Raw genomic sequence first — 114283 nt, forward strand, 5'->3', positions numbered from 1 at the left:
GAGAAGACCACCAGCACACCTGGTGGTCACCTGGCCCTGATGCAATGCAGGGCCGAACTGCACCCGAACCAGGACGTGTTCCTCCACTGCCAGGTCCCCACCGTCACTGCTCCAGCGGATCCGGCGGTGACACGTCCATGACAGGCGCATTCGCTTCCCCGCTGTGCGCACATCGGTGCGACATACCCTCCCTGCCTCCTGTTCTGGTCGGCGCGCTGATGCGCCGCTTCCGGAGGCTCGCCGGGCTGAGCGACCAGCAGGCCGCGAACATCATCGGAGCATCGGCCACGAGGATTCGCGCGCTAGAGGAGGCTCGGGCTCCGATGTCTTCCGCGACTGCGGGCGCTCTGCTGGGCGCCTTCGAAGCACCCGACCACGAGGCGCAGGAGGCACGTTCGCTCCTCACTCATCCTGGCCATCAGCACCGCCTGGACGGTTTCCCTCTGTCCCCGGTGTGGGTGGACGCGTTGGCGGCCAGCGCCCGAGCCGCCCTCGTCTACAGCTCCGGCCCCCTCCCGGCATCCCTTCTTCCTCTGCCGGACCGAACTGCCCCCGCCAATCCCGGCCAGCGAACAGCATCCTCGCACCGGTGCCGGACGGTGCTGCTACTGCACGAGAACATACTTGACCGGATACCTGACGGAATGTCCCACCTCTTCCGCTTGGCCGAAGACGGGGTCATCACCATGCACCTCGTGCCGGAATCACTCGCCAAGCCCATATCGCTGCTCACCGAGTACACGTGCACGGCTTGGGGCTGGGATGGAAGCAACGCCCAGCGGCTCCGTCGCCAGGTGTACGTCGTTCACCACCCCTGCCACACACAGAGCGGCGTACGCAACGGTCCTGCGGCTACAGGCGAACGCCAGCTGTTCGAAGAGGCCCTCCGCCGGGCACTGCCTTCCGAGTGGAGCTTGGACCAGCTCCAGCAAGCCGCCCATGCCCAACGACAGCCCCCTACCGAGGCCGCAGGCAGCCGCGCTGCCCTGCCGGCGCCACCGGCACAGGCCTCGCCGTCGGACCGCCGGAGCAGGAGGTCGGCATGACGTCCCCGCGCCCACCGTCGCGGCGGCCCGGATCCACACCTCCACCTCTGGGGAGACCTTCGTGCTCACGTCCGCAGCCTGCAGCTCGCCGGTACGGCCCCCAGCGCGATCCCGCGATCGTGGGCTCCTACCACCTCAACTACCGCTCCACCACGAAGAGGGGGGTGCAGCACTCCGGGCCGATCAGTCCGGCCATGCCGAGCACGGCTTCGGCCGCGTCCGCGAGCTCGTTGCCGTTGTCCTGCGCGTTCCACACTTCCTGCCGCGCGCGCGTCTGGGCGGCCGTGCGGGACCAGCCCGGATTTCCGCGTGTACGGATCGGCCTGTCGGTCCACCGCGACACCTGCCACACCGTCGACTGGGGCCCACGCCAGCCCTGGGACGACGCGGAGCGCGGCAGGTACTTCGGCTACGCGCCGTCCGCCATCAACACCTTCGTCCGCCGCCCCTCGATCCCCGACCACCCGGCGGCCCAGGTGGAGCACGACTCGGACCAGGACGACGGGCGGCCCTGGCACCAGGATCCGCTGAAGTCGACGCTGCGCGACCTCGGCGGCTGCCTCAGCGTGATCCTGCTGGGCGTGCTGATCACTCTGCTCGTCTCGGCGGCCAAGGCGAACGCCACCGGTCCCACCCCTACTTCCCCTCCTTCCTCGACGTGGAAGCCAACCGTCGAAACAGCGCTCCCGGCTGGCACCACTTCGCCCTCTCCACTGACCTCACCACGATGGGCGGCGCGATGACGAAGCCTGGATCAGCGAAGGCGGAGCGCAACGAGGTCTTACTCAAGCATCTGGAGACGCTGGACTGGTCCATCAGCGGCTTCGCTCGCCGCATTGCCGCTCGCTGCGAGGCCATCCGCCTGCCCTACACGGTGGTCACGAGCACCGTCTCGCGATGGTGCAAGGGCGCAACCCCCAGCGACGACCTCGCGGCCGCCGCGTGCCATGTGCTGTCCAATGCCCTGCACCGGGTGGTGACGCCGGAGAGTCTGGGTTGGCCGTCCGACACCGGCCTGGTCGCGGCGCAGTCGCTGGAGTACCTGGACGTCCCTCATGCCGTGCGGATGCTCTCGAAGCTGTGGGCCCTGGACGCCATGCGCCGACGCAACGTCGTCAAGAGCGCATTCTCTCCGAGCGTCTTCGGTCCCGCCTCGAGGGAGGCGCTCGTCATGCCGGCCGACGCCGTGATCAGTGGTCACGGGCAGCACAAGGTGACCGCGGCGGACATCGACCTTCTCGACGAGCAGACGCGGCTGTTCGGCAAGCTCGACTCCCAGCACGGCGGGGGCAAGTTCCGCGGCGCGTTCGCGTCGATGATGGACACGCACGCTACGCCGATGTTGAACGGGAGCTTCTCCGCCCGGACTGGGCGGCGGCTGTACGGCAGCGTGGTGGACGCCGTCCTGGCGATGGCCTCGATGGCCTACGACGACCAGCTTCCCGGTCTCGCCCAGCGTTACGACCTTCAGGCGATGCGGCTGGCCCAGGCGATCGGCGACCGCGCCCGCATCACCCGGGTCCACATCCATCAGGCCCGGTTGGCGGCGACGCAGGGAGGCCAGCCGGATGTGCTCGCTCACGCGCGTAGCGCTGTGCTGGCGGCCCAGGGGGCCCCTCCTTTGGTCAGGGCCTACGCGTACGTGACCGAGGCCCGGGCGTGGGCGCTGAACGGTCAGGCGGACCAGGTCGTGGCGGCGGTGAAGCGGGCCCGCGAGTTCTTCGTCCGCGCGCAGAGCAGCGCCGGCCCGGCCTGGCTTGAGTGGTTCGATCTGCGTGAGCTGGAAGGACAGGCGGCGTGGGCGTTCGCCGTCGCCGGCTTGGCCGAGCAGGGCGCTCAAGCCCTGAAGGAGGCGTCGGCCCTTCCGTCGGACCGGACGCGCGACACGGTGGAACTCTTGATCACGGAGGCCGTGCTGGCGCGGCTGCGCGGTGACTCGGCCGAGCACATGGCGGCGGCGAGGCGGGCCTCCCAGGCCTCGCAGCACCTGATGAGCCGACGGCTGTCCGAGCGCCTGGACCGCCTGAACGCGGGCGAGCCGCTGCGCGACTTCTGAGCTTCTTCGTCCCCCGCCAGGACGCCCCGCGCCCGGGGCCGGGGCCGCGATGTACCGGAGGCCGCGGCCCGGTGGCCGGTCAGCCCGCGGGGAAGAGGTCCCGGTAGAGCGAGTGGGACCTGAAGGCGCCGCCGTGATGCGGGGAGATCAGAGATCCGCGGCGCTGTTGCCCGTCGGCGGTGCGCAGGACAGCCTGGAGCTGATAGTCCGGGTGAACACGGTCGTCGCTGAGGGCGGCCGCGAAGGTGAGCTCCAGGACATCTCCGGGCTCGACCGGCACGGGACTGTCGAAGAGCGGCAAGTAGATGGTGGCCCAGTTCGTCTTCATGCTCAGTGCGTCGAGAGGCTCTTCGTCCGGCAGGCACCAGAGGTTGAGCCAGGTGAGCACGCCATCCACGAGGCCAGACCGCGTGATGGCCAAGTGCGTGGTCGTACGCTGCTGCGTCTGCAGGTCACCGTTGAAGTCGAGCACCTCGATGGGAGCTCCCTCGGAGAGCAGCGCGTCGGCGGGCGGGTTCTCGACCCTGAGTCGTACGTCGAAGGGGCTGCCGTGCCAGCCGAAGATGCTTCGTAGGTACGGGAGTGCGGCCTCGGCGAACGCCACGGGCTGTTCGGGGAGCAGGTCGGACAGGCGGACCGCTGCGGCCAAGGTGACCGCGCGGTGGGGGATGACCAGCCCGCCGGGTTCCAGGAGGCGGGTGCGGGCGTCTGCCAGGACGGCTGCCGCGCCTTCGGCGCCGGCGAGCGAGCCGATGATCTCGGCGACGCAGACATCGGCGCGGGGGGCGAAGCGGAGTCTGGTCGACTCGCCGAGCAGGAGCGTGATCCGGTCCGGGGACTCGAGGGCCGGCAGGTTGGCGGCCGCCTTGTGGAACGCGTCCTCGATGACCTCAATGGCCACTGCGTGCCGGGCTCCGGCCTGCACGCCTTCGCGTGCCCAGAGCAGGTCCTGGCCCGTTCCGATGTCCAGGATCCGCCGGTCCGGTGCCAGGTGCGCCAGTGCCGCGCGGAACCGGTGGTTGCGCTCGTCGTCGGTGGTCATGGTCGTGTAGAGGAACGGGTCGTAGATCGGGTACTCCCCCACGCTCGGCCACAGGGCGGGGCGGCCCTCTCGTTCGGGGCCGGGGTCGACGCGCACGCTCAGGGTGTGCCCGGGGATCTCGATGTGCTGGATGTCGCGCACGGTCTGCCTTTCGCGGAGGTTCGGCGTCCGCCCAGCTCCGCTGCCGCGACTGCCGGCGTGTCGTGTGCTGGGTGACGGGCTCAGATGCCGGTGGTGTGCCAGGTGATCCTGGCGGGGGTGTCGAGCGGACGCCGGTCGGCGGCGTTGGAGGCGCACCGGGTCCCGACGTAGAGCCAGCCCAGGAGCTGTTCGTCGTCGTCGACGCCGAGGTACTTGTGGACCTGGGGTGCCCGGACAGCGGCGCCGGTGCGCCAGATCGAAGCGAAGCCTTGGCTGTGCAGGAGCAGCGAGAGGGTGGTGACCATGCCGGTGGTGGCGGCCAGTTGCTCCCACTCGGGGACCTTCGGGTGGTTGGGCACGGGCCGGTGCACGATCGTCAGGAGCAGGGGCGCGCGCAGGGGCTTCGCGGCGGCGCGGCGGGCCTGTTCCGGTGTGTCGGCGGCTTCGCCGAGCGCGTCGCCGAGTCGGGCCCGCTCGTCGCCGCTCACCGCGACCAGTCGCCAGGGGCGAAGCCGCCCGTGATCGGGTGCGGTCGCCGCGGCCTGGACGAGGCGCTCCAGTTCGGCGGGGCCGGGGGCGGGCTCGGTCAGGCGGGGTGCGCTGCGCCGGGTGAGGACCGCGTCCAGGACCGGGTTCGGGGAGCGGGTCATCGGGTCGCCTCCCCGGCCGGGGCGCGCTCGGGATCGTCGTGGGGTGCCGGCGGGGTCATTCGCGGGTCGTCGCCGGCCACGCGCCGGAGGATCGGGGCGGTGGCCGCGGTGGTGATGACGGTCATGATCACTAGGAGGGTGAACAAGGTATCGGTGATGACGCCGGTCTGCAGGCCGATGCCCAGGACGACGAGTTCGGTCAGGCCGCGGCAGTTCATGAGCGTGCCGACGGCGGCCGCCCAGCGCCAGTCGGAGCCGGTGAGCCGGGCGGCACCGGCCGCGCCGCCCCACTTGCCGACGACGGCGACGGCGAGGATGGCCGCGCCCCAGCCCCACTGTCCGGCGGGCAGGGTGGAGAAGTCGGTGTGCAGGCCGGCGTCGACGAAGAACAGCGGCAGCAGGAGCGGCAGGACGACGGTGCGGATGCGTGCGGCGCTGCGTTCGACGGCCGACAGTCCGCGGGGGGCGGCGGCGCCGAGCAGGAACGCGCCGAAGGCGGGGTGCACGCCGATCTGGTCGGTGGTGTAGGCGCTGAGGCACAGCCCGGTGAAGAGGAGGGCCAGGACGAGTTCGTCGCCGGTGCGGCCGGCGCGCTCGAGCAGGGTGCGCAGCAGCGGGCGTATGAGGGTGAGGCCGGCGGCGAAGGCGGCGGTGAGACCAAGGGTGGTCAGGGCCGACAGGGCGGTGCCGGTGGTGGCCAGGGTGACGGCGGCGGTGAGCAGGCACCAGGCGAGGGCGTCGTCGGTGGCGGCGCAGGCCAGGGCGAAGGTTCCCAGAGGCGTGGTCTCCAGGCCGCGGTCGGCGAGGATCCGGGCGAGGACCGGGAAGGCGGTGATGCTCAGGGCGACGGCGACGAACAGGGTGAACGGCAGCCGCTCGACGCCGTCGGGGGCGAAGTGCGGGTAGAGGGCGGCGGCCAGGGCGGCGCCGAGGGCCATGGGGAGCAGGAGTCCGGTGAGGCTGACCGCGGCGACGGCGCCGCGGGTGGTGCGCAGGCTGCGCAGGTCGAGTTCTAGTCCGGTCAGGAACAGGAAGGCCAGGAGGCCGAGGGTGCCCAGGGCGGAGGTGACGGGCAGGACCGAGGGCGGCAGGAGGTGCTGCTGGACGGTGGGGGCGAGCCAGCCGAGCAGCGAGGGACCGAGCAGGGTTCCGGCAAGGATCTCGCCGATGACCGGAGGCTGGCCGAGCAGCATGACGGCCCGCCCGCCGGCCTGGCAGGCGAGGACCACGACCGGGACGGCGAGGAGCACGGGCAGCAGCGGGTCGGACACGACAGCTCCAGGAGTCGGGCGAAGAACCGCACGGCGGTGCGGCGGCCGGGCGGGAACCGGGAGTGGATCAGGCGCGGGTCAGCGGCAGGGTGGTGCAGCGCAGCGAGCCGGGGATCCGGGTGACCTCGGAGTAGTCGACGGTGAGGATTTCGAGTCCGCGTGCGGCGAGCTGCCCTGCGATGCGGTCGCTGCCGACGGTGACGATCACGGTGTCTGGAGCGATCGCCAGGACGTTGGCCTGGACGGCGCGCGCCTCCGTCTCGGTGACGTCGACGAGGTCGAAGTGCTGCTCGAAGAAGTGCAGTTCGGCGGGCGGGAAGACGTCGCGGTGGATGAGGGCGGTGTCGGGCGCGACGATGGTGAAGTGGTCGTCCAGGTGGACGATGCCGTCGACGGCGAAGCGGACCGGGCGGACCTCACGGTCGACGCCGTGGTGGGCCAGTGCCCGTTGCAGCGCCCCCAAGCCCGCGGGGGACGTCTCCTCCCCGAGGCCGACCAGGACGGTGCCGGTGTGCAGGGCGACGTCACCGCCCTCGATGGTGCCCTCGTCCAGGTGGGCGACGTGCGGGGCGCCGGTCAGCAGCGGGGCGAGCGCTTCGGCCTCGGGGAGGCGGTGCGTGGAGTTCAGGCGCGCCATGACCAGGACGTGGTCGATGACGAAGGCGATGTCGCGGGGGTAGTGCTGGGCCGGGCAGCCCGGCACGGCGTCGAGGAGGGTCACCTCGGTGCCGCGGCCGCGGAGGAGGTCAATCAGGGTGTCCTGCTGGGTGCGGACGGTGGCCGGGTCGTACGGCTGCCAGGAGCTGGTGGTCTTCTGGCGGGTCAGGACGGGGTGGACGTCGGGGCCGTCGAGGTCGGGGGTGACGTCGCTGGCGTAGCGCATGGCGACGTGGCGCAGGGCGCCGTACTCGCTGGTGGCGTGCGGCGTGAGCACGATGGTGTCTCCTGGGCGGGGTGCGGGACGGTCGGACGGTGAGCCGGACGCGGCGCAGACGGTCCCAGGAGGGTGCGGGTCCGGGGGCCGGCAGGGTCAGGGCTGCCGGCCCCCGGAGGTCTCGCGGGTGTCAGGCGACGGGGCTCTTCTGGGTGTCGGGGACCTGGGGCAGCCAGTGCACGGCGTCGTCGCGGAAGGACTGGTTGACGGGGACGAGATCGGCTCCGCTGGTGTCGTCCAGGGCGGTGACGACGATGCCGAGCTCGGGGACGTCGCTGTCGATCGCCGCGAGGCGGCTGCCGCAGTTCGGGCAGAAGCCGCGCTGGGCCTCGCCCTCGAACGTGGTGTACCAGGTCGGCTCGACGCCGCCTGTCCAGGTGACGTTTTCGGGGGCGAAGCCAGCCCACCACATCATCGGTCCGCCGCCGAGCTTCTTGCAGTGCGGGCAGCTGCAGGTGTGCGGGTAGACGGCCTTGCCCTTGACGGTGAAGCGGACCCGTCCGCACAGGCATCCGCCGGTTCGCTCCTGGGCTGCGGCGACGATGTCGGGGGTGGCGTTCATTAGTTCATCTCCGAGGCGCGGTGGGCGAGTTGAGCCCACCAGTGTGTCATCCCTTCGGTGATCGTCAGCCAGCCGTCGAGGGTCTGGGGCAGGTCGATGTGGAAGAGTTCACTCTCCTTGATGAACCTGGCCAGGCCCTCGATGTGGGCGGCCTCGACGCTCATGCCGCTGACCTGGGCGGCCTCATGCTCGTCGTCGAGGTGGAGTTCGTAGTAGTAGTGCAGGGCCTTGAGCTCGCTGCCGCTGCGGCCGGTGGTCAGCTCGCCGTAGCGGTTGGTGATGTCGCGCAGGATTTCGGTCTCGGCGATCGCCACGGCCTCGGTGGCGTAGTAGGCGCCGGCGATGTGGCTGGGCATGTGCGAGCCGACCATCCACTGGTGGAGGTTGACCAGCGTCTCGGTTTCGGGGGCGGGCACGTGGCCGTTGACGAGCAGGCCGAGGTCCGACAGGAGCGCGTTGGTGTAGAGGACGTAGTGCGCTGGCACCTTGCCGCGCTCGCCGCCCTCCTCCAGGTGGTTGCGGCGCAGCTCGTGGGCGAGCTCGGGGCAGTAGCCCTCAACGGCGGTGGCGGCCGCCTTGAGGTACTGGGCGTTGTAGCGGGCGAACACCGAGAGCTCCTCGATGTACATCCGGGCCTGGCGCTCGTTGAGGTCGGCGGCGCCGACCTTCTCGGCGATCCGCTCGTACGCCCAGTCGACCAGCGGCGCCAGGTGAGCGGTGACCAGGGCGGTGCCGGAGGTGAACTTGCCCAGCAGGGTGCCATTGACGGCGCTCTGCGTCTCGGGGTGGGCCTTCAGATAGGCCTGGACGAGGCTGTTGTCGGGGGTCACGCGTCGGCGTCCTTGGTGTCGGAGGGGCGGGGGGTCAGGTGCAGGCCGCCGGTGGCTCCCAGGGCGCGGACGGCGGTCAGGAGCTCGGTGTTGTCGGGCAGGACGAGGGTTTCGCCGCGGTTGAGGGCGGTGACGGTGTCCCGGTCCAGGCCCGCGCCGTCGAGGGCGATCCCCGGCTGGTGGCCGCGCAGCAGGACCTGGTGAGAGTCGCTGTCGTCGTCGAGCAGGGTGGTCACCTGGTAGGGGGCAATCACGCGGATGCTGACGCCCGGCGTGACTCGCTCGGGGTCGAAGGCGTCCGCGGCTTCCTGGCGGGACAGGTCGCCCTCGACGAGCTCCCAGCCGCCGTTGCTCAGCAGGGTGGCCCACCGCTGCTCGGCGTGCTGGCGGGCGGCGCCGCGGACGCGGTCGGCGGCGACGGTCAGGAGTTCCCGGCCGACGCCGGCCAGCCGGTCGGCGACGGCGCCGGGCCCGGCGGCCGTGTCCGCCATCGCGGAGGGCTCGTTGAGCGGGTCGTCGGGCCCCTCCCCGGCCAGGTCGGCGAGGACGTCCGGGATGATGCGGCTCTGCAGGATCTGCGCGTACGGGTAGGTGTACAGCGGCATGGCCACCGAGACGGAGAATGTGTCCTGGGTGCCGACGTGGAAGACCCGGCGGGGCAGGAAGAGAGCGTCGCCCGGCTCCAGCAGGAAGTGCTCAGCCTCCTTCAGCAGTGCGCGGTAGTCGCCGTAGGTGGGTTCCTTGCCGCCGGTCAGCTTCTCGTACTGCTCGGCGGGCCAGCAGTAGAAGTTCTTGGCGTTGGGGCCGAGGTGGACGAGGAAGGCGTCCTCGTAGCCCTCGTGGATCCCGAAGGCGGTGCCCGCGTAGTTCCCGGCAAAGGCGACCTGTTCGGCGCCGCCCAGCGGCAGGCCCCACCCGTCGATGACGGTCTTGAGGAAGGTGCCGAGGCCTGCGGCGAGGGCGGGGCTGACGGTCTCCAGGTTGTTGATGACCAGGGAGAACCGCTCGGCGCCGGCGAGGTCCTGCATCCACGGCACGAAGGCGTCGACGCCCCCGTCCCAGCCCGGGGCGGTCAGGGCCTGGGGCAGGAGGTCGTCGCGGCGGTCCTCGCCGACGTAGACGCGGGCGTGCGCCTTGATGTCGGTGCCGGCGGTGTGGGCTCGGCGGATGGCCTCGAATCCGGCCAGGACGTCGTCCGGTCCGGCCGCGGTGGCGGGGATGATGCCCGTGAAGAGGAAGGGCGTGGTCCGCCCGGCGGTGTGGTCGGGGAAGGTGCCGGTCCAGAAGGCCTGGTCGGGCGGCCAGGGGTAGGCGGTGTCCATCAAGGATCTCCTGACGTCGGGGCGGACTGTCGTGTTCGAGGGAGCCGTGGCGAGGGGGCGCCGGGGTTAGCTGAGGTAGTCCTCGGGGCCGCCGCGGCGGACGGTGTCGAGGGTGAAGCAGTGGAAGCCGCCGCCGAACAGCCGCCGGTGGCGGTGGCGGACGGGGACGACGGTGAACCCGTGGCCCTCCAGGACCTCGATCAGTTCCGGGTAGAGCGAGTTGACGACGACGGTGTTCTCGTCGATGGACAGCAGGTTGATGTCCATGTACCGGCTGCCGATGGGGATGACGAAGCCGAGGTCGCTGTAGTCCGGGAAGTTGCTGTCGTCGGTCTCGGGGGCGTAGATCACGTCCCAGGACTGCATGGCCGCGGGCAGGTACTTCAGGTAGGCCGGGGAGCGCAGCAGCATCAGGCCGGGGCGCAGCGGGACCAGGACGCTGTCGATGTGGTTGTCGGCCATGGCGTCCATGCGGTGAAATTGCAGGTCGCGGATGTTGTCCCTCAGCCAGCGCAGGGCGAGTTCGTGGTTGTGGTTGGCGACGTTGACCAGGACGTCGCGGCCCAGGCGCATGCACTGCGCGCCGTCGAAGACCATCTCCAGACCCAGGCCCTCGATCGCGCCGGCGCTCTCGCCGTCGGTGGCGCGGCTGACGTCCAGGTTCTGGCGAGTGAAGTAGGCGGTGTCCAGGGAGTCGCGGGCCAGGGCCGGGCGCGGCATGCTCAGCCAGTTCGCCCCCTCCTGGTAGTAGCGGTAGAAGGCGGGCTTGAGCAGGTCGTTCTCGAAGATGCGGGCGCGGACGTGGGGCGCGGTCTCCACGATGGTGTTGCCGAGGACGATGGTCTGGTCGCGGACGTTGAGCGGCGGGGTGGCCCTGGCGTCCCAGTGCGGGGAGCGGATGTCGATGTCCTTGCCGGGCGCCGCCGGCCGCAGGACCTTCACCCCGCATCCGGTCAGGGCGTCGGCCAGGCCGGCGATGTCCTCGTTGAGCTCGTCGACCAACTGCCCGGGGATTGGCAGCAGTTCCTCCCCTGACGGGCTGGCATGCCGGCCGAGGACCGGGGCGACGTTGTCGTAGAAGAACAGCCGCCACGAGGTGTCGGTGTGGTGGGCGTCGTAGTGCTCGGCGCGGCCGAGGACGACTTCGTCGAGCCGGGTGAACTCGTCGAAGCTGTTCAGGGCCGTCGGCGAGGCAGGTGCGGGCTGGGGCATGGTGGGCCGCCTCCTCGGCGGCGGGTGACGGCGCCCCCTCGCCTGCGGCGCGCGGGTGCGCGGCCGGGGGGGCGGTGCCGTACAGGGTTCGGAGGTCGGGCGAGGACGAGGTCAGGCGGCCGAGGCGTGCTGGGACGGGGTGCAGGCGGCGCCGGGAGCAGCGGCGAGCCGGGTGATGATGTCCTCGATCACGCACGGTTGGTCGGGGGTGGAGCGCCGCCGGAAGAAGTAGCCGGAGCACCACGGCACTTCGCCGAAGCGCGGCAGGTGCTGCGCGGCAAGGGCGCGGGCCTCAGGCAGGCGCCGCCAAGGGATCTGAGGGCACCAGTGGTGGATGGGGTGGAACATGTCGTCCAGGTGGCCGCCGAGCAGGTGCCGGGTGAGCCAGTGGGAGGTCCAGCCGCGGGTCTGAAGGAGGACATCGCCGTTCTCGATCAGCCCGGCGTGGTTGCCGAGATCGGTGATCCAGGTGACGACCGGCCGCACCAGGACAAGGGGGAGCAGCCAGTAGAGAAGGAGGTACGGCACGCCGCCCACGGGCCACAGCGTGGCGACGACGCCGGTCCACAGCACGGCTCGGGTGGCCAGGGCCCGCCAGGTCTCTCCCGGCGCGCGGGTGACCAGGGCCAGCACCGCGGTCTTCGGCAGCCGCCACAGGGCGTTGCGCACGATGACCCGCAGAACGAAGGCGCGGCGGCTGGGCGCCCGGCCCGCGGCGCGGATGTTGCCGGCGCGGTAGGACTGGAACATCGGGTCGTCGTCCGAGCCGAGCTTGGCGTGGTGGACGTAGTGGCTGCTGCGGTAGGGCTCGAAGCCTTCGCCAAGCAGGCCAGTCAGGAGGTAGCCGACGATCCGGTTGGCGCGGCGGGTGGCCATGAGCTTGGAGTGCACGCACTCGTGGCCGAGATTGGACAGGTGGCGCTGGCGCACCCCGATGTAGCACACGGCGAGCAGGGGGCCGGCGACGTGACCGATGAGGTGACCGGCGATCGCTGCGGCGGTGATCGCCATGAGGTCCCAGGTGACGTCCCACAGGCCGATGGTCGGGCGCCCGCAGAGCTTCTCCAGGTCGGCGATGAGCTGCTGCCCGAGGGCCTTGCGCACAGGGCCGGAAGCTCCGGTGCCGCTGCGGGTCCTGCCGGCGGCGGGGCTGCCCATCAGGTTCTCCAGTCGACGCGGTGCGGATGAAAGGGGGGCCGGGCTCCGGCGCGCCCCCCGGGGGGGGCGCGCCGCACGGGTGACCTGCCGTTGGGCGGGCGCGCCGGAGCACGACGAAGGGGTGGATCAGCCGCGTGTCAGGCGGCGACGGGGGCGCTGTCCGGGCGCATGCCAGCCTTCAGCACGGCGGCGTCCGGCCGCATGCCAGCCTTCAGCACGGGGGCGTCGGGGCGCATCCCGAGCTTCAGCACGGCGGCGTCCGGCCGCATGCCAGCCTTCAGCACGGGGGCGTCGGGGCGCATCCCGAGCTTCAGCACGGCGGCGTCCGGCCGCATGCCAGCCTTCAGGCCGGTGTCCGGGGTCATTCCAGCGGTAGCGGTCATCGAGTTCTCCCTGCTCGGTCGCGGATGATCCGCGAGTCCGGGTGATCGGGCTGTGGAACTGCCGGGCCGCGGGTCCGGTGAGGTGCTGAACCGTCGGCTCGGCACGCCGTGGTGTGGGCGCACGCCGGTGGAGAGGTCGCGCCGGAGCACGTCTCCTCCACCTGTGGAGGAGCGTTGCGTGGTGGTCACGCCAGGCGCTTGGCCAGTCACGCTAGGACTCGGCCGAGGAGGGCCGCAATGGCTCTGGCCGTTGCGCCGGTTGCACGAGACCGTTGCGTCACCGTTGCGCACAGACTCTGGTTGACCTGCGAAAACGCCGAACTCTGTTCCTGAACGGGCCTCGTTGCGGGCCCGTTGGACGTGGCAGGACCGGTGGGAGGGCTTCTACTGCTCGTACAGGCGCGGCTACTTTGTGGCCCCGCCGAGGACCTGAACGACAGATCACCGTGGGGCCGGCTTCCCGCGAACTGCGCCCGGAAACAACGACCTTGAGGAGTACCCGTGCTCAACCCCGTCGTCATGAAGTCCGACCTGCTGTTCAGCCTGCGGGACACGCTCCGCGCCGAGGCCTTCGTCGAGGTGACCACCCCGACGATGCGCAGAGCCGATCTCGGCCCGGGGCGCCGTCTGCCGGTGGACCATGACGGCGGGCGGTTCCTGCGGGCGATGATCGGCCCGGCCCTGCGCGTGAACCTGGAGCACCACCGGCGCATCTTCGAGATCGGCGCGTGCTTCCGGCCCGAGAAGCTCGACGAGCTGCACGCGCCCGAGTTCCAGATGCTCGATCTCTACGCTGCCGGCGAGGACTTCGACTTCCTCCTGGCGCTCGCCGCGAGGCTGATCGGCCCGCACATCCCGTACGCCCCGCAGCGCGTCTCCGTCGCCGGCCACGTCCGCGACCAGTTCGGCATCGACCTGCACCGCGAGCCCCTCGGGGACCTTCCCGCCCAAATGGCCGCCCACCTGGGCATGAGCGCGGACGTGCCGTTCAAGACAGTGCTCGGGCAGTACGTGGAACGCGAGGTGGAGTCCCAGAGCGCCAGCGCCGCGCTGTTCCTGACCGAGTTCCCGGTCGGCGGGGACGAGCCGTGCGCCCGCCTGGCACCCGGCACGACGGCCGTCCTCAACCGCTTCGAGGTCCTGGTCGACGGCATCGAGGTCGTCCACGGCTACGAGGACGAGCCCGACGGGGCCGCGTTCGTCGAACGGGCCCGCGCGGTGGACCTGTACGACGACGAGCAGGCCCTGGCCAGGGAGGCGATCGACGCGGGACGTGTGCCGGCCGGCAGCGTCGGACTCGGCATCGGCATCGAGCGGCTGTGCATGGCCGCCTCGGGAGTCAAGGACATCAGCGTCTTCCAGCCCTCGCTCCAGTTCTGACCGCCCAGGTCACCGTCCGGAAGGAGTAGCGATGGACCTGTCGCTGCGCCCGCTCAACGAGAGCGGCTTCGGCGCCGTCGTCGATGCCAACCTCGCGATCCATGCCGAGAGCTTCGCGCCCCAGTTGGCGGCGGCCCTGCGTCAGCACCGGCTGCTGATCGTGCCCGGCCAGCACCTGAACCACGCCGACTTGCTGACCGTCGCCTCCTGTTTCGGGACGGTGGACACCGGCGTCGACCGCCGGTACGCCGTCGGGGGCTTCCCGGGCCTGACCGTCATCAGCAACATCGTCGAGGACGGCGAGCACATCGGTGTCTACGACGGGGACAACGAGGAGGAGTGGCACGCCGACAACAGCTTCAAGCCCCAGCTCACCTCGGCGACGATCCTCTACTCGGTCATCACCCCCGCACGCGGCGGCGAGACCCGCTTCGCCGATGCGACCCGCGCCTACGCCGACCTTCCGCCGGCGGTGCGACAGCGGATCGAGGCGATGCGCGCGGTGCACTCCATCGAGCAGCTCGGCGCGCTCCAGAGCCAGGCCAGCGGCGGTCAGTCGTCGATCGCGGCCGGGAGTCTGGCCGCGAGCCCGGAGGTCGTCCACCCGCTCGTCTTGACCCACCCCGCAACCGGCGCCCGATCCCTGCTGCTCGGCTCCATGGTGATCTGTGGCATTAGCACGCTCGCCGAGCAGGAGAGCCGTGCGCTGCTGGAGGAGCTGCTGGAGCACACGACCAGCGCGCCGTACGTCTACAGCCACCGCTGGGAGCAGGGCGACCTGGTCGTGTGGGACAACCTCGCAACCCTCCACACCGCCTCCCCCTGCGACAGCTCCCGCCACCGCCGGCTGCTGTACCGCGCCGCCGTCCGATAGCCGAAAGCCCCCGCGTTCACACCGCCGGATGGCCTGCGGCGAGAACACGAGGTTGCCCCCGTAGCCGGCCTAGGGTGTGCCCATGACCGCGAAGGTTCCCCTGAAAGAGACCGCTCTCAACGCTGAGCGCATCGCCCGCATCGGCCGCGAAGTCCACGCCGTATGCCCCGACTTCGACGCCGACGCGTTCGTGACGTCGGTGATGGCGGACCTTCCCCAGCTGGAGCTGGGTGCCCGGATCGCCCGGACCAGCGAGGGCCTGCACACCTACCTTCCGGTCACCGGCTCTCAGGCCCTCGACGTGCTGCTGCGCTCCCTGCCGCCGACCCCGGAAGCGGCTGGCGTGCCGAACGACTTCGGCCTGCACACCTACTCGCCCTACTCCCATTTCGTGGCGCGCTACCTTCGCACCGGCGAGTACCTGGACCAGGCCCTGGCCGCTCTTGCGCGCCTCACCCGGTACTTCTCGGCAGAGGTCGCCGTGCGGCATTTCCTCAACGACTTTCCCGAGGAGACGATGAAGGCGGTCTATGCCTGGGCCCGCGACGAGGACTACCGGACCCGCCGGCTCGCGAGCGAAGCCACCCGTCCGCTGCTGCCCTGCGCCCCACGCATCTCCCTGCCGGCTGATGCGGCACTGCCCGTACTCGAACAGCTCTACGGCGACTCCAGCACTTACGTCCGCGCGTCGGTCGCCAACCACCTCCACGACCTGTCCGATACGCAGCCGGACCTGGTACTTGCCACCCTTCAGCGATGGAAAGACGCCGGTCGAGCTGCCGACAAGCACTTCACTTTCATCGCCCGGCAGGCCCTGCGCAGCAGGTTGAAGAAGGGCTGGCCGGCTGCGTACGCCTTCCTCGGCTACGCCCACGACGCACCGATCGACCTGTCGCCCCTCACTCTGGAGCGCACCGAGCTCGCCGACGGCGACACGCTCAGCTTTTCCGCCACGCTAACCACCACGGCGGCCGTCCCAGTGCACGTGATGTTCGTGATCTCGTCGACGACACCGACTGGCAAGCCACGCGAGAAGGTGTACTTCCTTCTGCGTGGCACTGGCCAGCCACACAGCGAACTCCTGCTCACGAAGGACCACGTGCTGCGGTCGACGGCCACCGCGAAGCTGACACCCGGCGCCTACTCGATCGCCCTCCAGGTCAACGGGCGCCGATTCCCCGCGGCCGCCTTCACCGTCCTCACTCCCTGACCACCCCCCTCCTCGGCCCGACCCAGGTCCTCCCTGTTCAAGGCAGTGCCCTCCGCGCCGCTGCCGCCCTAGCCATGCGCGCACGACGACCGCACGACCGGCAAGGACGCGGATGGCGAAGAGAACTTGCTGGCCTAACTACCCAGCGCCCCCACGCCTGCGGGCGCCGGCCCTGGAAGCGTCTGCATGATCCAACTACGCGAAGTGAGATACCAGCCGTATGACTGACTCGCCACTCCTCTTACCGGCGGACCGCCAGTTGCGCGTGGGCAGCTACAACCTCCTCAACGGCGGCCAGGAGCGCTGGGAGGACCAGATCCGCCTGCTGGGCGGCCTGAACCTGGACGTGCTGAACCTCCAGGAGGCCAAGCACTGGGACCAGAAGGACTCCGAACGCGTGTACGCAACCGCGGAACGGCTGGAGATGCAGCCGCTGCTCGCACGGTCGCGTAGTCACGGATGCCACCTCGTCACGTACTACCGGTGGCCGCGGGTGCGGTGTCTGGGGTTCTCCCCCGACGGTGCATGCGGCAACTTCCACCACACCGTCCTGCGAGCCCGGATGCGCATCACCGGGGTCCGGGAGCCGGTCGTGCTCCTTCACACCCACCTCGACCCGTTCAGCCCGCAGGACCGGCTGGCAGAAGTCCAGTGGCTGACCGAGCACGCCGGCGCACGCACCCTGCTGGCCGGAGATCTCAACACCCCCGGCGCCGAAGACGAAGAACCGGAGGACTGGGATCTGATCCCGGCGCACCAGCACTCCGGGCACCGCCTCATGCTGCCCGACGGCTCATACGGCGGCACAGACCGCCGGGCGATCCGCGCGCTCATGCACGCCGGATTCGTCGACCCGCCCGTCCACCTCGATCAGCCCATCCCACGCACCGCGGGCCACCTGAGTCCGGAGCAGAAGTGGGACCACCGCGCCGACCATGTCCTGCTCTCCCCCACGCTCGCCCCGGCGCTGCACTCCTACGAGGTACTCGACGACACCGCCACCCAGCAGCTGAGCGATCACCTCCCGGTCATCGTCACCCTCGACATCGCCCGCATGTGACCCCGCCCGGCTGGCCGGCCGATCAACCGCTGTCCTGCCGGGCCTCTCGACATGCGGACCCCGACACGAGCCTCGGCGTTTCGGCCAACTGCACGAAGCATCTGCACCCGTAGACCCCAAGGGTCGGTGCATCCCGCACTCTCCGCCGCGCGCTCTATTTGGGGGTTCCCAGCTCGACTGAAACACAGGTGTTCGAAATCCATGTCGGGTCGTTGAGCTTCACGACCCAGCCGCAGCGACCGTCAGGGGGCCACGTTGACCTCGGCCAGCACACAGGACCAGCCGGATACCGGCACACCAGAGGCGGGTGCTCCGGACGAGACGAGCAGAGCCCAGGACGAGGAGTTCCTCTACCGGGACGAATCGAGGCATCAGGCTGGGGCGCAGCTGACCACCGGCACCATGGCGCGACGGCTGCCCGCACTGGTTCTGCGGTCACTGAAGATGGCCTGGCAGGTGGACCGAGGTGCGACGGCCGGACTGCTCGCGTGCCAGATCGGCACCGGCATGCTCGCCGCGCTGGGGCTGCTCGCCGTCACGGGGTCGATCACCGCGCTGATCTCGTCGGGCGACATCACCGAACGCCTGTGGGAGGCGGCGCCACAGCTGGCGGTCGTCGCCGCGGCCACCGGGCTGCGGGCGCTGCTGGGGATCACGGTGACGTGGCTGACCGGGCGGCTGCGGCCGGTGCTGGCCCGGGCGGCGGAGCTCACGATGATCGAGGCCGCGCTCGGCGCGGAGCTGGCGGCGAACAACAAGCCCGGCTACAACGACTTCTACGACATCGCCGACCGCGGCGCCCAGGTCACTCCGGACCTGGTGGACGAAGCACAGGACGTGTTGGCGGCCACGGCTACGCTCGCCGCCGGCGCGACCGTTCTCGCCGTGCTGCACCCCGTGCTCCTTCCTCTGCTCCTCCTGGCCTGCCTGCCACAGGCCGCCGCGTACGTACGGGCCGCCCGGGTGGTGTACCTGGCGGGCCTCGAGACCTCCGGACGCCGCCGCATGCTGCACAAGCTGCGCTGGCACATGGCGTACATGGAGTCCAGCGAGGAGATGCGAGCCTGCCTGGCCGGACCCTTCCTCACCGCCCGGTACCGGCGCCTCGCCGCCTCGGTCAACGCCGCGGAGCGCAAGGCCGCGAACACCGGCGCGTGGATGGGACTGGCCGGCGCGGTTGCCGGCGGAGTGGCGGCGGCCGCAGTGTGGGCCGCGCTGCTGTGGCTCCTGGCTTCCGGGCGCATGAGCCTCGCGTCAGGAGGCGGCGCGGTCTTCGCACTGCAGACGGCGACCGGTTCCGTGCGCGGCATCATCAACGGCGGGGCCCGACTGGTGCGCACCGGCTGGTACGTGCAGGACTGGCAGAACTTCCTCGACAACGCCCACGGGCAGGCCATGACCGCTTCCCGCGGTACCCAGATGCTTTCCGCTCCGCCGGAGCGGTTCGAGGTCCGCGACGTCACCTACCGGTACGACGGCGCCCCGAAGGACAGTCTCAGCGGCGTCTCCCTCCAGGTGCGGCGCGGGGAGATCATTGCGCTGGTCGGTGAGAACGGGTCGGGCAAGTCGACCCTGTCGCGGCTGATCTGCGGTCTGCTGCTGCCCACGGCAGGTGAGGTGGCCTGGGACCACGCGGCTACGGCCGAGATGGACCCGTGGAAGGCGTGGAAGCATGTCGCCCTGGTGCCGCAGAAGTACACCTACCTGCCCTTGAGCATGCGGGACAACATCACGTTCGGGCAGGGGGATACCGCAGACGCCGCGGTGCTCGCCGCGTGCGAGGCGTCCGGGGCAACGGACATGCTGCCCCACCTGCGGTCCGGTCTGGACACCCTGCTGACGTCCGAGTGGTTCGGCGGCCAGCAGCTGTCCGGGGGCCAGTGGCAGCGGGTGGTGCTCACCAGAAGCCGTGCGCAAACAACGCGTTGCTGTACGGACCCCGTGATCGTTGATCTTGCGTGGTCATATCCCAGTCGATGTCCCAACAACTTGCCTCGCGGTTGGGCGTGTTGCTCCCCCACCTCAACGAAAGGCAGCGGCGGTTGCTGCTGGCCGCAGAGGCCCGCGAGCTTGGGCATGGCGGAATACGTGCGGTGTCCCGCGCGACTGGCGTCAGTGAAACGACGGTGCGTAAAGGTATCGCCGAACTCGCAGATGAACCGTCGCCCTTTCCCGGTGGTCGCATCCGACGCCCTGGAGGCGGCCGCAAGAATTCCGCCGCGAAGGACCCCAGACTGCTGCCCGCCCTCTTGGCATTGGTCGAGCCGGATGAGCGAGGCGATCCCATGTCGCCGTTGAGGTGGACGACCAAGTCGCTGCGACATCTCGCCGATGAGCTGACCAAACAAGGGCATCCGGTCTCCGCGACCACAGTTGGGAAACTGCTGCGTGCGAACGGGTTCAGCCTGCAGGGCAACGCCAAGACTCTGGAGGGAAAGCAACACCCTGACCGAGATGCCCAGTTCCACTACATCAATAACCAGGTCAAAGAACACCAGGCTGACGGCGAGCCGGTCATCAGTGTGGATACGAAGAAAAAGGAGATGATCGGCCGGATCCACAACCCGGGCCGCGAGTGGCGCCCCAAGGGCGAGCCAATCGACGTCGAGGACCACTCACTGTTCTTCCGTGGAGAAATCCAGCAGGTCATCCCATACGGGATCTACGACATTGCGGCCAACACGGGCTGGGTCAATGTCGGTGTGGACCACGATACGTCGGCCTTCGCTGTCGCATCGATTCGCCGATGGTGGGACAACCGCGGCAAGCATGACTACCCGGGCGCCAAGCGCCTGCTGATCACGGCGGACTCCGGCGGCTCGAATTCTCCACGATACCGACTCTGGAAGTCCGAACTTGCAACTCTGGTCGAGGAAACCGGCCTCGCAATTACCGTCTGTCACTTTCCGCCCGGAACATCGAAGTGGAATAAGGTCGAACACCGCCTCTTCTCCCACATCACGATGAACTGGCGCGGACGCCCGCTGACCAGCCATGAAGTCGTCATCAAGACCATCGAATCCACCCGCACCCGCTCCGGACTGCGCGTCGAGGCCGAACTCGACACGCGCGCCTACCCGATCGGGGTCACCGTGAGCAAGGAGTACTTGGACTCCTTGCCGATCCGGCCACACGACACTCACGGCGCCTGGAACTACACCATCGAGCCACACGATCACTGCTCTGTGCCTGCGGCAAACAGAAACCCCAGGTTCATCCAGTCGGAGGTACTGGAGATGCTCTCCAACCCGGTGATGACCGGGATGACCCGAGATGAACTGGCCGAGCTTATCGCGCTTCTGGCGCCAGCCCAGGAGGCCAAGGCCGAACAACGAAACTACGACCGACGAGGCGGGAAACGACGACGTGTGAAAGGGGCAGGCGGGATGACGGTAATCACGCCAGCAGCCCGGATTATGGCCACGCTCGTTCATCTCCGTGGGATCTGTACGATGCCCGTTCTCCAGGACCTCCTCGGAGTAACCCGAAGCGGCCTCCAGAAACCCATGCGTGAGACCCGAGCCCTCCTGGCAGAACACAACCACACAGTGCGCGCCATCGACCTCAGGCTTACCACCACGCAAGCTGTTCGGGACTTTGTCACTTCTGCCGGCTCCCTCCAGGAAGTCGATCCTCAAGAGGCACTGCGGCATCCGGCCATCACGGGTATGAGCCATACCGAACTTGATGCCATCACCACGCGCTTGGCTACTCGGTACCAAGCCCGGCTCCAAGAGATGCGACATAACCGACGCGGCGCCGAGCTGAAGAAGGACCCTGGCGCAGTCATCTACCGGAAGATCACCGACGAGGGCCGCGTTCTTGCCGCAATTCTTGCCATGCGGCAGGTCGCCACCCGTCCGGTAATCGCTGACCTCTTCAAAGTGAGCCCTCGAACCATCGGCAACGCACTCGTGGAACTGCGCCCGCTCCTCAAAGAGGACGGATACAACCCCACCCCCGTTCACAGGGCGCAACGGTTTCACAGTGCTGAAGAAGTTCTCCGCTATGTCGAGGCCAGGAGGGAATCGAATGCTCATGCGAAACTGTAAGGTTGTTTGCGCACGGCTTCCCAGGGCGTTTCACCGGCAGGCGGCTCTGCTGGTGATGGACGAGCCCACCGCTGCTCTGGACGCGCGGGCCGAGCATCGCATCTTCACCGGGCTGCGGGACCTGGCCAAAGACCGGGCAATCCTGCTGATCACGCACCGGCTCGCCAACGTCGCCATCGCGGACAAGATCATCGTTCTCGACCAGGGACGCATCGTCCAGGAAGGCTCCTACGAGGAACTCACCCGCGAGCCGGGGCTGTTCCGCTCCCTGTGGGAACTGCAGCAGCGCACCACCGGCGAGGCAACATGATCCCCGACCACCCTCAGTCCCACTCCGCGCACTCACCAGCCACCAGCGCCTGGCCGGCGGACTTCACCGCGCACCGGATCGGCGCCGGCTGCCCGATGTGCCGAAACGACTTCGACGCCGACGACATCGGCTGGGGCCTGCTCGTACGGCGCGGTGAGGTCAGCAACGCCTACCTGTGGCGCAGCGGCCAGGTCCGCGGGTATGCCGTCGTGATCTACACCGGCCGCCATGTCGCCGAACCCACCGAGCTGGACGAGGGAGAGGCGGCCGCCTTCTGGCGCGACGTCCTGGCCCTGGGCCGCGCGGTGGAGGCGCTCTACGAGCCGCTGAAGATGAACTACCTGCTGCTGGGGAACCAGATCCCGCACGCCCACTGGCACTGCGTTCCGCGACGTGAAGCCGGAACGGACCCGGCGCCGGGCGGCCCGCTGCCCTTCGATGCGCTCGATCTCGGACGGCAGGACGAGGTGCAGCTGCAGGCGGATGCCCTAGCACTGCGCCGGCTGCTGCCTCCCTCCGGCCGGCCGGGGGTGCGGCGATGAACGGCGCAGAGTCGGACGGGATGGTCGTGGCGGGGATCCTGACGCTGTTCTACCGGATCGTCCCGACCGTGGTCGACGAAGGTCCTGCGGGGACCGCCACCCGCAACTACGTGGCCCGGGACAGCGACGGAGCCCGGTGGTTCGTGAAGGCCTACCCGGCGGGCACCGATCTGGACGCGGAGCGCCAGGCGCTCGAGCTCGGCGAGTTCGCGCGGCTCGGCCGGATCCCGGTGCCGGTAGTTCGCAAGACCCTGGAAGGTGACCTCATCGCGGCCGCCGGCGACATGGCGGTGTCGGTCGCGGCGTACGTCGAGGACACGGAGACGGCGGAGGGCGGCCTGTCCGGCGATCGGTGGGCCGCAGTGGGCGAGACCGTCGGGCACCTTCACCGGACTCTGGCCCGGCAACCGGCCGGACCTCCGCGCCGTGTACCCGCCCGGGAAGTCTGCGATGTGAAGCGGGCCCGGCAGCGCCTTGACAGGCTGCTCGTCCTCTTCGCCAAGAGGCCGCCCACCTCGGGGTTTCCCGCCTGGGCACGGGAGACCGCCGCCCGGCGGCTCGACGCGCTGCCTGCCGTGGCCGCCATGGTCAAAGAGCTGCCGACGACGCTGACGGTGCAGACCGTCCACGGAGACCTGGCCACGCCCAACCTGCTCCTTCGCGGACAGCAGGTGGCCGCATTGATCGACTTCCGGCCGCCCGGTCACCGCAGCCCCGCCTGGGAGCTCGGGCGGATCGTCCTGGACCCGCGCACTGTCCTGGCGCAGCCGCAGTGGCCTACCGGCCTCGCTGAAGCTGTCGCTGCCTACCGGGCAGCCAACCCGGCGCTGCCGGCCGAAGAACTCCTCGCCGTGCCCCGCCTTGCCGCCGGATACCTGGCCTGCTCGGTGTATCCCCTGTCCGAGGCCGTCGACGACCCGGCCGCCGTCACCCCCGAACTCGAGGCGTACGGGCGCAACCGGCAGGCGGCCATGGCCGAGCTGTGCGAGCGCCTGACGGAAGCCGAGGAGGTGCTCCATGACTTCCTCCACTGACCCCTCCTCCTCTCCCGGCACCCGGCCGTCGTTGTGGCGGCACCGCAACTTCCGCCGCTACCTGACCGGGCAGGCAGCCAGCGTGACCGGCAGCTCGATCAGCAGCATGGTGATCCCCGTGCTGGCGGTGCTCGAACTGGACGCGACCACCGCCGAGGTCGCCTGGCTGACGTTCCTGGGCCAACTGCCGCCCGCACTGCTGGCATTGCACGCCGGGGCCCTCGCCGACCGACACTCCAAGCGGAGGCAGATGATCACCGGCGACCTGGTCAGCGCCGCCGCGCTGGCCAGCGTGCCGGTGGGGGCCGCGCTCGACCGGCTGTCCCTGACCCAGCTGATGGTGGTCGCGGCCGTGCAAGGCGCGGCGGGGGTGCTGCACGATGCCGCCGCGATCAGTCTCCTGCCCAGCCTGGTCGACCGGTCCCTGCTCCAACGGAGCAACAGCCGCATCGGCGGGCTCTTCGCCGTCGCCGCCACCGCGGGCAGCAACCTCGGCGCCGCCCTGACCGCGCTCCTCGGCCCGGCCCGGGCGCTTCTCGGGGATGTCCTGTCCTACCTCGTCAGCGCCTGGTGCACCGCCCGCATCCAGGCCCCCGAAAGCTCCCGGCCGGCAGCGGAAGGCCGCCGGCTGCACACCGAGATCGGTGATGGCCTGCGCTACGTGAACGGCGACCACCGGCTGCGCACCCTGACCCTCGTCAACGCGACGACGTCGTTCGCCCTGGCGCTCCTCAATACCTTGTGGGCGCTGTACCTGCTCCGGTCCCTCGCCATGGGCGCGACCGCCTTCGGCGTGGTCCTGGGCATCGGAGCCCTAGGCGCGGCGACCGGCGCTCTGGCCGCCCCCTCACTCGCGGCGCGGTACGGGCCCGGGCCGATGATGCTCGCCGCCCTCGCGAGCACCCCGCTCACCCAGATCCCGCTGCTCCTCGCCTCCCCGGGCCTGGGCTGGCAGTTCGCCATAGGTGGTGCGCTGTTTCTTCAGCTGGCCTGTGCCGCGGCCGCGGGGACGACCCAGCGCACCATTCGCCAGGTCGTCACCGCCGACGGCATGCAGGCCCGGATGCAGGCCGTGAGTACCTGGCTCACCTCCGGTGCACGGCCCGTAGCCGCGCTCCTCGCTGGCGGGCTCGGCACCTGGATCGGCGTGCGCCCCACCCTGGTCGCCGGCGCCTGCCTCCTCCTCGTCCCCCTCGCGGTCCTCTACCGCTCCCCGCTGCGCAGTCTGCTGGACATGCCCAGCTCGCCCGCCGTGGCTTCCCCTTCAGCCGAGGCCGTCACACCTCCGACGCCGTCGGGGCCGGCCGTCCCCCATCCCGCAGTCGCCGTGGATGTGCGGCACGACCGCTCCTTGGAAGGTGGCCCGTGAGCATCCACCTGCACACGGCCCCCGGCCCGGAGCCGTCATCGGCGGACCCGCCGCCAGGCGCGCCCCTCCCTCCCAGCCCGTACATTCCGTCCGCCACGTCCCGAGGTGATCACGTGCCGCCCTCCCGCTCTGATATCCGCGCGACCATCGAGACCTATCTCAGCCGGCATGCCGAGGAACGAGACTCCCTGGAAGGGTTGTTGGCTGTCCTCGACGCCGCCGAGGAGCCGTCCAGCCGCGCCACGCTGCCCGGACACGTGACCTGCAGCGCCGTGGTCATCGACCGTGACCGCCGGGTGCTCCACATCGGCCATCGGGTGACAGGGCTGCTCCTTTGCCCCGGCGGCCACGTTGAGGCGGGTGACCGTACGCTCCTGGCCGCTGCCGTGCGCGAGGTGTGCGAAGAGGCCGGATTGCGCCCTGGCGACCTGTGCCTGACCCCGCAGTTCCTCGCCGAGCCGATCGATGTGGACGTGCATGACATTGACGCCAACCCGGCCAAGGGCGAGCCCGCTCACCAGCACTTCGATGTCCGCTTCGCGTTCTACCTCACCGCCGAGCAACCGCCTGCGCTCGCTCTGCAGGACGACGAAGTCGCCGGGGCCCGGTGGCTCCCGTACGCCGACGTGCGATCTCCGACGCTGCGGGCCAAGCTCCTGGCCGCCGAGGCGGACGGCCTCGACGGGTGCCCGGAGCCCGTCAGCGCCAACGCCCTTATCCATGACGGAGCCGGCCGGTACCTCCTTCATCTACGAGATGACCGGGAAGGCATGTGGGAGCCCTGGGTGCTGGCCCTCGTGGGAGGCAAACGGTCGCGGGACGATGCCAGCCTCGAGGCGACACTGCGACGCGAGCTTGCCGAGGAGGTGCCGGGTCTGGAGCCCACGGAACTGGTGCCGTTTGCCGTCCAGAAGGCGACGAGCGTTGACGGCCTGGCGGTGCCCATCAGCGTCTATGCCGGGCGCTGGAGTGGGGATGCCGGGGCGGTGGATCTCCGCGAAGGTGTCCTGCTGACGTGGTGCACTGTGGACATGCTCGACCGGCTACGCCTGAGTCCCGGTCTCGGGGAGCTGATCCGGCGCCACGCGGCCGAGCACCCCGCGGCCGAGGGACCGCCGGACGACACCTATCCGCTGCCCAGCGAGGCCCCGCCGGGGACCGAGCTGCACATAGTCGGTGTCCACCTCCATCTCCAGGACGACCACGGTCGGATCCTCCTCGGCCGGCGCCACCCTGATTCCGCCTTCGCGCCGGACACCTGGCACTTCCTGGCCGGCCACTGCGAGCGGGAAGCCGCGATCGACTGCCTGGTCCGGGAAGCGAAGGAGGAAGCAGGCCTCACCATCGCGCCCGAGGACGTCGACCTCGTCCACACGGTGCACCATGTCGACTCCCCCAACGTGCGGCCCAGGATCGCGCTCGTCTTCCAGGCTCGCTCCTGGACCGGCGACCCGGAGGTCCTGGAGCCCGACCGGTGCATGGAGTGGCGTTGGTGGGAGCCGCAGAAACTTCCGGCCGCAGTCGTGCCGTACACCCGACGGGCGATCGACGGAATCCTCCGGGGGCGCCCGTACTCCGAGCACGGCTGGGGCGAGCGATGAGCACTCTAGACACCTGTCCCGCCGCCGGACCGGTCGGCGGGGCCACGCCGACGGATGCACAAGCGGATCCGGCAGCCGCGCGGGCGGCGATGGTCGCCCGACTCGAGGAGGAAGGGTCTTTGCGGCCGGGCCCGGTCCGCGACGCCCACCTCGCGCTACCCCGCGAAGTGCTGATGCCGCAGGCGTACGTACGGCGCAGTGCCCCAGGCAAAGAGCCGCCGCGCTGGGATCTGCTGGACTGGTCGGAGCCGCAGGACCGCCCCAAGCTCCTCGGGCTGCTGTACGGCGGGGCCAGTGTGCTCGTCCAACACGACGGGGAGCCGCTGCTGGGCCGGGCACGCGGGAGTCGGTCGGGGGCGTCGATCACGTCGATGTCGACGGTGACGGGCCTGACCGCCTCGCTGCTGGAAGAGCTGGATCTGCGCCCGGGTCTGCGCGTGCTGGACGTCGGGACGGGCGCAGGGGTGACCGCCGCGGTGGCCTGCCAGGTCTGTGGCGACCGGGGGGTGACGACCCTCGACCGGGACCGGCACCTCACCGACGCGGCCGCCGCCCGGCTGGCCGACCTCGGCTTCCGGCCGCAGGTGGTGTGCGGATCGGGCGAACAGGGCGTGCCGGCACGGGAGTTCGACCGGATCTTCGTGTCGTACACGGTGGAGCGCGTGCCGACGGCCCTGGTCGAGCAGCTCGCGCCCGACGGCAAGCTGCTGGCGCACGTGACCAGCGCATCCCCGTCGTGGCCCGGCCTCGCTGTCGTCGGACGCACCGCCGACGGGCGGATCACGGCAGAGCTGCGGGCCGTGGAGTTCGCCCACCGTGCCGGGCACGGCATGGCGCGGATCTGGCTCAACGAGGAGCTCCGGCAGCGCATGGCCACCGAGCCCGGCACCTGGACCCAGCGGAGCAAGCTGGCGCCGCCCGCGGACAGCGACCGCGGATTCTGGCTGGCGGCCGACCATCTCCTCGGAGGCGGTCTGGTGCGGGACTTCGGGTCTGAGCACCTGGCGATCGGCGCACCCGGCTGCGGATCCTGGATGCGCGCGGAGCCGGTGGGCCACCGGCGCTGGAGCGTCACCGTCCAAGGGCCGCGGGACATCTGGAAAGAGATCCAGGACCTCGCCGACCGGTGGCGGGCCGCACGCTCCCCCGACCGCTACCGCCTCTACTTCGACGCGGACGGCGGGCAGCGCGCGGCGTCCGAATGCGGACGCCTGTCCTGGCACCTGCCCTCCCACCCGCGCGATGAGGGAGCCACCCCGTGACCTACCCCGACGGGCCCCTTCCGGACCTTGCACCGGAGCAGGAGACCATGTTCGAGAGCGCGGCGTTGACCTACGCCCGCCACCGCCCCGGCCTGCCCGAGGCGGCGGTGCGCCTGCTCGCCGGCACGCTGCGGGGCCGGCCGTCCCCGGTGCTGCTCGACCTGGGCACCGGAACCGGGCAGGTGCCCCTCGCGCTCCTGTCCGCCGGCGCTGACCTGACGCACATCGAAGCCGTCGACGTCAGCCCGCAGATGCTGCATCAGGCCAGGCAGGCCCTCACCCCCGTGCTCGGCCACTGCACCCTCACCCTGGTCCACGCGGCAGCCGACGCCTACGAGCCGCTCGCGACGCTGCCCGGCGAACCGGACTCCGGCCCGGACCTGATCACCTTCTGCCGGTCCTACCACTGGATGAACGGTGAGGCGGTCCTGGAGATGGCCGACCGGGTCGCCACACCGGGCGGCGCAGTAGCGATCATGGGCGACGGGAGCCTGTGGACCCACGACGCCGACTGGACCCGTGCACTGCGCGAATTGATCCAGCGCTACCTGGGCGCCGAGCGCCGGGCGGGCGCCCGCCGTGCCTACGCCGAGCCCCGCCGCTCGTACGAGGAGGACCTCGCCGACTCGGCCTTCAAAGACGTCACCGAGCACCTGTTCCCGGTGACCCGCGCCTGGGCGCCGCACGAGGTGCTCGGCTACCTGCGCACCACGTCGTTCGCCGCTCCCGAGCTCTTCGCAGGGCGGCACCAGGCGTTCGAGGACGAAGCCCTCGCCCTTCTCCACGCGCACGTGGTGGACGGGTCTCTGGTCGAGGAAGCGACGTTCAGGGTTCTGCTCGCCCGGCGTCCGGAGGGAGCGCGATGAGCAGCGAGCAGCGGCACACCGAGCCGGTGGACGTCCACCTGATCCTGCGCCGGGAGACCGCCGACGGGCCGCAGGTTCTGCTGTCCCGGCGGGCCGGGCAGGTGTACGCCGCCGGCCTGTGGCACCTACCGTCGGGGCACCTGGACGGTCCGCACGAGGACGTGGTCACCGCCCTGATCCGCGAGGCGCGGGAGGAGACCGGTGTCGTCATCGACGAGGCCGACGTGCGGGCCGCCGTGACCGTGCACCACCGCAGCCCCGGAGGCGCCAGTCGTACCGGGCACTTCTTCGAGGTCCGGCGGTGGAAGGGCGAGCCGGAGATTGCCGAGCCGGACGTCTGCGACGCGATGGACTGGGCACCCCTTACCGCCCTGCCCGCCCCAATGGTGGCGTACTGCCGTGCGGGCCTGGACGCCTACAGCGCTGGCGCGCGGCTCGCCCTGCACTTCCAACTGCCCGGCGACAGCATCGCCTTCGACCCCGGTGCCGACCGGCTGCTCATCGTGCCGGACGTGACCGGCCAGACATCTGCCGCCCGTCCCGACGCTGCGGTCGTGGAATTTGCGGAGCGGGCGGTCGGCCGGATCGCGCAGTGGACGGATACGTCATGGGCGCGCGAGGAGAGCCGGGTGTGGCGGGTCCACGGCGTCCAGGGCGGCACCTGGTATGTGAAGGTGCACCAGAGCGAGCGGTTCCACGGCAGGGAAGTGCGGGGGCTACGGACGTGGGCACCTGGGCTGGGGGCGGCCGCCCCCCGGCTGGTCGCCGCCGACGAGACCCTGCGGGCGGTGGTCCTCACCGCGGTGCCGGGCCGCCCGCTGCACGGCGCCGTCCTTGCCCCGGAGCGGGAGAGGAAGGTCTTCCACCGGATCGGGGCGCTGGCCCGCCGCATCCACCAGTCCTCTCCCCCACGGCCCGCTCCCGCCGGCAGCGGCCCGGCCGTGGCCAAGGCCGACCGGCACCTGGCCGGGGCGCGGTCTCATCTGCTTCCGGGTGATGAGGAGTTCGTCCGCGAGCTCGTCCGGCAGGCCGAGGACCTGCCACCACTGGAGTGGGTGGAGACCCACGGAGATTTCCAGCTCCGCAACATCCTCGCCACCCCCGACGCCGCCGACGAGACGGACGACCGTGAGGTCTTCGTGGCGATTATCGACCTCGAGCGCAGTGAGCCGGGGCCGGCTGTACGGGATCTGGTTCGCCTGTCCGACGCCTGGGCTGGCCGCCCCGACCTGTTCGAGGCGTTTCTGGCCGGGTACGGCAGGTCCCTGACCGCCGCCGAGGAGGCCCGCCTCGTCATCGACGCAGCGCTCGATTCCGTGAGCGGGATCGCATACGGCGCTGCCCACGGTGACCCCGAGCTGGTCGAACGCGGCCGGCGGACCCTGGCCCGGCTGCGCGCCGAGCACTGTGCCGCCCTCTCACCGACAGGAGATGCCCAGTGAACGCCGACACAGCACTCACTGCCGCGGCCGAGCCGCGCGACACCGCCGGACGGCCGTCGGTCCGCGCGGCAACCCCCGCTGACGCCGAAGCCATCACCCGGATGCGCTCCGCATACGTCCTGTCCGCACCGTTCACCGAGGACTGGGTCCGGCAGTGCACGGACGAGCTGGCGCCACGGCTCACGCCGGAGGGAGACGCCCGGGCCTTCGTCGTCGACGCCCCGGACGGCACGATGGCCGCCTGCGCCCTCGGCCTGATCCACCCCGTGCTCCCGGCCCCGGCCTACCCCCGGGGCCGGGCCGCCCGCGTACAGATCGTCGCCACCCAGCCCGAGCTCCGCCGCCGCGGTTACGCCCGGGCGGTCTTATCCGCACTCCTCGACCACCTCGCCGACGTCGAGGACGTCACCCTGTTCGAGCTGCACACCAGCCCGGAAGCTGCGCCCCTGTACCGGGAGCTCGGCTTCAGCGGCAGCCCGGCGCTGATGCGGATGACCCGCCACCGTCAACGTGCCGGTGCTGTGCCCGGTGCGCAGCCGGACTCGACGTGGGTGCCGCCGCAGCAATACGCCGACTCACTGCCCCGGGCGGCCGCGTACGCGTGCCTCTACGTCACCGACGAGGACGACCGGCCCCTGCAGCTGCACTCCGTCTACTCCCCCGGCCACCCCTGGCACATGATCGGTGGCGCGATGGATCTGGACGAGCGGCCCTGGGACGCAGTGGTGCGCGAGTGCCGGGAAGAGACCGGCCTGACCGCCGCGGGTCCGCCCCGGCTGCTGGCCACCGTGTTCGGACAGCCCCGGGCGCAGCGTCCATACAGCACTCTGCAGCTGATCTTCGACGGCGGTCGCCTCACCGATGAACAGATCCGGGGCATCACCCTCAATCCGCGCGAGCACGACGAGGCCCGCGTCCTGCCCCTGGCCGAGTGGGAGGCGTTGATGCCGGCCCGCGATTTCGTGCGGCTGCGCGCCGTGGAGGAGGCCCGCCGCACCGGCGTGGCCGCATACGTCGACACCTGGGGGAACGCATGACCACCAGCAGCATCGTCTTGATGTCCGACCGGCGGGTCGCCGCGATCCCTGTCCAGGAGCGCGGTGAGGTCCTCCTCGACGCCCGCGCACACGGCCTGATGGTCGACGACCGCAAGCAGGACGCTGCGGGCGCCTGGGCTCTCGTCCGTCAGGGGGTGCTCACGCGGCTCCAGCAGGCGCAATCGCTGCTCCCCGGCGGTGTGCAGTTGCTGTTCATCGAGGGCTACCGGCCCCCCTCCCTGCAGCGCCGGTACTTCGAGGAGTACTCCGACGAGCTCGCCCGCGCCCACCCGGACTGGAAGGCCGCCGAGCTCCGGGAGGCAGCCAGCCGCTTCGTGTCACCGCCGGAGATCGCGCCGCATTCCGCCGGCGCGGCCGTCGACGTGACGCTGATCGACCACCAGGGCCGCGAGCTGGACATGGGCACGCGCGTCAACGCCTCCCCCGAAGAGTCCGAAGGCGCCTGCTACACCGACGCCCCCAACCTGAGCGCCCGGGCCCGCACGAACCGGGCCACCCTGGGCGACGCGCTGTCCACCGCAGGCTTAATCAACTACGGGACCGAGTGGTGGCACTGGTCGTTCGGCGACCGGTACTGGGCCCTGCAGACCCAGCAGCCGGCCGCCCTCTACGGCCCCGTCGAACTGCCCTGACATCGCACCACCCCCGCCTTTCACGAACGAGGAGCGACCTGTGGGATACACCCGGACTGACTGGTCCGAGCACTACAACGGCGGGCGAGGCTTCCGGCGGCTCGGCGACGAGGAGAAGCGCCTGCTCGTCGAGCATGCCCCGGCAGCCGAGGGCGGCCGCGCGCTCGACGTAGGGTGCGGAACCGGCGAGATGTCCGTCTACCTCACCTCGCTCGGCTACACCGTCGACGGAGCGGACTTCGCCGAGGGCGCGCTCGAGCGGGCCCGCGCGGAGCACGCCGGGGTGGAGGGGGTGCGCTGGCTGAGCCTGGATGTCGAGCGCGACGACCTGGCCGCTCTTGCCGAGGACGGCTACGACCTGATCGTGCTGCGTCTGTGCATCGCGTTCGTCCGCGATCGCGCCCGTGTCCTTCGCCGTCTGGCCGCCCGGCTGCGCGAGGGTGGGGTGCTGGTCATCATCACGCCGATCGTGGAGAACACGCCGGAAGAGCGGCGCCACATCGCGCTGGACGAGAACGAACTCGCCGCGCTCACCGACGGGTTCGAGGACGTCGAGCAGTTCGACGCGGAGGGCCTGGCGGTGCTGGTCCTGCGCGGACCGGCCGGATTCAGCGCGGAGGAGAAGCTGCGGCCCGAGCCGCAGGCCGTCTTCGGTGCCGCAGTGGTGGTCACCGATACGTTCGGCCGGGTCCTGCTGGGCCGCTCCACCCGAGGCATGTGGGAGCTACCGGGCGGCCGCATCGAGACAGACGAGGCCGCACCAGCGGCCGCGGTGCGGGAGGTGAACGAGGAGACCGGGCTGACGGCGCGCGTGGAGGACGCTCACGTCATCACCGTGCTGCACGACGACCGCCTGGATGTACGCCGCGTCACCGCCGTGGTCCGCATCTCCCGCTGGGACGGTGAACTCTCTCTGCCCGAGCCACACCGCTTCGTGCGCTGGGAGTTCCACGACCTGAACACCTTGGTGACCCTCGGGAAGATCTTCGCGCCCAGTGCGCACGCTCTGACCGCGGTGTGGCCCGGGGTGCTGCCGGGGCTCCCGTCGGTCCATTCCTACGCGTGCTCCGCCGCCGTCCCTCCGGTGCCCGGGGAGCCGGTGGAGGCGGTCCGGTTGCGCGAGCGGATGGCGGACATCGTGATCAGCAAGGGCTGGGCGCCCTCGCCGCGGGTCCAGGCCGCGTTGCGTGAGGTGCCTCGGCACCGGTTCGTCCCGGAGACCCGGCTGGAGACGGCCTACCACGACGACCTCGCCGTAGTGACGGTCCGCGAGTCACCCCAGACCGCGCTCAGCTCCGTCTCCGCGGCCTGGCTGCAGGCCGACATGATCGAGCAACTCCGGCTGGTGCCGGGGATGACCGTGCTGGAGGTCGGCTCCGGCGGATACAACGCGGAACTCCTGGCCCACGTCCTCGGGGAACGCGGGCGCGTGGTGACCGTGGACGTCGACCCGTACGTGGTGCACCGGACGCAGCGACTGTGCGCGGAGGCGGGCAGCGGTCGGGTCACCGCCGTCCTCGGCGACGGCCGGCTTGGCGCGCCGAGCCACGTCCCGGCCAACGGGTTCGACGGGATCGTGATCACGCACAACGCGTCCGACATCGCACCAGCATGGCGAGAGCAGCTTGCCGAGGGGGCCCGGTTGGTCGTGCCGCTGGAGATGGGCGGCTACACCCGCTCCCTCACCCTGGTCCGGCGCGGCGACGTGCTGCACTGCGAGCACTGGACGTACTGCGGTTTCGTGCGGGACCGCGGTGCGGCCGCCCGGACCGCCCCCGCCGTGCGGCTGGCCGACGGCAAGGTCACGGTGCGGTGGGAGGACGGGACGCCCGGCGACACCGCCGGTCTCGACGAGGCTCTGCGCGGTCCCCGGCACGAGCGCTCCACGGGCCTGGTCGTCCGGGGGATCTTCAACTTCGAGACGTTGCAGGTCTATGCCGCGACGACCCTGCCGGGGTTCTGCCGTCTGTCCGCGCCGAAGGGGTCCACGTTCGTGGAGCAGCAGGACGCGGCCGCGATCCTGGCGGACGGCTCGCTCGCCTACTTGACCTACCGGAAGGTCAGGGATGCCCCGGAGCCGGCCGACCGCATGACGGAGTTCTTCATCCACGCCTACGGCCCAGCAGCGGAAGAGGTGGCGGAGCGCTTCGCCGAGTGCGTGCGCGTCTGGGACCGCGAGGTGCGCGAGAGCGGCTATCCGCCGATGACCGTCCACCCGGCCGCAACGCCCGACGACCAGCTGCCGCCCGGCGATGTGCTCGACAAGCCCAGCGCACGGCTTGTCCTCCAGTGGCCGGGCCGGACCCCCGCCGGCGCACTGAGCCTCTCGGCCGCAGGGGGACAGCGTGCCTGACTACGACGAGTTGATCCCCGAGAAGGCGGCGTCCTCCACGATGCCGTCCCTGCTCGGCGTGTTCGCCCATCCCGACGACGAGAGCCTCCTCGCCGGCGGTGTCCTCGCCCAGCACGCCGCCGCGCACGCGCGCACCGCCGTCGTCACCATGACGTGGGCGCCCGACAGTCCGCGGGCTTCCGAACTCGCCGACGCCTTGCGGGCGCTCGGCGCGGGCGCCCCTCGCATGCTCGGATACGGCGATGCCCGCAACGAAAGGGCGGCCCCCGGCCGTCCCCGGCTCGTCGACGCGCCACTCGACGAGGTGGTCGCCGCCCTGGTCCAGCAGATCCGCTCGTTCCGCCCCGACATCGTGGTCACGCACGACGCCCTGGGCCAGCTGACCGGTCACCCGGACCACCGCCGCACCCACCAGGCCGCTCTCCTCGCCGCTCAGGACGCGGGGCTCCCGCACCTTCACCCCGCGGCCGGCAAGCCCTGGCAACCGCGCGCCGTGTACTGCGCCACGCACCCCGAGTCCGGTGTCGGCGAACTCGGGCCGCTGCTGGAGTCCGTCGGCAAAGCCGCGCTCGCGGTGCCGGACGCCTACGCCACCACCACCGTCGACGTCTCCCCCTGGCTGGAGCAGAAGTGGCGCGCGATCCTCGCGCACCGCGGTGAGGTCGCACGCGAGCGGCCACTGCCCGGCATCCTCGCCCGCCTTCCCGAAGCCGACCGCACCCAGATCATCCAAACCGAGTACTTCACTCGCCTCACCCCCGGCCCCACAAAGGGCGACTCCGCCGCGCTATCCATCTGACATCGCAGCCCCGTGCCGACCACCCTTCACCGCCCACGAGCAAGCACTCACCGATCGGAGAGAGATGACGACGACTTCTGCACCCGACGAACGCCCCAGTGTGGCCAGGACATTGCGGCTGGCAGTCGCACAGAGCACGGTGCCGGAAGACCCCACTGATCGAGGAGCACTGCGGGCGGCCGGGCAGGAGATCCGGGCCCTGATGGTTGAGGCCGCCGAGGCTGGTGCGCGGTTGGTGCAGTTCCCCGAGGGGGCAGTCACCTATCCGAGCAAGCACGTGATGGCGGCGGGCCCGGCGGGCAAGCTGGTGCCGGCTGATTGGAGCCGTGCCGCATGGGATGTCCTGCGCGAGGAAGCGGAGTCGATCACCGTCCTGGCGGGAAGGCTTGGCCTGTGGACGGTGTTCGGATCGATCCACCCGCTCACACCGCCGAACCGACCGCACAACAGCCTCTACGTCGTCTCCGACCGCGGCCAGTTGGTCGCACGGTACGACAAGAGGTTCCTGTCACACACCGAGGTGTCCTACTTGTACTCCCCAGGACACCAGCCGCTCGTCACCGAGGTGGACGGCATTCGGCTCGGCTTCGCGCTGTGCATCGAAGCCAACTTCCCGGAGGTGTTCACCGAGTACGAACGCCTGGACGTCGACTGCGTCCTGCTGTCGGTGATGGTCGACGACGCGCCCCGGGCCCGTGTCGCCCAGGCGTACGGAACGCTCTACAACTACTGGCTCGGCTACTCCATCCCGGCCCAGTTCAGCGCAACGGTGCCGTCCGGGATCGTGGCACCCGGCGGCCGGTGGCTGGCGCGCTGCCCCGCGAACGGACATCCCGCCCTGGCAGTCGCGGACATCGACCTCGACTCGCAGGACGAAGACATCAACATGGCCGTTCGCTGCGCCCGCCCGTGGCGGCGCTCTGCCCGAGCCGGACTCTACGACGAGCGGACCCCCGTGGGAGACCCCCGCAGCGATGTCCGCACAGCGTTCTGAGACCGCCTTACTGCCAGATTCGTCGGCCCCACCCTCTGGTAGCACCCCTTAATGAAAACGCCTCGGCTCATCGGGGCGTTTTCATGTGTGCGCTCAGGTCAGCGCAAGCCGTCTGTGTCGTCGTGCTCTTCGCCGACTGGGAGTGGCCGACGGTCGTCCCCCGGGGCCTCGCTGTAGATGACCGCGGAGACCGCGCTGTCGTAGGCATCGTTGAGGCCGTTGCCGCTTGTGCCGAGCATGTTCTCCCAGTCGATTCCCATGCCTACGAGCCTAGACCGTACTGCTCGAGGATCTTGGCGATGCGGGCGTTGAACTCCTCAGCCCGGGCGAAGATCGCGGCTTCCTCTTCAGGGCTGATACGCCGCGCCGGTCGTCGAGCCGGCCATGCTCCTCCATGACGAGGGCCATGGCGTCTTCGGGCGAGTCCGCGCGACCCGCGATGGTGCGGTGGACGGCCTGCTGCTTGCTGAAGACGGACGCCTTCTTCTCCTGGTGGACCGGGCCAACGGTCTGTGGCGGACCGATGGCGGCCGCCGCCCCCTGTACGACGAAGTGGACGTCGCAATGTGGGGGTGCGCGGACGGGCAGCAACGCATCACCACCACCATGGCCCGATTCGACGGCGATTTCGCCGTCCCCGCCAGCTGGTTCGGACCCGAATTTGTCGAAACAACGGAGGAGACCCCAGACGGCCCATACGTGCGCTTCACCGGGCTCGCCCAACCTGTCCGCCTCAAGTTCGACCTGAACCTGGCCTCCTTCCAGGTGTCCGAGGACAGGACATGTACCAGCCTGGCCGACGAGGCCCGCACCTACTTGCTGATCAACACCTCGGGCACGGCCCAAACCACCGCCGACCTCGGCAACGCCCGGAGCGTGGCTGAAAGGGCGGCCGGACAACTGACAGCTCATGGACGCGCAGATGAGCCCGGAGCCGCACCGCCGACGTCGCATCGGCGCCGGGTGTTGTCGGCACCTCGAACTAACATTCACGACATGACCACCCCTGCCCCCGATGCCCCGTTCGATCCGCACGCGTTCCCCGGCGACCTCCTCGCTAAGCAGTGTGAGGCAGCCGAGCTGTACGCCGCGCTTCACGTCCATCAGAAGACCCTCCCGTGGTCCCGCGAACCGCACAAGGGGTGGCCCGCGGAGTCGGAGCGGGGCAGGGAGCACCGCGGCCGGCCTGCGTCGCCCGGCTGGACGAACAATGAGGCCGCGGAGTACGACGGGCTGTTCGAGGCCCTGCGGAAGGCGACGGCCGCCGTGAACGCGCACGACTGGTGGGAGACCTGCGACCGCCATGGCATCAAGGGTGACGCACTGGTGGCCGCGCGCATGGCTCTCAAGCACGCTGACGGCGCCGTCCCTGCCCTCCCCCTCCGTCAGGGGGACGTTGACGCGACGGCCTGACAGCCGCTGGTTGAGGGCTTGGCCCCGGCTTCCTACTGCTGACCTGGAGGGAGGCGGGGCTGTTCCTTCTGCGCGGGCTTGGCCTCGGCATCGGAGGCGGCGCAGGCCCACTCCGCGAGGGCCTTGACCATGTCGAGCACCAGTTCATCTCTCAGGCCCGCGGCGCGCCGGGGACAGTGTCTCAGGCGTCGGCCACTGCCCGTACAGCGGCACGGCCTCGAACACGTCGTCCTGCTGGGCGCTGGCCAGGGCGTCCGCGCGGGTGTACGTGGTGTCGGTGAGCTGGGAGTCCGGGGACCAACGGCCCTCTTCGTTGCGGCGGGCCCTGGAGACTCCGCCGCGCTTGAGGTCGTTGTTGGCGCCCACTCGCAGCGAGTGCGACCGCACCGGCAGCCCGCCAATGATCTCCTTTCCGGCGGAGGCCGCCCGGGTCTGGATGATCGTGTTGATGGTGCGTCCGGACAGGCGCAGGCCTCGGACGGTGGCGTGGGCGCGGCCGAGTTGGAGGTTGCCCTTCTTGGTCAGGGCGCGCAGGAAGGGCAGGTGAGGGGCGTCCGCGCCGAGCTCGGCGAGGTCGGCTTTCCAGGCGGCGACGCGGGCGGCGAAGCGCAGGTCGTCGCGGTCGGCGTAGAAGCGCCAGGCGGCGGTCTTCGCGTCGGTGGTCTTGGTCTTGGCGACCCGGACCCATACCCCGGGCCGCGGGCCGGTGAGGGCCGGGCGTAGGTCGGCGTTGGGCAGGTCGGCGATCTCGATGCCGCGCAGCAGCAGCCGATAGCCGACGACGAGCGCGGCCGCGTCCCGCCGTCCGATGCGGGTGGACTCGTCGATGGCGTCGAGCACCGGCAGCAGGTGCTCCAGGGTGAGCGCGGCGGCCTGGTCGCTCAGCCCGGCCGGGTACTCCAGGTCGCGGTAGTCCTCGATGATGTCGCGGATCTTCGAGCCGTCCGGGCGCTCGCCCTTGGGGTACCAGGTGAGGATGCGGGAAAGGTAGGCCAGCAGGGTGTCCGGGCTGTAGGGGGTACCGTTCGGCTGACCGGTGTCCATCAGGGTGCCGATGTACTCGGCGATGTGCGCTGCGGTGGTGGAGGGCTGGGCCATCCGCCCGTTGGCCTCGCACCAGGCCTGGAAGCGGTTCCGCGTGGAGTCGCGGTTCATCCGGGTGTTGCGGGAGCGGCCGCCCGCGGCGCGGCGGAAACGCTCGCGGGTGCGCTCGGAGACCCGGAAGTCGTCCTCGGTGAACCGCGGGTGCTCCTCGACGCGCGGTGGCAGTTCCCCCGGCCCCAGGATGGTGTCCCGGGTGACTCGGTAGCGGGGGGCGGCGGGCTCGTCTGCAGCGCGGTCCGGAAGGCGCGCGGTCTCCACGTCGTCGACGAGCTCGGCGTCGAACACGTCGGCCGGTTCGGGCGCCTCGGCGGTGAGGGTCGCGCGGACGCGGGGCACCCCCGAGACTTCATTGTCATCGCTAACTGTCAAGCCTAAATCCTTACTGACACCGGGTTTCCTGATGACGCCTCACCTTCGCCAAGGGTTACCTCGTATTCTGCCAGGAATAGGAGGTAAGGACAGCCTAACTCGATGAAGATGAGTCCAGGCAGGAGAGGGGAGGGGCGAAAAGCTGTGCGGCCCTCTAGCGGCCTGTCAGAGCGCCGGAGATCCCACCACCCCGGCACCGTGGAGATCGGCCGCTCATGCCCCGGTTTTGTGGGTCGCATTTCTGGGGGTTCGTCAGAAAATCACTCTTCGGGCGGATTGCCTGTCTCGCCGATCGCGCGCAGCACCAGCGGCCGCGACATCGCCGGAGCCGCCCGCCGGGACAGCTCGCGCCCGTTGCCCGGGGTGTGCTCGGCGCGCAGCGCGGAGCGCAACCTCTCCAGCGCCGCGGCCTCCGCATCGCGTGCCTTCAGCACCTCGGCGACCGGGCGGGCAGTCGTTGCAGTACGGGACGTGTTCACCGGTGATAGCGGGGGAGTCGAACGTCGTGATGGGGATGGTGACGGTGCCGGGTTCGTCGGGGTTCTCGCCCTCCCCACACATCACCTCCAACCACTGCCCGATGGGCGTGAGTAGGAGGCTCGCGGGCCCCGATGAGGCTCCTCAAGACTTTCTGACCACAGTTGGTGCAGATCAGAACAGTTCCTACGCTGCCTGTGGCGGGTTGGCCAACCCCTCTTGTTGCATCCGATCGCACGTTGAGGAGCCCCGTCATGCCCAAGCGCGTCACCTTCACGATCACGGCCGTCCTGGAGCGGCAGGACGGGCCGCCCGTGGCCATCGGCGATGTCCTCCAGGCGCTCACCGACGCGCCGGAGGAGATCGAGGTGTACGTCGAGGACCCGGACCGCGACACGGAGAGCCGGTTCGACACGGCCGGCGCGACGGTGGTCTACCCCGAGGACGCGCCCGCCCGCATGTGACAGCCCGCATGTGACAGCTCTCATGGTCAGTGCAGGTCAGAGGAGCATTGGCGGCTTGTAGCGTGGGCGGCATGCGTGTCGATATACGAACTGTTCTGCGTAAGCACGAGGAGGAGCTGCGGCGCTTTCGCCGGGGCCTGTTCTCCACGGACCCGGCTGACAGCGAGCTGGCCTCCGCACTGCCCTCATCCGTGCTGGAGCAGTACCGGGCGGGGGGCCTGACGGTGCCGCACTGTTTCGGTCCGGTGCGCTCGGTGACCGATCGGCATGCCACCCTCAGCTTCGTCGGGGACATCAGCGACCAGGCCGCGCTCCTGGAGCAGCCGGGCCGGGAAGGGAGTCTGCTGACGCTGTCGGTCGCCGCGAAGCACAAGCAGCTCGGCACGCGCCAGCCGGTAAACCCGGCAGAGGCGCGGGCCTGGGTGGAAGCGATCGTGGGCCCCGAGTGGCTGCCGCACGTCTACTCGGCTGGCGCCCTGACCGGCGTCACCAAGGGTGGGTCCTCGACCTCGAAGCCGCTCACCACGCAGTTCTTCTACCTGTTCCTGGGCGCGGACGGTGTCCCGCACGCCGAGCCGGAGCATCACCTCGGCGTGCAGCTGACCCCGCTCGTCGACGCTGCCTGATGCGCCGCTAGGCCGCCTGCTCGACGAGCAGGCCCGGCACGCTGATGTAGTCGCCCGGCTCGCGCACCTGGATTGGCATGGTGAGCCCGAGCAGCGGCGCCACGTCCGCGAGCCGCCCGTAGACGATCTTGTATGTGTGCAGCCGGTGAAACCAGGCCGTCGACATCTGGATGTCGTGCCAATGCTTGTCCAGCTCCTCGATCGCCCAGTACGCGCTGAGGGCCGCTTCCTTGGTCCGCTCGGCGTCCGCGGTGAAGAGCGCCTTCCACTGCTCGACGTACGGGGTGCCGTCCGGCGCGGGCCACTGCGCCGTGCCCGGGACGATGTCCCAGCGGAGCCAGTCGCGGGCCACTGCCTGTACACCGAAGAGGGGCAGGTCGCCGATGGGGAGAGCCCGTAGGGCCATATCCAGGCGCATCCCCTCGGCGATGACGAGGGTTAGTTCGTCGGGGCTGATCACCCTGGGGCCGAATCGGTTCGGGCCATGCCACATCGGAGGCGCCCCGTGCGGGTTGTCGTCACCCGGCAGAGCCTCCAGCCAGGACACGATCGCCTCGGCCCAGGGCATGCACTCCGTCAGCGGGTGCTGGCCGCCGTGCGCGGCCGCGTACCGCTCCGTGTGCTCGCGCACGCATGTAGCCATGTCCACCGGCACGTCTGCCTCCTGATGTCAGATCGCCAGCAAGACCCCGTCTGACCTGACAGAGCGGGGGTCTTGCTGTCGTCCCTCGCGGGCTACGGGGGAGAGCCCGGAAGGAGTCTGGTGGCAGCGTAGCCAGCACGTTCCCGGCCACGCCTGGGTGATCACGAGATATGGCCGAATCCCAGCGTTCCTCGGTCTCGTGTGACGGCTGAGCAGCCGGGTCTTTCTCCGATCATGACGACGGAAAATCCGGTGCCCGAGCTGGGCGCGTACCTGCAGAACCTCGTGCGCGACGGTCCTGCGCGGGTGCTGCCCGCGGTGCAGGACATCGTGGTGGCGTTGCACGCGGCGGCGCTGGAGTCGGTGAACGTGACGGCTGACCCGGACCTGTTCGAGGTCGACAAGGGCCTGGCGCGCCTCGACGACGCGGGTATCGAGATCGTGCGCGCGATGGGGGAGCTGCTGGGCTCGGCCGGCGAGCGGCCCGATCCCGAGTGGACGTGATGCACCGGTTCGTGCCCGCGCCGGTTCGCCAACGTCACCGGCGTGATCACCCGGTACGCCGACGGGAGCGAGCGGGACAACATCAGCTACCCCGCCATCAACGTCGACCGGCGGCCCGTCGGGGCTCCAGAGATCCCGTCACACGTCGGCGTACAGATTCCACAGTCTGCGAGCTGGTCACGTCACCCAGGCAAGGCGGAACGGCGCGAGCACCGAGGAGATCATACGGGCCGGCCGGTGACGGAAGCCCGAGACGGTGAACGCCTACGACCGGGAGTTCAACCCGGCCACCGGCAACAGCGTCATGCGCCTGGGTCCGTGACCTCTCCGGCCGGCTTGTTGCGGACATCACGCATCCGGGCGTCGAGAGCGGCCTGCGTCTCAGGATCGAGCTCGTAGTCGCCGGCGGTTTCAGGGTTGACGTCCAGCGCGTGAGAGCGGAAGGCCTCCCGCTCGGCGGAGAGCTGCTGGATGGTCTGGGTGATCCGATGGATCTTCTGGCGCAGCCTCTCCCATTCCTGCTCGGCAAGGGCGAGCTCGGCGAGCTGATTCTGGATCTCAGCCTCGTTCTCGCGGGCGTAGTTGTCGCTGACCAGTGTGATCAGAGGGACCCCGAGAGCCTCGGCAGCGGTGACCGCCTCGTCGAGCCTGACCGCGCGGGTCTGCTGCTCGATGCGTGTGATGGCGGTGGAGTCGACGTTCGTGCCGAGCAGTGCGGCCATACGGCGTGCTAGCTCTGCCTGGCTGATGCCGAGGCGTTCGCGTTCTTGACGAAGTCGGCGGGCGAAAAGGTCCCCGGGCAGTGGGTTCATAGCGGTTTGGCACTTCCTGGTCAAGATCGCGATCGACGGGGTGCGTGAGGGTGGCCCGCCTCGAAATCGAGCAGGCCGGCGCCACAGCAGTGCTGGAGCGGCACATTACACATCTCGCACTGCGGATTCCACAGGCGTCCACCACGGCCCTGCGATCTCGCGTCGCGATGCCGATTCGCCTCGTTTCCGAGTCCCTTTGGGCTCTTTACAAATAGACCTTTCTTGCGCCTCTGCGATCCGCCATTCGAATGGGGTAGATTAGTCACTGCTGATGCGCACGTATACGAGCCAGCGGGGGGAGCCGACAGCATGCCCACCGACCACTCCGGCTTCTATCACTGCCCGACCGGGTGGATGGGCTGCGCTTGTTGCCTTGTAACTCACTGTCATGCCACCGAATGATTCGAAAGGCGAGAGGAAAGAACCGTGACGAAGATCTACGAGGCAGCCGTCCTCACACAGGCCTCCCTGCCAAGTGCAGCCTGGGACCTGACCAGCTTCCTGCAGAACGCCAAGTCCCAGATCCAGCTCTGGGGCGGTCTTCTGCTCATGCTGCTCGGTGCTGTCGGCCTGGTCTGGGGCGGTGTGCTCCTGATCAAGAAGCTGATGGCCAACCCGCAGTCCGCGGGTCAGCAGCAGGGCTGGGGCACGATCGCGCTCCTCATTCTCGTCGGCGGAGCCCTGGGCACCGGCGGGTGGTCACTGATCTCGACAGTCGGTTCCGGCGGCCAGCAGACCATCACAGATCTCGGCGGCGGCACGGTGATCGTCCAGACCGCCGATCAGTTCAGCGTGTTCCTGAGCGGCCTTTCCAAGTAAGAGGCCGTCACAGACCGTGCACACGACCAGGGACAGAGGCGTCGAGCGAACCGGGTCGGTTGAGGTGCAAGGCCTCCTCCGGCCCGGTTCGCCATATCCGGGCCGCAGCACGGTGCAGGCACGAAAGAGAGCAGAACATGGGGATCAAGGACAAGGCACTGGCCTTCAGCAGGAAGTTCAAGCTCGACTCGCACCACGCGATCGAGCGTTTTGGGGTGTTCTTCGGCATCTTCGCGGTCACGGGCGCGATCGTGATCAGCGCATCGGGGGCCTCGGCGTACCAGGCGGAGCGTGACTCGCTGTCGCAGACGGCGCTGTACACCAGCGACTTCAAGACGTCGAAGACGAATCTCGACGGCACCGTCGACGGGGTCTACACCAACGAGAGCGGCAACAAGGCGCTCGTGATGATGCACTTCAGTCCGACCGCTCAGATCTCGTACAACGCCGCGGACTACAGGGCGTTCCTGCTCGGGTCGGACACCTCGCTGAACAGCGAGCCGGTCAGTACCAGCGGGATCAAGGGCTCCTTCTACGCCTTCGGCTCGACCGGCTACGTCGGGGTCCTCCTGAACGCCGACCGGCCCTTCGACCGCCAGGTGTTGAACCTGACGGTCCGTGCGAACGCCGAACTCACCACGCCCGGAGCGGAACAGGCGCAGAGCAGCGGCAAGCTGGCCGGCGACGAGACCTTCTCCAAGTACGACCAGTGGAGGGTCTTCTTCAACCCCGGCGCGTCCGGAGTCCAGAAGATCGCGGCGCTCGACGCTCTGACCTTCGACCCGGCGCAGGCCTACTACGAGGTCGCGCTCAAGGAGATGGAGGCCGAGGCCAGGGATGCCCTGGACCAGAAACTCGTCGAGATGCGCACGAATCTGACGCAGATTCAGTCGTACACGTCCGACCTGCAGACGACGAAGATCGACGGCCTGTTCCTGCGTCCGCCGACCGTTCCGGTCTCGATTGCCACCGACAAGATCACGGGCGTCTCCGCGGCCGAGGCCAAGGACGGCGTCTCGACGCTGGCGCTGCAGACCAAGCGCGTCGTCCCGGGCGGCTTCGACCTCAACTGGCGTGCAGGCAACGTCTACGACGGCTACCTCGACGCCCTGGTGCCGGCCGGTCAGAGCTACGCCCAGTTCTTCACCAAGAAGCGTGACGAGGGCTCGGATCCGACGAGCCAGCAGATCTCGGACATGCAGTGGATCCTCTCGGACGGCACCAGCCTCACCAGGGACTACCAGTCCTCTGACGTGACGATGCGCCCGCTCATGAACATCATGAACAACCTTTCACAGGCGTATCAGAACTACTCCCAGAACAAGTCACAGTACGAGTCTGATCTGTCGCTCGACCTGCTCCGACTGGACGTGAGTCTGCGGGACGTGCAGTCCAACAGCACCATTCGCGATGACAAGGACTTCCTCACCACTCTCCATTGAGTGCGGCGATGAAGTGACGCATCCCGCTACCTGGCAATGAGCCGGAAAGGAAATCAACATGGCCACCGACAAGCCGAATCGGAGTCCCAGGAAGGGGACGACGAGGGACCAGCCGAGCACGTCGGTGAGTCAGGGGGTGCCCCGGCAGGGTCGCGGGACCAAGAGCCTCGGCCCCGAGGAGGGCATCGAGAAACCTCCCGAGGGCAAGGCCAGCGTGCCCAAGCAGCTCCCGGGGCCGGGAGCTGCTTCTTCTGGTCCTTCTGGCGCGGCGAACACTGCGCCGAAGATGCCGGAGGCCGCGCCGAAGATGCCGGACGCGGCAGACACCGCAGAGACCGCAGGCAAGGCGGCCGGTGCCGCGCATGCCGGGTCGAAGATCAAGCAGGGCATGAACGGCGTCGCCGGAAACATGGCCGGAGGCGCGGCACAGAAGGCCATCGAGGGAGATGGCAGCAGCGCGACCCGCCGTAACGCCGGGCGCTACGCGGGAGCTGCCGTCTCCGGTGCCGTGGCCGGCGCACAGGCTGGCGGGCTTCCGGGAGCCGCCGTTGGCGCAGCGAAGAACGTCGGCGTCGAGGGGGCCCAGGACGCGGTCAAGGGCGTGTCCAAGGTCACCGGCGGCAGCCCGGACGCCAAGCCGGCCAACCAGCGCGAGCTGGGTGCCGGCGGCACGGGCTACGAGCGCGGTGCGTCGAAGGACGACGAGGGCCTGGGCTCGAAGGCGGCCAAGGGCGTCGCCGTCGGCGGTGGCGCGGCTGCTGCTCCGCCGGCCATGGGGGTGGTCATGGCCATGGCCCTTCTGAACTGGCTGAAGTCCATGTTCTTTGCGGCCATGGCGATGGCCGTCAACGCCGGGAAGCTGCTGTGGACGCTGATCGTCACCATCGTCAAGGCGGTTGGTCATGCGATCGCTGCGCCGTTCATGGCGATCGGCAGCTTTATAGCCAAGGGGGCGGGCGCGGTCCTGGGCGTCACCGTCACGGCGACGATGGCCCCTGTAGCGGCAGCCATGTCGGGTGCGGTCGCGGTGACCGCCACCGTGGCCCTGCTGGGCACGGTCCTCACCGGCGTCCTCAACTCGACGGCGCTGACCGAGGGCCGCATCAACGCGAACGGGACGGCGTGCGTCGTCAACGCGGGTAGCGTCGGCAACGGTTCCGGGGCCACCGTCCCGGCGGACGTGGAGAAGAACGCCAAGGAGATCTACTCGGTACTCAGCAGCTGGGGGATGCCGAAGGAGAACATCGCGGGCATTCTCGGCAACTGGTCGCAGGAGTCCGGGATCGACCCGACGAGCGTGCAGAACTTCCCCACGGGGGCGTATGCCATGACCGCCGAGAAGGCCAGCGCCGCACAGAACACGGACAACGGCATCGGTCTCGGGCAGTGGACGTTCGGCCGCAACACGCTGCTGCGCCAGTACGCGAAGAGCAAGGGCGTCGACTGGTTCACGATCAAGGCCCAGCTGGCCTTCATGGTCGATGGTGACAACCCGGGCGACGTCACGGTCTTCAAGGACATGCTCAAGACGTCGCAGGGCTCGCCGCGTGCGGCGGCGCTGCACTTCCACGAGAACTGGGAGCGCTCCGCTGACGGCGCGGCCGGGCTCACCGCACGAGGCGACAACGCCGAGATGTGGTTCGGCAAGATGAGCGGCTGGTCGGTCGACAGCTCGATCGTGGGCGTCGTCAAGAGCATCGTCGGCGGGATCATCGAGAACATCGGCAACGGGATCAACACGATCCTGGGCAACTGCAGTACCAAGGGCGGTACTTCTGTCTCATTGAAGGACGGCGGGATGACCCAGGAGGAGGCTCAGGCCCTCGTCGACCTCTTCAACAAGGAGGGTGACAAGTTCCTCGACGACCGCTACGGCGACCAAGGTGGTCCTGGCTCGTGCGGGAGCAATCACGCGCAGAACTGCACATCGTTCTCGACCTACTTCGTGAACAAGTACACGACGTTCCAGACCTACCCGGCCGGGGACGGCAAGGAGACGGCGTACACGATCGCGAGGGTGACCGGGAAGCAGATGTCCTCGACTCCGACGGCCTACTCGGTGGGCTCCGCCCCGGGCAGCACCCCCGCCGGCCACACTCTCGTGGTGCTCGGCATCCAGGGCGACAAGGTCATCCTCGGCGAGGCCGGCTACTGCGCTTACATGGGCCGGGTCCGCGTCGACAGCGCGGCGCGGATGGCGGCCGAGGGCTGGAAGTTCGTGGACATGTCGGATTCGATGCTCCCCTCCGGCAAGATCAAGACGGTCTGATGCGCTGTATCTGATCTGGGAGCGAGAGGCCGGTGCCGGGCGATCCGGGCACCGGCTTCTTCATGTCCGGTACAGGCCCTGCGTGCCGACTTCGCTTTTCGGAGCACTTACCGAATGGATCTAGAGTCGGTCTCGAATGCCTTTATAGATAGACTTGAGTCGTTTATGAGAGCAACGTGGAGTGAGGAGTTCGTTCCGTGACGACAGCCCATGACGACTCCGAGAGTACGGGCCCCGAGCAGAAGACCGGGTCGATGCCCGAGGAGAAGCCCGCGGCACCGAAGACACGCAAGAAGGTCACCGGAGCTGAGCTCGAAGAGCGCTTCGCGAGCTGGACGACGCGCCAGCGCGAACGGGTCCAGACACGCAGCCCGGAGGACAACGCGCGCCTGATCCGACGCGGCGTGACCTCAGTGATGGGGGTCGGGATCCTTGCCCTGGTCGTCGCCACGGGCGTGGCCGGCGAGAGCTTCAAGGCGAGCATGGCGGACAACGAGGCCCAGATCGTCCAGCTCAAGGGGCAGCTGAACGATGCCCGGTCCACGCCCGTGAAGGCGGACGCCGACGCGCAGTTGTCCAAGCTCACCGAGGCGGCAGCCGCCGACGCGAAGAAGGTGGCGACCGGGGAGCAGACCTTCGCCACGTTGTACCACCAGGCCAGCGTCCAGCCCAGCCGGAACAACGGAGCTCCGAACCAGGCCACGCTGGAGATCATCAAGCACCGCCGGGACATGGCGCCGCTGTTCAGCAGGGACTCCTTCCTGGTCAGTGACAAGGAGGCGTACGGCACCTCGTCGCTGACGCCGTTCGATGCGACTACCGAGATCGATCCGCGCCACGCCTGGTACATCCGCTATGCCGGCCAGAACGCAGCTGCCCCGAGCACGTACGCGTGGAAGGTCGAGACGGTGATGCCCGATCTGAGCGTGAAGGACGGCTCGGGCGCGACGAACGAGGCAAAGGTCGTCTGGCTGTGCCGGGACACGAAGAGCGGCGAGGTGCTCGCCTGGGCGAGCGCGCGCTACGTGCGCAACGGCACGACGGGGGCCTTCGACCACTTGGCGCTCGTGGTGACCGCTGCCGGGGCTCAGTACGAGAACCCCGCGATCAAGATGCCGGCCGGGTCCGGAGCCCCTGAACTCAGCGGCACGGGCACACAGAAGAAGGGCGGGAAGCGATGACGGAGCAGACGGCAGCACCCACGCGGCGGGGATTCTTCCGGCGCAACCTCTCGGTCCTGGTGACGGCAGCGGTCCTCACGGTCGTCGCGACGGCTGCCGGTGTGACCTGGAGCAGCCAGCACGCGGCCCTGGCTGAGCAGGAAGCCCAGATCAACGGTGTCGAGGGACATCTGGCAGGCATCCAGAAGAAGAACGCCGAGCAGGTGAACGCGGACGTTATGGCGGCCCTGGGCGTCAGCCAGAACCGGCTGAGCACCGACGGTGAGCGCATCAGGTCGCTGCTCTCGATGGCCTTCACGTGGGACTCGGGACAAAGCTACGAGGCGGCGCGCGAGAGCCTGAAGAGCCGGTTCGGCCTCACCGAGAACGAGACGTTCCTGAAGTCATTCATGCCTCCGTCGAGGTTCAACGAGGACTCTCAGGGGCGGCGTTACTACTACATCGACACGGTCGGCCTGAACTCGGCCCTCGGCGCGGATCCGGACATCGAGGTCGTTGACGTCAAGGCGGGCGTCTACACCTACGCCATCCTGGCCGACGTCGAGGTCACCTCCGACGCAGTGACCCAGAACAAGTCGAGTAAAGCCAGTGTCACGGCGCACCGGCGCGCGCTGCTCTTCGTCACGGTCGACGCCCAGGGCAAGGTCTCGAATCTCTCCGGCGTCCCAGCGAGTGGCGAGACTCGCTATTCCGGATAACCAAGACTCCCTTTCGACTCGCCCCATTGATAGAGTTGCACTGATATTCGAGTGAAGCGGCGAGTTGAGGACCAATGGCATCGACACAGACCGATGAGTCGGGTGGGAGCGCAGTGCGCAAGACGCGCTTCGTCGCGACGTCCGCGTCCTCGCAGGACGGCGCGGACACTCCTGAGCAGACGGAGCCCGCGGGCGGCCTGCGCAAGCGCACCCTCGTGGCCGGCGTGAGCATGGGTGTGGGCGCACTGCTGTGCTTCGTCCTCTCCGCGGGGTTCTTCGGCGGTCAGAGCGCGGTGAGCTATACGGCTGCGCCGGAGATCTCCTCTCTGCAGGAGCAGATCAGGATCACCGAGGCGAAGACGGCGGCGCTGCCGAAGGCCGACGACGCCGAGCGTGGTCTGACCGCGGCCCTGACGGCGGCTGGTCAGGTCGCGAAGCTGCAGAACGACTACCGCTACCTGACGCCCAGCGTGGCAGCAGACGGCGGCACGCTCGACACGGCGACGTCTCAGTCGACGCTGCGCAACCTCATCCCCTACTTCGCCCCCTCGGTGCACCGGGCGGACCTGGGACCGTGGTACCTGCTCGCCAGTGACAAGGACGTGGCGGCCGGCGTCGGGATCCCGATGAGCTTCAGCTCCGGCTTTGAGTGGGTCGCCCAGGTGCCCTACCTGGTCAACGACGACAGCTCCATCACGGTGACCTGGCTGGCGATGGAGACCAGGACCGGTGCGGGTGAGAAGCCGGCGGTGCTGGCCTGGGCCCGCGCCGACTACGACCTGGTCCGCAAGGCGTTCGTGAACATCCAGACCGGCACGACGGCCACCGGCGCGGCCTTGAAGCAGGAGGTGAAGGCACCATGAAGGAGGAGGTCAGCGACAAGTTGCGCCGGCACGCCGGGAAGATCCTGCTCGGCGGTACCGGGGCGCTGCTCGCGCTCTCGGTGGTCACGCTCGGAGCCAGCCTGCTCAGCGACGGCCCGGCCGCGTCGGGCACCCAGGCCGATGCGGTTGTTCAGAAGCTCGAAGGCAACCTCGGCGACGCCCAGGCCAAACTCGCAACACAGCACACGGCGCTGCTGGCGCAGCTGCCGGGCATGGACATCGAGCAGGTGAACCGTGACAGGGCGACGGGCCGGTCCCTCCTGCTCAGCCTCACCGACAGCTCGGCGTCGACCCGGACCGTCGCGGAGCAGCAGGTACTGCTCGACGCGCGCTACGGCTTCCTCGACCACAAGTCCCGGGTGCTCACCGAGTTCGTGCCGGAGTGGATGACGGCGACCGGAGCCACGAAGGGCGCGGGGACGACGTACACGCTCGCTGATCTGGACATCGATGTGAGCCGGGTGCAGGGCCTGAACTACTCCTACACGGGGGTGGTCCGGCTCGATCCGGTCCGCGTCGGACCGGATCAGAACAGCGCTGCCAAGAGCGAGTTCGTGGTCTTCACCTACTCCACCTCTCAGGACGGCACGGTGACGTCGCTGGACGCCTATCGGGCCTCCAGCAAGACCCGCGACGCCCTCGCTGCCGCCAGCGGGGAACAGCCCTCCCCCCAAGCCGACCGGGTGAGCGAAGCGCCCGCCGCTTCAGCACGCACCCCAGAAGACCCCGACGAGACGTAAGGACACGAACATGTCGCCCCAGACCCTGGAGAAGACCGAGACGACCGCCCCGACGAGCACGGCCGCGACGGCGAAGAAGACCACGGCGAAGCCCGTGAAGGAACAGAAGGAATCGAAGCTGCGCACCGGATGGCGGCGCCTGGCCCCGAGGAAGGAGACCGGCAGGTTCTCCGTCGTGGTGTGGGCGGGGTTCTTCCGGGCCATCGTCCTTCTCGCCGACTGCCTGCTGGCGTTCATCACGGCCATGGTCATCATCCCGCTGCTGGGCGCATGGCTGCACCAGCAGTCGGGCGCATCCCGGGGTGCGCTCAGTGCGGACGGAACCATCGCCATGTGGCTGATGCCGCTCCTCTTTCTGGTCGCACTGCTCGCCGCGGGCGAGATCGTCGTGATGCGCGGCATGTGGCGCTGGGCAACGCGGATGATCGCGAAGATCCGGGACGCCCGGGGCGAGGCGGCCGGGGCCGACGTCACACCGAAGTCCACGACCAGGACCAGGACCAGGACCACCAACCAGAACAAGACCAAGGGCACGAGGAGCAAGTGATGCGCACCGCAGGACTGACGATGAACGACGTATGGGCCCACCGTGTCCTGCGTGAACGAGGAGTGGAGACGTACCGACTGGAGGGGGTGACCGCCGAGCTCGGCGTCATGGTCGAATCGCTCGACCTCAAGCACCGGGGCAAGGAGGAGAACTACCGCCCGTATCTGCACATGACGGGCGAGCTGCGCTCGGTCACCCCGGCCAGGGCCCTGCCGTTCGGCATCTCCCAGGTGACCTACTCCCCCGGCCAGGGCGAGAAGGTAGACGCCTTCTACGAGTTCGATGACCAGCAGCTGGTCGTGCTCGCCAGCAAGGGCTACTTCACGAGCGGCTTCGCCGTGCCCGAGCAGGTCACCGGGATCGAGTGGGAGCTGCCGGCCACGGCGGACATGCTTGTGCTCGCTCCGTCGGGGGCGCAGACCGAAGGTGATGCGCCCGTGGTTTTCACTCAGATCCACGACATCGGGGGTCTGGAGATCGATCTCGAGTCCAGCGGCTACGACCTCGCCGGCTACTTCGCCGACCACTCCAAGGACGGCGTCCCGCGGGCTGAGGCTGTGGTCGATGCGCGCGGGCTGAAGGCACGTTCGGACGCGATCAACTCGCTGTTCACCGAGGACGAGCTGGGCCTGGACACCAAGGTCAAGGAGGTCGTCGGAGCGCCCGTGCCTGAGGCAGCGCCGGTCGCTGGCGGCATGAGTGCTCGCCTGCAGCAGATCGAGGCGGAGATCGCCGCCGAACGGGAGCATTACCAGACCGAGCGCGCGAGCACTGAGGGCACCACGGAGAACCTCTACCGGGAGCGCGTGGCGGCAGCGTTGCAGACGGCCAAGGAGCAGGAGGAGCCGCTCGCTCCCCCGGTCCCGGCCCGTGAGGCGCAGCACGATCTGGACCTGGATCTCAACCTGGAGCAGGAGTCCCGGCGACGTGAGGTCAAGCCCGCTCCGAGTCTGGACGAGCGCAAGCGCCAGGTGTCCCAGCGTGCGGCCGATCTGGACTTCGGCGAGGACGGCGAGCAGAGCCTGGGGTCTTGAGGACGGATCAGGCATGACGAGCGCGGCCCCGGTTGCTGGCGAGCAGCAGCCGGGGCCGAAGTGCATCGGTACACGAGACAGGAAGGAGAGCGACGATGGGCTTGAAGCAGGACATCATCGTGGTCAACGAGTTCAGTGTGCCGCTGCCCGGCGGCAAGGGATCGCGCGGTGCGACGCCGGGTGACTACGTCACCCGGTACATGGCCCGCGAGCAGGCGACCGAGTCGCTGGCTCCGATCCGGCGCTTGCGCACCGACGACTTCATCATGCGCTACATGGCGCGGGAGTCGGCCGTCGAGCGCGCCGGTATCTCGCGGGGCGCGGCGAAGCATGAGATGCGCCAGGCCCAGGGTGACGGCGGCGTGGCCTTCGGCTACGGCTCGGTCTCGCTCTCCGATGAGCAGCTACGCGCGGCCGGTAAGGACATCCAGCGGCACTTCGAGAACGGCAAGACTGTGCTCAAGACGGTGCTGTCCTTCGACGAGGAGTACCTGCGGAAGCACAAGATCGTCGACGAGGACTTCCACTGCGAAGCCCGCGGCGACTACCGCGGCCACATCGACCAGATGAAGCTGCGCATGGCGATCATGCACGGCCTGGAGCGGATGAGCTCGGGCGCCAGCGGCTTCGACGACCTGCGCTACGTCGGGGTCATCCAGGTCGACACCGAGCACGTGCACTGCCACCTGGCCATGGTCGACGGCGGCCGGGGCCAGGTGACTAAGAACGGTACTCAGCGCGGCAAGCTCCTGGACCGGCACAAGTCCAGGCTCCGCCGCGGTGTTGACGCCTGGCTCGACGAGAAGCAGGCGGTGGCTCATCTCGCCAGCGCCGTCGGCTACGAGCGGCGCAATGTCACCACTTTCATCAAGCGGTGGGCGCACGAGCGGATCCGCGCCGAGTCCCTGCCGCAGTTCCTGCTCGCCTGCCTGCCGGCAGACCGAACGTTGTGGCGCGCCGGCTCGAACGACGCCCGCATGCGCAAGGCGAACCAACTGGTGACCGAGCTCGTGAAGGAGCAACTCGACCGTGCCGGATCCCCGATGCCGGAGGCCATGGAACGCATCGTCGACTACGCCAACGAGCGCCGCGCGAAGGAGTCTCTGAGCACGGGGGAATGGCAGAAGCTGGTCGAGCAGGGACGTACGCAGATCATGGAGCGAGCCGTCAACGGCATCTACCAGATGCTGCGGGCCATGCCGGAGTCGGAGCTGCGGGTGCGCACGCCGATGCTCGAGGTCATGAGGATGGACTACCAGCAGATGGCGGTGCTCGCCGCGGACCGGCAGGGCGAAGACGAGAATGTTGAGGCCGACTTGGTCTCCTTCGGCTTCCGATTGCGCAGCTACGCCTCACGCCTGCAGCATCACCGGGAGAAGGCCGGGGTCTACCGCGACCTCGCGCACCAGTGGGAACAGGCCGAGAAGGCCGACGTCGCCGCCGAGGACTCGCGCCCGCTCTACGACTTCTACCGCTTCGAGGAGAACTACCACCGGCGGCTGATGAGCAAGTACCGGCACTTCCTGCCCTTCCTCGGGGACGCCGGCCAGTGGTACGAGCAGCAGCAGGACGTGGCGACCTACGGCCAGCGGCTGCTCTCGCTCATGGCGCTGCGCGCGGATGCCTCCCTGCAGCGAATGAAGGACCCCGAGGAAGCCGAGAACCTGGGCCGGACGATCTACGATCAGCCCGGCGGCCGGCTCCTGACCGAGGGCAAGCGCGGCCGGGCGGTGCTGGACGCGCGCATCCGGACGATGAAGCAGTCCTATGACCAGAAGCTGGACGGCCTGCGGGCCGATCTCGCGTCCTCCGGCCTGGTGCTGCGCGTGGGGTCGAGCGCCGAGAACCAGTCGAGTACGGAGACCGACGCGGTCAGCACGGACTTCAAGATCGTCGCCGGTGCCGCGTATGACTTCGACGAGGTCAAGGCCCTGGACCTGCACCACCTGGGATACGACTTCGTCACCGACGTCGAGATCGGGCCGCACGCGCGCCAGACCTTCGTCGAGACGACCAGGGATCGCCGGCGGCTGCTGCTGGCGGCGATGGACTACTTGGACCAGTCCGGCCAGGCCGAGGCAATTGCCGATCTGCCGGTGGACGATGTCGCGGCGATGACACGGGTCTCCCGCGAGCTGACGCCTCAGCAGACGGACGAGGACTCCGGCACGCTCATGTTGCGTTCCCGGATCGCGGAGCTGCGCGCCGAGCGCGAGCAGGCTGAGCGGCTGCGGCGGTCCAAGGCTTCGTCGCTCGACGCCGGCCTCGTCGTGCGGGTCCAGGCCCAGGTCGATCAGGCTGTGACCACAGCGGATGCCCGGATGGCATTCGACTCGCAGTCACCTTCCATCTTGACCAACTTGCAACGCGAGGGGAAAGACTAGTCGCGCCTTGTCGAATGCTCTATAACAGTATTAGTGTGAAGAGTGTTCGGTAGGGACTCAATGCCTTGTCCGGACGATGTGACTGATCGCGGCCGACTTGTCAGAGAGCAGTCGGAATAAGCGGAAGGAAGAGATCATGGCACTCCTCAAGGGCAAGGGCGCGATGACCGGAGTCAACCTCATCGCGAAGGTCTACAAGAACGGCGTCACCAAGGACGGCAAGTCCCAGTACGCCGACGTCCAGATCGACGCTCGAGATCCGCGCGGTCCGGAGCAGACGAACCTGCATCTGAAGTCCGATCGGGTTCAGGGCGAGGACGGCAAGGTCCGCTACAACAACGGCGCTCCGTACTCCACCGGTCAGATGGAGGAGATCGTCAAGGCCGCGGGTCCGAACACCGAGCCGATCCTGAACAAGGACGGCAACGAGGTCGGCACCATCTACGGCTTCAAGGGCAACGTGATGCCCGCGACGCGCGGCACTGGCCTGGTGGTCAACACCAAGTCCGTCGAGGCCTCCGAGTTCAAGGTCGACAGCAAGACGCTGGACAACCAGTTCGCGTCCATGCGCGCCGCCCGCGAGGCACGGGCGGCGGCCAAGGAGTCGCAGGCTCAGGCCCCGGTTCCCGAGGCCAAGCAGGAGCGGGCAGCCGAGGTCGAGGTCGACGAGCCGGCGGTCGGCTGAGACCGAGACCGAGTCAAGCCTGATTCGAAAGGCCCCTGGATGTCACTGGGCGAACTCGCCGTCGTCGCAAGCGGAATGCTCGCTGTCGGCCTCGTTGGCGTGGGTGCCTCGACGTACTCGCGGCACCTCTCCCGTCAGGGCGATCAGCCGGCTTCGCACGGCTGATCCACAGATCCCCAGCGCGTCCGCCGCGCTGTGCGGGGGCCGCGTCTCCAGCGGCCCCCGCACCTCGACGAACACCTCCAACCGAAGGGTTCTTCTCATGCGATCCGCCATCCGCAATGCCGTCATGACGACGGCTGCCACTGCTCTCCTGTTCGGCGGCGTTGCCGCCGTGGCCTCGCCCGCGTCCGCGGTCGGGTCCAGCGCGTGCACCCGCAACGACCGCAACCACTCCGTGTGGGGCCCCAACCTGGAGTGGCCGAACATCCGCACCGGCCCCGGCGTGGCCTACAAGCCCAAGGGCCACCTCGACTCCGCCGGCGAGTTCTGGGTGGAGTGCTCCGCCGTCAACAAGTACGGCAACCGCTGGTACTACGGGGAGAGTCTCTCCTCCAGCTCGTACGGCACGAAGGGCTGGGTCGCCGCCAGCTGGTTCTAGCACCACCGCGCGACGCCGACGCGACGCGCTCCTAGACCGCTCCCTCCCGGAGCGACCGGGCAGAAGCGCCTTGACCTGACCACGGTCAGGCCCGCCTTCCAGGCCACGGCGACGCCGGTGACACGACACCGCGCCAGCGCCTGCCCACCGACCTCTCGCCGAGGCACACCCCTATCCAATCTCACCCCTTTTATGGAGGTTTGTACATGTATGCGCGTCGTATAGCCGTGCTCGCGGCCACCGCGGCCGCCGTCGCCCTGCCGCTGCTGTCCGCCCCGGCGGCCACTGCGGCACCGACCAACGCCGTCCCGGCCTCGACCTCGTGGAGCTGCCACAACGCGCCGCCGCTGCCGTACAAGGTGCACGCCAGCGCGGTGACCATCCGCTCCAAGGCCTCCGCCAAGTCGACGGCCGTCGGCGTCCTCTACAAGAGCCACAAGTTCACGGTGCACAAGAAGACCAAGGGCTGGCTGTACATCACCGACCGGACCACCGGCAAGAAGGGCTGGGTCTCCAGCAGGTACGTCTACCGCGACGTCCGCATGTGCCTGAGCTGATCCACCTCTGATCGGGGTGCCCCGGGCTGCTCGGCCCGGGGCACCCGCCCGGCCCGCCCGTTCGCGCCGCGCTTCCACTCCAGCTCTCAGCTCAGGTGATCTCTCATGCCGTTGTTCCCGCACCCCGGAGCCGTCAGGCGCCGTCCGACGCTCATGCGCGCGGCCGATGCGCTGGCCACTCCTGGTGCTGACGACCACCGGCTCCACTGCCCTGACCGGCGTCGCCTTGTCGACCACCACGGCCTGTGGCCGGTCGGCGCCGCCGCGGCCGCCACGGCCTGCGTGGCCTGCTTCGCCACCGCGCTCGCTCCTGGACTGAGCAGCTACGCGGTGACATCGCCGTGCTGATGGCCGGTGAAGGCGCGCTCACCGTCGTCTTGCGTACCCTGCGCGCCCGGCTGATCCCTGCTGCCGTCTTCGGCGGCACGCTGAGCGTCACCATCGTCCTGATCGTCATCCCGATGCCCGTCGCCGGCGCCCTCGTCGCCGCACTGCCCGCCGACCGGCTCCCCGCCCTGCTGCTGACCTGCTCCGCAGCTCAGGGACTCGCGATGGCACTGGCCTTCCGCGGCCTGTGGCGCCACCGCGCCTCATACACCGCGCCGCACACCCCAGCCGAGCAGGCGGCGGCCCCCCACCCCTCTCCCGCGGCCCTCGCGGCCCGGGATGCGGCCTGACCCAACACTGTGTCCGTCCCCAGGAGTTGTTCCATGTCCCACCCGATGCTGCTCGTCATCGGCTCGGCACCCGAGCTGATGCGCCGGTACATGCTGGAGTCCGCCGCCGCCGAGCATTCCGTCCTTCTCATCGACGACCAGGCGCCCACCTGGCAGCTGCCCTTTGTCGTCGACTTCGAGACGACCGACCTGAACGACCCGGCCCGCGTGATCGCGGCCGCCGAGGCGCTGGCCCGACACTGGACCATCGCCGGCGTCCTGACCTTCAACGAGTACCTGCTCGTGACGACGGCGCGGGTCGCCGAACGTCTCCAACTGCCCGGCAACACACCCACCGCCGTCGCCGCCGCCCGCGACAAGGCCACCAGCCGGCAGCTGTTCGCCGCCTCCGACGTCCCCTCCGCGGCCTCCACCTGGGTGCACAGTTTCGACGCGGCCGCCTCGGCCGCCGAGCGCATCGGCGGATACCCCGTCGTCCTCAAGCCCGCCGCACACGCCGGCAGCATCGGCGTCGTCCGCGTTGACAGCATCACCGACCTGCCTGCCCTCTGGGACATCGCCTCCGCCGGCGCCGCCCACCAGGGCCCCGAAGGCCAGAGCATCCTCCTGGAGGAGTTCCTCGACGGCCCGGAGGTGAGCGTCGAGACCGTCACCGACGGCGGCGTCACCACCGCCGTCGCCGTCACCCGCAAGACGGTCGGCTTCGAGCCCTTCTTCATGGAGCAGACCCACCTCGTCGTCGCCGGTGACCCATTGCTCGCCGACGTCGCTCCCATCGCCGCGGCCGCCTTGCGCGCCGTGGGCATCACCCACGGGGTCTCCCACGTCGAGATGAAGCTCACGGCCTCCGGCCCCCGGCTCATCGAGGTCAACGCGCGCCTCGGCGGCGACCGCATCGGTCAACTCGTGCACCACGCAACGGGTGTGGACCTTGCTGCAGCTGCCGCCGACCTTGCCGTCGGGCGAAGCCCGGACCTCACGCCCACCCGCACGCGCAGTGCCGCGATCGGCATGATCTACCCACCCGCCGACGGCACCGTGACCGGACTGGCCCTGCGTCCCCACCCGTTCGACGCCCATCACCTGCAAGAACTTCAATGGCTGTGCGCCGTGGGCGATCACGTCACCCTCACACCGTCGTCCACGGAGCCGAACAACATCCGTGCCGGCTTCGCGATCATCACCGGCGACACCGCAGCCGACGTACGCCGCCACCTCGACAGCGTCCTCGGCCGCGCGGAAGTCGAGGTCCGCCACACGATGAACAGCGCCGCGTGAGCCGCTTCACCTCCCGCACCACTGCGCCGCGGTCGGCATCCGCCCGCCGAACTCCTGGCGGCGAAGACCCTCGCGGCTCCGCCGAACGTGCAGCCGACCACTACTGCACGGACCAGGTAGCAGTGATCGCAGGCCGACGGCGTCCCTTCCGCTCGCTCGCAGACCCCAGCCCGTGTCGGGTCTCTCTAACGAAGGACGATGATGCGCTCTACCGACAGCTCAGCGCATGCCACACGCCCCGTCCTGCTCCTGGGCGCGGGCTCCCGCCCGTACCGCGAGCATCTGCTCCAGCGGATCTCGGCCGTGCACCCGGTCGTGCTCATGGACAGCGAACCGTCCACCTGGGCGACTCCCTACCTGCGCCGGGAGGTGACGGTCGACCTCGCCGACACAGAGGCTCTGGCGGTTGCCGTCAAGCAGCTCATCTCCACCCCCTTGGCGGGCGCCGAAGTCGTGCTCAGCAGCGACGAGCCGGAGGCCGTCGAGGCGGACTATCGCGTCATCCGGGCCCTGGAGCGCGAGGACCTGTACCGGGGAGGGCGCCCGTGAGCGTGGTCGAGACACCTGCTGCGGTCGAGCGGGCCGCGCCTGCGGAGGAGGTCGATCAGCAGCGCCGCGTGCACTGGGGCGGAGTCCTGCGGTTGCCGTACGCCGCGCAGCTGCTGGCCGCCACGCTGGTGGGCCGGGTGCCGCTGGGCATGATGCCAGTGGCCCTGCTGATCGCCGCGCGTGCGGACGGGCGCGGGTACGGGACGGGGGCGATGCTCGCCTCCCTGTACGGGCTTTCGGTGGCCGTCGGGCAACCGCTGCTCGGCCGCCTGGTCGACCGGCGGGGACAGACCCTCACGCTCCTGGGCGGCTCCATCGCGTCAACGGCCGCGCTCCTCGTCCTGGCGGCTGCCGGGACGGCCGACCTCCTGATTGCCGCCACAGCGGTCGTCGTCGCGGGGGCAAGCGCCCCGCCATTGGAGGGTTTCCTCCGGGCGCTGTGGCCCGCGCTCAGCCCTTCACCGAGACACCTTCGCGCCGCCTTGGCGCTCGACAGCGGGAGTCAGGAACTCGTCTACGTCGTCGGGCCGCTCACGGCTGCCGCTTTGGTGTCCGTGGCGACCCCCGGGTTCGTCTTCGCAGTGGCCGCTGCCCTGGGGATGGCAGGGGCACTCGTCGTCACGGCATCGGCTCCCTCCCGCAGGTGGCGGCCCGTTCCGGCTCGCCGGGGCGCGCTCGGTGCCCTGCGTTCGGGCGGTTTGCGGTGGATGCTGCTCGTCCTCATCGCGATCGGTGCGTCGCTGGGGGCGCTGTCGGTCGCTGCACTGGCAGCAAGCGAACGCCACGGCGCCGAGTGGCTGGCGGGCGTCCTACCCGCAGGGGTCTCGGTGGGGGCGCTTCTTGGCACGGCCGCGTGGACGGCTCTGCCACTGCCGGCTCCGCTGTCTCGACAACTCGTACTGGCCGCCGCGGTGTTCGTATTCGCCTGGATACCGCTGTGCCTGGACCCACCGCCGTACGCCGCGCTCGGCCTCGCGGTACTCCCCGGCATGGCATTCGGCGCGCTGTTGACGTGTGCCTACCAGGTCGTCGCCGAATTGACGCTGCCCGGAACGGTCGTCGAGGCCTACGGCTGGCTCATCGCGGCCTTCGGGCTGGGTCAGGCCCTGGGCACGGCGGCTGCCGGGCCCCTCGCCGGATCGTGGATCCTCCCCGCCTCCGCGGCCACTCTTGCCCTCCTTCTCACTGCCCCGGTCTGCAAGCGCCTCGCGCTCCGTACGGCCGCCGCACCCTTCCATCGCCCGTCGCCCGAGAGGCTGTCATGATCACCCCCACGCCGTCGTCCCGGCCCGCCTCGCACCTCGACCGCGCGCCCGCCGCAGGCCACGCGGAGGCGCGGGCCGCGCTCGGGCTGTATCTGCCGCTCGGCTATCCCACGCGTGCGGCCAGCCTGGACGCGCTGCATCTGATGGCCCAGTCGGCGGACGTGCTGGAGATCGGCATCCCTCACACCGCGCCGGTCCTGGACGGCCCCGTGATCCGCGAGGCCGTTGGCCAGGCCCTGGCCGGCGGCTTCGACATAGACGACGTCTTCACGGCGACCTCGGAACTCACCACGTCGACACCTGCCGCGCTGTTGGTCATGTCGTACTGGGAGCCGATCGCGCAGTACGGTCCGGAGTCCTTTGCGAGTCAGTTGGCCGCTGCGGGCGGGGCCGGCGTGCTCATCCCTGACCTTCCCCCGTCAGCCGCCACCGCATGGAGGGCGGCGGCCGCCACGGCGGGCCTGCACACCGTCCCGCTCATCCCGTCCCAGGCCTCCCCCGCGCAGCTCGCGGCGATCGGCGCGTCCCACAGCGGCATGGTCTACGCCCCCGCCGCCCCTGGCCTGACCGGGTCCCAGCGTCCGCTCAGCCCCGACCTGCCACGGCAGGTCCACCGGCTCCGCTCCGCGACCCGCCTGCCGGTTGCGGTCGGCATCGGGGTGAGCACGCCGGACCAGGCCGGCAGGTCTCGGCGTTTGCGGACGCCGTGGTCGTCGGCTCGGCAGTGATCCGCCGAATGCGGGCCCAGTCCAACACGCCTGCCACCGCTGCCGCCGAGGCCGCCCGCGACTTCGCGGCGGGGGTACGCCGCGCCCGGCGCTCCGCAGCCTGACCCACTGATCCCCACCACCAACCCGTCCCAGGAGGAGGAACACCCACCATGTCCCATCCCACGCCCTACGGCTCGCCCCTGCGCAGCCTGACCGTGCTCGCGCTCGGCATGACGACGGCACTCACCCTCACCGCATGCGGCGCCGGCTCGGACACCGGCGCAGCCGACAAGGGCAAGAACTCCGCCTCGGCGACGAGCGCGGCCAAGGAGAAGACGACATTCCGGCTGGGCGAGGCCAGTCCGGAGCAAGAGAACGAGATGCAGAGCTCGCGAGGGGCCACGTACCAGGTCACGCCCACCAAGGTGGTCACCGGCACCAAGGCCGATATGGACAACTCCGGGCTTGAGCAGGACAAGGAAGACGGCCCCCAGGTGCCCGTCTACGTCTGGGCGACGCTCACCCACAAGAGCGGCAAGCCCATGGCGCTCGGCGACATGGATGACGACCTGGTGGTCAAGACGAACGCAGGCCAGCGCACCCGCGCCCTCATTGTCCTGATGGGCGAGGCGAAGTGGCCCAACTGCCCCGCCTTCGACTCCGACAAGAAGCTCTCCGCCGGGCAGTCGGAAAGCATCTGCACCGCTTTCCTCATCCCGCAGGGCCAGAAGGCCGCCGCGGTTGAGCTCACCCAAGGTTTCTACAAGCAGCCCCTGGTGTGGCCCGTGAAGAGCTGACCGGACGCCCACTGTCACCGCCGCGAGGCGGGTCCGAGAACGCATGACTGCCCCGCCACAGCACTGGTGCACCGCCCTTCGGCGTGGAGTGCCCTTCCTTGCCCGATTCCCTCAGGAGTGATCCACATTGCCTTCCCCCCAGCAGCACCCACCCCTTCGCCGCACACGCGCCACGGCCGTCGTCCTCGGCGCAGCGGTGGCTTTGGGCCTGACCGGGTGCGGTGCCGGCTCGGACGCTGGCGCGGCCAACAGCCCGTCACCGACGAGTTCCAGGGCCAGGGTCTGGTCGAACCGCCCACGCAGGGCAAGCCCGAGGTGACCGCCATCGACTACCGGATGGTGGACTCGCGATGACCGTCACCCATCGGCCTCCTGGCGGCCTCCTGGAGGCCGGCCCGCTGCGTTTCTCTCTGCAAGTCCCGGAACCCTCCTGGGAACAAGAGCGCGATGCGCGCCTCGCTGCGTTTATCCGCGCTCGCCTGGCCCATGCGGAGTCGACCGGCTGCACCGACGAACGGAAGTGGGCGGCCGGCGTCAGCGAAGTCTTCGCTGAATGGGACGCGAAGCGCGAACTGGCCGCCCTCGCCGACAACGACCTCTTCAGCGCGCAGGTGAGCGCCCTGGGGTGGGCTCTGCGCTGCGTCGCCCACAGCACATGGCACGGCGCCCCCGGTTGGGAGCCCGCCTTCCATCCTCAGGCCACAGCACCGGAAAGCGCCTCGGAGAATCCCCTCACGACCACCTCTCCCCGGCCGATCCCCGGCTCCGGCCCCGCCAACGAGCGCTTCAACCACCAGTTCGAGCAGCCCAGACGCCGGAGCGCAGCGACCCGAATACGGCGGGTGAGCGGCCCGCGACCAGCACACAGAACGAAAGGCCCCGGAGTCCACTCCGGGGCCTTTCGCATTCTCCATTCAATGCCCTATCGAATGCGACTCATGATAAGATTTCGACTGATTTTCCAGTTGAATCTTCAGTCCAGTCGAGAGGCCTTGCGCAGCATGTTCCATGAGGCACAGCTCAACGTGCGCTACCCACTCCTGTCCAAGCTCTCGGAACCACTGAAGAAGGCCGAGCGCGACATCGTCGGCCGTGAGCACGAGACGATGCAGCTACTGGCCTCGATGAGCCGCCCTGAGCTGTGCAATGCGCTCCTACTGGCCGAGGCCGGAACGGGAAAGACCGCATTGGTCCAGGCCACGATGCTCGTGGATCCGGATCGCCTCTACCTCGAAGTGGACCCGGCTCGCATGATCTCCGAGGCGGGCAACTCCGAGAACATGGCCGCCATACTCAAGGGTTTCTTCGACGAGGCCGAGGACTTCGTCAAGGACGAGAAGCACGAACTGGTGCTCTTCATCGACGAGTTCCACCAGATCATCCAGCTCTCCGACGCCGCCGTCGAGGCGATCAAGCCGGTCCTCGCGGCTTCGGGAACCCGAGGCATCAGGATCATCGCGGCGACGACGTACGAGGAGTTCCACAGGCACATCTCGCCGAACCAGCCGCTCGTCGAGCGCCTGCAGCGCATCAACCTCAACCCGCCGGACCAGGCGACGACCATCAAGATCCTGCAGGGCATGGCCGAACGGTACGGGGTGGCCGACGAGTTCTACGACGACCACGTCTTCCGGCAGATCTACGAGTACACCCAGCGCTACATGCCGGCCAGCGCCCAGCCGCGCAAGTCGATCCTCGTACTCGACTCCATGGTCGGCTGGCATCGCCTGACGCACCGGCCGATGGACCGGGACCTGCTCTCGGACGTGCTCATGGAGTCCCTGAACGTGAACGTCGCATTCCGGGTCGACGGCGCGGAGATCAAGAAGCAGCTGGACGCCAAGGTGTTCAGCCAGGACTGGGCGACCGGCGCGGTGGCGCGTCGTCTGCAGTTGTCAGTGGCGGACCTCAACGACAAGGGAAAGCCGATGGCGAGCCTGCTGTTCACGGGCTCCACTGGTGTGGGGAAATTCTGCACCGACTCGACGCAGGTTCCTGTCTACTCGAGCGACGGCGAGACCACCTGGAAGCTGCACGGCGACCTGGTCCCTGGCGACAGAGTGTTCGGTCGTCAAGGTCGCCCGGTCGAGGTGCTCGGACACTTCCCGCAGGGCATGCAGGACGTCTACCGGGTCACACTCTGGGACGGCCGGACTCTCGACGTCGGAGGACCGCACTTGTGGACGGTCTACACAGCCAAGCAGCGGTCGAAGAAGCATGCGGGCAAGGACGTCGCGCCGATGGTTCTGAGCACGCAGGAAATGGTCGAGCGTGGCGTCGTGCGGACCTACCCCGGCGACTCTCGGGAGCATCTGAAGTTCTTCATCCCGGCGAACGGACCGGTGCATTGGCCGGAGCAGGACTTCGACGTCGACCCGTACGTCTTGGGCGTCCTCATCGGCAACGGGTGCCTCACTGAGACGCAGCTGACGCTCTCGTCTGACGGGGACGACGCCGACCACACCGTGTGGATGGTGGGCGAATGGCTGGGATCGGCACCGAAGTCGTACGGGCACAGCTACAGCTGGGTCTTCCCTGTCGGCGTTGGCCCGGTGGAGGACCGCCGCGATTCGCTGTACCAGACGAAGGACGTGCTTGCCTCGGTTCCCGATCTGATCGGTGCGCGCTCGGCGGAGCGCCGTATCCCGGAGAGGTACAAACACGGATCGGTACAGCAGCGGTGGGCGCTGGTGCGGGGCCTCTTCGACACCGACGGATCGATCGGCGGCTCGAACGACCGCTTCAACGTCTCGTACTCGACGTTCTCCAAAGGGCTCGCGGAGGACCTCAGGGAGGTGCTGTTCTCGCTCGGCGTCTCGAACACGATCAAATCGTCGACACGCACGAAGAAGGACGGGCGCGAACTGGCCGAGTACGGCGTGCACGTGAAGGTCGGCAACGAGGACAAGGCCCAGTTCTTCTCTCTCCCGCGCAAGCACGAGATCGCACGGCGGGCGGTCATCGAGACCTCGGGTCGTCAGCGCGTGAAGAAGTTCGACATGGTCGGCATCGCGTCGATCGAGAAGCTGCCGGAGCAGCAGAGCTCGTCGTGCATCTACGTCAACGACGAGGAGCACCTCTACCAGGCCGGCGACTTCGTGGTCACGCACAACACCGAGTTGACGAAGCAGCTGGCGCGACTGCTGTTCGGCGATGACCAGCGGCACCTCATCCGGTTCGACATGACGGAGTACGCCGAGGACTCGTCGTTCGCGGCGTTCCGTTCTGAACTCACCAAGCGCGTGTGGGACCTCTCCCACGCGGTGCTGCTTTTCGACGAGGTCGAGAAGGCCTCGGCGATGGTGACACGCGTGCTGCTGCAGGTGCTCGACGACGGCCGGCTCAACGACGACAACAACCGCGAGGTGAGCTTCCTCAACACCTACATCGTGCTGACGACGAACGCCGGCTCGGAGATCTACAAGGACATCTCGCAGTACGCCGCCGACGACACCGGGTCGGGCAAGCAGCTGATGGAGTACGAGAAGCTCATCCGCCGCTCGATCTCCTCGACGACGGGCGACAACCGGTTTCCGCCCGAGCTGCTGGGCCGTATCGACGCGATCGTGCCTTTCCAGCCGCTGTCGCTGCCGACGCAGCAAAAGATCGTGCGGACGAAGCTGCGCCAGATGGTGCAGGAGGTGTTCGTCAAGCACAACGTGCGCATCGACGTCGATGCGAGGGTCCTGCAGTACCTCATCGAGGACAAGGGCGACACCGACTCCGATGCCGGCGGTGCGCGTGCGGCTGTGGCGAAGCTGACCGACGAGGTCACCACCGCAGTGGCGACCTTCCTCAACGAGCACCCCTCGGAACGACGGATCCGCATCGACGTCGTCGGTGACCTGGTCAGCGACGACAAGAACCTGCTGAGTTCCGACGCCTACGTCGAGGTCAGCGCGGTGCGATGAACCGGTCCGAGGACAGCGGGAACCAGTCGACTCATGAGTCGATAGCCCATTGACGCCCTATGATTGCCCATCAAGATAGGAGGGCGATAGGATACTCATAAACCAGGTGAACTGTGTTTTATTAGCGGAGGGATCGCGCATCAATGGGCATTCTGGGTACGGCAACGGGAAGCCACCGGAAGGAGCGGAAGAAGAAGCCCGACGAGCTTCTGGCCTCCGTGGTGAGAGAGACGGCGATCCCGGCGGCGGTCGAGCTGCTGCGGTCGAACACGCAGTTCGTCTTTCCCAGCGGTACGGCCTGGGTGATGCTCGTGCTTGCAGCCGACTCGATCGGCGGCTTGAGCAAGCGGCACGGCCGGGACGAGGCGAAGGGTTCGATCATCGAGCTCATCAGCTCCGACCAGATCCGCACGGTGGCCACGGCGGAGATGCTCGAAGAGGAGGTCTTCGGCATCATCCCCACCGACGAGACTCTCGCGCGCATGGAGGAGTACTCCCTGCTCACCGGTGCCACCTACGCCTGGGCCGTCGTGTGGCAGAAGCCCAGCGGCGATCTGCTCGTCGATCTGGTGAACGATGCGACCTTCGCGCAGGCGCGCTTTGTCGCTGCAGGTACCACGAGCCTCGAAGAAGCCGTGGGCAAGAAGGCGTGGGAAGAGCACAGCGGCCTGGTCGCCGAGGCTGGAGCCACTGCCCCCGCGGTCCTCGGGGAGGACGAGGGGGATGCGATCTTCGACGAGATCCCCGGTGTCGAGGGGGCTGACGAGGGCCTGGACGACGAGCCGCTCTTCAGCGACGTCGTCGACGAGGATGAAGGGGCGGACGCACCCATGTTCGACGAGGGCGCCGCAGGTATCGACGACGCGGGCACCGTCCCGGTCGAGTCGGAGCCGGACCACGACGGCGCCGAGGTGGCCGGCTACGAGGGCTTCGACGAGACCGACGCCGGCTACGGCGTCGAGGGCGACTACCAGGAGGCCGGCGACACTGTGCTGCTGTCCGATCAGGCCCAGGTGCGCGACGTCATCGCCCGCCGGTTCCTCTCCGAGGAGCTGGACCTGGACGTCCGGCTCGATGAGTTCAACGCGACCTTCGCCATCGGCGCGCCGGTCGTGCAGATCGCTGTGCCCGAGGGCGCGACGGAATGGCTCGGGGACCAGGTCGCCCAGCTCAACCGGCAGGCCAACGCAGACCTGATGCAGCTCCGTTCGGCGCACGAGGATGAGCTGCGTGCGCTCTACGTCAACCTCATGTCGGCGCACACCGAGCAGGTCATCCGCGATGTGGCCACCGACCGTGCGGGCTCCCGGTACAAGCTGCTGAAGGACGCCGCCGAGGCCGAGCACCAGCAGCGGCAGACGGAGAAGGACGAGAAGATCCGGGCCCGCCGGGCGGAGATCGCCAAGGACTACGAGTCGCATGCCTCCAAAGTGGCCCAGCAGGCGGCGATCTCGGCGGAACTGCAGTACAAGGAGCGCAACCGCTCGAAGATGGAGCGCGAGCAGATCGACTCCGTCGCCGAGATCGAGCGGGACATCGAGGACACCCACGCGCACAACCAGCAGGAGATCCTGCGGGTCCGGCGTTCGGACGCGACGCTGAAGATGCAGACCGGGCAGACGCGGATCTTCGAGGTGCTGGCCGAGCGGCAGTCGGAGTACCTGGCGGCCGAGGAAGAGCGCCTGAACCAGTGGAAGTCCGAGATCCAGCGGATCGTCGACGACAACCGCAAGGCCGACATCGCCCAGTCCGAGGCGCTGGCCGAGCACCTGCGGACCACGGACGAGATCGGCGTCCTGCGCCGGGAGCAGCAGGACCTCCTGGAGTCGGTGCGCTCTGAGCACGCCGACCGGATCCGCCGGATGCAGGACGAGCTCGAACGCAACCGCAAGGACGCCATCACGCAGATGACGGCTCGGGACGCCGAGTGGCAGCACAACCTCGACCTGGAGAAGGAGAAGACCAACTCCCAGGTGGCGCGGGTCACCGACCTGCTCCAGCAGCTGTCGACGGTCGAGGATTCAGTGGCCAAGCGGTACGAGGCGCGCTTGGCGGAGATGCAGGCCGACAAGGAGTCCTACGCCAACGAGCTGGCTCGGGCCTCCGAGATGCAGAGCCGCTCGAACAAGATCCTCGTCGTCATGATCATCACGCTCTCGCTCCTGATGGGCGCGGTCGGCTTCATCGTCGGGGTGGTCTTGACCCGTTGAGCGATCCAGTCATGACCGACGGGGTGATCTGACGGCGCATGGGGCGCGTTCCCCATGCGCCGTCGTCGTCTGCGCAGGCAGGCGCACTGGACAGCAGGACAGCAGAAGGGCCCGGGAGTAAGGGATCACGATGGCCACGAACAGGCGGAAGGCGGCACGGCCGAAGGCGAGCAGCTGGGACAAGATCTCGGCACGGACGCCCGGCGAGACGCTGACGAACCGAGACGTCTACGACAACCAGCAGCTGGACCGCAGCACGTTCCTGACCCTGAGGTCGACCAGACCGGGCATCATCGTCGCGGTGATTGCCGGCGTGCTGGTGACGATCGTCGCCTGGGTCTTCTACTCGCTCATCGCCGCGGCGGTGCTCTCGGCGGGCGCGTCCGTGGGTTCGGGCGTGCCCGGCAGCAGCACCGGCAAACCGAGCGCGTACTACGTCCAGGACACCACGACGGGTGCGGGCGGCTCGGTCGTGAAGTGTTACCGGCCCCTGACCAAGGACGGCAACCCGGACGTGAAGGCAAAGTGTTACCCCAGCGCTGAGGCTGTTCCGGTCCCCAGCTGGTACACCGCGGCGAAGGACGGCAAGCCCAGCGCCGAGAAGCCGGCTGAGCCCGAGAAGAGCGCGACGACGGTCGGCGAGCAGCTGGCCGACGCCTCGGGATTCAAGCTCTTCATCACGCTCGGCTCGGGTCTGATGGTCGCCCTCATCATCGGCACGTGGTTCTCGCGGAAGGTCGCCGCGGCGAACCTGATGAACACCACGAGCGACATCAACCAGTACCAGAACGACCAGCACATCGCCCTGCCGGAAGAGATCCAGCAGAACTACGACTGGTTCCCCGACGCCGGTGCTCACTCGAGCGTGCAGGTCAGCTCGATGCTCAGCCACATGATGCTCAAGAAGAAGGGCCTGGGCACCGTCGAGGTCGCCCAGCGCGCCAAGAAGGACGTCATCGACGAGGAGGGGAACCTCGTCTACTACGCCGGCGAGGTCATCGACGACGACGAGGGCAATCCGCTGACGCAGACCCTGCCGATCATCGACGAAGACTTCGGTGACGAGCTGTTCGAAGCATCCGGGCTCCCCGATGACAAGACCCTGCGTCAGAAGTACGACACGACGCGGATTCCCTACAACCCTGACGGCAAGAACCGGGACAAGCTCGGCTTTGGGTCGGAAACGTACAAGACCGTCGCTGACCTGATCAAGGAGGACTGGGAGTTCCCGGCATACGAGGTCCAGCGCCCGGCCGGGGCGTACGTGGTCGATGCCGCGCCGGTGAACACCATGGTGCTGGCCATCACCCGAGCTGGTAAGGGCCAGACGTACATCGAGCCGGTCATCGACATGTGGTCGCGGGAGAAGAAGCCCTCAAACATGGTCATCAACGACCCCAAGGGCGAGTTGCTGGTGAAGAACTACGTGCCCCTGGTCACACGCGGGTTCGAGCCGGTGCAGTTCAATCTGATCAACTCCATGAAGACCGACATCTACAACCCCCTGGGGCTGGCGGCCGACGCGGCGCGTGAGGGCAACTTCACCAAGTGCGCGCTGTATGTGGAGAACATCGCCGGGATCTTCTTTCCGCTCGACGGCGGCGAGGACCCGGTCTGGCCCAATGCCGCCAACAACGCCTTCAAGCGCGCGGCCTACGGACTCATCGACTTCTATCTGGAGGAGGAGCGGGAGCTGCGCAGCGCCGCAGCCGTGCTGAACATGGACCCGGCGCTGCTGGAGCAGAAGCTCGATGACCTCTGGGGCAAGGTCACGCTCTACAACTGCTACCAGCTCTTCGTGCAGATGAGCTCGAAGAAGATCAAGAACCCTGAGGCCGAGCTGGAGAAGCGGGTCAAGGCCGGCGAGTTCGAGAACAACGAGGACGCGCTGGCCGAGGAGCAGGAGAAGGCGGCGGCCCAGGCCTTCATGTGGGAGGGCAAGGCCGATCAGGACATGCTCAGCCTGTACTTCAACGCGAGCGAGGAGCTGCCCCGCAACAACATGCGCACGCTGGTGGGCAACGCCCACAACGCGCTGCGCTCGATGGCCGGCGCGGAGAAGATGCTGGCCTCGGTGTACGGCATCGCGATCACCGCCATGTCGTTCTTCACCGACCCCACGATCTCGACGCTGACCTCGGGCAAGCCCTCGCAGAACACCGACCTGGCCGGCCTGAGCTTCCCGCGTCGCCTCGGCGTGCGCTTCGCGCCGAACTACGTCAAGCGCGACCACCTCGTCGGACAGCAGGCCGTGTGGTCGGCCTACGCGGACCCGATGTTCACCGAGAACCTGGGCGAGGACTTCGAGCACGAGGAGATCGTCGGCCGCGAGGGCTGGGCCCGGTACAACTTCAAGGGCAAGTTCCCTGGCGACGAAGCCTGGCTCAAGCTGGAGCTGGTCAACCCGCAGACGAAGATGCTGGTGCGGACCTTCTACTTCAGCTTCACGAAGAACTACCAGGTCTCGCTCAACGGCCGGCACTACGTGGTCGAGCCGGTCACGGGCAAGAAGATCGTGAAGAACGGCGTGATGCGTGAGCTGAAGCCGGTGCGTGAGGGTGGCACCCGGGACGGGAAGATCCTGTCCTTCCAGGCCGGGGACACCCTCTACCCGGACACGCGACTCGACTTCTCCGGCGGCGGCAACCCGGAGAAGGTCTCGTATCAGGCACGGGCGATCACGCAGACGCTGTCGCGCTACTCGGAGTCCCCCAAGGCGCTGTTCCTGGTGACTCCGCCTCACCTGATGAAGTACGCGAAGCTGATCCTGATCCTGGTCAAGCAGCTGTTCGACGTGAGCGCCGACCAGGCGTACATGACGAAGTCGAACCAGAAGCCGCTCTACCGCACGCGGTTCATGCTCGACGAGCTCGGCAACCTGCAGTCGGAGGGCAAGGGCATCGACGGCTTCGAGACGATGCTCTCCATCGGCCTGGGCCAGGAGCAGCAGTTCACGCTCATCCTGCAGACCCTGCAGCAGCTGCGCGACGTCTACGGCGAGAGCGTCGACAAGATCGTGCAGGGCAACACCTCGAACATCGTCTTCCTCAAGTCCACGGACGATTCGATGATCGAGACGCTGGAGAAGATGAGCGGCAAGACGCACCGGTCGTACCGGGACAGCAAGCAGATCAGCCAGGATCTCGACAAGGTCATCGGCGGCAAGACCGAGGGCAGGGTCTCCTACACGATGAGCACCAAGGAGGAGCCGCTGATCAGCTACAACGACATGGCCTTCCTCTCGCCGCGCAACTCGATCGTCTTCCGGGCCGGCGACGCGCCGATCTGGAACCGCAACCAGACGATCCTGCCGATGTCGTTCCGGCTGCTGGGGAACACGATCAAGCACCCGGGGCACACGTACTCGCTGCAGACGATCCCGACGCTGTCCAGTGCCATGGACTTCGATGTGCGGATGAACCAGCCGGACTTCGTGAAGATGCTGGAGAAGCGCATGCGGCAGGCGGTCAAGGCCGCGGACGCGAAGGCGCAGTACAAGGAGATCTACGGCTACCAGGAGGTCGACATCGAACGCCTGGACCCGGATGTCTACGCCGACGAGGTCATGGGGGTCATCACGACGATGACCACGGTCGACGAGGGCCAGGACCCCAACGCTCCGGTGGTCGTCGACCCCGACGAGTACGTGGGGATGCGCATGTTCGACGAGGACCAGTTCATCGAGAACGTCGAGGTCGGGGTTGCGGTCGCCGAGAGTCAGGCGGTCAGCGCCGAGCGGCAGCGTCTGCTCTACGCCGAGAGGACGATCAGCAAGGAGATGCTGGTCAACCCCGACGGCTCGGCGAAAGTCAAGAGCCTGGACATCGAAATCGGTGAGGCCTACAAGTCGGCGCAGACCGAGTTGGAACAGGATCGTGAGCACTTCTCGGTCGGCGGCGACGGCGAGCTGCGCAGCGCCGATGGGTCTCAGACGTACATCAGCCAGATCCGCTCGGACGCGTACGCCCATGCGGCCCGCCGGATCAACGGCCATGTGAACGACGAGGACTCGCGGGTGTTCGCGGAGGAGGACGTCACCGAGGAGGACCTGAAGTCCCTGGCGACGGTGAAGGTCCACTCGGCCTTCTACCAGTACCTGGCCTCACTGCCGAGCTGGGAGGTGCTGGCCGACGGCCGGTTCGACCGGGCCATGGCCGTCGAGATGAACTCGAAGTAGCCGGCGGCCACTTGGGGCCAGCGAAGGATCACGACCAGTGCCGAGGTCGTCTCTCGGCTGAGGGAGACCACCTCGGCACTGGCCTTTTCGAATGGCCTCTCACCTCCTTTTGATAAGCGAGGTAGGCTCTATAAATACTTATGTAGCCCCGAGCATCCACAGGACGCTGACTGACTATGAAGAAGGCACACGGACTGCGCAGGTACTTCTACGAGTACGTCTACTACAAGGCAGTCGAGCAGGCCCGGGATCAGACCGGACAGGTCATTCCGATCTCCCAGGCCAAGGCGATCCGCGCCCGGGTCGACGAGATCCTCGGCCAGCGGGGCACCGCGCTGGCCGACCCGCGGCTGGGCGTCACGGACTGCCTCACCGCCATCGACCAGGCATTCGCGGAGAAGGTGTCCGACTACGAGCCGCAGTTCGGTGACCATTCCCCGCAGAATGAGCGCTACCAGCAGTCGCAGCGGGAGTTCACCCGTGCCACCGGCGTCGGTGCCCAGGCCGACCCGAAGTCGGCCCGGCTGCCGATCAGCCCCTACGACCCCGACTGGTCCGAACGCGCGACCGTGAAGCGCGCCGGGACCGCGCTGGTGTACCTGCCGGACGAGACGATCGGACGCGTGGCCGGCGGCGAGGTGGAGACCCTGGCCGATCCCCGGCGCGGGAACATGGTGCTCTGGCGCATCGACGACGAAGGCAAGCCGTTCGAGGCCGGCCGCGCGATGACGAACGATGACGCCGCTGGGCTCACCGCGCTGATGGACAAGATGAGCCAGCAGGAGTACGACCAGGTCCGCGAGTGGGTCATCGACGGCGGCCGGGATCCCCAGACGAACCGTGTCGACCGTAACCGCTTCATGTCCCGGCGCGCCGTGGCGCGCTCGGCAGCACTGCTCGAAGAGCTGAAAGCCCAGGGCGTGTCCTACGAGGTGATGCGCGACCGCGAGCCGGGGCAGATCAAGGCGAAGATCGCCGGGACCGGCATGGAGGTCCGTCTCACCGACACGCGTCAGGAGGAGTACGCCGGAGCCCGGATCTATGACAACGGCACCGTGCTGCGCTACTCGACGAATTTCCGGGTTCCCGGCGGCATGGCGGTCTACTCCCCCTCGCCGGCGGAGGCCGTTCAGCTGCTGCGCTTCGCCCAGGGCCATCACGTCGAGCGCGCGGATCTTCCGGGGCGCGCCGTCGGCGAGACCGGCACGACGCACCAGGAGCGCGGCCGTGGCCGCACGCTGGTGGATGTGCCCGACAGCTATCACGTCGACCGGGAGTCGATGTTCGTGGTCGGTGACTACGTGGCCCCCGGCGAATCCGGTCCCCGGCCCGGGGCGAAGGTGATGCTGCGCCGGGACGCGAAGAACCGCTCCCTGCCGGCCTTCTTCGTCGACGCCGAGCCCGCTGAGGCCTACGCGAAGGCCGCCGTCGAGAGTGCGCGGGAGAATCTGCAGGCAGCTCTTGGCGCCGAAGACCTGATCGCTCGCGCTGAGGCCGAGCTGGAGCGAACGGGCGGAGATCTGGATGCGATCGAGCCGCCGGATTACTCGGCTGACTCTGAGGTCGCTGCGATCCAGCGCTCGTACTGGGACGTGCTCACCGGCGCGCACAGTGATCTGCTGCGCCCGGGTGCGACCGAGGAGATGTACCAGGAACGGCTGGAGGAGATCGGCGAGTTGCAGGCCGACGGGGTGCCTGAGATGGGCAACCTCGTCTACGGCGGCACCGCCGTCGAGAAGGTCCGGCAGCACGCCGAGGACGTCCCCTTCGAACTCATCGGGACCTGGGAGGCGCAGCCTCACGACGTCGACGGCGAGTGGGTCGATCAGCGCTTCAACCCGGACCGGGTGGCGCGGTACATGACCAGCCCCACCGGGCAGTGGTCGAACCTCGACAACCTCGCCTCGGCGCTGCGCCGTTGCGGGATCTCCCCCGACGAGATGATGGGCTCGACCTTCCAGACGACCCGGTTCAAGGACCGGCTCGTCCGCTTCGACGCCGAGCGCTCCATGCCGATCGCCGATCACGAATCTGCGTTCATGCGGCGCATCGGGGCCACCGTGCGCGAGAGCATCGAGCGCAACGCGGCGACGGTCTCCGAGATCCTGGTCGACGAGCAGGGCGTCATCCGCTGGAACGGCGAGAAGCTGCGCCGCGACGGCAAGGGGACTCCGATCTCGGGTGAGATCGGCCAGGTCTTCGATGTCGGCGAGTACGGCGAGATCACCACCGCCTTCGCCAGCGGGGAGAACGCGCTCATCGTGCCCGGCTACGAGGCCACGATCACGGCCCAGACTCCGGGCGAGGCTCCGACCTCGGTCGAGGAACGCACGCGCCTGCGCGGCTACGAGCAGCTCATGCACGAGCGCATCCAGTACCAGATCGCCGGCGACCTCATCGCCGGGCGCAGCGAGACCGGCGAGCCCTCCTCGCTCAACACGGTCTACTCGCAGCTGTACGGCACGAAGCACCCGATCGACTTCATCGAGCGCGCTACCACGTACCAGCTCGACGAGTCCACCGGCGAGATCAAGGAGCACCTGGACGAGTGGACGGCCGCGATCCTGCAGACCGAGGCGCGCCGGGTGCGCTACTCCAACGAAATCAAGGCCGGCTCGACGATCTACGCCGAGTACCGGGCCCAGCGCGACCGAACTGACCCGGCTGACGACAACCGCTTCGACGCCTGGCGGCTCACCGGCGGGCGGAACATGACGGTGCTCACCGGCAAGGACCGGAACAACGTCGCTGCGCCCAGCGGCTACTTCGACCCGGTGATGACCGGAGGCGCGACCAACCAGGGCATCGTGCGGTACCTGACCACTCAGGCCCAGGTCGACGCCGACGGCCGGATCGTGCCGGGCGACGAGAGCGTGGCCGGACAGCGTGCGCCGCTCATGGCTCTCCCCGAGCTCGAGACGCTGCGGTACGACCCGTTCGACCGCCAGCAGATGACGGCCTCGACGATCATGCAGTCTTCTGAGGTCACCGCGCCGGCGAAGACGGCGCTGATGACCTTCGGCGGCTGGACGGCTGATGACCCGATCGTGGTGTCGAAGGAGTTCGCCGAGCGCCACCGCATCCGCGGAGCCGGCGGCCAGGAGCGCGATCTCGTCGTGGGCGACAAGATCTCGGATCTGCACGGCAACAAGGGCGTGATCTCGCTGATCGTCGACCGGGACATGCCGCTGCAGGACGCACAGGAGCAGGATGTCGTCGACGAGGTCAACTGGTTCCGGGCCAACCCGGGCCTGGACGTGGTGATGAGCCCGTTCAGCCTGATCTCCCGGCGCAACGCGGGCTCGGCGCGCGAGCTGATGAGCGGGAACGTCTCCGACCTGCGCTCCCCCAACGGAGAACTGCGGCCGAGCGTCCTGGGCGAGATGCGCTTCGTGGTCACCCACATGGCCGTCGACGAGAAGACGAAGATCTACGACGACGAGCAGGTGCGTGCCGGCAAGGGCCGTAAGGCCTCCTCGCAGCTGGCCTGGGCGCTGCAGTCTCAGGACTGCCCGGCGATCATGCGCGAGTTCTACGGCCACAACAGCGGGGCCGAGTCGAACCTGCGCGAGTACCTGCTGGTGACCGGCATGGACATGGAGGCTGACGGCACGCTGCGGGTGGTCGGCCAGGCCGAGGGCCTCGACGAGCGCCCCGAGCGCCGGTTCATTCCGATGCCCGAGTTGCTGCGCACTCAGCCGCGCAAGGAGGGCCAGCTCCCGGGACTGAACACCACGGCGATGCGCAAGTCCTTCGGCGGTCTCATCGGCGACCGCGGCGGCGACATGGAGATCCCGTTCCCGCTCACGTATCCGACCGGTGAGCAGACCGAGACGGTGAGCGCGAGCTCGTGGAAGCTGCCGGTGATGTCCTCGCATCTGCGCAGTGGCCAGGAGTTCGAGGACGGGTCCTCCGTCACGCACGACTACACCCGCAGCTACCAGGACGTCTTCGTCGAGGCCTGCCGCTACCGCTACATGACCGAGCAGCTGGACAGCCAGGGTCTGTCCGCGGAGAAGCGCGCCGAGGTGCGTCGCGGCATGAGCGAATCGGTCTCGCGCGCTCAGCGCGCCTTCGAGGCGATCACGACCGACGTGCAGAACCGGGTGCTCACAGGCAAGAACAACATCTTCAAGACCGGGCTGATGGCCTCGCGGCTGACCGACTCGGCGACAATGGTGTGGACTGCGGACCCGCGGCTGGACGTCGACCAGGTTGCGCTCAGCTCGGTCAAGGCCGAGCAGCTGGGGCTGGCCGAGGGCGACCACGCGCTGGTGTGGCGTGACCCGGTGCTCCGTGACGCCGGCGTGCGCTACATGCGGGTAGCGATCGACGACCGGCTCACCGGTGCCGCGATCAACCCCGTGATGGACGCCTGCTTCGACGGCGACTTCGACGGCGACGCGGTCGCCGTGGTGAAGCTGCACAGCGAGGCCGCCAAGGCGGAAGCCCTGGCGAAGCTCTCGGTGCCGGCCAACCTGCTGGACACCGGCGTGGTCAAGAGCGACGGCTCGCACCCGCTGGCCATGCAGGTCTCGCTGGACACCCAGGTCGCGCTCTCCAAGGACGCCGGACTGTCCGATGAGCTGGAGAGCTCGCGGAGCGAGGCGAACCGGCTCAGGCTGCAGGCGCTCACGGGCGCAGAGTCGCCTGGGGACATCAAGCTCGGCCAGCAGGTCGTGACGGAGGAGCTGAGCGCGCTGTACCGCCAGGCGCAGCGTGGCGAGTTCGGCGCGGCACTGACGTTCTCGGACCGTGAGGCGCACCTGCGGAGTGTGCGCGAGGTCTGCGTCGAGACCGGTGCCAAGGGCAGCGAGAAGAAGCTCGCCGACTACGCCCGGAACCTGGGCGATGCGCGGGGTACGCCCGGCATCACGCAGGCCGACCAGGAAGCCTCGATGTTCGCCACGGCGATCAAGGCCCACGGCACCGGCCTGGGCGGCTCGTTCAGCCAGCGCGCCGTGCGCGCGCTGCGCGGCGAGGACCTCAAGGCCGTCCTGGAGGTCACCTACCCGGTGACCCAGTCGATCCTGCAGGCCAAGCACGACGCCGCCGAGGCCCGGCACAAGTACGAGATGCTCCAGGGCCCCGGCCGCGATCTCTGGAGGGGCCGCAGCATCGAACACGTCGGCCCCGGTCAGTGGCGCACGGCATTCCTCGACGGTGAGCCCGTCCAGGCCACGGCCGAGGAGTGGGAGAAGCAGTTCATCGAGTTCTACGAGTCCAAGGAGGGCTTCGGCGTCACAGTCAACCCGGACTACGTGGCGCGCGTGGCCAGTGCGCTGGAGGACCCGAAGACCGGGCTCATCCGCAACCTCGAAGAGGACCCGTCGCTGGCCGGCACCGTGATGGACCGGATGGCCTACGGCGGTGGCTTCGAGGCGCTCGTGCAGGCGGCCAAGAACCGCGAGAGCGTCTACGACGGCGAGAAGAACGAGCAGTTCGCGTCCTCGGGGACCCGGAAGGCCCGTGCCGAGATGTCCCGGCAGCTCGATCAGCTGGGCTCCCTTGAAGCGCACAGCCCGGACAACGCCGCGATCGCCGTCGATGACTCGGTGGTCAAGCGCGACGTGATCTCTCAGGACGCAGGGGCCTCCCGCACCCGCGGCTCGCATCGCCGCTCTGCGCATGCCGTGGGCGTGGGCGCGTCGCGCCCGGTCTACACGCCGAGCATCGAAATCGATCAGCCGCAGGGCAACGACGACGACTACGGCATGGGGCACTGAGATGGCACAGCACAAGGAACTGGGAACGGGACCCGCGGGCCGCCGGCGCGCGACCAAGAAGCTTCCAGTGGACGACGATCGGCAGCAGGCGGACGAGCCTCAGGGCAACGCGTACGCCTACGGGGACGCGCGTTCGGACGAGCCGATCGACGCCGAGGTGATCGACGAGCCCGGACCGGAGGACGCAGACGGTTCGCGCGCCTGGCGCGAGCGGCTCCGGGACCGCACCCGCGGGTTCTTCGGCGCGAAGACCCGGGAGCGGATGGCCGACCGCGAGCGCGTGCACTGGATCGACGTCGACCGGGCCGAGGACGAGAGCGAGGGCCTGGACCAGCGCGAGCAGCTGCTCAAGCTCCGGGCACAGACGCGGCTGGCCGGCGAGAAGTACATGGCCTCGCTGCGGGACTCGAAGCTGCTGGTGCCCGGCTTCAACGACGAGGAGCGGACGCAGGAGCTCGGCGTCATGCACCACGTCTACATGCAGATGATGATGCAGTCGTGTCTCAAGCCGCTCTCGCGCGGGGTGAATGCCAACTCGATCATCCAGGCCGTCGGCATGGTGATGGCGATGCGGATGCTTGCCCCGGACTTCAAGAAGGAGATGGACAGCTACCTCCAGCCCCTCAAGGACAAGATCCAGGAGCGCATCGACACCCGGACCCGCGGCATGATCGCCTCTGCCGAGAGCGACATCGCGCACCGGCAGAGGATCTTCAAGGACGTGCCGAGCGACGCCCGGCGCGAGCGCCTCATCGGCAGCACGGATCCGCGTGATCACCTGACGAAGAAGTGGCACAAGCGCTTCGACGCCATGCAGCACCGTGAGCGCGGCCACCGGGAGATGTTCACTCCGGACTCGGCAGCCATGACCGAGGTCGCGCTCATGGAGAACGCCTTCTGGAAGATGCGTGAGCCGGGCGCGGACGCCGGCCTGATCCGCGACAGCTACCGGGCGATGCGCAAGCGGCTGCACGAGCAGATGAGTGCAGACGGCCTGGAGCGCCAGGAGGTCGTCCAGCGCGCGCGGATGATCATCGGCGAGCGGATGGAGTACGAGCCCGAGCTGCGCACGATGTTCAACGGCGTGGCCCACGGCCGGATCGTCAAGGCCCCTGCGCACGAGGAGCGGATCGCGGGCTCGGACAGAGTCCGCACGGTCTGGAGCGGGGAGTTCGACGACCAGCTGGGCCAGCGTCTGCCCGAGGACGGGATGTTCACGCTGCGCCGGCCCATGGACGCGGACGCCCACCAGGTCCAGCTCGCCGAGACGATGAAGACCTCGATGCTCGACGCGCTGGGCCGCGGCGACCAAGAGGGCTACAGGGGCAACATGCTGGGCTACCTGGTCGGCTTCGCGGCGCAGAAGCAGGGTCTGGACACCAGCGGGCTGCCCGACATGCTCCAGCACCGCCTGGACCAGTCCGAGGTGATGATCGCGAGCATGGACATCGACGGCCTGCCGCCCGAGGAGCAGCAGCGGGTCTACTCCAACGCCTACGTCGACGCGATGGAGGCGGTGAACGAGAAGTACCCGGACCTTGAGGCCGAGCTGAAGCGGAGCCTCGGGGAGAACTGGCAGCAGACGCTGCAGACGGCGGTCGACGACCCGGGTGCCTTCTTCGAGGAGCAGCGGCGGGGGCCGCGGTCGCGCCCTACGGGCCCGTCGGCCGAGCAGGAGGCCGGCCCGCAGAACGAGAGCCCGAACGCTGAGGCCGATGCCGAGGACTACCAGCCCGCCTGAGGGCGATCCGAGAACACGAACAAGGAGCAGGAGGAAGGGCCATGAGCCAGGAACAGAATGAGGGACAGCAGGTCAGGTTCGGATCGCGTTTCGCGCGGATGTTCGGCTACGTCACGCCGGAAGACCGGAGCCGATGGGAGCAGCAGCGGGCGCAGAACAAGCCGCACGTCAGCGCGACCAAGCAGGGCACGAAGTCATTGCTGGGCTCGATGATGGAGTTCGGGGAGCGCAATATCGGCGCGAAGCTCGACGCGGCCCACCGTGTGGCGGCGCAGCAGCGGTTCGAGGAGTCCCACGACAGGGTCGTGAACCAGCGCCGCGATCCGAACACGCGGAACATCATCGAGTCGGTCGACTACGAGCCCAAGGACGACCGGGAGGAGATCGAGCCGGATCTGGAGCTCTAGCCGAATGGGTCACGACAAGCGTAGCGAGCGGCATTCGATAAGCCTGCTCCTCCTTCCAGACTCGTGACCATCTTCGATAGACTGGTTTCTAAGCGAATCCGCGGCATGAAGGACGACAGGACAGGGTGTGGGTATGAAGACGACGACGAATCCGCGTGTCAGTAAGCGCCAGTTCATCTCTCGGGTCGCGACTCGCAGCGGGTTGCCGGTCCGGGTAGTGAACAAGGTGTACGAGTCGTTGCGCGGTGAGCTCAGGGGCGCGGTCAGCCGTGGGGAGACGGTCGTGCTCACGAGCTTCGGCCGCTTCTACCGACAGGACCACAAGGGCCACAAGGTGCGCTTCGGCAAGAGCGAGGTCGACGACTACGTGGTGCTGAAGTTCTCCGCGTCGAGCAGCTTCAACCGCCGGCTCGGGGGCGACAAGAACGAGATCTCACCGGAGACCTACGGGATGATCGAAGATGCCGACGAGTTCGAGAACGTCATTGAGGATCGTGAGCTACAGGCCGCGTCGTAGGCGACGAGGAGCCAGCAGAAAAAGAGAACTCCCGTGATGCACAGGCATCACGGGAGTTCTCTTTGTGGCGGGACGAGCCCAGTTGCGAGGCTCAGCCGTCGGCGATGGCGAAGATCAGCACGAGCACGATGACCGGGACGATGAGCACGCCAGCCCCGGCGAGAAGGTGCTCCCACCCCAGCGGCGAGTTGATCCAGCCCATGAAGTCGTTCCACAGGCCGGAGACAGTGGTCGCGACCAAGGCGAAGAAACCGGTGACCCATCCGACGATGACCGCCAGACTGACGCCGCCGATCAGACCGAGGGCGATAATGACGCGGGCGCTCTTGAACAAGGTCCTGAACATGACGCCCCGCCCTACTTCCGGTCCTCGAAGAGCAGGTAGTACAGCCCGATGTGCGGGATGACGAGGGCCGCCAGCGCGATCCAGGCCCGCCCCGGGTCCTCGACCACCCAGCCGATGAAGTCCCTGACGGGTCCGACGTAGGCAAGTACGGGGGCGAGCACCTCAGTGCGGAAGATGACGTGGAAGATGCCGTAGGCCATGCCGAGTGCGATCGCCAGTCCGGTGCCGCGCCGTACGAGTAAGGCAGCACGAGGACCGATCCGCCGGCGGCGTCCCATGGCTGCGCTGGACTGGGGTTCGACATCCAGAGCTGCCGCCTGGGTCACTGGCTCGTAGTCGTACGTCGTCACCATCTCGCCCTTATCAAATCGCCATTGCCTCCATTCTACGAGAAGCTCTCAGTGAGGAACAGAATCGCGGACTACAGGTCACTCGAACTGGAGGTCGGGCTCATCCGCGGATGGCGTGTCGAAGCTGCCGATCGAGCGCCGTCGGAGTCGCGAGGGACTCGCGATCGGCTCGCGCTGCGCAGCCAGTTCGGCGAGAGTGAAGCCCACAGGGCGCCCCAGACGCTGGCCGGCCATGTAGTAGGCCTGCCCGTTCGCGCGTTCACCCAGGGCGATGATCTCGCGGGTGACGGGCTCGCCCGGGCGCTGGGGCGCGCGCTCCCGCCAGACGATCCGGTGCGAGGGCTTCGCATTCGGATCCGCGCCGACGTACGTGGTCTCGCAATCAGAGAGGTCGGGATAACTGGGCATGTATTCCAGCGGGTGCGTGCTCGGCGCGCCCTGTCTGATCCGGCCCAGCTGATTGAGAGCCACGCGCAGGAGCCGGTCCTCCGGTCCATGAGGGTGCATCACCGCGGCATCGTGGAGCGTCTGGAGGTCCTGCTTGAGACCGGCAGTCGGCAGGAGGCGGATGGGAGGCTGACGCTCACTCATCACGCTTCTCCTGCTGGGCAGCACGATGCTCATCCGCCCACTGCCGACCGAGCGGGCCGAGGCTCTCGGCGAGCTCTTCGATGGTCATGCTCGCCTCGCCGGAGGCGTCGGATTCCTGGATGCGGCGGGAGAGCTCGGCCTGGAAGGCAGCCTCAGCGTGGACGTGGGCCGCGTGGTCGTACTTCATGAGGCGCACGAACGCGGCGAAGGGGATGATCGCGGCCTCGGGCTTGTTGTCGTCCCCGAAGATCAGTGGCGTGATCTCGCCGCGGCGATAGAGGTTCAGCATCGTGGCAAGGTCCTCGCGCCTGAGCTGGTCGGTCGGGACGACATTGACGGAGAACTTCGGGAGCTCGGCGTCGGGAGTGCCGTTGTCGTGAGAGTTGCTGTTGTGAGTCATACCTTCAGCCTAATCAGTCGGGAATAGCTTGTCATCGACTCGCATACGACCTTGTTCGCCGAGTCGATAAGGGCATCGAATGGTCGATCGTTCCGCCTCTGAGAGGCGGAGCGGTTAGGAGAAAGAAGAGACCCGTGCCCCAGTCCCGCACGGTGCGGAGCCGGGGCACGGGCCCTGACGGATGGACGGTCGCGACTTCAGAACTTCCCCTCGTCGGTGAGGGCGACGGTGAGGTCAGCGCCCTCGTCGGGGCGCAGCAGCGGGAGGGTACCGAGCGCTGCGGACAGAACCTCGTCATCCAGGTCGGCAGTCTCGGCCGGGGGTAGGGGTCAAGGGCGGGCGGCCTGCTCGTCGCGGACGGCGATGGGAAGCATGGCGGCGGCCTGCGACCGGTACTCCTCCAGGGCCTGGGCGTACGTCCCGGCCGCGGTGATCCAGCCGTACCGGGCGGAGTGCAGGCGGCCGGCCCGGAACGTGTAGCCGGTCAGGCGGCCGCGCTCGGTACGCTCGGCCTGGAACGCCTCTGCGTGCGGGTGCGTAACGGCCACGCGGGACCGGGCCTGGTCCTCGGTCATCTCTCCCGGCTGCGGGCGGTCGCACAGACCGCACAGGCGGGTGTTGGGGACTCCGTCGACCGCCTCGTCCACCTCCATGACCACGTACATGCAGCATTCCCGGCACGGCACGTCCACGCGGCGCACGCGTCGGCGGTACTCCAGCCGGTCCTCCAGGGTGAAGCGGAGCGGTCCGGCGTTGACGCGGTCCAGGACCAGCCACACGTGGGCGTTGGTGGTCGTGTCCACCTGGAGGCCCTTGACCTCCATCGCCTGGCCGTCGACCACTACCAGGTCGCCGCCCTTAGCGTGGCAGGCCAGGCCCCGGGGGCGCGGCGGGGTGTGGAAGACGGCCGTGGTGTCGCGCATGGTCAGCTCCTCGCGGCGGCCGCGGGCGGGGCGGCAGCTCCCCGGGCACCCCCATATGACGCCCTGCTGGCGGTCGTGCTGGGCGAGCTTGCCGGAGGACAGCAGGGGCGCGGTGTGGTCGTCGTAGCCGCACAGGCCGGTCGGGCCGTCGTAGTCGGCCGGGCCGTGGAAGGGCACCTCCAGGCGGCGGCGCACCTCGGCGGCAGCGGCCTGGGTCACCCGGCTGTCCGTGCCCGCATACGCCTCGGCGCGCAGGACGGCGCGGCGTCCCTGGGCCTTCCAATCCTGGTCGACCTGCTCGGCGACCTCCATCACCTGGGTGACCGGCACGCCCAGTTCGCCAGCGATCTCGGCGACCTCCACGGGCCACGCCTGGGCCACGGCGTCCTTGGCGGCGTCCAGGTCGTGGTGGAACCCGACCTTGCCGTCGCGGCGCTCAGCGTAGGGGGCCCAGGCGGCGTAGCGGCCGCGGCGCATGCGGGCGCCCTCATCGTGGACGGTGCCCAGGAAGGTGCCGCCGCGGACGACGGCCCAGCGGGCGGCGCCGTCCGGCTCCAGGCGCACTGTGTCCGGGTCCAGGGCGGCGGCCATGCGCTCCAGAACCTCGGTGGGCTCGGCGGTCACCACGGCGATGTGCTCAGCCATGGGGGCGTCGTCCAGGCCGGTGCGGCGGGCGAGGCGGGCGGCCTGGTCAGCCTGCCACCGGTACTCGCTGCCGTCGCCCTGGCTGATGATGTTGCGGACGGACACCCAGTGGTAGCGGGCGCGGGCGCCGTGGCCGGTGCGGAACGTCCAGGCGATACGCTCGCTGTCCGGCAGGTCGACCGGCTGGAAGGCGTGGGCGGTGGCGTGGCTGGCCAGGACGAGCGTCCGGGCAGCGACCTCGGTCACCAGCTCCTGACGGCACGCCTGGTCGCCCTGGTCGGCGCGGTGAAGGATGTGGGGGGCGACCAGGTCGGCGCCACCGTCGTCCCAGCGTACGGCCTGGTAGGCGTAGGGGGCGGCGCCGTCCGCCATGCCGAACGTGGTGCCGGTGCGCTCGCTGTCCTTGGCGCGCATGACCACCCGGGTGCCGTCCGCGTAGTAGGTCAACTCCGGGTCGAACATGGTCGCGACCATGACGGTGTCGGCATCCAGGGGGCGCACGCGCCGCTCGATGTCGGCGACCTTGACGGCCTGGTCGTCCTCCGCTGGGGCGGCTGGGGCCTGCTCGGCGGCGCCGGCGGCGAGGGCCTCGGTCTCGGCCGGCGGCTCGGCGGCCAGGACCTCCACGGCGCGCTTACAGGGACCGCACGCCTTGCGGTCTGCGGCCTCCTGGGCGGTCAGCTCCCGGGACACCAGTCGACCGCAGCCGATGGTGTGGGAGTGGAACGCGTCCTTGCGGACGTAGTGCACGGCCTTGCCATTGCCGACCTGTGCTGGGGCGGTGGTGATCGCAGACATGGCGCGGTTCTCCTGGTGGGTAGTGAAAGCAAAGGGGTGCAGGGCGCGCATGGTTCGTGTGGCGCGCGGGCCAGAAGCGCTGCGGCGAGGCGCCCTCGGGCGACCTCCTAGGCCACGCGCGCCCCGCCGTTTCGGTGTTCGGGGTCAGTCGGTGAGGTCGACGGCGAGGTCCGCGCCTTCGTCGGGGCGCAGAAGCCCGGCGAGAGTGCCGAGCGCGGCGGACAGGACATCGTCGTCCAGGTCGACGGTCGCAGGCCCGCCCTCGTCCTCGTCCTCGTCCTCGTGCTTGTCTTCGTCTTCGTGCAGCTCCACGTCGTGGAGGCGGTAGTCGGCATGGCCCATGCCCAGCTTGGAGTCATAGGCCGCGAAGACGGCATGCGTGTAGCGGGGGCCGTCGGCCGGCGTGAGCAAGCGGACCCGGCGGGCGATCGTGTCGCGCAGGGCGGCTTCCTCGGCCTCGGCGACGGTCTCTCGCAGCTCGGTCAGCATCACCGAGCCCACGGCGTCCAGGAGTGCCCGCAGGGCGGTCTTGCGGGCCCATGCGCGGGCGTAGTCGGTGGCGACCTGGGCGCAACACTGCGCGCGCCAGCACACACAGCGGTGGCAGTCGAGGCAGTTCTGGGCCCGGTCGCAGCCGCACCGGCAGTCGAAGGGGCGGCAGTAGGCACCGTGTTCCGTCTTCGGTGCGGCGGGGATGGCGGCCAGGGAGCGGGATATCTCGGTGAAGTCGCGGTTCTCGTCCACGAGATCGGCGGCCAGAACCTGGCCATCATTGCGGAGCTCCCCCGCAAGGTCATCGCAGGTCTGGCGGCGAACCACGAGGGCGTACGCCTCGACCTGCGCACCGATCAGCAGCGGGGGCAGAGGCCGGTCCGCAGGCGGCGCGGCGGGAGGCGGGGCAGCTTGCGGCCTGCCGGTGACGAGTGCCAGCGACGCGCCGATCAACTCGGAGTCCGGGCGCGGGTCCTCCCGCCAGCGCAGGATCGAGCAGCCGGACACCGACCCTTCGTCGATCTCATGCAATGTCGGCTCCTGCGCCCACGCTCGGTCCTGCCAGCCGTCCGGTGGCGGCGTGGCCCCGCCGCGGTCGTTGTCAGGCCAGGTGACGCGCACGGCGCGCTCGGCGATGTCGGCGGTGAACACCTTGGTTCGTTCGGTCATCGGTGTGCTCCGGGTGTTGGGTGCTGATGCTTGCTGCCCAGCCTGCGAGAGTGGTGAAGTCGTCCTCCGCCAGGGAGGAGGAGCGGGGCGCGGCATGGGTGCCGCGCCCCACCCAGCGGCGGGTGCGGTCTCACAGCAGCGTGTCCCGCTCGTCTTCCTCCCAGCGCGGCGGGCAGAGTTCGGTCAGGGCGTCAAGGGCCGCAGTCGTCTCGGGGCTGTCGCCGAGGTCGAAGGTGCACAGCTCGCTGCCGTCCTCGGCCACGAGACGGACGCCCGTGCCATCCCAGAACGGCCCGCGCTTGCCGTGCACGGCCCAAAACCGTGCCAGAACCGGCACCATGGGGTGCACCGGGTGCAGGTAGGCCGGATGACGGCGGATCTTGTCGGCTAGTACTTCTTCCCACGCGGCCTCGGCGGCATCCCGCGTCTGCCGCCACCGCTGAACGAGATCCTCCGCCGTACGGCGGCGCGCCATGTGCCATAGAGCCGGGTGGACCTTTGTTCCCAGAAGGGCAGGGCCCCGGGCGGCGAGCCACTCCCGGACGGTAATGGCGGGCGGTGCTTCGGCGAGCAGTTCGGCGAGGCAGCTCGTGCTTGACGGCGTGGTCGGAGGGAACTTGCGCACGACGGAGACCGGGAGTGGCACTGGGCCCGCTGCGTGCTGCGTTCCGTGCGGGGAGGCGAGGGCGACAGGGTCCTTCGGCAAGGTCCCAGACTCGCCGCACTTGGGGCACGCCCAGGTCCAGCCGACGACGGGAGCGTGGACGAGCTGGCCGTCCTGGATGATCCAGTCGAAGCGGTCGGCCCGGCTGTGCTCGTCGGAGGCGACGAAATCGGCGTCGAACAGCTCATCGGGCACGGTGAGTTCAGGCATCGGTGGGCGCCTCTCGGCTGGTAGCTGGTCCCGGCAGCGCCGGGGCATCGAATGACGAGGCTTCGATGGAGGGCTCGGCACCCGTCAGCCGGACGACCTCCAGGACGTGGGCCTCGATGTCGGCGCGGGCCTGGGCGACGACCTGCTCGCCGGCTTCCACGAGTGAGTCGACGGTGAACTGGGCGTTGCTGCCCGCACCGGCGACGGCGTTCTCCAGTGCGCTGAGTGCTTCCTTGGTGGCCCTCACGCCCTTCTTCTCGTGGATCGCCTCGTGCAGGGCCGCCGTGGCGGCCTTGACACGGGCGTACATCCGGTCGGTGACCTCGCGGACCTCCCGCAGGCTCTCGGCGGTGCGGGGCTGATGAGGGATCTCGGGCACGAAGGCGTCCTGCTGGGTACGCCGGATGGTCACCGGCACGCCGCTGCCGAGCCCCATGGAGGACACGAGCGAGCCCCACTGGGCGAGGCTCATCTCGATCTCCACGAGCTCCCGGCCTGGATGGACCCAGTCGTGGTTGAGGTCGCGTTTGCGCGTGGCCTGGTGGACGGAGAGCGAGATGGTCTCGTTGTGGAGCAGGTCGGACTGGAACAGCGAACGACCTCCTCCGCTTCTTCGGGTCACGACCGCGACGCCGAAGGCGGGGTGGATCTCGCTGTCACCTTCTGCGTCGAACGCTGGGTCCTGGATGGGACGGCGGCTCATGACTGCACCGCCTCGGTCGCCGGGTGGCTGGCCCGCCGTCGTGGGCGGCCGAGCGCGCGGAAGCTGCGCGCCAGGAAGCCGAGGAAGCGGTTGCTGAGGCGTGTGGACTCAGGAGGCTCAGCCTGCTGGGACTGGTGCTCGCGGTAGAGCCGCACGGCCAGGTCGATGCCGTAGCAGGTGAACAGGAAGTGGATGTCGTAGTCGCGCAGGTCCCACTCCCAGGTGTCCTCGCCGAAGGTTTCGGAGTTCTCGTGCAGCCACTCGCGCGCCTCGTGCTCGTCGCCGGCGTACATCCGGGCCTCGGCGAGGATCTCGGCAGCACGCTCGGCAGGCGACTGCTCGGACACAGGCGCATCGGCGAGTTCGGACCAGTCGAACTCGGAGTCGAGCTTCTCGAACTGCTCGTCGGAGAGGTCGTCGGCTGCCCAGAGCTCGACGACGCTGAGCTCCTTCCTCCAGTGCGCCCGGAGGCGCTCCTGCATTGCCGCTTCGTCCAGGCCGCGTAGTTCGTGCAGCCTGAGCAGGAGCGCGAGCTGCCGTTCACGGAAGTGCTGCGCCTCGTCGCCGAGGTCCTCGTGTTCGCCGAGACTGTCCTTGACGTGCCGCAGGAACACATCCTGGTCGTACTTCTTCACCTCGTGCGCGCGGCCGCCGCAGAGCTTCTCGGCCCAGTAGCGCACGTCGATGCTCGGCGCGCCGTCGGAGTAGTAGTCGCGGCACCTTCTGGAGACGCTAAGAAAGTCGATCATGTCCAGTTCGCGGGTGAACATGTAGCCGTCAGCGATGTCGCCGGAGGTGGCCAGGTGCCCCGGCCAGGTGGTGATGTCCCAGGACCACATGCGGGTGCAGGGCTTCTGGATCCGCAGATGGCGGTAGAGGCCGTCATCGTGGAGCACCACGAGCCGGTGCTCGGCGGTTTCGCTCAGGAAGTCCGCGTAGGCGTGGGCGTAGGGGTTGGTCGGCTTGGTCATGATGAGTGTGCTGCGCTTTCTCTGACGTGCGGTGGGATGTTGTGGGTGAGGCGGCGAGCACGACGGCATGACGAAGCCGGGGCCTCCGTTGAACGGAGGCCCCGGCTTGTCGTACGGGGCTCAGCTGACCAGCACGGGCTGCTTCTTCTGGGCCGGGAGCGTCGCGAGGACGGCCTCGGCCAATTCCTTCGCGGCGGTATCGAGCGGCATCTCGCGCTCGTACCCGTGGCCCCAGGAGAAGTCCTGGAATTCCGCGGTGTCGGTGAGCGTGGTCGCCTCGATGGGATACGAGCCGTCCGGGGACCAGACGTTCACGGTGGCGCTGTGAAACTGGCAGCCGCCGCACCATGCCCGCCAGCGCAGCTGCTGGGTATTCATCGCCGCGCCGCCGGATTTCGACGAGGTGGACCAGGCGCCCGGTGCGGGAGAGTGGTGTCAACGGTCGTCATCCAGGGGCTCCAGGACGTCGGCCGCCGTGATGTCGCCCCGAATGAGCAGGAGGGCGACAGCGTGGGCCCGGTCGTGGGCGCCGATCTTCTTGAAGAGGCGGCGCGCGTGGGTCTTGACCGTGTCCTCAGAGATGAACAGCTCCAGGCCGATGGCCGCGTTGGACAGGCCGCGCGCCATCCGGGCGCCGACCTGCTTTTCGCGCTCGGAGAGGGGGGCTTTCAGGCTGGGGACCGTGAGGCCCTGGTCGCGCAGGCGGCCGAGCCTGCCGCGGTGGAAAGCCGCCTCCAAGTGAGGCTTGACGGTTTCCAGGAAGGTTGCGACGACGCTGCGCTTCGTCAGCCACCCTTCCCGCGTCCGGTCGGCGGCGTCCCCCAGGTCGTGGATCAGCTCCTCATACCGCGTATGGGGACGCGTCTTGGTGGTTGGGGTTGAGGACATGTCAGCGCTCCTTGCGCCTACGGATCTTGGAGAGTTGTTGACCGCGCGTGAGCATCGGGTCAGCCAGGGTCTGGGCCGCCTCGGGGCAGCAGTTGGCGCACGGGCGCGTCGTCTGGTGGGTGACGGGCTGGCCGTCCCGGGTACGGCGTCTGCGCCGTCGGCGCCGCGCTCGGGCTCCTGCTCGTCGGTGTCGATCCAGCCCGCCACGCACGGAGGCTCGTGCGTGCACCTGCACTCGGCCCACGGGCACGGGGCCCGGCCAGCCGAAGTGGTGCTCTGCAGGCGGCGGGGCCGCTGGAGGCCGGGGCCGCGGACGTAGTCGGGGACGTCGCTCACCACAGCACCTCGTCCACTCCACGGTCGTTGACCTAGGTGCCGGGGTCGTCGACCGTGCGCGGCTGCCGCTCAAACGTCGGCGGCCCTTCCAGGTCCCACCGCAAGGTGCCGAGCGGAACGGGCTTGCCCGCCTCGGCGAGGGCCTTGAGGGCGCGGGTGATGCACGGTTCGTCGTAGCCCGCCTGAATGGCGCGCGTGGCCATCGAGCGAACCCCGTGGAAGCTGTGCAGCGGGTACTTGCCGCAGAAGCCTTTGGCGACCTTCATGGCGCGCCGGCTCACGGTCGGCACGCTGCCGCCTGGGCGGCAGAACCCGAAGCGTTCTCTTTGTGGTTACCGACTTTATCTTTGAGCGCCTGGTTTACCGCCTCATCAAGCTCGAAGCGCGCAACACCTTCGGCTTCAGGAACCGAGCCAACCAGCGCCTGCGCTCACGCTGTGCGACCACTCGCCGCAGCCGACGGGAGGCGCACCCCCACTAGTCGGTATCCGGCGGCGAGGCAGCGCGATAGCTGGTGCGCGTGCCGGTGCGTGGCCGGAGTCCGGGCGCGCCGCAGCCGGGGCTAGACAGGAGCCTAGGCCGGTTTCACGCCTCCTCGGCGTCCCAGGCCGTGCGCTGTGCGGAACGGCGCGGGCATGTCCCAGGACCCATCGGTCCTGGGGTGCACGACGCCAGCGGCAGTGAGCTCTTCGAGGAGGTCGTGGTAGCGGGCCAGGTGCCGCATGCCGCTGGGGTACGGGTCCGCCGCGCGGGAGCCGAGACGGCGAAGACGGTCTGGCAGGCGCGCGCGGTCCCACTGGGCGATGACCTGGTCGGAGTCGATCGGCAGCTGCTGCCCGGCCAGCGGAGCGAGCGCCGCCCGCACCCACGGCATGGCCTGCTCGACCTCTGCGGCGCGCGCACGCGCTCCCTCCGGCACGCCCCGGCGGATGTCCTGATGGTGAAGGGCGCGCGGGTGGTCGGGGTGATCGTCCAGGGCGTGGCGCACGGCCTGCCTCAGTGCGATGAGGAACGGGCGCGGGCTGAGTCCGCCGACGCCGTCCTGGAGATACGTAAGCATGAACCGGTACGTGGAGCCCCTGCGGGCGGTCGTGCCCATGTACGGGTCCGCGATCATGGTGAAGAGGCGTTCCTGCGCGGCGGGATCGGAGGTCAGCTGCTCGGCGGCGCTGAAGCGGCCGTCGGGGGTGAGCTCCCAGCCCGGGGTCAGAGAACGGAAGGCGGCGGCACCCTCACTGGGGTGGTTCGCCAGGAGTTGGAAGAACAGCCCGTAGAGGTGCGTTCCGGTCACCTGGCCCCAGTGGTCCGGCGTGCTCCAGTTCAAGTCCGCCGTACGCAGAGCACGTCGGGCCTCGGACGTGAGCGCCCACATGGCCGCGTCGAGGGTGTCGGGGCGGAGGAAGACCTTCGCCCTCACGCGCGGCCCGAGGCGGGCCAGGTCGGCAGCGAGCTGGAGGACTCCGGAGGCGAGGCGATCCGTAGTGCGCTGATCGGGGTGGAGCCGGTCCAGGCTGTCGAAGACAACCAGATGAGTGCGGCCCTGCGAGTTCAGGTCGGCCACGGCCTGGCGCAGGGCGTCGGGGTTACGCAGCAGCCACTGCACGCGGTCGCGCCAGCTGGGCAGGTGTGTGAGGTCGCAGACGCCCAGGGCGATCAGGGCGACAGCGGTCCACACCGTCACGGGGCGGATTCCTTCGCCGAGCAGTGCCTCCAGCTCCGGCGCGGCCGGATAGCCGTCGCTGTCTCCTGTGGCTCCGTGGGCAGAGATCACCCGGGTATCAGCCAGGCGCGGCATCTTCAAGTCCTGGGCGGCTGCCGCACGGAGGTCAGGGTCGGTCAGGACCCGGGCCCACAACGTCTTGCCGACTCCGGGACCGCCGCGGACCACGCTGCTGTCTATGAACAGCGCGGGGCGGCAGCCGGGCGTGTAGAGCATGGAGGTCGGCAGTGTGGCGGCGTCGCGGGTCAGCGCTGTGGTGAGCGCGTCATGTATGAGCGTGCGCAACTGGCCGGGGGTGGGGAGCGTCATCACAGGGTCCTTCCAGTAGGGGCGTGCGGCAGGCGGGCGTGGTGGTCGCCAGCGGGCGATCAGTCGAGATCCGTCTCGGACAGCCATTGGGAGCAGCCCTCCCGCAAGAACCAGCCGCGCACGTTGGCGTCGCCAACCTGGGGTGCCGCATCCCGTGTCGGTCGCGGGTGCGTTGTGAAATCAGTCGTAGTTGGTGGCGGGCGGGATCAGTACGACTGTTTCGCCGCCTTGGTCGACCCATTCGACGCGACCGGTCTGCTCCAGTTCCACAGCTGCGGCATACAGGTCGTCCGGGGGCACGTGGAGAGTGGTCATGGGCCCGGACATGCGTCTCCTTCAGGGGTGGTTGTCACTGGCATACCGGCGCCGGATTTCCCGTCCCTGGTGGCCCCGATTCCGGCGGATTCTCCGGCGCCGGATTTTCATGCGCTGGTGGCCCGCCCTGAAGCTCCGGGTCATCGCACACCACCTGGTCGTGCCGGAAGGTGCCCTTGTCGGTGGGCTCCCTGGTCCGCTTCAGGTAGCCGAACTCCTCCAACGGCGGTCTGGGTGGTCTCGTATCCGGCCTCTTCGAGGTGGTGGTTGAGCTGATTGACCAAGTGCTGCAGGTTATGGGTCGTGCGAGTGCTGTCAGTCCTCGCTCTCCTCTTCGCCGGCCTTGCCGATCTCTTCGTCGATGTACGCCGAGAGGAACTTGCTCGACAGCGGGTCGAAGCCGTACCGCTCTGACCAGCGCTTGAGGTACTCGACGGGCTCAGCGTTGCCGGGTTCGTCACGCACCTTGCCGATGGCCTCGGCAATCCACTTGAGGGTGTCCGTGCCGGGCCACTCCGGCGAGGTGCCCAGGCCGAGCGCGATCGCGTCGACCACGTCGGTGTCAGTGAGGGGCGTGCTGACCCCGCGGCTGTTCGCGCGGGAGAGCGGCTGCTCGTAGTCCGGGATGAAGCCCATGGCGAGGAGCACGCTCTCGGGCAGCTTGTAGGCGCCCCAGATCGCCTCGGTTGCGTCCGTGGGGGCGCCGCCGCTGGAGAGCCCGCCGGAGATGTAGAGCCTGTAGTCGGCGACCGTGAGGAATGTCGTCTCCCGGGAGTCGAGGGCCTCTTCGAGGTTGTTGATGATGACGAGACCGGCACGCCGGGCGTACTCGATGAGTACTTCGCCGTTCTCGTCGACGAGGTCGGACTCGCCGTCCAGATCCGGCAGCAGTTCCTCCAGTTCAGCCTCAGGCTCCTCGAAGGTGAAGAGCGAGGCGTCTGTGATCTCTTCGAGCAGCTGACGGCCTCGGTCGAAGTTCGGCGGTTCGGTGCTTTCGGCCGGGAAGGCGATGGTGGCGGTGAGCATGCTCGCGCCCATGATGATCTGCTCCTTCAGGATGGGGGAATTAGTGGGTCGGATCAGTCCTGGATCCAGCCGAGGACGTCGTCGACGTCCTGGTCGCAGCTGGCCTTGATCGCCTGGCGCAGGGTCGCGCCGGGGTTCTCGAGGTAGTGCAGCGCGGCGCTGTCGATGAGGTTGGCCGCGTCACGTACCTGCTCGTTCACGAGCGCGAGATCGCTCACGTCGTTGGCGGCTCGGCTCACGGCGTCGCTGAGGGACCATCCGGCGCCCCCGTGCCCTACCCCTCCTCCGGCGACCGCGGCGGGCTTACTGTCGTGCGCGGCGCACGTCGCTGGGACGAGGTACGCACGATCAGCTCGGTCGGTATCACCTGCTCGACCGGGTGGTCCGAGTCCACGCCCTCGATGGCGTCGATGAGGAGCTGGACCACGGCCGTGCCGATGCGGCGCGGCTTCAGGGAGAGCGTGGTGATGGGCGGCTCGGTGTTGGCGTACACGGTGGATTCGCTGCAGCAGACCAGAAGCAAGTCGTCCGGTACGCGCAGGCCGTAGCGGCGGGCGGCGGCGAGCAGGTCGGTGCCGTTCGGGTCGAACAGGCCGTAGACGGCGTCGGGCCGGTCGGGCCGGGCGAGCAGCCGGTCGGCGGCGACGGCGCCGGCACACGGGTCGTGCGCCGGGTAGGCCTCGTACACCGGGTCCTGGCCGACCCGCTCGCACCAGCGCAGGTAGGCGGTCGTCGACAGGTGGGTGTACGTGTCCGTCGTGGTGCCCGTCAGCAGTCCGATCCGGCGGGCGCCCGCCGCGGCCAGGTGGTCGAGGATGCCGAGTACGGCGGCCTCGTGGTCGTTGTCGACCCACGCGGTGACCGGCAGCGCGCCGGCCGGGCGGCCGTCGGAGACCACCGGCAGCCCCTGCCGGACCAGTTCGCTGACGACCGGGTCGTGGTCGGACGGGTCGATGACGACCGTGCCGTCGAGGGCGACGTTCGACCAGACGTCGTGGCGCGAGGTCGCGGGGAGGATCACGAGCGCGTAGCCGCGGGCGAGCGCGGCCGAGGTGGCGGCGCGGGCCGTCTCGGCGAAGTACGCGAACTCGGTGAAGGTGAAAGGTTCATCCCCGTATGTCGTCACGGTCAGGCCGATGAGTCCTGACTTGCCCGTACGGAGCGTGCGGGCCGCGGCCGAGGGCCGGTAGCCCAGCAGGTCGGCGACCTCGCGGACATGGCGTCGGGTGGCGTCCGGGAGCCGGCCCTTGCCGTTGAGGGCGTCGGAAACGGTCGTGATGGAGACTCCGGCAGCGGCGGCCACGTCTCTGATGCCGGCCCGGCCCGGTCGGCTGCCTCGACGAGAGGTTTCCGCGCGGCTCACCTGATGCTTCCCTGCATGCGAGTCGTCCGAGGCCATGAGTTTGCTCCTGCTGTGTGTCGGGGTGGTCAGTACTTCTTGCGCCGCCGCGCGAGACGCCAGTGGTAGAGGGGGCTCGGCACGCGGTTGGACTTCCGCCGGTTGTGCCGACGGCAGAGCAACTGGCCGTTCCACAGTTCAGTCGGCCCGCCACGGCTCCAGGGGTGTATGTGATCGCCCTCGGTCCCCGGTGCCGGGCACCGGAACCAGAGGGGCGGCTTGTGCTCGCACCGGCCGTTGGCCTGGCGGATGAGCTGCTGCTTCTGGGACCAGCTGAAAAGCCGGGTGGGGTCCCGCCAGCGCCGCTTACGGCCAGCGCCGGCGGCGAGGCACAGGATGCCGAGCGCAGCGACGGCCAGGCAGGCGAGCAGCACAGTCGGATCTGGCTGCATGGCGCTCAGTGCAGGTCGTTGCCGAAGGAGATCAGCTCACGCCTGGTCGCCCAGAACAGGTCCTCGGAGTCGATGACCGTGACGAGACGGGCCTTGCCGAGGCAAAGGTTGGCCCTTCGGGGCTCACGATGCTCTGCGCCGGGGTCAGGCTCGGAGACGATGCAGTACTTGGGCATGGTCGAAGGCTGCTTTCTGTACAGGAACGCGTGAGCCGGACAGCGAACTGCCGAGGAGACCGGAGTGGCTCCTCGGCGGTTCGGATGGGACGTCCTCAGAAGTCGATGGAGTACTTCGGGGGACGGCGCAGGGTCACCGAGGCGGCGCTCAGGTCCTTCTTGTCGTCGGGCGACTTGTCGTCCTCGTCGCGGAGGTCGGTGAGCGTGAAGGCACCATCCGGGAGCTGGTAGCCGTCCTCGGACGGGACGGCGTCGCGCATGCGGAACTGCAGCCCGGTGCCGGTGTCCCAGTCGTTGATGGTCTGCAGGCTGTCGCTGTTGAACAGATCGACACGGCCATCGAAGACGTCGGTGTCGCCGTTCTTCCAGGTGATGTGGGCCTCGATCCGCGAGCCGGCGTGCTCGCTGCGCTTGATGTTCAGGTCACCGATCACCTCAGCGAACGACTCGCCCAGGCGCAGCTCGAAGGCGATCGCCCGCAAGTGGTCGAAGTTGATGTCGTACTTCCGGGAGAAGTCGACGATCTCGGCCACCTGCTTCTCGGCCACTCCGGGCACCTGGTCGCGCAGGTAGGTGGCCACCGTCTCGGGCTCGGGGTAGGAAAAGCGCATGTGGTAATGGAAGCGGCCGGGGCGGTTGAGCATGTAGTCGTTGACGCGGTGCAGCTCGTTGACCGACAGGACGTAGAGGCGCTTCGTCGTGCTCAGCCCGTCGAACAGACTCAGGAACTGGTTCTGCGACTCGTCGTCCTCGTTGGAGAAGATCTTCTCGAACTCGTCGAAGACAACGACGACTTCGCCCAGCTCGTCGAGGAAGGCGGCCAGCCCCGGCGTGTCGTGCTGCACGAGCACGGTGGGCAGGTGGTGTTCCTCGCGCATCCGCTCGGCGAGCAGGCGGAGCATGAGGCTCTTACCCATGCCCTTGTCGCCAGAGAGGATGACGCCGAGCGAACGGTCCATAGCGGAGTAGCCGGTGACGATCCGCTGTACACGGGAGGCGTGGCTGCCGTAGACGGTCTCCTCAGCGGATGCCAGCGGCTCCGTCTGGCGCAGGCTGTAGCCGGCCACCTGGGAGAAGGAGATCGTGTAGGTGGCCACGGGCAGATCAGCGAAGGTCTGCACGGAGTCCCCGTAGAGGCGGAACTCCCCGCCGGAGGCGACGATCGTGGATGCGGGCATGAAGGCTTCTCGCTTTCGCGGGAGTTGAGTGGGTGAAGACGGCGGCGGGGCAGCGGCACTCAGCGGATCGGAAGCCCGCTGTGCAGCTCGGCGATGCGGCCCTGGTGGGCGCCGAGCGCGACGTCGACGAAGGTCTAGGAGCGGCGGAACAGGCCGCCTCGCGTGAGGGTGTGCATTCCGCTGGAGAAGAAGCCGCGCCGACCGGGACCTTGCCGTCGTCGTCGAGGTGTGCCGACAGGCTGAGGATCTGGTCGCTCAACCGCTGGACGGTGCCGTAGGTGAAGTAGTTCTTCATCAAGTAGGAGCGGTCGATCACGAAGTAGACGGCGGCGCGGTCGCCGAGGCGGTCGCTCTTGCGGAGGCTGGTCTCGGCGTCCTTGCACATGTCGGTGAGGTCGGGCGCAGTGCCGACGACCCTCTCCAAGCTGATGTCCGAGGTCTTGTTCAGTGCATGGCCAAAGGTTTGCTCCTTGTCTGGGACCTGGGCGGATGGGGCATGTGCAGAGGTGTGCTGCGCACCGCTGGTGTGACATGGCGGCGCGGATCTTCTTGCGCTGGGCCCGTTGTGGGCGTGCGGGGCGGTGCTTGGCTCAGCGGGTCAGAAGCTCGTCGAGGAAGCTGTCGATGTCGACGGATTCAGACTCCCGGCCTGCGGGGACAACATCGAAGGTCTTGGCGAGCCATGCCTTGACGGAAGCTGCCGGTCCTTCAAGGCGGGCGTATCCGTCGGGGGATTCCAGTTCGATCCTGAGGCGGCGGTTCTGGTGAGGGCCGATCGGAGTGATCTTCACGTCGCCGATGCCAGCGGGTGCGGTGAGGCCCTGGTCGAGCAGCTCCCGGGCGAACGTCCACCGGACCACATCGTCGGGCGTGACGTCGAAGGAGAACTGCACCGCGTAGGGGTCCGTATTCTTGTAGTACAGCCGCACGGGGACGAATACACGCAAGTCCGGGCCGGCCACGAGCGACATGCGGATCTTCAGTTCCAGGCCGGGAAAGCCCATGGGCGGATTCCTGTTCTTCGGCGGAAAAGCGTGGTGGAGGCGGGCGGCGGGCGGCAACGCCCAGCGATGCTCAAACACCGCCGTCCCGCCGAGGTCGTGAGGGGGACATGGCGGGTGCGGCTTGCTGCGCCTGGCGTTCTACCAGGGCGTTGATGGCGAAGAGAACCTCGCCGTGGATGGCCCATTGGTCGAGGTAGTGCCAGGCTTCGGCGAGGCTCTCGGCGAGCGGTTCGTCGTACGCCTTCGTGCCGGGAGCCCTGTGTGCCAAACACGGTCATGGTGTGGGCTTGGGGGCTGGGTCATTCAGGTGTGTGAAGCGTGGAAGACCGCAGGGGCGGGTGTCTCGCTCGTCGAGATCACCCGCCCCTGCGGCATGGGGTGGCGGCGGTTGGTCAGACGGCCGCAGTGACCGCAGAGCGATCGTCGGTGTTGCCGGGAGCAGCGCTGTCGTTGTCGTCCAGGAGGTCCGGATCGATGCCGAGGGCGCGCGCGGCGTTCCTCTTGTCGCGCTCGGTCAGAGCCGTCACGATCTGCTCGTAACTGCTCTGGATCGGCGGGTTCTTCACGGTGCCGTAGCCGAGTACGTACTGGCTCTTCATGGCACGAGTGAAGGCGACGTAGAACATCCGCTTGACGTCCTGGGTCATCTTCGTGTCCTCCCTGTAGAGGACGACAGCGTTGTCGAATTCGAGACCCTTGGCACCATGGATCGTCGAAACGACCAGGTCGGCCTTGGACTCGAGGTTCTTCCGCTTGCGCTCCTGGTTCCTCTGCTTGTTGATGTTCAGCTTCTGCTGGTTCCGCAGAATCTCGAAGGAGAGCAGGTTGTCGCGCAGCCGATCGAAGAACTCCTTGTGGGTGAGCGTGCCCTGGTGGCAGAGCGTGACCCAGCCGTTGATGGTCGCGCTGTTCTCGATCCACCACTCCGAGATCGTGCGCAGGATCGCCTTCTCAACGCTGGCGTTGGCAGCGTTTTTCGTCAGCTTGTCCATGTTGTCCTTGATCCCCTGGGAGACCACGAACGCGGCGTTGGCCGGCGGTGCCTGCAGGACGTCGTTCCAGAAGAACTTGATGTACTTCGAGAAGATGTCCGTGGCGTAGACCCGATCGCTGACCAGAGAGGCGACGCGGCGGTCCGGGTAGCGCTTTTCGAGCACATCCTGGATCAAGGACACCTCGCGGCGCGAGTAGGCCAGGAAGGCCACCTGCTCGCCCCGGTCCAGGCACTTGTCCACGTAGTCGGGGATGACCGTGTTGCGCACGATCGCCTGCAGGTCCTGGGTGACGAATCCGGTGAGTCTGGCTACCTCGCGGTACTCCAGGGTGACCTTCTCCTGAAACGAGTCGGCCGTGGGCATGGCGAGCGAGTTCGCCTGCAGCTGGATGTTGGCGAACTGGTTGGTCTCCAGTCCGCCGAGCACGACGTTTGCGAAGTCCAGGATCTCCTGGTTGCTCCGGTAGTTCGTCGTGAGCTTGAACGTCGCGAAGACCCCCGAGCCCTCCAGCGTGTTGAGCGCGCGCGGGTTCGCTGAGCGGAACTCGTACAGCGTCTGCGAGGCATCACCGACGATGAACAGGGACTGAGCGTGCTTGGTGATGTACTTCAGCACGTAGATGAACTCAAACACGCTGTTGTCCTGCACCTCGTCGATGATGAGGTACTTCGACTGCACGTGGGCCGGCTCGGTCATGTCGTCGATCTTCTGGTAGCAGATGATGATCTGCAGCTCCAGCGACGTCTGCTCGATGCGGTCGAGCAGGGCGATCACCTCGTCGAAGTGGCTCTCAACGAAGGTGTTCAGGGCCGTGAAGGCACCAGTCCTGTTCTGATCGACCTCCAGCAGGCGGTGGCGGAACGTCGCCGCGAACTGGCTGTTCGGGTAGAAGATGTCGATCGAGTTGATGATCGTGTCGATCGCCGAGACCTTGTGCCTCGGGTGGTTCATCGAGTAGATGTCGATGATCATCTTGGCGATCGTCATCGAGCCGACGTCCGGGTTCTTCTCCGTGATGTTGTCGGCAGCGGCGTTGGTGAACGAGAGCACCGTGATGTCCGAGGCGGGGACGCCACAGGCTTCGAGGTACTTGATCCGTTCGAGGATCACGGTCGACTTGCCGGTGCCGGCTCCCGCCTGCGTCATCACCAGCGGCTCGTGCGTGGTGAGCGCGTCGAGCTGCTGCTTGGACAGGTGAGGCGGCAGATTCGGAGGCGTGGCCGGCTGCGCAGGCACGATCAGCTGAGGCTTCATCTGCTCCAGGTGGTCGAGCGTGTGGTTCATCAGCAGGCTGAGGTTCTGCTTCGACAGCTTCGTGGCGATCTGGTCGGAGAAGGTCGCATCCAGCTTCTTGTGGATCTGGCGGTAGGCCTCCAGCGGGACGTTGTAGTTCTCCAGGTAGCGCAGCTGGACGGCGAGCATGTTCAGCTGCTGCTCCGTCGGGCCCGCGGGCATGTCCTGGATGTAGCGGCAGACCTCGTCGGCAATCGCCTCGGAGTCCCAGATCTGAGCCAGGCGCGTGATGCGCTCGTAGATCGAGTACTGGCGCATCCAATCGTCGAACTCATCGCCGAGGCTGCAGGCCGTCAGGCCGGCGGATGTGAGCACGTCCTGGACGCAGTCACGGGCGTTCTCCAGCGGGCTGGTGTCCCACTGCAGGAAGACGGCGGCGTCGTGGTTGCCGTAGCCGACCGAGCGCGAGACGGCGGTCGCGTACTCGGGCTCGGGGAGCCCCTTCTTGAAGAGGTACAGCTCCATCCGGTACTGGATGACGAGGTCGCGCGTGGACTTGCCGCCAGACTTGTCCTCGTAGAACACGAGCGCCTGCGGGGTCATGTCGAAGGCGACGTCCCAGTCGTCGAACTGGCTGGACGAGGTGTCGACAGCGAAGCGGTCGTCGGCGTGCGGGCTCGGCAGGGTGAAGGACCCGCCGGCGTTCAGGGCGCGGCGCGTGATCGGTGCGAGCGGGATCGATGTCGTGGTGATGTCGTGCTGTGTCGAGCTCTGCTTGACCTCGATATCGGTGGTCATGGCGTAGGCGGTGTTGGTGGCAGTGTTGATCGGCAGCAGGGACTCGTTGAGCAGGCCGATCTTCTTGCCGTTGCCGGTGAGCTTCGAGGAGAAGAACTTCGGGTCGACGGCCTTCTGAGCAACGGCATTGGCCGAGAGGTCGAGGTCATCAAGCAGGACAGGCATGTCGTTGCCTTTCTCCGGTGGATCAAGAGGCGAATTGAGAGAAGGTACAAAAAACGTCGCACAGCAATTCCGACAAGAAATGAATAGTCAGTCGAATGCTCGAAGGCGAGCGAAAAGCGCAGCAACAGGGCTGGACCATGGGCGCAGGTACGAACACGGGCGGGGCTCTCGTCAGCCGACGAGCCCCGCCCGTGTTCCTCTCAACCCACCCGTCAGGGGCCGTTAGGCCCCTGAATCCGGGGTATGTGGCGAAGCCACGCCCCGGACACCGCGCGCTACCCAGGCGCGCGGTCGTTCATCAGCGGCAGCTCATCTCACTTCGAGGTCGAGTCCGAGCGCCGGTCGGGACCATCGGCGGCAGCATCGCCGGCATCGAGATCCCAGGGACAGGCCGTGACGAGGGATCCTGCGGGATCGACCTCGACCAGGCCGAGCATGAGGCCCAGTTCGCGGAGTTCATCAGTGCTCCGGACATGGGTGGCGAGGTTCGCTCGGGCCGCGGCGGAGAGCTCCATGGCTCGCTTTCGGTGCTCTTGGAGCAGAGGTTCGGGGAGCTTGGTGGACATGGCTGTCCCCCCTTTCTGAGCAATGAGGGTGTGGCGGTGAGGTACGCCGAGGGCTCCTGTTCCGGAACATCTGGAACAGGAGCCCTCGGTGCGATGCGGACGGCTGCTCAGTCGTCCGACGGGGATGCCGAGGCTGCGCCGCCGGTCTGGGCAGCGAGCAGGTAGTCCTCGATCCAGGTGCGAACAGCCTTGCGCGCCGGCCGCGCACCCTGGGAGTCCACGTAGGTGGTCTCTTCGATCGCGCGCAGCTCGTCGTCGGGCATCGACACGGGCAGCGCCTGGGCCAGCCGCGGCTTGGCCTCGACGATCCGCTCACGCTGCCGCTCGTAGTCGGCGGCCATGATCTGCCGGTAGGTCTGCCGGTCGATGGGGTTGAACCCCACGACCAGTGAGAACCGGCCCAGCAGCTCGGCGTCGAAGAACTGCTCCAGTGCCTTGTTGAGGCTCTGGTCCGAGATGGTCTTCGGGTTGTTGCCGAAGCCGATCATCTTGCCGTCGAGCGAATCACGGGCGGCGTTGGTCGTGCAGATGACCAGGGCCTTGGAGAAGTCCAGCATCTTGCCATGGGCGTTGCGGATGTAGCCCTCGTCGAACGCCGAGAGGAACAGGCGTTGCACGGCCTTGTCGGCCTTCTCGAACTCGTCGAGCAGGATCACCCGGTGGGGGTTGGACTCCAGCGTGTCGAACGGGAGTTCCTGGTTGGAGTCCGATCCGACATAGCCGGGAGGTGAGCCGATGATCTTCGACGTCGACCACTCGCTGTGGAATTCGGTCATGTTGAGGATGATCGGCTCGGTGCCGGTAGTCTCCTCAGCGATGATCTTGACCGCCTCGGTCTTACCCACACCCGAGGCCCCGGCGAACAGCCACGTCGTGGGCGTCTTCGTCGGGAACAGGTCGAGCTCTTCGCGGGCCAGACGGTCCGTGAGCTTGGCGAGCACGTCGTCCTGGCCCTGCAGGCGGCTGGTGAGCGTGGCGCTCAGCGCGGTGACGTCGAGGTCCTTGCGCTGGGCGTTTCCGGTCATCAGGCGCTTGGCCACATCGAGCACACGGGTATTCGTCAGCGGCACCTGCGGGATGGACCGCAAGGTCTGCGCAAGTGCCGTGTCTCCGGCGTTCTCGGCCTGGACGATGAGCTTCTTCTGCTCCAGGACCCGATCAGCCATCGCGCGGTCGAGCAGCGTGATAGCGTTGTCCGGCCGGTGCTGGCCAGCCCGGGAGTTCGCTTCGGCGATCTGCACGACCGAGGCCAGGACGTCGTCGGAGACCCCGATCTGGTGACGGTAGTGCGCCATGAGGCCGGGCCGGACCGCGGTCATCACGGCCAGCGTCTGTTCGACGCTCAGCTCGTCGACGATGAGCCGGGTGAAGCGCCGGGCGAAGGCCGGGTCCTCGTCGAAGGCCCGTGACTCCGTACTGGTGGTCGCGCCGATGACGGACATGTCGCCGCGGGCAAGGGCCGGCTTGAGGATCTGCGAGATCTTGCGGCCGACGGCGTCGCCATGGCTGCCGGACCCTCCAGTGATCTGGTGGACCTCGTCCATGAACAGGATGGCCTTGTTCTTGGGGTCCGAGGCGAACTCGACGATCGCCTTGACCTTCTCCTCCAGCGAGCCGACGATGCCGGTCCCGGCGATGATGTTGGTGATGGGCAGCTCGTAGATCGTGTAGTCCTTGAGCTGGTCGGGAATGAGGGCGTCGCCGAGCGCGATGCGCCGTGCGATGTCCTCGACGATCTTCGTCTTGCCGACGCCGGCGGAACCGACCAGCAGAGCGTTGGGCTTGGTCTTGCTGATGACGACCGAGAGGACCTGCCCGATGAGCGTGTCACGGAACATGGTCGGATCGGCGTTCTTGAACTTCTCGTTGTAGTCGACGAGGAGCTCCTTGACGTCATCGGCGCTGCCACCGCTGGACGGTAGTCCCCCGGACGGGAACTGCGGAGGGAAGCTGCCGCCACCGCCGTTGCCCTTGTCGTCGTCGGAGCCGCCGGGTGTGAAGTTGCTGAGACCCACCGGGTCCTCCTTCGGTGCGGGTCGCTCGGCGTGGTGGCGCGCTGGGTGGATGCGCCACGGTGTCCCGAGCAGGGATATGGATGAGTGAGAGAGAAAGGCAGGGGTCGCCAAGAGCGGTGCCGGCCAGGGGAGTTGGTTGCACGGCACCGCTCTTGGCGGTTCTTGGGGGCAGCAGAGTCAGACGACCATGCCGAGGAGCCTCTGCCGGATGCTCGGATCGATGTGCTGCATCGAGTCGGCGTAGCGTTTTGCCAGGTCAACCATGAACGACCAGTCCATGGCGGAGCACGGTGCGTAGTACAGGTTCTTCGGGTGGTCCTGACGCGTGGACGGCGGCAGCCAGTCGAAGTCGGTCACCATGAGCGAGAGCCTGCGCTGGCGCACACGGCTGGCGTTGATGTACCGCCAGATCTGCGTGTACTCGGTTCCGCCCGACACCTTCGGGATCTTGCGGAACTCCTTCCAGATCTGGGCCGTCGACTTGTTCTCCGTGCGCAGCATCACCTCCTGGGACAGGAAGTGGCTGAACGAGTTGAAGTACAGGTTGATGTTGAGCTTCTTGGCGATCCGGATGAGCATCATGACCGCCTCCTGGTAGTTCTCCTCGGAGATCGAACCGGAGGTGTCGATGTAGATGTGCAGGTCGGGCATGTACTGCACCGAGGTGATCCGGCCGGGCTTGTTGAAGTCGTCCGGGTTCCGGCGGTTGGCCTTGAGGAAGGTCGCGTTCGTCGTGCGGAAGATGTTCTGCGACTTGTTGACCTTGCCCATCCGGCGCAGCACGCGGGTGATGTCCTTGAACAGGTCGAGCTTGCTCGGCGGCTGCTTGCGGAACGCCACCTGGGCGCTACGGCTGCCGGGTTGACCCGACTGCTGTTTGGCGCCCATGGCGGCGGCCCGGGCTGCGGCCCGCGGCAGCGAGGTGAGCTTGGACAGCGACGCGTTCGAGACGACTTTCACAGGCGAGGCTAGCGACTGGTTGATGAGGTCCCACTCCCCCGTAATCTTCGCCGCGGTGGCCCGGGCATGGGCCTCGACGTTGACCAGGACGAGGGAGCGCGGGCAGAACAGCTCCCCGACTGTGAACGGCAGGACGCCGGTGTCCAGGGCGGTGTTCTGCTGGCTGGCCTGGGCCCGCTGCTGCTCGACGTAGTTCATGAGCATGTGCACGAGCACGCGGGCGAAGGAGTGCTCATCGTTGGCGTCAGAGTCGTCCTTGCGCACCAGCAGCGACTCGGTGAGCCCCTTCAGGGACAGGGCCGTGAAGTCGTTGAGCAGCTTGGTGGTGGCCGGCGGCAACGCACTGGCCATCGTCTGAGTCTGCTGGGCCAGCCAGATCTTGAAGTCGTCGAAGGCCGCGGAGGACTGGAACCAGAACCCGAGGGTGTCGGGGTTGAAGGTGTAGGCGATCGAGGCGAAGAAGGCGCTCTCGTCGCCGGTCCCCGCCAGCAGGGCCTTCGCGGCAGGGAGGACATCAGCCTGCGCGGTGTAGAGCACCCGCGGGGAGGGCGCGGGCATCTTGTTCCGTTGCCCGGCCTGGACGGCGAAGAGCTCGGCGACCGGCAGCGGCGTGCCCTGGTCGAAGTTGATCAGGGTCTGCCCGAGCAGCTCCTTGACGGTCTGCTCGCTGGCCATGTTCAGCGTGTCGCCGAGGCAGCTCAGAACCAGATCCGGGATGTCCCCCGTCAGATCAGCGCCCTGGGCGTCGGTGATGCTCGCCGGGGCGTTGGGGTTCAACGGCTCCAGCAGCGGGTCGATGAGGGTCTGCCGGATCGCCGGCATCGGGTCGTAATCACCGGTGCACGAGATGGTGTGCAGTGCGTCGAGTACGGCCGGCTTCTGGTTCGTGACGGTGATCGTCATGGGTCGTGGTCTCCTTCTGAGGACAAGGCAGCGGCAGAGCGCCGCCGGCGGTGGGGAGTTGCAGCAAGGACGGCAGCCCGCAGCAGTCCCCACCACCGGTGAGCGAGCGATCAGAGGAAGGCCGAAAGGACCGGCTTGGCCTGGTTGACGATCGGAGCGTCGATCTCCATGAAGGCCTCGAGGTTCTGGCGGTCGATCTGCTGGCTGGTCACCATCTCGATGAGCGTGCGCGTGTGCTCCGGCTCGATCTGGGTGATGGCCTGGGCCAGCTGCTCGATGAGGCGCGCGTTGTCCTTGCTCTCCTTGAGCGCGTACAGCAGCGACCCGGACTTCTCGTTGTCGGTCAGCGTCACGATGACCGCGGCCATGTCGGTCATCGTCGCTGCGGCCTTCAGGCTCTGGTAGCAGTTCGGCTTCGGGACGTTCACCCGGTTCTGCTGCACGCCGCCGACGTTGTTCGCCAGGTCCTGGGCAATGGTGGCCACGAGCTGCGTGGTGAACATGGTGTCCCCGACGTAGGCCTCGATGGCCTCGTTCAGCAGCGAGGTCTCGCGGTCGCCGATCTGGATCGGGGTGGCCAGGTACTGCGCCAGCTGCTGCGGGTCGGCCGCGTTGAGCCACTTCGACAGGTTGTCGATGGTGCGCGGCGTGGTGAGCTGGTTCATCTCCTCGCCGCCGTCGAACAGATCGGCCATCGTGACGTTGCCGTTGTCGTCGTCGTCCTGGCCGTCGGCGACGATGGCCTCGGGCGTCGACTTCTGGAAGATGAGCCCGGGGTACTGCGTGAGCACCGTCTTCACCCAGGGGTTGATGTTGTCGCCGAGGACGGACATGAGGGTGGCGGCGTCGGGCTCGACGTGAAAGATCGCGAAGCGGGACAGGCTTGCCTCGTCGAGCGAGGTGACGTTGCCCCTGTCGTTGCCGGCCACGACGATGCGGACGTTCTTGGGCAGCTCGACGTACCCCATGCGGCGCAGCGTGACCAGGGTCAGCGCGCCGGAGGTGACGTCGGAGGTGGTGCGGTTGATCTCGTCGAGGAAGAGGATCGGCCACTCGCGCGGGTTCTTCTCGGCGTAGTCGATGCACTCCTGGATCACCTGGTGCGGGTAGAAGACCTGCTTGTAGCTCTGCGTGCCGTCGTCCTTGGTGTACGGCACCAGGCGCGCACCGGTGAGGTCGGCCTTGTCGGCGAGCTGGTTGCACGGCAGCGTGAAAGCCTGCGTGCCCATGGAGTAGGCCAGGTCCTCGACGAAGCTGGACTTGCCGATGCCGGGTTCGCCCATGAGAGCGGGCGTCGCGCCGACCTCAAGGGACTGCTTGATGAGGGTCGTCAGGGTGTCGTTGAACTTCATGTCGACGTCTTTTCTGTGCGTGGGCGAGGAAGAGAGAGAAAGACAAGAGATGTCGGAGGACGGCGCTGCTGATCTCGGCGTCGCCGAGGCTGCATAGGCCGTGAAGGGTCCTGTGGCGCGGGCCGCGCCGTCTGAGCCTGGCGGAGACCTGCATCCCCGCCATTGGTGGCGATGGAGCCCCGCTGCACATCGCCACCCGATCGCGCTCCGCGCGATCCAGCACTGTCCTCCACCTGTGCTCGGCCCCGCCGCAGCACCCGTCACCCACCCCACCCGCTGCCGGAGGCAGCAGATGAACCGGGAGCAGAAGCAGCAGCAGGAACAGGCGCAGAGCGTCAGTCAGTTGGTCGACGAGGAACGGGCCTCGCGGTCGGCCACGAGCGCGGCGGCTCGGTCGAGGAGGAAGGGCCGGCCGTTGCGCCGCTCGCTGTGCTTGGCGCGCGCAGGGATGACATCGACCGCCGCCTTGTAGAGCAACCACGCGGTATCGCCCGTCGAGTACTCGACGCCGAGGGCGCTGTAGGCGCGCAGTTGCGTCCGCATCCAGCCGTAGAGCGACGCGAGAACGGAGAACTCCCAGCGGGACATGTCGTGGTTGAAGTCGCCGGGGTCCCGGAGCTGATGGCGTGCGCTGGCCAGGGTCTGCTCGACGATGGCCTGCGAGTACGGGATGTCGGGCATGTCCTCGGCGGTGTCGACATCTGATGCTGAAGCACCGGAGCTCTCGCTGGCGTTCACGGCCAGCTGCGCGTAGAGGTCCTCGATGGAGGCGAAGGCCGGCGCGCTAGTTGCTGCGTTGACGTGAGCGACGATGCGATCGGGCACCGGCTGGCGGGTGAAGGTCGACCAGTGGTCCAGGAGCAGCTCGTACCAGCCGTGTTCCTCACGCAGGACGCGCTTGCCGGCGGCTACGGGGAAGTCGTGGAAGTTCTTCGGCAGCGGCATGACGAGATGGAAGCCCTGGCCGGACATCGACAGCTCCGAGTAGAGGATGCCCGGCAGCCGCAGCAGGTCTGTGGCCACACCTGGCGGGCAGTCGGCCTCGATGTCGAGGACGAGCAGCCCGTCAGTCTGGGCTTGGAGGTAGAAGGCGGTGTTCGCGGCGTCCGGTATCGCCGCGGTGAGTTCGTCGAGGGTGAGCAGGCAGGTCTCGTCCAGGGCGAAGGCTCCGCGTAGTGGGCCGGCGTGCATGCAGCTGAAGGTGCAGCCGGCGAGCAGGTGCCGTACGTCGATCGGGGCCTTGCGCTTCGGCGGCTTGGTGAGATCGTCAGGGGTCTCTTCCCCAATCTGTCCGGAGATGGTCCACCGACAGGCACTGGCGAGGGTACGGATCGCGGGGTTGCCGTAGAACTGCGGGAACCAGGCATGGGGGTCGGCTGGAGTCATCGTGGGACGCACGCTTTCGATCGGAGGCGTCAGGAGGGGAAGAGAAAGACAGGACCCCCGTACTGCACGGATGCGAGTACGGGGGTCTCATCGATGGTCAGCGTGGATCAGCCCTGGTAGGTGATCCCCGCCTGCTGGGCCGGGCCGGAGCCGTTCCAGGGGCCGGTGGCCACGGGCGTGCCCACCGCCGAACCGGCGTCCTTGAGGGAAGCGTTCTCGGCCTCCAGGCGCGCGAGCTTCTGCTCCAGGGTCTCCTGCTGGGCCGGAGCGGGAGCTGCGGCCGCAACAGCATCCGGAGCAGGAGCAGCAGCGACGGGCGCAGCCACGGCGGTCGCCGGGGCCTGAGCGTGAACCGGAGCCTGCGCGGCCACGGCCACAGGTGCGGACGCCGGCTGGGGGGCCGGGAAGGACAGGCCGTCCTCGACCTCGGTCGCCACGGGGACGGCGGCGGCAGGGGCAGCGCTGGCAGGAGTGGCCTGAACGGGGCGCGGCGTGCCGTTGAGCACGATGCCACGCGCAGCCAGCTCAGCCTGGTCGATGCCGCCGGCATTGTAGTAACGCGGCGCCTCGTGGACGATCACCTGTTCGAGGGCCAGGCCGCGGTTTTCGAAGTTCTTCGGCTTGTAGGTGCGCAGCACGAGCGTGACGTCGAGGCCCTGCGCGAGCTCCTGGCCGGACTCGTCCTGGTCGTAGGTGCCGTCGCCCTTCGAAGAAGGGATCGCGATGACCGGCAGGGTACTGCCCTTGGAGTCGATGGAGTAGTTGGGGCCGGTTTCGGGCCGCTTCGGGGAGTCGTAGCGGCGCTCGGAGACGAACTGCTCTTCGAGGGTGGGGTTGCTCGGATCGGCGAACTGGACCTCGGCGTGAGTGATCGTCGCGGTGGTGTGCGGCTTGCCGACGGGGCTCATGCCGTTCTTCGTCTTGCGCTGGTCGCTGGCAACGAGCTCCGCGCCTTCGATGAGGCGGGCGAGTACGGCGAAGCCGAGCTTCCCGCGGATGAAGACGTTCTTGCCCTCGGTGATCTTCCTGGCGGAGATGGAGTAGCTGGCCATGGTGATGCGGTTCCTTCGTTCGGTCTGGCGGTCGGTGACTCAGAGGCCCATTGGGGTGCTATCAGACAGGATTCGGACTGCCATCCAATCACCTATTCTATCAACTTCCGTTCGGCTATGAGTAGAATGTCAATGCCGGACATGAATGGTTGTACGCGCTATTCTCAGAGGAGTCGTGACAGGGATGACGGCTACGATTCAGAGGTCAGTGGGGACGGCGTTGAAGCCGTCGGCGCAGACGAGAGCATCTGCCGGGAGTCACGCCGGCCCGATGGGCTTCGGCAACGGACCCGTCATCGCCGCCAGTGTCATGGTGGGCGGAGCGGCGCTCTTCGCCGGATGGGGCCTGACGCAGCTCGCGACGTCCGACGGCGGCTTCATCCAGGCACTGCGGGGCCATCACGCCCCGGTCGAGGCACCGGTGAATCCCGGCGAGAACGCCGGAGGCGGCAGCGCCCAGCAGCCGAGCGAGGGCGGCACGGGGAAGCAGGACGAGAACGGGGCGAGTCAGGATCCGACGCCGGGTCGCGGCGACGAGGACAAGCCCAACGGATCGGGTGCACCGGCCGAGGCGAAGCCAGCGCCGAAGGCGAAGCCGTACACCATCAAGCCAGGCGATACGCTCACCGCGATCTCAGGGACGACGGGGGTGCCGATCGGCATCCTGGTCGAGGCGAACAGGATCCAGAATCCGGATCTCATCTACGCGGGGGCCTCGCTGCTCATCCCGCCGGTGTGACGACCCGGCAGGGCGGCACTGCCGCGTACCGAGCCTGATTCAATGCCCTGATCGCCACGAGGCGGTCAGGGCATCGTCGTCTTCTCAGGCGGAGGACTCTGCTTCCCGGTGGGCCTGCAGGTCCACTGCTCGACCTCGTCGTTCATGGACCGGATGCCATCCGGCGCGTAGTCCTGCGGGTATTCGAGCTTGTACTCGCTGAGCAGCTCGATCTTCGCATCGACGAGATCCGAGCGCTGTGCTCAGATCGAGGACGTCGTCCAGCGTGAGCCCGGAATCGGCGGACGCGGTCATGCTTCGGTCCTGGGCTCTTCCACCCAGTCGCTGCAGAAGCGTGACCCACCCAGTGGGGACGAGGGTCGCGATCTCGAACTCGGCCGGGTCCAGACGCTGGACGACGCGGTAGAGACTTCCCTCAGGGTCCTGCCCGATCGTGGTCTCGCCGCGGTAGACGCAGGCGCGGTTGCTGTGGAACTTGACCGTGAGGTCCCCCATGCTCAGCGGTTTGCTCATGGTTGCTGCTCCTGGACGTCGAAGGTGCCCGAAGACGAACTGCGTGGCCTCGTAGGGCTCACCGCGAGGCGTCACCCGGGACCGGCGTGAGCCGGTCCACGGCATGTCTCCCCGCAAAGCGCTCGGCCCGGGGTCGACACCCGGATCAGCTGCGCTGATCCCCTCCCCTGTTGCGAAAATGCAGCACTCTAACAGCGTCAGAGATCAGACGACCCCGCCGGCCAGGCTGCCGGCGGGGTCGTCTGAGGTACGAGTTCGTGGTCTCTCACGCCGCATCAGTGTCACCGGACTCACCCCGGCCAAACAGGAATCCGCGGACGTCACCCTTCTTCATCATGTCCTTCAGGTGCTCGAGGAACACCTCACGCTGCACGGCCCGGCGATCGGCCAGGAGGTCGTACTCGCGCAGGGCCGTCATGTTGACGACCCAGCCGTTCTCACGGGAGATGGCCTGCTCAAGTGGGGAGTCGGGTATGACGTCCACGCCGGTGAAGTCGTGGTCGAACTCGGGCGCGATGTCGAGGTGTTGATTCGGCTCGTCGACGTAGAGCGTGTCGACGCCGACCTGCTGGCCGGCCTTGTCGAATGCCACGAGGAACACGCGGTCTGCCCTGGTGGTGTTGTCGACGTGGACCGCTGCAACGTTCGTGTCACCGATGAAGCTCGTCTGCTCGAACCGCTCGTACACGCGAGCCCGAGCGTCATGGCACCACATGATGCGCCGGGCTTCGTTGAAGCCTTTGAACTCGTCAGAGTTGGACGCTTCTGGGTGGGGGTGGTTCATCGGTCGGTGCGCTCCTTCATATGCGAGATCCGGGAGGTTTGCGATGCCATGGGGCGTATTGGCTACGACACATGCCTCTAAGCAGCGAGCCTCAATCGTTCTTCACTGCGGCGCGCAGGAGCATCTGCTGGGAGCTCGCCTCGCTCCTGCTGCGGGCCGCTCGCTCGGGGGAAGCAGATCTTCCCCGGACGGAAGGGCCAGCCATGGATCTGGTAAATCCGCGACCGGCTCGGACGCGCCGTCGGGCGTGTTCGGGTGCTAGCCACTCAGCCCGGCTGCGCCGAGGTCCCTCGTACGGTCCGGCTGGGCCCAGGAGCATCGGCGGTGAGCCGTCACTGTGGTGCGCGGTGCCGGCTGGTCCGTCGCGTGCTTGGAGGTCATGCAGTTCGCCCCGTCTGGCTCGGGGGGCCTTCTCTCGTGAAAGTCCAGCGGCCGCGCTGTTCTCACGCCGCGCACTGGTCTATTCTCGGCACCGCCGACGTGCTCGAACACGCCGGTGGAAGGCCCCAGTGGGTTCCTCAGATCTGCTGGTGGTGACTCTGCTGAGAGTCGTTATGCACAGGCCCTGGCAGGGGCCTGGTTTTGCGCTGGCGAGAGCGGGTGCCGGGACGGTGGTTGGAGCCACCCTCTGATGCCCGCCTCCTGGTGCATGCGGCGCGTTCGTCGCCGCTCACCGGGCCAGCTCGCCGCTGGCCTAATCGGCCCCCCGCGGGCGAGTTCGGCTTGTGCCTCACTCGTCCGGCGGTGGGGCCGGGCTTGCATCGACAACGCTAGGCATATGCTGCGGGCGATGCCATTTCGCCGGTGCACAAACTGATCATTGACACCTGTTGGCATTGCACCAGTCGGCCGCGTGCCAGCGCGGAAGTGCACCTTCCTCATGACGGTCATGTCGGGGGTGCACACATCCCGGTTCCCGGCATGGCTCATCCGGCACTTGGCAAACTTTGCACCACATTCACAACACCACGCCTCGACCGGCCAGTTGGTCGACAAAGCGCCATTTCACCGGTGGGCCTTTGTGATCTTGGCAGGGTGAGTTTACCCCCTCTCGACGAGCCACTTTCCTCGTGTCCTCCTTGGGTCGGTGAGGGGTTTGTGGTAGCCCCTCCGATGTGATCGAGCTTCCCGCCGAGCCGATGCTGGCGGCACCCGTCGAGACGTTTGCCCTCCCGTTGAATTGGTTTGCCGAACCGAAGTGGGACGGTTTCCGGGCCTTCGCAGCGCGGGATACTGATGGCTCCTCGGTGCTGCGCTCGCGCAGGGGCGGTGAGTTGGCCGCGGCCTTTCCGGAGATCACCGATGCCATCGGCCGGCTGGACTGCTCCGTCGTCTTCGACGGCGAACTGGTCGTGTGGGAAGAGACCAGGCTCGCGTTCGAGCGGCTCACCCAGCGGCTGCACCGACGGGGTGCCGCCGCGCAACGTGCCGCGGCCGTCTGGCCGGCTCACTATGTTGCCTTCGACCTGCTCCATCTGGACGGCCGGAGCCTGCTCGAGCGCCCCTACGTCGAAAGGCGGTGCGCGCTGGAGGACTTGTTCCGGCGGGAGGGTCTCTCGGCGCCCTGGACGTTGTGCCCGTCAACCAATGATGCGGAGGTGGCCCGCGGGTGGCTGGCCTGGTCAGCGGCCGGCGTGGAGGGCTGTGTGTTCAAGGACGGCGGCGAGAGCTATCGGCCAGGGGCGCGCTCCTGGCGGAAGTTCCGCGTGCGCGACACCCTCGAGATGGTCGTCGGTGCGGTCACCGGAGCGCCGCGCCGCCCCGGGATCCTGCTGCTCGGCCAGCACGACTCGGAGGGACGACTGCGATACGTGGGACGCACAGGCACCTTGCCGACCGCCCAGGCCCGAAGTGCGGGCGGCTTCCTACGCCCGGTGCAGACGGATCACCCGTGGGCCGGGCGGTCCTTCTCTGCCGGTTGGGGATCACAGCAGAACTTGAAGGTGTCGCTGGTCGTTCCGGAGACGGTCGTGGAGGTCAGCGCGGATATCTCCCGGGACGCTCGAGGCCGCCTGCGCCACCCTGTTCGGTTCGTGCGGGTACGAGCGGACATGGCCGTCGCCGACGTGCCACCCTTCGAGGTCCGCAGGCCGCAGGGGAGAGGGAGATGAAGACCGGGACCCGCGCCGGGCGCTGGCGGCGACGGTCAGCAGGCGACCACGGACAAGCCCGGACGATCTGAGCGCAGATCAGGCTGGCCCGTGACGACGTGCAACGAGAACTGGAGATCGCGTACGCCCGCGAGGGTGGCAAGATCGCGCTGCATGTGGTCCTCCACGGCGCGCAGGTGGGAACGCACCGTGACCTCGGAGAGACCGAGCGCGCGGGCTGCGGGCTCGACGTGTGTGTCGAAGGTGAGCCAGGCAAGCGCCGTGGACTGGAGGTCACGCCGGTCCGCCTGGACCGGTCTGACCAAGGTCTGTGCCCAGGCGTGCACGTGGGGGCTTTCCAACAGTCGTGCCAAGGAGGGCGGTTCCGAAGCAGCCAGAACCGGCGAAGCGGAAATCTCTCGTTGCGTGACCAGTTCCATGGCCAGGGCGACGGCGATGCGGTCGCTTATGGACGCGAAGTCCATGCGCAACAGTTCAGCGGCGCGTGAGGCGCGGCGCATGACCGTGTTGCGGTGCAGGCGCAGTCGGCGGGCGGCCACCGTGTAGGGGTAGGCGAGGGCGGCAGGAAGGGTCTCGCGCATGGACTCCCACTGCGTCTCGTCGCGCATCAGCGGGTGCAGCAGGCGGCGGGCCCAGTTTTGCGCTTCAGCCTGCGGCAGGAGACTGACGAGGTCGGAGCCGTGTACGGAGAGGGCCACGGAGTCCGGTTGCAAGGCGGCGAACCTCTGGGCGGTGATGGCCTCGTGAAGTGCGTCGGCGAGCAGGGTCATGGAGTAGACCCCGCTGCCGCCCAGTGACGAAGGGGGTCCCAGGGCAGCCACCAGCCGGGTGAGTTCGGCAGAGACCTCTGCCCCGGTGTCTTCGTCGGAGCGGATCGGATGCACGATCAGGATCCGCCGGTTGTCTCGCGGGTCAGGGACGACAAGGGCCTGCTGGCCGACGGCTGCGTTGCAGCGGCGTGCAGCCAGGTCCCGGCGTGCCTGCTGGGTCTCCACGACGAAGACGCGTGCGGTTTCCGTTTCCAGAAGTCCGGGCGCCAGATTGGCCATGACGCGCCGCGCCTTTTCGACCTCGCCGTCCAGGAGAAGCTCGAACGCTGCGCTGCGCGCCGCCCGGGACGCGTCGGAGGCTGCCCGGTACTCGCGGTGCGCCTGGTCGACGAGGCCCAGCAGTTTTGCCGCATGCCGCAGCAGCCGCAGGTCGGCCTCGTCGAATGGGGTTCTGCGGGCCACCGCGAGGACGGTGTCCGCGGCCGAGGCCGGGGCCAGCGAGATGAGCTGGGTGTGGGGTCCGGAAAGCGTCTCGGGGAGAATTCCGTCGACGGACTGCCGGATGATGGCTTGGGCCAGTTGCTCGGCGGCCGTGGCCGGTGAGGCGGCGAGGACGCGCTCCGGTTCGCTGACCAGGACCTGACAGTCGAGGGCCTGGGCGAGCCAGTCCGCGATGCGCTGCATGGCCCGGGCATCTGCCAGCTGGGCCGGCAGTTCCTGTACGAGCGAGCTGAGTTGGGCAGCGCGGCGCTCGGCGAAGATCAGGCGGGACTGCTGGATCTCCTCGTGCACCCCGTCCCAGGACTCGGTGGGCGCGGACGAGGTGAGCAGGGCGATGCCAAACCGGGCGGCCCGGTCCACGATGTCCGGGGGGAACGGCTGGCTTGCGCCGCGGGCAGCACTCACGGCCAGACCTGCTCCGCCGTCCCGGCTCATCCGCTGGAGCAACAGCTCGAGCACCGTCGTGATACGGCCGCGGAGACGGAAGGGCGATGTGCCGGTGATCAGGACAAGCGAGCCATCGGGCAGAGTCGACGGGACTCCGCCTTCCAGCAGTTGTTCCGGCGTCATCGTCACCACGCCGTTGATTTCCGTGGTCTGGGCACGCCGGGAACCGCTTTCCACGAATGTCAGTTCGAGTTCAGGCTTATCGGTGGGCAGTGAGCCCAGGGTCGGCATGACGCGCTCCTCGGGAGTTGGGACGAGGTCGTGTAGCGCCCCTGGCACCGGCTGGCCGGCATGGGCGCGCGGCGATCACGGCCTCATGGCTCCACTCCCGCCAACCCGCGCTGCCGACCGTGGAGTCGCACCCTGACACACCCGTCCGCCGAGAAGGGGAAGCCGGGGATGCAGCGCAGCCGTTCTCTTGAGGCGGCTCCGCGTCTGGGGTGCCGTGCGGGCGAGGATCCCGGTCGGGAGTCCTCTTCCGGCGCGGAGCACGCATACCCGGCGAAGGGCCACGCGACGGCGAGGACGATCGGGCAGCCCTCCCCCGGCGGCCGCCCTTCTAGACCGAGAGCGGCGGCAGTCAAGAAGCGCCTGCGGCATGGTCGGCACTTCGCCGCGCGCACTCTGGCCAGCGTGGTCACTGCTGTTGGATGCCAGCTCCATCGTCAACTCTTCCCCCTGCCGGTGCAGCGCCAACCTGCAGGCGCGAGCCGCAGTTCGGCAAACACCAACGCCGTATCCCCCGCCGTCGCGCCAACCCTTCGGGCCACTGGGGACCCAGCGCCCGGGAGATCGTTCCTGCAATGCGAACGTTACGGTCAGTAG

Annotated in this window: 103 protein-coding genes and 2 pseudogenes (1 of these 105 running past the window's edge); 56 read left to right on the top strand and 49 right to left on the bottom strand. The window is 68.5% G+C overall.

Translation table 11 applies throughout. The features are described 5' to 3' along the window. The 3 genes from ACIOC0_RS18490 to ACIOC0_RS18500 form a co-directional block, all read left to right on the top strand. Positions 1-141, top strand: the 3' portion of a protein-coding gene (locus ACIOC0_RS18490) for a hypothetical protein (protein ID WP_402156036.1). Its footprint begins 432 nt before the window's first position; only the last 141 of its 573 coding nucleotides appear in the window; its start codon lies beyond the left edge, outside the window; its stop codon occupies positions 139-141. Positions 142-1282: 1141 nt separating this feature from the next. After that, positions 1283-1789 carry a DUF6302 family protein gene (locus ACIOC0_RS18495; RefSeq protein WP_402156579.1) on the top strand — a complete coding sequence of 169 codons (507 nt, stop codon included), beginning with the start codon at positions 1283-1285 and terminating at the stop codon, positions 1787-1789. After that, on the top strand, positions 1786-3102 hold the full coding sequence (locus ACIOC0_RS18500; protein ID WP_402156038.1) for a transcriptional regulator: 1317 nt from the start codon (positions 1786-1788) through the stop codon (positions 3100-3102). The genes ACIOC0_RS18495 and ACIOC0_RS18500 overlap by 4 nt, the downstream gene beginning before the upstream one ends. A gap of 79 nt (positions 3103-3181) precedes the next feature. On the opposite strand, the gene ACIOC0_RS18505 is transcribed toward ACIOC0_RS18500, so the two are convergent. The 10 genes from ACIOC0_RS18505 to ACIOC0_RS18550 form a co-directional block, all read right to left on the bottom strand. Beyond that, positions 3182-4285 (bottom strand): class I SAM-dependent methyltransferase, encoded by a 1104-nt coding sequence (locus tag ACIOC0_RS18505; RefSeq protein WP_205383865.1) that lies wholly within the window; start codon positions 4283-4285, stop codon positions 3182-3184. Positions 4286-4365: 80 nt separating this feature from the next. Next, positions 4366-4935 carry a nitroreductase gene (locus ACIOC0_RS18510; RefSeq protein WP_024126775.1) on the bottom strand — a complete coding sequence of 190 codons (570 nt, stop codon included), beginning with the start codon at positions 4933-4935 and terminating at the stop codon, positions 4366-4368. Then, positions 4932-6206 carry a cation:proton antiporter gene (locus tag ACIOC0_RS18515; RefSeq protein ID WP_402156039.1) on the bottom strand — a complete coding sequence of 425 codons (1275 nt, stop codon included), beginning with the start codon at positions 6204-6206 and terminating at the stop codon, positions 4932-4934. Before ACIOC0_RS18515 ends, ACIOC0_RS18510 begins: the two co-directional genes overlap by 4 nt. A gap of 67 nt (positions 6207-6273) precedes the next feature. Beyond that, positions 6274-7140 (bottom strand): dimethylarginine dimethylaminohydrolase family protein, encoded by an 867-nt coding sequence (locus tag ACIOC0_RS18520; RefSeq protein WP_402156041.1) that lies wholly within the window; start codon positions 7138-7140, stop codon positions 6274-6276. Positions 7141-7270: 130 nt separating this feature from the next. Next, positions 7271-7702, bottom strand: a complete 432-nt coding sequence (locus ACIOC0_RS18525; RefSeq protein WP_205383861.1) for a GFA family protein — start codon at positions 7700-7702, stop codon at positions 7271-7273. Further along, positions 7702-8532, bottom strand: coding sequence for a DUF3865 domain-containing protein (locus tag ACIOC0_RS18530; RefSeq protein WP_402156043.1), 831 nt, complete (start codon positions 8530-8532; stop codon positions 7702-7704). Before ACIOC0_RS18530 ends, ACIOC0_RS18525 begins: the two co-directional genes overlap by 1 nt. Beyond that, positions 8529-9854, bottom strand: a complete 1326-nt coding sequence (locus ACIOC0_RS18535) for a hypothetical protein (RefSeq protein WP_402156044.1) — start codon at positions 9852-9854, stop codon at positions 8529-8531. The genes ACIOC0_RS18530 and ACIOC0_RS18535 overlap by 4 nt, the downstream gene beginning before the upstream one ends. A 66-nt stretch (positions 9855-9920) precedes the next feature. Beyond that, a complete protein-coding gene (locus ACIOC0_RS18540; RefSeq protein WP_402156045.1) occupies positions 9921-11066 on the bottom strand; it encodes an inosamine-phosphate amidinotransferase 1 in 1146 nt (381 codons plus the stop codon). Between the two features lie 111 nt (positions 11067-11177). After that, entirely contained in the window at positions 11178-12224 is a 1047-nt protein-coding gene (locus ACIOC0_RS18545) for a fatty acid desaturase family protein (protein ID WP_388071564.1), read from the bottom strand. Positions 12225-12361: 137 nt separating this feature from the next. Then, entirely contained in the window at positions 12362-12607 is a 246-nt protein-coding gene (locus ACIOC0_RS18550; RefSeq protein ID WP_402156047.1) for a hypothetical protein, read from the bottom strand. A gap of 501 nt (positions 12608-13108) precedes the next feature. Between ACIOC0_RS18550 and ACIOC0_RS18555 the strand changes: the two genes are divergently transcribed. From ACIOC0_RS18555 to ACIOC0_RS18645, 19 genes and pseudogenes are all read left to right on the top strand, one after another. After that, entirely contained in the window at positions 13109-13987 is an 879-nt protein-coding gene (locus ACIOC0_RS18555) for an amino acid--tRNA ligase-related protein (RefSeq protein WP_402156048.1), read from the top strand. A gap of 31 nt (positions 13988-14018) precedes the next feature. Next, positions 14019-14861 (top strand): TauD/TfdA dioxygenase family protein, encoded by an 843-nt coding sequence (locus ACIOC0_RS18560; RefSeq protein WP_402156050.1) that lies wholly within the window; start codon positions 14019-14021, stop codon positions 14859-14861. Positions 14862-14943: 82 nt separating this feature from the next. Then, entirely contained in the window at positions 14944-16071 is a 1128-nt protein-coding gene (locus tag ACIOC0_RS18565; RefSeq protein ID WP_402156051.1) for a DNA alkylation repair protein, read from the top strand. A gap of 220 nt (positions 16072-16291) precedes the next feature. Further along, a complete protein-coding gene (locus ACIOC0_RS18570) occupies positions 16292-17131 on the top strand; it encodes an endonuclease/exonuclease/phosphatase family protein (RefSeq protein ID WP_402156052.1) in 840 nt (279 codons plus the stop codon). Between the two features lie 255 nt (positions 17132-17386). After that, positions 17387-19039: pseudogene (locus tag ACIOC0_RS18575) on the top strand (ATP-binding cassette domain-containing protein); the annotation flags it as partial. Between the two features lie 68 nt (positions 19040-19107). Beyond that, the gene (locus ACIOC0_RS18580) at positions 19108-21183 is read left to right on the top strand and encodes an ISAzo13 family transposase (RefSeq protein WP_402156053.1); all 2076 of its coding nucleotides are present in this window, start codon (positions 19108-19110) and stop codon (positions 21181-21183) included. Positions 21184-21199: 16 nt separating this feature from the next. Next, a pseudogene (locus tag ACIOC0_RS18585) lies at positions 21200-21493 on the top strand (ABC transporter); the annotation flags it as partial. After that, positions 21490-22035, top strand: a complete 546-nt coding sequence (locus ACIOC0_RS18590) for an HIT family protein (RefSeq protein ID WP_266552184.1) — start codon at positions 21490-21492, stop codon at positions 22033-22035. The pseudogene ACIOC0_RS18585 and the gene ACIOC0_RS18590, both read left to right, overlap by 4 nt. Continuing rightward, a complete protein-coding gene (locus tag ACIOC0_RS18595) occupies positions 22032-23069 on the top strand; it encodes a phosphotransferase enzyme family protein (protein WP_402156054.1) in 1038 nt (345 codons plus the stop codon). The genes ACIOC0_RS18590 and ACIOC0_RS18595 overlap by 4 nt, the downstream gene beginning before the upstream one ends. Further along, entirely contained in the window at positions 23053-24438 is a 1386-nt protein-coding gene (locus ACIOC0_RS18600; protein ID WP_402156055.1) for an MFS transporter, read from the top strand. The genes ACIOC0_RS18595 and ACIOC0_RS18600 overlap by 17 nt, the downstream gene beginning before the upstream one ends. Before the next feature lie 113 nt (positions 24439-24551). Next, positions 24552-26039 (top strand): NUDIX domain-containing protein, encoded by a 1488-nt coding sequence (locus tag ACIOC0_RS18605; protein ID WP_402156056.1) that lies wholly within the window; start codon positions 24552-24554, stop codon positions 26037-26039. Between the two features lie 119 nt (positions 26040-26158). Next, positions 26159-27301: a protein-L-isoaspartate O-methyltransferase gene (locus ACIOC0_RS18610; RefSeq protein ID WP_402156058.1), complete on the top strand. Its 1143-nt coding sequence runs from the start codon at positions 26159-26161 to the stop codon at positions 27299-27301. Then, positions 27298-28167 (top strand): class I SAM-dependent methyltransferase, encoded by an 870-nt coding sequence (locus ACIOC0_RS18615; RefSeq protein ID WP_402156059.1) that lies wholly within the window; start codon positions 27298-27300, stop codon positions 28165-28167. The genes ACIOC0_RS18610 and ACIOC0_RS18615 overlap by 4 nt, the downstream gene beginning before the upstream one ends. Further along, positions 28164-29609: a phosphotransferase gene (locus ACIOC0_RS18620; protein ID WP_402156060.1), complete on the top strand. Its 1446-nt coding sequence runs from the start codon at positions 28164-28166 to the stop codon at positions 29607-29609. Before ACIOC0_RS18615 ends, ACIOC0_RS18620 begins: the two co-directional genes overlap by 4 nt. Further along, positions 29606-30646 (top strand): GNAT family N-acetyltransferase, encoded by a 1041-nt coding sequence (locus tag ACIOC0_RS18625; RefSeq protein ID WP_402156061.1) that lies wholly within the window; start codon positions 29606-29608, stop codon positions 30644-30646. The genes ACIOC0_RS18620 and ACIOC0_RS18625 overlap by 4 nt, the downstream gene beginning before the upstream one ends. After that, entirely contained in the window at positions 30643-31299 is a 657-nt protein-coding gene (locus tag ACIOC0_RS18630; RefSeq protein WP_402156062.1) for a M15 family metallopeptidase, read from the top strand. The genes ACIOC0_RS18625 and ACIOC0_RS18630 overlap by 4 nt, the downstream gene beginning before the upstream one ends. A gap of 40 nt (positions 31300-31339) precedes the next feature. Next, positions 31340-33652 carry a methyltransferase, FxLD system gene (fxlM, locus tag ACIOC0_RS18635; RefSeq protein ID WP_402156063.1) on the top strand — a complete coding sequence of 771 codons (2313 nt, stop codon included), beginning with the start codon at positions 31340-31342 and terminating at the stop codon, positions 33650-33652. Between the two features lie 40 nt (positions 33653-33692). After that, positions 33693-34451: a PIG-L deacetylase family protein gene (locus ACIOC0_RS18640; RefSeq protein WP_030381908.1), complete on the top strand. Its 759-nt coding sequence runs from the start codon at positions 33693-33695 to the stop codon at positions 34449-34451. A gap of 64 nt (positions 34452-34515) precedes the next feature. After that, the gene (locus tag ACIOC0_RS18645) at positions 34516-35445 is read left to right on the top strand and encodes a carbon-nitrogen hydrolase family protein (protein WP_402156064.1); all 930 of its coding nucleotides are present in this window, start codon (positions 34516-34518) and stop codon (positions 35443-35445) included. A gap of 98 nt (positions 35446-35543) precedes the next feature. On the opposite strand, the gene ACIOC0_RS18650 is transcribed toward ACIOC0_RS18645, so the two are convergent. Beyond that, positions 35544-35705, bottom strand: a complete 162-nt coding sequence (locus tag ACIOC0_RS18650; protein WP_402156065.1) for a hypothetical protein — start codon at positions 35703-35705, stop codon at positions 35544-35546. Positions 35706-35829: 124 nt separating this feature from the next. On the opposite strand from ACIOC0_RS18650, the gene ACIOC0_RS18655 reads away from it, so the two are divergent. Next, positions 35830-36858: a hypothetical protein gene (locus ACIOC0_RS18655; protein WP_402156066.1), complete on the top strand. Its 1029-nt coding sequence runs from the start codon at positions 35830-35832 to the stop codon at positions 36856-36858. 144 nt (positions 36859-37002) lie between these two features. Here ACIOC0_RS18655 and ACIOC0_RS18660 read toward each other — a convergent pair whose 3' ends face one another. Together ACIOC0_RS18660 and ACIOC0_RS18665 are read right to left on the bottom strand one after the other, a co-directional pair. Beyond that, the gene (locus ACIOC0_RS18660; RefSeq protein ID WP_402156068.1) at positions 37003-38331 is read right to left on the bottom strand and encodes a hypothetical protein; all 1329 of its coding nucleotides are present in this window, start codon (positions 38329-38331) and stop codon (positions 37003-37005) included. Positions 38332-38591: 260 nt separating this feature from the next. Continuing rightward, entirely contained in the window at positions 38592-38810 is a 219-nt protein-coding gene (locus ACIOC0_RS18665) for a hypothetical protein (protein WP_402156069.1), read from the bottom strand. A gap of 252 nt (positions 38811-39062) precedes the next feature. On the opposite strand from ACIOC0_RS18665, the gene ACIOC0_RS18670 reads away from it, so the two are divergent. After that, positions 39063-39272 carry a hypothetical protein gene (locus ACIOC0_RS18670; protein WP_402156071.1) on the top strand — a complete coding sequence of 70 codons (210 nt, stop codon included), beginning with the start codon at positions 39063-39065 and terminating at the stop codon, positions 39270-39272. A gap of 71 nt (positions 39273-39343) precedes the next feature. After that, positions 39344-39898, top strand: a complete 555-nt coding sequence (locus ACIOC0_RS18675) for a hypothetical protein (RefSeq protein ID WP_402156073.1) — start codon at positions 39344-39346, stop codon at positions 39896-39898. Positions 39899-39905: 7 nt separating this feature from the next. Here ACIOC0_RS18675 and ACIOC0_RS18680 read toward each other — a convergent pair whose 3' ends face one another. Then, positions 39906-40553, bottom strand: coding sequence for a hypothetical protein (locus ACIOC0_RS18680; RefSeq protein WP_402156074.1), 648 nt, complete (start codon positions 40551-40553; stop codon positions 39906-39908). Between the two features lie 189 nt (positions 40554-40742). On the opposite strand from ACIOC0_RS18680, the gene ACIOC0_RS18685 reads away from it, so the two are divergent. Then, complete coding sequence (locus ACIOC0_RS18685; protein ID WP_402156075.1) at positions 40743-41045, top strand: hypothetical protein; 303 nt, start codon at positions 40743-40745, stop codon at positions 41043-41045. Between the two features lie 302 nt (positions 41046-41347). On the opposite strand, the gene ACIOC0_RS18690 is transcribed toward ACIOC0_RS18685, so the two are convergent. After that, complete coding sequence (locus ACIOC0_RS18690; protein WP_402156076.1) at positions 41348-41857, bottom strand: helix-turn-helix domain-containing protein; 510 nt, start codon at positions 41855-41857, stop codon at positions 41348-41350. A 426-nt stretch (positions 41858-42283) separates the two neighbouring features. Between ACIOC0_RS18690 and ACIOC0_RS18695 the strand changes: the two genes are divergently transcribed. The 11 genes from ACIOC0_RS18695 to ACIOC0_RS18745 all read left to right on the top strand — a co-directional run bounded on the left by ACIOC0_RS18695 (position 42284) and on the right by ACIOC0_RS18745 (position 54540). Then, on the top strand, positions 42284-42676 hold the full coding sequence (locus tag ACIOC0_RS18695; protein WP_402156078.1) for a hypothetical protein: 393 nt from the start codon (positions 42284-42286) through the stop codon (positions 42674-42676). Positions 42677-42813: 137 nt separating this feature from the next. Continuing rightward, the gene (locus tag ACIOC0_RS18700) at positions 42814-44118 is read left to right on the top strand and encodes a hypothetical protein (protein WP_402156080.1); all 1305 of its coding nucleotides are present in this window, start codon (positions 42814-42816) and stop codon (positions 44116-44118) included. Between the two features lie 58 nt (positions 44119-44176). Beyond that, positions 44177-46387 carry a phage tail tip lysozyme gene (locus tag ACIOC0_RS18705; RefSeq protein ID WP_402156082.1) on the top strand — a complete coding sequence of 737 codons (2211 nt, stop codon included), beginning with the start codon at positions 44177-44179 and terminating at the stop codon, positions 46385-46387. A 197-nt stretch (positions 46388-46584) separates the two neighbouring features. Next, positions 46585-47568 carry a hypothetical protein gene (locus tag ACIOC0_RS18710; protein ID WP_402156083.1) on the top strand — a complete coding sequence of 328 codons (984 nt, stop codon included), beginning with the start codon at positions 46585-46587 and terminating at the stop codon, positions 47566-47568. Further along, the gene (locus ACIOC0_RS18715) at positions 47565-48266 is read left to right on the top strand and encodes a hypothetical protein (protein ID WP_402156085.1); all 702 of its coding nucleotides are present in this window, start codon (positions 47565-47567) and stop codon (positions 48264-48266) included. The genes ACIOC0_RS18710 and ACIOC0_RS18715 overlap by 4 nt, the downstream gene beginning before the upstream one ends. A gap of 113 nt (positions 48267-48379) precedes the next feature. Further along, on the top strand, positions 48380-49129 hold the full coding sequence (locus ACIOC0_RS18720) for a hypothetical protein (RefSeq protein ID WP_402156086.1): 750 nt from the start codon (positions 48380-48382) through the stop codon (positions 49127-49129). Further along, the gene (locus ACIOC0_RS18725; protein WP_402156087.1) at positions 49126-49890 is read left to right on the top strand and encodes a hypothetical protein; all 765 of its coding nucleotides are present in this window, start codon (positions 49126-49128) and stop codon (positions 49888-49890) included. The genes ACIOC0_RS18720 and ACIOC0_RS18725 overlap by 4 nt, the downstream gene beginning before the upstream one ends. A gap of 10 nt (positions 49891-49900) precedes the next feature. Continuing rightward, positions 49901-50437 carry a hypothetical protein gene (locus ACIOC0_RS18730; RefSeq protein WP_402156088.1) on the top strand — a complete coding sequence of 179 codons (537 nt, stop codon included), beginning with the start codon at positions 49901-49903 and terminating at the stop codon, positions 50435-50437. Beyond that, positions 50437-51471 (top strand): hypothetical protein, encoded by a 1035-nt coding sequence (locus ACIOC0_RS18735; protein WP_402156090.1) that lies wholly within the window; start codon positions 50437-50439, stop codon positions 51469-51471. Before ACIOC0_RS18730 ends, ACIOC0_RS18735 begins: the two co-directional genes overlap by 1 nt. 95 nt (positions 51472-51566) lie before the next feature. After that, complete coding sequence (mobL, locus tag ACIOC0_RS18740; RefSeq protein WP_402156091.1) at positions 51567-53855, top strand: relaxase MobL; 2289 nt, start codon at positions 51567-51569, stop codon at positions 53853-53855. 136 nt (positions 53856-53991) lie between these two features. Beyond that, positions 53992-54540, top strand: a complete 549-nt coding sequence (locus ACIOC0_RS18745; RefSeq protein ID WP_402156092.1) for a hypothetical protein — start codon at positions 53992-53994, stop codon at positions 54538-54540. A 42-nt stretch (positions 54541-54582) separates the two neighbouring features. On the opposite strand, the gene ACIOC0_RS18750 is transcribed toward ACIOC0_RS18745, so the two are convergent. Continuing rightward, complete coding sequence (locus tag ACIOC0_RS18750; protein WP_402156094.1) at positions 54583-54804, bottom strand: hypothetical protein; 222 nt, start codon at positions 54802-54804, stop codon at positions 54583-54585. Here ACIOC0_RS18750 and ACIOC0_RS18755 point away from each other — a divergent pair. The 17 genes from ACIOC0_RS18755 (at position 54803) to ACIOC0_RS18835 (ending at position 79663) form a co-directional block, all read left to right on the top strand. Further along, complete coding sequence (locus tag ACIOC0_RS18755) at positions 54803-55141, top strand: hypothetical protein (RefSeq protein ID WP_402156096.1); 339 nt, start codon at positions 54803-54805, stop codon at positions 55139-55141. The two genes, ACIOC0_RS18750 and ACIOC0_RS18755, sit on opposite strands and share 2 nt — an antisense overlap. 206 nt (positions 55142-55347) lie before the next feature. Next, positions 55348-55698, top strand: coding sequence for an SH3 domain-containing protein (locus tag ACIOC0_RS18760; protein WP_402156098.1), 351 nt, complete (start codon positions 55348-55350; stop codon positions 55696-55698). A gap of 105 nt (positions 55699-55803) precedes the next feature. Continuing rightward, positions 55804-56046 carry a hypothetical protein gene (locus ACIOC0_RS18765; protein ID WP_402156100.1) on the top strand — a complete coding sequence of 81 codons (243 nt, stop codon included), beginning with the start codon at positions 55804-55806 and terminating at the stop codon, positions 56044-56046. Then, entirely contained in the window at positions 56046-56375 is a 330-nt protein-coding gene (locus ACIOC0_RS18770) for a hypothetical protein (RefSeq protein WP_402156102.1), read from the top strand. The genes ACIOC0_RS18765 and ACIOC0_RS18770 overlap by 1 nt, the downstream gene beginning before the upstream one ends. A 33-nt stretch (positions 56376-56408) precedes the next feature. Further along, positions 56409-57653, top strand: coding sequence for an ATP-grasp domain-containing protein (locus ACIOC0_RS18775; RefSeq protein ID WP_402156103.1), 1245 nt, complete (start codon positions 56409-56411; stop codon positions 57651-57653). A gap of 198 nt (positions 57654-57851) precedes the next feature. Then, on the top strand, positions 57852-58202 hold the full coding sequence (locus ACIOC0_RS18780) for a hypothetical protein (protein WP_402156105.1): 351 nt from the start codon (positions 57852-57854) through the stop codon (positions 58200-58202). Further along, on the top strand, positions 58199-59467 hold the full coding sequence (locus tag ACIOC0_RS18785) for an MFS transporter (RefSeq protein WP_402156106.1): 1269 nt from the start codon (positions 58199-58201) through the stop codon (positions 59465-59467). Before ACIOC0_RS18780 ends, ACIOC0_RS18785 begins: the two co-directional genes overlap by 4 nt. Continuing rightward, positions 59464-60195 (top strand): tryptophan synthase subunit alpha, encoded by a 732-nt coding sequence (gene trpA, locus ACIOC0_RS18790; protein ID WP_402156108.1) that lies wholly within the window; start codon positions 59464-59466, stop codon positions 60193-60195. The genes ACIOC0_RS18785 and trpA overlap by 4 nt, the downstream gene beginning before the upstream one ends. Before the next feature lie 152 nt (positions 60196-60347). Further along, on the top strand, positions 60348-60974 hold the full coding sequence (locus tag ACIOC0_RS18795; protein ID WP_402156110.1) for a hypothetical protein: 627 nt from the start codon (positions 60348-60350) through the stop codon (positions 60972-60974). A 216-nt stretch (positions 60975-61190) separates the two neighbouring features. Next, complete coding sequence (locus tag ACIOC0_RS18800; protein WP_402156111.1) at positions 61191-61328, top strand: hypothetical protein; 138 nt, start codon at positions 61191-61193, stop codon at positions 61326-61328. Then, positions 61325-64885, top strand: a complete 3561-nt coding sequence (locus ACIOC0_RS18805; protein ID WP_402156113.1) for an AAA family ATPase — start codon at positions 61325-61327, stop codon at positions 64883-64885. The genes ACIOC0_RS18800 and ACIOC0_RS18805 overlap by 4 nt, the downstream gene beginning before the upstream one ends. Positions 64886-65028: 143 nt before the next feature. Continuing rightward, a complete protein-coding gene (locus ACIOC0_RS18810) occupies positions 65029-67095 on the top strand; it encodes a hypothetical protein (RefSeq protein ID WP_402156115.1) in 2067 nt (688 codons plus the stop codon). A 130-nt stretch (positions 67096-67225) separates the two neighbouring features. Next, on the top strand, positions 67226-71272 hold the full coding sequence (locus ACIOC0_RS18815; protein ID WP_402156117.1) for a type IV secretory system conjugative DNA transfer family protein: 4047 nt from the start codon (positions 67226-67228) through the stop codon (positions 71270-71272). A gap of 176 nt (positions 71273-71448) precedes the next feature. After that, positions 71449-76998, top strand: a complete 5550-nt coding sequence (locus ACIOC0_RS18820) for a hypothetical protein (protein ID WP_402156118.1) — start codon at positions 71449-71451, stop codon at positions 76996-76998. Position 76999: 1 nt separating this feature from the next. Next, positions 77000-78739 carry a hypothetical protein gene (locus ACIOC0_RS18825; RefSeq protein WP_402156120.1) on the top strand — a complete coding sequence of 580 codons (1740 nt, stop codon included), beginning with the start codon at positions 77000-77002 and terminating at the stop codon, positions 78737-78739. A 41-nt stretch (positions 78740-78780) separates the two neighbouring features. Further along, positions 78781-79146, top strand: coding sequence for a hypothetical protein (locus ACIOC0_RS18830; RefSeq protein WP_402156121.1), 366 nt, complete (start codon positions 78781-78783; stop codon positions 79144-79146). 133 nt (positions 79147-79279) lie between these two features. Next, positions 79280-79663, top strand: a complete 384-nt coding sequence (locus ACIOC0_RS18835) for an HU family DNA-binding protein (RefSeq protein ID WP_402156123.1) — start codon at positions 79280-79282, stop codon at positions 79661-79663. A gap of 91 nt (positions 79664-79754) precedes the next feature. On the opposite strand, the gene ACIOC0_RS18840 is transcribed toward ACIOC0_RS18835, so the two are convergent. The 30 genes from ACIOC0_RS18840 to ACIOC0_RS18985 all read right to left on the bottom strand — a co-directional run bounded on the left by ACIOC0_RS18840 (position 79755) and on the right by ACIOC0_RS18985 (position 107593). After that, complete coding sequence (locus ACIOC0_RS18840; protein ID WP_402156125.1) at positions 79755-79997, bottom strand: hypothetical protein; 243 nt, start codon at positions 79995-79997, stop codon at positions 79755-79757. 23 nt (positions 79998-80020) lie between these two features. Beyond that, a complete protein-coding gene (locus ACIOC0_RS18845; RefSeq protein ID WP_402156126.1) occupies positions 80021-80362 on the bottom strand; it encodes a hypothetical protein in 342 nt (113 codons plus the stop codon). A 75-nt stretch (positions 80363-80437) separates the two neighbouring features. Then, positions 80438-80950 (bottom strand): hypothetical protein, encoded by a 513-nt coding sequence (locus tag ACIOC0_RS18850; RefSeq protein WP_402156127.1) that lies wholly within the window; start codon positions 80948-80950, stop codon positions 80438-80440. Continuing rightward, positions 80943-81350 (bottom strand): hypothetical protein, encoded by a 408-nt coding sequence (locus ACIOC0_RS18855; RefSeq protein ID WP_401695929.1) that lies wholly within the window; start codon positions 81348-81350, stop codon positions 80943-80945. Before ACIOC0_RS18855 ends, ACIOC0_RS18850 begins: the two co-directional genes overlap by 8 nt. 329 nt (positions 81351-81679) lie before the next feature. Beyond that, entirely contained in the window at positions 81680-83716 is a 2037-nt protein-coding gene (locus ACIOC0_RS18860) for a hypothetical protein (RefSeq protein ID WP_402156129.1), read from the bottom strand. 144 nt (positions 83717-83860) lie between these two features. Beyond that, positions 83861-84877 carry a hypothetical protein gene (locus ACIOC0_RS18865; protein ID WP_402156131.1) on the bottom strand — a complete coding sequence of 339 codons (1017 nt, stop codon included), beginning with the start codon at positions 84875-84877 and terminating at the stop codon, positions 83861-83863. Between the two features lie 130 nt (positions 84878-85007). After that, complete coding sequence (locus ACIOC0_RS18870) at positions 85008-85751, bottom strand: hypothetical protein (RefSeq protein WP_402156133.1); 744 nt, start codon at positions 85749-85751, stop codon at positions 85008-85010. Further along, entirely contained in the window at positions 85744-86454 is a 711-nt protein-coding gene (locus ACIOC0_RS18875; RefSeq protein WP_402156134.1) for a hypothetical protein, read from the bottom strand. Before ACIOC0_RS18875 ends, ACIOC0_RS18870 begins: the two co-directional genes overlap by 8 nt. Beyond that, the gene (locus tag ACIOC0_RS18880) at positions 86451-87425 is read right to left on the bottom strand and encodes a hypothetical protein (protein ID WP_402156136.1); all 975 of its coding nucleotides are present in this window, start codon (positions 87423-87425) and stop codon (positions 86451-86453) included. Before ACIOC0_RS18880 ends, ACIOC0_RS18875 begins: the two co-directional genes overlap by 4 nt. 120 nt (positions 87426-87545) lie before the next feature. Then, positions 87546-87740: a hypothetical protein gene (locus ACIOC0_RS18885; protein WP_402156137.1), complete on the bottom strand. Its 195-nt coding sequence runs from the start codon at positions 87738-87740 to the stop codon at positions 87546-87548. 120 nt (positions 87741-87860) lie between these two features. Beyond that, a complete protein-coding gene (locus tag ACIOC0_RS18890) occupies positions 87861-88313 on the bottom strand; it encodes a LuxR C-terminal-related transcriptional regulator (RefSeq protein ID WP_402156139.1) in 453 nt (150 codons plus the stop codon). 368 nt (positions 88314-88681) lie between these two features. Continuing rightward, positions 88682-88930: a hypothetical protein gene (locus tag ACIOC0_RS18895; protein ID WP_402156141.1), complete on the bottom strand. Its 249-nt coding sequence runs from the start codon at positions 88928-88930 to the stop codon at positions 88682-88684. A 293-nt stretch (positions 88931-89223) separates the two neighbouring features. Beyond that, on the bottom strand, positions 89224-90678 hold the full coding sequence (locus ACIOC0_RS18900; RefSeq protein WP_402156143.1) for a hypothetical protein: 1455 nt from the start codon (positions 90676-90678) through the stop codon (positions 89224-89226). A 180-nt stretch (positions 90679-90858) separates the two neighbouring features. Continuing rightward, positions 90859-91005: a hypothetical protein gene (locus tag ACIOC0_RS18905; RefSeq protein ID WP_402156145.1), complete on the bottom strand. Its 147-nt coding sequence runs from the start codon at positions 91003-91005 to the stop codon at positions 90859-90861. Positions 91006-91308: 303 nt separating this feature from the next. Then, positions 91309-92031: a hypothetical protein gene (locus ACIOC0_RS18910; RefSeq protein WP_402156147.1), complete on the bottom strand. Its 723-nt coding sequence runs from the start codon at positions 92029-92031 to the stop codon at positions 91309-91311. A 41-nt stretch (positions 92032-92072) separates the two neighbouring features. Next, positions 92073-92258, bottom strand: a complete 186-nt coding sequence (locus ACIOC0_RS18915) for a hypothetical protein (RefSeq protein ID WP_402156149.1) — start codon at positions 92256-92258, stop codon at positions 92073-92075. A 35-nt stretch (positions 92259-92293) separates the two neighbouring features. Further along, complete coding sequence (locus ACIOC0_RS18920; RefSeq protein ID WP_402156150.1) at positions 92294-93418, bottom strand: LacI family DNA-binding transcriptional regulator; 1125 nt, start codon at positions 93416-93418, stop codon at positions 92294-92296. Positions 93419-93447: 29 nt separating this feature from the next. Continuing rightward, on the bottom strand, positions 93448-93810 hold the full coding sequence (locus ACIOC0_RS18925) for an HNH endonuclease (RefSeq protein WP_402156152.1): 363 nt from the start codon (positions 93808-93810) through the stop codon (positions 93448-93450). Positions 93811-93815: 5 nt separating this feature from the next. Further along, positions 93816-93986, bottom strand: a complete 171-nt coding sequence (locus ACIOC0_RS18930) for a hypothetical protein (RefSeq protein WP_360655293.1) — start codon at positions 93984-93986, stop codon at positions 93816-93818. 95 nt (positions 93987-94081) lie between these two features. Continuing rightward, complete coding sequence (locus ACIOC0_RS18935) at positions 94082-95164, bottom strand: AAA family ATPase (protein ID WP_402156154.1); 1083 nt, start codon at positions 95162-95164, stop codon at positions 94082-94084. Beyond that, positions 95091-95549, bottom strand: a complete 459-nt coding sequence (locus ACIOC0_RS18940; protein WP_402156580.1) for a VWA domain-containing protein — start codon at positions 95547-95549, stop codon at positions 95091-95093. Before ACIOC0_RS18940 ends, ACIOC0_RS18935 begins: the two co-directional genes overlap by 74 nt. Before the next feature lie 205 nt (positions 95550-95754). Beyond that, positions 95755-96168 (bottom strand): SsgA family sporulation/cell division regulator, encoded by a 414-nt coding sequence (locus tag ACIOC0_RS18945; RefSeq protein WP_402156156.1) that lies wholly within the window; start codon positions 96166-96168, stop codon positions 95755-95757. 70 nt (positions 96169-96238) lie between these two features. Continuing rightward, positions 96239-96436 (bottom strand): hypothetical protein, encoded by a 198-nt coding sequence (locus tag ACIOC0_RS18950; RefSeq protein WP_402156157.1) that lies wholly within the window; start codon positions 96434-96436, stop codon positions 96239-96241. 124 nt (positions 96437-96560) lie between these two features. Further along, the gene (locus ACIOC0_RS18955) at positions 96561-99359 is read right to left on the bottom strand and encodes a UvrD-helicase domain-containing protein (protein WP_402156158.1); all 2799 of its coding nucleotides are present in this window, start codon (positions 99357-99359) and stop codon (positions 96561-96563) included. Between the two features lie 314 nt (positions 99360-99673). Beyond that, complete coding sequence (locus ACIOC0_RS18960; protein WP_402156159.1) at positions 99674-99925, bottom strand: hypothetical protein; 252 nt, start codon at positions 99923-99925, stop codon at positions 99674-99676. 107 nt (positions 99926-100032) lie between these two features. Then, positions 100033-101940, bottom strand: a complete 1908-nt coding sequence (locus ACIOC0_RS18965; protein WP_402156160.1) for an AAA family ATPase — start codon at positions 101938-101940, stop codon at positions 100033-100035. A 177-nt stretch (positions 101941-102117) separates the two neighbouring features. After that, positions 102118-103803, bottom strand: coding sequence for a hypothetical protein (locus ACIOC0_RS18970; RefSeq protein WP_402156162.1), 1686 nt, complete (start codon positions 103801-103803; stop codon positions 102118-102120). A 110-nt stretch (positions 103804-103913) separates the two neighbouring features. After that, complete coding sequence (locus ACIOC0_RS18975; protein ID WP_279930512.1) at positions 103914-105155, bottom strand: MoxR family ATPase; 1242 nt, start codon at positions 105153-105155, stop codon at positions 103914-103916. A 339-nt stretch (positions 105156-105494) separates the two neighbouring features. Beyond that, a complete protein-coding gene (locus tag ACIOC0_RS18980; protein ID WP_402156163.1) occupies positions 105495-106553 on the bottom strand; it encodes a hypothetical protein in 1059 nt (352 codons plus the stop codon). A 95-nt stretch (positions 106554-106648) separates the two neighbouring features. After that, on the bottom strand, positions 106649-107593 hold the full coding sequence (locus ACIOC0_RS18985) for a hypothetical protein (protein ID WP_402156164.1): 945 nt from the start codon (positions 107591-107593) through the stop codon (positions 106649-106651). Between the two features lie 271 nt (positions 107594-107864). On the opposite strand from ACIOC0_RS18985, the gene ACIOC0_RS18990 reads away from it, so the two are divergent. Further along, the gene (locus ACIOC0_RS18990) at positions 107865-108332 is read left to right on the top strand and encodes a LysM peptidoglycan-binding domain-containing protein (RefSeq protein WP_402156165.1); all 468 of its coding nucleotides are present in this window, start codon (positions 107865-107867) and stop codon (positions 108330-108332) included. An 84-nt stretch (positions 108333-108416) separates the two neighbouring features. Here the strand turns inward: ACIOC0_RS18990 and ACIOC0_RS18995 are convergent, their stop codons facing one another. Next, positions 108417-108845 carry a hypothetical protein gene (locus tag ACIOC0_RS18995; RefSeq protein ID WP_402156166.1) on the bottom strand — a complete coding sequence of 143 codons (429 nt, stop codon included), beginning with the start codon at positions 108843-108845 and terminating at the stop codon, positions 108417-108419. 265 nt (positions 108846-109110) lie between these two features. Then, positions 109111-109629, bottom strand: a complete 519-nt coding sequence (locus ACIOC0_RS19000; protein WP_402156167.1) for a hypothetical protein — start codon at positions 109627-109629, stop codon at positions 109111-109113. Between the two features lie 1115 nt (positions 109630-110744). Here ACIOC0_RS19000 and ACIOC0_RS19005 point away from each other — a divergent pair. After that, positions 110745-111740 (top strand): ATP-dependent DNA ligase, encoded by a 996-nt coding sequence (locus ACIOC0_RS19005; protein WP_402156169.1) that lies wholly within the window; start codon positions 110745-110747, stop codon positions 111738-111740. A gap of 35 nt (positions 111741-111775) precedes the next feature. Here ACIOC0_RS19005 and ACIOC0_RS19010 read toward each other — a convergent pair whose 3' ends face one another. Continuing rightward, complete coding sequence (locus ACIOC0_RS19010) at positions 111776-113689, bottom strand: helix-turn-helix domain-containing protein (RefSeq protein WP_402156171.1); 1914 nt, start codon at positions 113687-113689, stop codon at positions 111776-111778. Positions 113690-114283: the final 594 nt, after the last annotated feature.

The organism is Streptomyces sp. NPDC088254 (genome assembly GCF_044740925.1).
In the GTDB taxonomy this organism is placed as follows: Bacteria; Actinomycetota; Actinomycetes; order Streptomycetales; family Streptomycetaceae; genus Streptomyces.

Excerpts from the sequence above, each read along its gene's own strand:
- ACIOC0_RS18500 (WP_402156038.1), top strand. The coding sequence starts at position 1,786 with ATGACGAAGCCTGGATCAGCGAAGGCGGAGCGCAACGAGGTCTTACTC.
- ACIOC0_RS18510 (WP_024126775.1), bottom strand. The coding sequence starts at position 4,935 with ATGACCCGCTCCCCGAACCCGGTCCTGGACGCGGTCCTCACCCGGCGC.
- ACIOC0_RS18525 (WP_205383861.1), bottom strand. The coding sequence starts at position 7,702 with ATGAACGCCACCCCCGACATCGTCGCCGCAGCCCAGGAGCGAACCGGC.
- ACIOC0_RS18535 (WP_402156044.1), bottom strand. The coding sequence starts at position 9,854 with ATGGACACCGCCTACCCCTGGCCGCCCGACCAGGCCTTCTGGACCGGC.
- ACIOC0_RS18540 (WP_402156045.1), bottom strand. The coding sequence starts at position 11,066 with ATGCCCCAGCCCGCACCTGCCTCGCCGACGGCCCTGAACAGCTTCGAC.
- ACIOC0_RS18545 (WP_388071564.1), bottom strand. The coding sequence starts at position 12,224 with ATGGGCAGCCCCGCCGCCGGCAGGACCCGCAGCGGCACCGGAGCTTCC.
- ACIOC0_RS18550 (WP_402156047.1), bottom strand. The coding sequence starts at position 12,607 with ATGACCGCTACCGCTGGAATGACCCCGGACACCGGCCTGAAGGCTGGC.
- ACIOC0_RS18560 (WP_402156050.1), top strand. The coding sequence starts at position 14,019 with ATGGACCTGTCGCTGCGCCCGCTCAACGAGAGCGGCTTCGGCGCCGTC.
- ACIOC0_RS18565 (WP_402156051.1), top strand. The coding sequence starts at position 14,944 with ATGACCGCGAAGGTTCCCCTGAAAGAGACCGCTCTCAACGCTGAGCGC.
- ACIOC0_RS18570 (WP_402156052.1), top strand. The coding sequence starts at position 16,292 with ATGACTGACTCGCCACTCCTCTTACCGGCGGACCGCCAGTTGCGCGTG.
- ACIOC0_RS18580 (WP_402156053.1), top strand. The coding sequence starts at position 19,108 with ATGTCCCAACAACTTGCCTCGCGGTTGGGCGTGTTGCTCCCCCACCTC.
- ACIOC0_RS18590 (WP_266552184.1), top strand. The coding sequence starts at position 21,490 with ATGATCCCCGACCACCCTCAGTCCCACTCCGCGCACTCACCAGCCACC.
- ACIOC0_RS18595 (WP_402156054.1), top strand. The coding sequence starts at position 22,032 with ATGAACGGCGCAGAGTCGGACGGGATGGTCGTGGCGGGGATCCTGACG.
- ACIOC0_RS18600 (WP_402156055.1), top strand. The coding sequence starts at position 23,053 with ATGACTTCCTCCACTGACCCCTCCTCCTCTCCCGGCACCCGGCCGTCG.
- ACIOC0_RS18620 (WP_402156060.1), top strand. The coding sequence starts at position 28,164 with ATGAGCAGCGAGCAGCGGCACACCGAGCCGGTGGACGTCCACCTGATC.
- ACIOC0_RS18630 (WP_402156062.1), top strand. The coding sequence starts at position 30,643 with ATGACCACCAGCAGCATCGTCTTGATGTCCGACCGGCGGGTCGCCGCG.
- ACIOC0_RS18640 (WP_030381908.1), top strand. The coding sequence starts at position 33,693 with ATGCCGTCCCTGCTCGGCGTGTTCGCCCATCCCGACGACGAGAGCCTC.
- ACIOC0_RS18645 (WP_402156064.1), top strand. The coding sequence starts at position 34,516 with ATGACGACGACTTCTGCACCCGACGAACGCCCCAGTGTGGCCAGGACA.
- ACIOC0_RS18650 (WP_402156065.1), bottom strand. The coding sequence starts at position 35,705 with ATGGGAATCGACTGGGAGAACATGCTCGGCACAAGCGGCAACGGCCTC.
- ACIOC0_RS18655 (WP_402156066.1), top strand. The coding sequence starts at position 35,830 with ATGCTCCTCCATGACGAGGGCCATGGCGTCTTCGGGCGAGTCCGCGCG.
- ACIOC0_RS18670 (WP_402156071.1), top strand. The coding sequence starts at position 39,063 with ATGCCCAAGCGCGTCACCTTCACGATCACGGCCGTCCTGGAGCGGCAG.
- ACIOC0_RS18675 (WP_402156073.1), top strand. The coding sequence starts at position 39,344 with ATGCGTGTCGATATACGAACTGTTCTGCGTAAGCACGAGGAGGAGCTG.
- ACIOC0_RS18690 (WP_402156076.1), bottom strand. The coding sequence starts at position 41,857 with ATGAACCCACTGCCCGGGGACCTTTTCGCCCGCCGACTTCGTCAAGAA.
- ACIOC0_RS18700 (WP_402156080.1), top strand. The coding sequence starts at position 42,814 with ATGGGGATCAAGGACAAGGCACTGGCCTTCAGCAGGAAGTTCAAGCTC.
- ACIOC0_RS18705 (WP_402156082.1), top strand. The coding sequence starts at position 44,177 with ATGGCCACCGACAAGCCGAATCGGAGTCCCAGGAAGGGGACGACGAGG.
- ACIOC0_RS18715 (WP_402156085.1), top strand. The coding sequence starts at position 47,565 with ATGACGGAGCAGACGGCAGCACCCACGCGGCGGGGATTCTTCCGGCGC.
- ACIOC0_RS18725 (WP_402156087.1), top strand. The coding sequence starts at position 49,126 with ATGAAGGAGGAGGTCAGCGACAAGTTGCGCCGGCACGCCGGGAAGATC.
- ACIOC0_RS18730 (WP_402156088.1), top strand. The coding sequence starts at position 49,901 with ATGTCGCCCCAGACCCTGGAGAAGACCGAGACGACCGCCCCGACGAGC.
- ACIOC0_RS18735 (WP_402156090.1), top strand. The coding sequence starts at position 50,437 with ATGCGCACCGCAGGACTGACGATGAACGACGTATGGGCCCACCGTGTC.
- mobL (WP_402156091.1), top strand. The coding sequence starts at position 51,567 with ATGGGCTTGAAGCAGGACATCATCGTGGTCAACGAGTTCAGTGTGCCG.
- ACIOC0_RS18745 (WP_402156092.1), top strand. The coding sequence starts at position 53,992 with ATGGCACTCCTCAAGGGCAAGGGCGCGATGACCGGAGTCAACCTCATC.
- ACIOC0_RS18755 (WP_402156096.1), top strand. The coding sequence starts at position 54,803 with ATGCGATCCGCCATCCGCAATGCCGTCATGACGACGGCTGCCACTGCT.
- ACIOC0_RS18750 (WP_402156094.1), bottom strand. The coding sequence starts at position 54,804 with ATGAGAAGAACCCTTCGGTTGGAGGTGTTCGTCGAGGTGCGGGGGCCG.
- ACIOC0_RS18760 (WP_402156098.1), top strand. The coding sequence starts at position 55,348 with ATGTATGCGCGTCGTATAGCCGTGCTCGCGGCCACCGCGGCCGCCGTC.
- ACIOC0_RS18765 (WP_402156100.1), top strand. The coding sequence starts at position 55,804 with ATGCCGTTGTTCCCGCACCCCGGAGCCGTCAGGCGCCGTCCGACGCTC.
- ACIOC0_RS18770 (WP_402156102.1), top strand. The coding sequence starts at position 56,046 with ATGGCCGGTGAAGGCGCGCTCACCGTCGTCTTGCGTACCCTGCGCGCC.
- ACIOC0_RS18775 (WP_402156103.1), top strand. The coding sequence starts at position 56,409 with ATGTCCCACCCGATGCTGCTCGTCATCGGCTCGGCACCCGAGCTGATG.
- ACIOC0_RS18780 (WP_402156105.1), top strand. The coding sequence starts at position 57,852 with ATGATGCGCTCTACCGACAGCTCAGCGCATGCCACACGCCCCGTCCTG.
- trpA (WP_402156108.1), top strand. The coding sequence starts at position 59,464 with ATGATCACCCCCACGCCGTCGTCCCGGCCCGCCTCGCACCTCGACCGC.
- ACIOC0_RS18795 (WP_402156110.1), top strand. The coding sequence starts at position 60,348 with ATGTCCCATCCCACGCCCTACGGCTCGCCCCTGCGCAGCCTGACCGTG.
- ACIOC0_RS18805 (WP_402156113.1), top strand. The coding sequence starts at position 61,325 with ATGACCGTCACCCATCGGCCTCCTGGCGGCCTCCTGGAGGCCGGCCCG.
- ACIOC0_RS18810 (WP_402156115.1), top strand. The coding sequence starts at position 65,029 with ATGGGCATTCTGGGTACGGCAACGGGAAGCCACCGGAAGGAGCGGAAG.
- ACIOC0_RS18815 (WP_402156117.1), top strand. The coding sequence starts at position 67,226 with ATGGCCACGAACAGGCGGAAGGCGGCACGGCCGAAGGCGAGCAGCTGG.
- ACIOC0_RS18820 (WP_402156118.1), top strand. The coding sequence starts at position 71,449 with ATGAAGAAGGCACACGGACTGCGCAGGTACTTCTACGAGTACGTCTAC.
- ACIOC0_RS18825 (WP_402156120.1), top strand. The coding sequence starts at position 77,000 with ATGGCACAGCACAAGGAACTGGGAACGGGACCCGCGGGCCGCCGGCGC.
- ACIOC0_RS18830 (WP_402156121.1), top strand. The coding sequence starts at position 78,781 with ATGAGCCAGGAACAGAATGAGGGACAGCAGGTCAGGTTCGGATCGCGT.
- ACIOC0_RS18835 (WP_402156123.1), top strand. The coding sequence starts at position 79,280 with ATGAAGACGACGACGAATCCGCGTGTCAGTAAGCGCCAGTTCATCTCT.
- ACIOC0_RS18845 (WP_402156126.1), bottom strand. The coding sequence starts at position 80,362 with ATGGTGACGACGTACGACTACGAGCCAGTGACCCAGGCGGCAGCTCTG.
- ACIOC0_RS18850 (WP_402156127.1), bottom strand. The coding sequence starts at position 80,950 with ATGAGTGAGCGTCAGCCTCCCATCCGCCTCCTGCCGACTGCCGGTCTC.
- ACIOC0_RS18855 (WP_401695929.1), bottom strand. The coding sequence starts at position 81,350 with ATGACTCACAACAGCAACTCTCACGACAACGGCACTCCCGACGCCGAG.
- ACIOC0_RS18860 (WP_402156129.1), bottom strand. The coding sequence starts at position 83,716 with ATGTCTGCGATCACCACCGCCCCAGCACAGGTCGGCAATGGCAAGGCC.
- ACIOC0_RS18865 (WP_402156131.1), bottom strand. The coding sequence starts at position 84,877 with ATGACCGAACGAACCAAGGTGTTCACCGCCGACATCGCCGAGCGCGCC.
- ACIOC0_RS18870 (WP_402156133.1), bottom strand. The coding sequence starts at position 85,751 with ATGCCTGAACTCACCGTGCCCGATGAGCTGTTCGACGCCGATTTCGTC.
- ACIOC0_RS18875 (WP_402156134.1), bottom strand. The coding sequence starts at position 86,454 with ATGAGCCGCCGTCCCATCCAGGACCCAGCGTTCGACGCAGAAGGTGAC.
- ACIOC0_RS18880 (WP_402156136.1), bottom strand. The coding sequence starts at position 87,425 with ATGACCAAGCCGACCAACCCCTACGCCCACGCCTACGCGGACTTCCTG.
- ACIOC0_RS18890 (WP_402156139.1), bottom strand. The coding sequence starts at position 88,313 with ATGTCCTCAACCCCAACCACCAAGACGCGTCCCCATACGCGGTATGAG.
- ACIOC0_RS18900 (WP_402156143.1), bottom strand. The coding sequence starts at position 90,678 with ATGACGCTCCCCACCCCCGGCCAGTTGCGCACGCTCATACATGACGCG.
- ACIOC0_RS18905 (WP_402156145.1), bottom strand. The coding sequence starts at position 91,005 with ATGTCCGGGCCCATGACCACTCTCCACGTGCCCCCGGACGACCTGTAT.
- ACIOC0_RS18910 (WP_402156147.1), bottom strand. The coding sequence starts at position 92,031 with ATGGGCGCGAGCATGCTCACCGCCACCATCGCCTTCCCGGCCGAAAGC.
- ACIOC0_RS18920 (WP_402156150.1), bottom strand. The coding sequence starts at position 93,418 with ATGGCCTCGGACGACTCGCATGCAGGGAAGCATCAGGTGAGCCGCGCG.
- ACIOC0_RS18925 (WP_402156152.1), bottom strand. The coding sequence starts at position 93,810 with ATGCAGCCAGATCCGACTGTGCTGCTCGCCTGCCTGGCCGTCGCTGCG.
- ACIOC0_RS18930 (WP_360655293.1), bottom strand. The coding sequence starts at position 93,986 with ATGCCCAAGTACTGCATCGTCTCCGAGCCTGACCCCGGCGCAGAGCAT.
- ACIOC0_RS18935 (WP_402156154.1), bottom strand. The coding sequence starts at position 95,164 with ATGCCCGCATCCACGATCGTCGCCTCCGGCGGGGAGTTCCGCCTCTAC.
- ACIOC0_RS18940 (WP_402156580.1), bottom strand. The coding sequence starts at position 95,549 with ATGTGCAAGGACGCCGAGACCAGCCTCCGCAAGAGCGACCGCCTCGGC.
- ACIOC0_RS18945 (WP_402156156.1), bottom strand. The coding sequence starts at position 96,168 with ATGGGCTTTCCCGGCCTGGAACTGAAGATCCGCATGTCGCTCGTGGCC.
- ACIOC0_RS18955 (WP_402156158.1), bottom strand. The coding sequence starts at position 99,359 with ATGCCTGTCCTGCTTGATGACCTCGACCTCTCGGCCAATGCCGTTGCT.
- ACIOC0_RS18960 (WP_402156159.1), bottom strand. The coding sequence starts at position 99,925 with ATGTCCACCAAGCTCCCCGAACCTCTGCTCCAAGAGCACCGAAAGCGA.
- ACIOC0_RS18970 (WP_402156162.1), bottom strand. The coding sequence starts at position 103,803 with ATGACGATCACCGTCACGAACCAGAAGCCGGCCGTACTCGACGCACTG.
- ACIOC0_RS18975 (WP_279930512.1), bottom strand. The coding sequence starts at position 105,155 with ATGAAGTTCAACGACACCCTGACGACCCTCATCAAGCAGTCCCTTGAG.
- ACIOC0_RS18985 (WP_402156164.1), bottom strand. The coding sequence starts at position 107,593 with ATGGCCAGCTACTCCATCTCCGCCAGGAAGATCACCGAGGGCAAGAAC.
- ACIOC0_RS18990 (WP_402156165.1), top strand. The coding sequence starts at position 107,865 with ATGGGCTTCGGCAACGGACCCGTCATCGCCGCCAGTGTCATGGTGGGC.
- ACIOC0_RS18995 (WP_402156166.1), bottom strand. The coding sequence starts at position 108,845 with ATGAGCAAACCGCTGAGCATGGGGGACCTCACGGTCAAGTTCCACAGC.
- ACIOC0_RS19000 (WP_402156167.1), bottom strand. The coding sequence starts at position 109,629 with ATGAACCACCCCCACCCAGAAGCGTCCAACTCTGACGAGTTCAAAGGC.
- ACIOC0_RS19010 (WP_402156171.1), bottom strand. The coding sequence starts at position 113,689 with ATGCCGACCCTGGGCTCACTGCCCACCGATAAGCCTGAACTCGAACTG.